A 114,318-nucleotide genomic window follows, 5' to 3' on the forward strand; every position below is an offset into this window, starting at 1 on the left:
GGCCGCCCTAAGGTGGAAGACGCCCCCTCGGGGGGCAGCGCATCACGCGAAGCGGAGGAGCGTGGGGGCCACACCGGCGGAGCACGGAACGCGCCCATATAGGTCACTGGCACATCCTTCAATTGGCTGACCGGGTACATCGCAAAGAAGTTGGCACGCATCGAGCCCCAGTCCACCTTGCGCAGCGAGCTGATGCGCGATTCATTCTGAATGCCACCGATATCAAAGCGCAGCGTGTCGCCAATCTTCAAGCCCAATGTGGTCGCAATGCCCTCTTCCATGCTGATCGCGTCCGCTTCTTCATTGGTCCACTGCCCTTTGACGATGCGGTTGTTGGATGGCAATGCTGCGCTGTGCGACAGGTTGAACTCGCGGTCCACCAGGCGCTTGGCGCGGTCTTCTGCATAGTCGTCCGGGTTGACTGCCTTGCCGTTGATCGCCACCAAGCGGCCGCGGATCATCGGGAACCAATCAAACTTCTGCACACCCGCATCCTTCAATGCCTTCTGGAACGACTCCGACTGGTCGGGCATGACGTTGATCACAAAACGGTTCGGCGCATCGGGCGGTGTCGCCTTGCGCCAGCTGCCAATCAGGTCGGTACGCAGCAGCACCAGCAGCACCAGCGCCAGCAGGCCCACCGACAGCGCGCTGACCTGCACCACGGTGTAGGCCGGGCGCGCAGAAATCTGACGCGTTGCCAACACCAGCCAGCGCGGCGCGGTGGCTTCGTTGACCATGCGGCGCAGCAGCTTGACCGCAACCCAGCTCATCGCCGCGAACACCACGACAGCCGCCGCAAAGCCGCCGACCGCAATGAGGCCCAGCGTCAGATCGCTGCTGGCCGCCATCAACAGCGCAGCAAAGCCTGCGACACCAACGGCCAACACGCCCAAGGATGCGGGGCGCAAGTTGCCCACATCGCGACGGATCACGCGCAGCGGCGGTACCTGTGCCAGTTGTAAGACCGGCGGCAGGCCAAAGGCGAGCAACAGCGTCAGCCCCATACCCAACCCCAGGCCCACCGGCCACAGCGTGGCGGCGGGCAAAGCCGAATCCACCAGCCCGGCCAGCAGCAGCACAAACAGGTAATGCACGCAAAAGCCCACCAGCACACCCAGCGCGCTGGCAAACAAACCTACCAACGCAAATTCAAACGTGTAGCTGGCTGCGATGGTGCGCTGCGATAAACCCAACACGCGCAACATCGCGCAGTCGTCCAGATGCGCGGCCGCAAATGCGCGCGCTGACAGCGCCACGGCCACTGCGCTGAGCAGCGCCGCCAGCAGGGCCACCAGGCTCAGGAATTTGCCCGCACGGTCCAGCGTCTGGCTCATCTCGGGGCGGCCGCCGGTAAACGATTCCACCCGCGCGCCGCGCACCGTGCCCTGCTTGATCTGCGCTTCGGCCCATTCGGTAAATGTCTGCACCGCCTTGTCTGCACCGGCCACCGCGAGGCGGTAGTTCAGGCGGCTGGCGGGTTGCACCAAGCCCGTGGCTGCAACGTCCGTACGCAACATCATCACGCGCGGCGCAAAGTTCATGAAGCCCGCGCCACGATCCGGCTCGACCGTCAGCACCTTGCCAATCGTCAATTGGCTGCTGCCCAACAGCAACGCATCGCCGACCTTCAGACCCAATGCTTCCAGCAAGGCCGCATCGACCCAGACCTGTCCTGCAGCGGGAATATCGTGGGTCACCGTTTCGGGTGCTTCCGGCGCAGTGGCGACGCGCAGCGCACCGCGCAATGGATAACCCGGCTCGACGGCTTTCAGGGCCACCAGCTTGGCAGCACCGCCCAGCGCATCTGGCGCACGCGCCATCGTTGGAAAGCCCACCGTCGTCGCGGCATCGAGCTTCAGTTCTTTCGCCTTGTCTGCAAATGCTGCGGGCATGGGGTTGTCGCTGGACACCACCGCATCACCACCCAGCAACTGGCGCGCATCGCGCAGTAGTCCACCCTGCAGCCGGTCGGCGAAAAACCCGACAGCCGTCAATGCCGCCACGGCCAGCGTCACGGCAATGATCAACAAGCGCAATTCGCCAGAGCGCAGATCGCGCCAGAGGGTGCGCCAGCCCAGGCGCCAGAAGGAAAGATTCATGGCGCTACCTTAGCGCATTCGGACTATCCCGCCCGAATGCCCGGCTATTTCGGAGTCTATGATGCGGAGCATTCCCGGCACAGCCCGGTATCCCATGACAAGGATTTCCATGCACCTCCTGAAAACTTCCCACGCACTCAAAGCGCTATGCGTCGCAGCCACCGGCCTGCTGGCCCTGTCTGCCACCGCGCAAATGGCCAGCCCGCCGATGGCGGAATCCAAGCCTTTCATGGTGACCTCACCCAACGGTGCGCGCAACGACAGCTACTACTGGCTGCGCGACGACGAGCGCAAGGCACCCGAAATGCTGGCCTATCTGAATGCAGAGAACCAGTGGTACGACCAGCACGCAGCGCGCTACAAGGCAATGGAAGACGGCTTGTTTGAGGAAATCAAGGGCCGCATCAAGCAGGACGACGCCAGCGTGCCGACGGCCAAGGGCGGCTACCTCTACTACACCCGCTTCGAACAGGGCCGCGAATACCCGCTGTATGCGCGCAAGCGCAACACGCCCAACGCCGCCGAAGAAATCATGCTCGACGGCAACCAGCTGGCGCAGGGCAAGGGCTACTACCAGGTGGGTGCCTACGAAATCAGCTCCGGCCAGAATATCGTGGCCTACATGGAAGACGTCACCGGTCGCCGCCAGTTCACGCTGCGCTTCAAAAACCTGACCACCGGTGAGACCCTTGCCGACAGCATTCCCGGCCTGTCCGGCAGCCTCGCCTGGGCCAACGACAACAAGACCATCTTCTATGTCGAGAACGACCCCGCAACGCTGCGCAGCTACCGTGTGAAACGCCACGTGCTGGGAACCAGTACTGCCAGCGACGTAACCGTCTATGAAGAAAAGGACGACAGCTTCTACACGCAAGTGCGGAAGACTTCATCGCAAGCGTATGTGCTGGTCCATGTCAGCAGCACTATTTCCGACGAAGTGTTAGTGCTGGATGCGGCGACGCCCACGGCCAGCTTCAAGACCCTGGCGCCCAAGCAGGCGGACTTTCATTACCGGGCCGACCACATCGCAGACCGCTGGATCATCCGCACCGATTGGCAGGCGCCCAATTACCGCTTGATGCAGGTCGCGCAAAAGCAGATCGGCCATCGCGACGCTTGGCAGCCGCTGCTGGCGCACGACCCCAAGGTCTTTATCAACAACTTTGAACTGTTCGCCAACTACCTGGTGATTGACGAGCGCAGCGAAGGCCTGCGCCGCCTGCGCGTGCAGCCATGGGCCAAGGGCAAGATGACTGGCAAGGCGCAATACATCCGCTCCGACGAGGCGGCCTACGCCACCGAGCTGCAACCCAACTATGTACAAAACAGCGAAGTCGTGCGTTACGTCTACAGCTCGCTGACCACGCCGCAAACCACCTACGACTACAACATGCGCACCGGCGAGCGCGTGCTACGCAAGCGCCAGCCCGTGTTGGGTGGCTTTGACAGCGCCAACTACCAGACGGAACGCTTGTGGGTTACCGTGCGCGACGGCGTCAAGGTCCCGGTGTCGTTGGTTTACCGCAAAGGCTTTCAAAAGGACGGCACGGCGCCACTGTTCCAGTACGCCTACGGCTCCTACGGCCTGTCGATGGACCCGGTATTCCGCTCGTCCGCCGTGTCGCTGTTGGACCGCGGCTTTGTCTACGCCATCGCCCATATCCGCGGCGGGCAGGAGATGGGCCGTGCCTGGTATGAAGACGGCAAGAAGCTGAAGAAGAAAAACACCTTCAACGATTTTGTTGATGTGACCGAAGCGCTGGTGCAGCAAAAGTACGCAGCCAAGGATAAGGTGTTTGCCCAAGGCGGCAGCGCCGGCGGCTTGCTGATGGGCGCGGTGGCGAATATGCGGCCCGACCTGTACCGCGGCATTCTGGCGGCCGTGCCGTTTGTCGACGTGGTGACCACCATGCTGGACGAATCCATCCCGCTGACCACCAACGAATTCGACGAATGGGGCAACCCGAAGCAGAAGGCGTTTTACGACTACATGCTGAGCTACTCGCCCTACGACAACGTGAAAGCCCAGGCCTATCCGGCGATGCTGGTGACCACCGGCCTGCACGACAGCCAGGTGCAGTACTACGAGCCCGCCAAGTGGGTCGCCAAGCTGCGCACGCTGAACACGGGCAAAGCGCCGCTACTGATGCACATCAATATGGAAGCGGGCCACGGCGGCAGCGCAGGCCGCTTCAAGCGGCTGCGCGAGACCGCACAGGACTATGCGTTTGTGCTGGACCAGTTGGGCATTGCGAAGTAGTACTTCGCACCGATTTCGGAGACAAATCAGGCTGTAGAGCGCATGGAATGTGCGTGAACAGCTACTGAATTTGTAGCATCTAGAGAGATCAGGTGTCTTTGCTGATCGTGATGGTCGGGAACTTGGAGGAAAAGTCCTTGTTCTTCGCCGCGATCGACACCGCCACTTTGCGCGCCACCGTGCGATACAGCTCGGCAATCTCGCTGTCCGGATCGGCCACCACGGTGGGCGTGCCGCCATCGGCCTGCACGCGGATCTGCAGGTTCAGCGGCAAAGCGCCCAGGTAATCCATGCCGTACTCCGCCGCCATGTTCTTGCCGCCGTCTGCGCCAAAGATATGTTCCACATGGCCGCAGTTGCTGCACACGTGCACCGCCATGTTTTCGACGATGCCCAGGATCGGCACGCCGACCTTCTCAAACATCTTGATCGCCTTGCGCGCATCCAAGAGCGCAATGTCCTGCGGCGTGGTTACGATCACCGAACCGGTCATCGGCACGCGCTGTGACAACGTGAGCTGGATATCACCCGTGCCGGGCGGCATGTCGACAATCAAATAGTCCAGATCGTCCCAAGCAGTCTGGCGCAGCAATTGCTCCAGCGCCTGTGTCGCCATTGGTCCGCGCCAGATCATGGCCTGATCGGGTTCCACCAAAAAACCAATCGACATCACTTGCAAACCATGGGCCATCACCGGCTGCATGGTCTTGCCGTCTTCGGTGGCGGGTTTCTCGGACGTGCCCATCATCATCGGGATGCTGGGACCATAAATGTCGGCGTCCAGCAAGCCCACACGTGCGCCCTCGGCGGCCAGCGCCAGCGCCAGATTGGCCGCAGTCGTGCTCTTGCCAACGCCGCCCTTACCGGAGGCCACGGCCACGATGTTCTTCACGCCGGGCAGCAATTGCACACCGCGCTGCACCGCATGGGCCTGGATTTTGGAGGTGATGTTGATCGTCAGCTTGCCAACGCCAGCGACAGTGCGCACCGCAGCTTCAAGCAAAGCACGTAGCTGTGCTGCCTGACGCTGCGCCGGATACGCCAGTTCCACATCAAACGCCACATCGTCGCCCGAGACGACCACATTGCGCACGCACTTGCTGCCCACAAAATCCTTGCCCGTGTTCGGGTCAATCACACCTTGCAAGGCGCCCAAAATTGTCTGTTCCGTCAATGCCATGAAAACTCCTGTTGCCCGAAGTCTAGCGAAGGCTTGGGGCAATGGTCGTCAATAGGGCTATGGATGGCACGCAACACTTCGGGTATTTCCGGTTGGTTTAAGGTTTGAGCCGCCGCCATGGCATCCCATAATGGCTGCATGTCGATCCCCATTGTTCCCGCCCACAACATCGGATTGCTGTTGACCGGAGGCGGTGCCCGGGCGGCCTACCAGGTGGGTGTACTCGAAGCGATTGCCGATATCCGCGTCGAATGCGGTCAGTCGGKATCGGGCAACCCATTTCCCATCATCACCGGCACGTCGGCAGGCGCGATCAATGCGGCAGCCCTGGCATGCGGCGCTGACAACTTCGACAGCACGATACGGATCATCGCCAAGACCTGGCGGGAGTTCCGTGCCAACCAGGTTTACAAATCCGACCACCTGAGCATGATGCGCACCGGGGCGACGTGGCTCACGCTGCTGTCACTGGGCTGGCTGGTGGCGAAGCTGCGCCGCATCAAGCCCAAGTCGCTACTGGACAACGAGCCCTTGGGCGAGTTGCTGAAGCGCCTGGTGCCGCTGGAGCGCCTGCCCGACCTGATCCGCCAAGGCCATGTGCAGGCTTTGGCTGTCACCGCATCGAGCTACAGCTCGGGCGACCACGTCACCTTCTTTGAGGGCGACAAACGCATCATGCCGTGGCTGCGTACACAACGCCTTGCTGTGCGCGACAAGATTACCCATGCCCACCTGCTGGCATCCTCGGCGATTCCGTTTGTGTTTCCGGCCACCCAGTTGCATATCAATGGGCACGACGAATATTTTGGCGACGGCTCGATGCGGCAAAGCGCACCTGTCTCGCCTGCTATCCATTTGGGCGCAGAGAAAATCCTGGTAGTGGGCGCCGGGCGCATGCACGAACCCAAAGACGAAGCCCACCTGCACACCACCAACACCTACCCTTCGATTGCGCAAATCGCAGGCCATGCGCTGTCCAACATCTTTCTGGATGCGCTCGCGGTGGACATCGAACGCGTGCGCCGCGTCAACCAGACGATCAAGCTGGTGCCAGAAGAAGCCCGCAAGGCCAGCGCACTCAAGCCGGTGGAGCTGCTGGTGATCGCGCCCAGCCAGCGGCTTGATGCCGTAGCCGCCAAGCATGTGAAGGATTTGCCGCACGCAGTGCGCACGATGCTGGGCGGTGTGGGCGTGTCATCCCAAAAGGCTGATGTCAAGGGTGCGGCGCTTGCCAGCTACTTGTTGTTTGAAACCTCTTACACCACCGAGCTGATGGCGCTGGGTTACGCCGATGCGCAAAAGCAGCGCGCACAAATTTGCGAATTCTTTGGCTGGACCGATCCGGTAGCCAAGCCGCAGGAAGAGGTGCCGCACTACGTCCTGAATGACCGCCGCACCGACCCGCTGCGTGTTACGCGCCGCTAAACCTTCGCGTTTTCATCTGCTTTTTTGCAGGCTTCAGGATCGGGTGCCACCGGTGAGCCCTCGCCATTGGTAAAAGCCCCCAGAAAGTCCAGAAACCGCCGCACCGCGGGCACCATGCCGCGGCGTGACGGGTACACCGCGTGAAACACGCCATGCGGCGGCGCCCAGCCAGGCAGCACGTGCACCAGCCGGCCATCGTCCATCTCCTCGCGGCACATGTAGTCCGGCAGCATGCACATGCCGGTACCACCCAGCACCGCGAACTTCAGCGTCAACAAGTCATCGGCCACATAGCGCGGGTGGTGCACCAGCGCGTGGCTAGCACCATTGGGTCCGACCAGATGCAGGCTCGCCTTGCCGTCGACCGCTGACATGCTGATCGAATCCATATTCGCCAGGTCATGCACCGACTGTGGCGCGCCCTGTCGCTTCAGGTGTTCCGGGCTGGTGACCAGAAAGGTTTTGGTCATCCCCAGGTTCTTGACCACCAGACTGCCGCTGTCGCTGAGTGTGGGCCGCACGCGCAGCGCGATGTCCACGCCTTCTTCCACCAGATCAACGACCCTATTGCTGACGCGCATGTCCAGCTTGACCAGCGGGTAGCGCGCCAGAAACGGCGCAATGATGGGCCCCAGCGTGGTTTGCGCCAGCGTGACCGGACAGGCCACGCGTATCGTGCCGCGCGGCTCGGTCTGCACCTGCTCAATCGCCTCCGCAGCCGCATCGGCCGCATCGCGCATCGCGGTGCAGTGGCGCAGGTAGACCTCGCCCACCTCGGTCAGCGACAGCTTGCGCGTGGTGCGCTGGAGCAGGCGCACGCCCAGCCGGGTTTCCAGCTCCGCCACGCGGCGTGACAGCTTGGATTTGGGGATGCCCAGATGCCGCCCGGCTGCGGCAAAACCGCCCCTTTCCACCACTTCGGCGAAGTACAGCATGTCGTTGGTGTCTTGCATATTGGGCCTTTATTGTCCTATTGTTGGGACAATCTAACGCAATTTCACCGACTTATCAAACATTAGCTTCATCCGCACAATTCACCCATCGCCCGAACAACTCTTTGTTCTTAACTTTGGAAAGAAGGACCTCATGAAACTCTTGCACATCGACTCCAGCATCCTGGCCGCCAACTCGGTTTCCCGCCAACTGACCGGAAACATCGTCAACCAATGGACCGCCAGCCACCCCGGTACCACCGTGGACTATCTGGATCTGGCCACCAACACGCCCAGTCACCTGTCCGCCGAATCCTTAGGCTTCCGCCTGCCTGCTGGCACGGACCTGAGTGACGTTCAAAAGCGCGAAAACGCTGTATCCGAAGCACTGGTCACCCAGTTCCTCGCTGCCGACGTGATCGTTGTGGGCGCACCGCTGTACAACTTCAGCATCCCCAGCCAACTGAAGGCCTGGATCGACCGCGTGGCGCAAGTGGGCCGCACCTTCAAGTACACCGAAAAGGGCCCAGTCGGCCTGGCCGGTGGCAAGACGGTAATCGTGGCTTCCACCCGTGGCGGCGTGTACTCGACCAGCGAAGGCGGCCGTGCGATGGAACATCAGGAGAGCTATCTGCAAACCGTGTTCGGCTTCTTCGGCATCACCGATGTGCGTTTTGTGCGCGCTGAAGGTATTGCGATGGGTGAGGCCAAAAAGGCTGAAGCCTTGGCTTCTGCTGCGGTGGATACGCTGACGGCTACGCAAGTTGCTGCTAATCAGGCGGAAGTTACGCTGGCGGCTTGAGATTCCGGGGGCATTTCTTTCGCCCGCTGACGGTGCGGGGTAAGCCCCAAAGCGAATGTCCCCCGGGCCGTGAGGGCCCTCCTCCTTGATTTCGCAATGGGGCTCACCCCACACCATCCGCTTGAAGGGTAGGAATTTCAAATTCCACTCAGCCCAATCCAACCCTTCCACTACGGAGGGGTTTTCTTTTTGCGGGTCGCAAATCACGCCTCTTCAGGATCGGGTGGGTTGGGTGCTCTTTTCCGGGAGGTCAAGGAGGAGGGCCCTCACGGCCCGGGGGACACGTACGGAAAAGAGTACCCGACACGCCCGATCCGGACGGGTAGTTGGAAGTTCAAGACCGGAGAGGACAGGCGACTAAAATCCAAGGTTCCTCAGCGAAAGTCGATTCCCCAATGTCCCGCCAGTTATTCGTCACCACCGCCCTCCCCTACGCCAATGGCCCGTTCCACATCGGCCACATCATGGAATACATCCAGGCTGATATCTGGGTGCGGTTCCAGCGCATGCAGGGGAGCGCAGTGAATTTTGTCGGTGCGGACGACACACACGGCGCACCCATCATGATTGCGGCGGAAAAGGCCGGTAAAACGCCTGAGCAATTCGTCGCTGACATTGCCGCCGGACGCAAACAGTACCTGGACGGTTTTCACATCAGCTTTGACAACTGGCACAGCACACATTCAGCCGAAAACACCGAACTCGCACAGCAAATCTACCGCGACCTGCGTGACCGCGCTGATGGTTCGCTGATTGAAGTGCGTACGATCGAGCAGTTCTTCGATCCTGAGAAGAACATGTTCCTGCCGGACCGCTATATCAAAGGCGAATGCCCCAAGTGCCACGCGAAAGACCAGTACGGTGACAACTGCGAAGTCTGCGGCTCGGTCTATGCGCCGACCGACCTGATCAACCCGTTCTCGGTGTTGTCGGGTGCCAAACCCGAACTAAAACAATCTGAACATTTCTTCTTCAAACTCTCTGACCCGCGCTGCGTGGAGTTTCTGCAGGAATGGACACAAGACGGCAAGCTGCAGCCCGAGGTGGCCAACAAAGTCAAAGAATGGTTCAGCGTTCGTACCAACCCCGATGGCAGCACGAGCGAAGGACTGGGCGACTGGGATATTTCTCGCGACGCGCCTTACTTCGGCATTGAGATTCCCGATGCACCAGGCAAATACTTTTACGTGTGGCTGGATGCGCCGGTGGGTTATCTGGCGTCACTGAAAAACTGGTTCGCGCAATCGGCAACTGGGGGCGGTCCCAAAGCCAAGCACGGCGACACACGCAGCTTTGAAGAGTACATGGCCGCGCCCGACACCGAGCAGTTCCACTTCATCGGCAAAGACATCGTCACCTTCCACACGCTGTTCTGGCCCGCGATGCTGAAGTTCAGCGGCCGCAAGACGCCGACCAATGTGTTTGTGCACGGGTTCCTGACGATCAACAACGGCGAGAAGATGAGCAAGAGCCGCGGCACTGGCCTGTCGCCGCTGAAGTACCTCGACCTGGGCATGAACGCCGAATGGCTGCGCTACTACCTGGCGGCCAAGCTGTCCGCGCGCAATGAAGACATTGACTTCAACGCCGATGATTTCATGGCGCGGGTGAACTCGGATTTGATTGGCAAGTACGTGAACATTGCTTCGCGTGCGGCGGGGTTCTTGACCAAGCGTTTTGATGGCAAGCTGACCAGCGACTTTGGTGCGACTGGCGCGGCGCTGCTGGCCGATGTGCGCGGCGCGAGCGATGCGCTGGCGCAGATGTACGAAGCCCGCGAGTTCGGCAAGGCCACGCGCGAGATCATGTTGCTGGCCGACAAGGTCAACGCCTATGTCGACCAGAACAAGCCCTGGGACCTGGCCAAAGACGTCGCCAACAACCAAGCGCTGCACCAGGTCTGCTCCGTGCTGATCAACACCTTTGCCGCATTGACACGCTATCTGGCTCCCGTGCTGCCAGGTCTGGCCAAAGCGGTGCAGGACTTTGTTGGCAGCGACATGCAGCACTGGAACGTGGCAGGCGACGTGCAAGCCATCCAGCCCTACCAGCACCTGATGCAACGCGTCACTCCCGAACAACTCGATGCATTGTTTGAGCCGCCAGCGCCCGTAGAATCTGCGCAAGCTGCTCCTGAAACTGCAGCAACCGTGCCCGGCGGCGAAGCAATCGCACCGACCATCACCATCGACGATTTCGCCAAGATCGACCTGCGCATTGCGAAGATCGTCAACTGCGAAGCTGTCGAAGGCTCGACCAAACTGCTGCGCCTGACACTCGACGCTGGCGAAGGCCGCCACCGCAATGTGTTCTCCGGCATCGCCAGCATGTACAAGCCCGAAGAGCTGGTCGGCCAGCTCACGGTGCTGGTAGCCAACCTCGCACCGCGCAAGATGAAGTTTGGCGTGTCCGAAGGCATGGTCATGGCCGCGAGCCATGGCGACGAGAAGGCCAACCCCGGCATCTACATCCTGAACCCCTGGCCCGGTGCTACGCCTGGCATGCGCATTCACTAAGCGCTGCCTGAGTAACACCCTATGCCCACATCCTTTACCTCGTCCACCTCGCCTCTGCAATTTGACGTGCTGATCGTCGGCAGCGGTCTGGCCGGCCTCTCGGCCGCGCTGCTGCTGCCCGCCACCACGCGCATCGCCATCCTGACCAAGCGCGCCGTGCGCGAAGGCTCCAGCGGCTGGGCGCAAGGCGGCATTGCCGCGGTCTGGGACAAGGACGACAGCTTTGACGCCCACGTGGACGACACGCTGGTCGCAGGCGCAGGCCTGTGCGATCTGGCCGCGACGCAATTCGTCGTGGAACAGGCGCCGCAGGCGATTGCATGGTTGCAACAGCTCGGCGTGCCGTTCTCGCAGGAAGACGGCCACTTGCATCTGACGCGCGAAGGCGGCCACAGCGCGCGGCGCATCGTGCACGCCACCGATGCCACCGGCGCGGCCGTGCAGCAGACGCTGATCGAGAAGGTCAAGGAAGCGCCCAATGTCACGCTGTTCGAACAGCACACGCTGGTCGACCTGATCACCACCGCAAAGCTGGGTCAGCCCGGGCCGAACCGATGCGTGGGCCTGTACGCGCTGGACGATGACACCGACGAAGTACTGACCTTCCAGGCCCCGCACACCATCCTCGCCACCGGCGGCGCAGGCAAGGTCTACCTCTACACCACGAACCCCGACACCGCCACCGGCGATGGCATTGCGGCCGCGTGGCGCGCGGGCTGCCAGGTGCAGAACATGGAGTTCATCCAGTTCCACCCAACCTGCCTGTACCACCCACACGCCAAAAGCTTTCTGATCACCGAAGCCGTGCGCGGCGAAGGCGGTCGCCTGCTGTTGCCAGACGGCACACGCTTCATGCCCGCCCATGACGCCCGCGCCGAACTCGCGCCGCGCGATGTGGTCGCGCGTGCGATTGACTTCGAGATGAAGAAAGGTGGCTTTGACTGCGTCTATCTCGACATCTCGCACCAGCCACTGGCCTTCATCCTCGAACACTTCCCCAACATCTACGCGCGCTGCCTGGAGCTGGGCATCGACATGGCCAAGCAACCGATTCCGGTGGTGCCCGCTGCGCACTACACCTGCGGCGGCGTGCGCACGGATTTGTCAGCACGCACCGATGTCCAAGGACTGTTCGCCGTTGGAGAGACGGCCTGCACGGGCCTGCACGGCGCCAACCGCTTGGCATCCAATTCGCTGGTGGAGTGCATGGTATTTGCGCGGGCAGCTACGGATTTGATAGCTAACTCTATTGCGACACAAACCAATGGCGCCGCACCCATGCCACCCGCGTGGGATGACAGCCGAGTGACCGACGCCGACGAATCCGTCGTGATCTCCCACAACTGGGACGAGCTGCGCCGCTTCATGTGGGACTACGTGGGCATTGTCCGCACCAACAAACGCCTGGAACGTGCGGAGCATCGTATTGCTCTGTTGCAAGACGAGATTCAGGAGTTCTACGCGCACTTCCATGTGACGCGTGACTTGCTGGAGCTGCGCAATCTGGTGCAAGTCGCCGAGCTGATTGTTCGCAGTGCCCAAGCCCGTCACGAAAGCCGAGGTCTGCATTTCAGTCGGGACTATCCGGGGATGCTGGATGTGGCGGTTCCTATTACCTTAAGTCCATAAGACGTTTCTAGCTTGCAACTTCGCTGAGCCCGCGTGAGAGCAGGGGTACGTATCTCCGCGAATGTCCTCCGGGCCGTGAGGGCCCTCCCCCTTGATTTCGCTGCGACACGCACCCCTACTCTCGCGCTGCGAATCGTTGTCATGCTCTCTTTTAGGCGCAACAACCAAGCTACTTCAGGATTGGGGTGGCTATGTGTTTTGCGCAGGTCAAGGAGGAGGGCCCTCACGGCCCGGGGGACACGGAGCAAAACACATAGCCACCCCAATCCGTCCACCACAAAAAGACGAGAAGAGGTGACTTAAGCCGCCCCAATATTCGGAATCAACCCACCAACCGGCTGTCCATTTTTGAGAGCCGCAGTAAACGCCAACATCCGGTCAATCGGCAACCGTGCCCGCAAGCCCAAGGTCGGGTCTACGTGAATCTCGTTGATGCCGTTCTCCAGAACCATCGCCACACCAGCCAAGCCGTTCATCGCCATCCAGGGGCAATGCGCACAGCTCTTGCAAGTCGCGCTGTTACCGGCTGTGGGCGCTTCGATAAACGTTTTTCCGGGATTGAGCGTACGCAGCTTGTGCAACATGCCGTTGTCGGTTGCGACGATGAACTCGGTGGCATCGAAGGTCTGCGCGGCTCTGAGAATCGCACTGGTCGAACCCACAGCATCCGCCAATGCGATCACATCCTGCGGCGACTCCGGGTGCACCAGTACCTTGGCCTTAGGGTGCTCTTTCATCAAGGCTTCCAGCTCAAACGCCTTGAACTCGTCGTGCACGATGCAGGCGCCTTCCCAGAACACCATATCGGCGCCAGTCTCGCGCTGGATGTAGCCGCCCAAGTGTTTGTCGGGTGCCCAGAGAATTTTCTGGCCCTTGTCTTTCAGCGCGCGCGCAATGTCCAGCGCGCAACTACTGGTCACCAGCCAGTCGGCGCGGGCTTTTACCTCGGCGCTGGTGTTGGCATAGACCACGACAGTGCGGTCCGGGTGCGCGTCGCAAAACGCGTTGAATTCCTTGATCGGGCAGCCCAGATCGAGTGAGCAGGTCGCGTCCAGATCGGGCATCAGCACCGTCTTATTCGGCGACAAAATCTTGCTGGTTTCACCCATGAATTTCACGCCAGATACCACCAGCGTTTGTGCCGGGTGGTCGCGGCCAAAGCGGGCCATCTCCAGTGAATCACTGACCAGGCCGCCGGTTTCCTCGGCAAGGTCCTGCAAATCCGGGTGGACATAATAGTGCGACACCATCACTGCATTCTTTTCCTTCAACAAGCGCTTGATCTTGTCTTTCAGCGCAATACGCTCATCAGGAGAAGGCTCCACCGGCACGCGCGCCCAGGCGTGTTTGGTGGAACACGCAGGCTGTTCGTATTCGACGTCGATGACAGCGCTCATGGCAATTCCTCAAAACGCATGGAAAAGTCGGTGGCCTTCACGTCCTTGGTCAGCGCACCAATCGAGATGCGGTCCACGCCGGTCGCGGCAATGTCCCGCACCGTATCGAGGTTCACCCCGCCCGACACTTCCAGAATCGCCCGGCCTGCGTTGATCGCCACGGCTTCGCGCAGTTGTGCCAGCGTCATGTTGTCCAGCAGCACCATCTTCGCGCCCGCATCCAACGCTTCGCGCAGTTGGGCCAGCGTTTCCACTTCAATCTCGATGAACTTCGCGGCCTGGGCTGCCTGCTTCGCGCGGGTCAGTGCAGCAGTCACTCCGCCTGCAGCCGCGATATGGTTCTCCTTGATCAGCACCGCGTCGTGCAGGCCAATGCGGTGGTTGGTACCGCCGCCGGTGCGCACTGCGTACTTTTGCGCCAGGCGCAAACCAGGCAGCGTCTTGCGCGTGTCCACAATCGCGGCGCGGTTGCCCGACACACTGTTGACGGCATCCACAAACACTGCGGTCTTGGTGGCCACGGCACTGAGCAGTTGCAGGAAGTTCAGCGCGGTGCGCTCGGCCGTCAACAGCGCTTGGGCATTGCCTTCGATCTCCAGGATCACCTGATCGGCAGCACAGCGTTGGCCTTCTTTTACATGCCAAGTGATGGACGCGCTAGGGTCCAGCGCCAAAACCGTGGCCGTGGCCCAAGGCTCACCACAGATCACCGCCGCCTCGCGCGCCAGCACCCGGGCGCGCGCGCGACGCTTTGGGTCCACTAGCGCGGCAGTCAGATCACCGGCGCCCACATCTTCGGCTAGGGCACGGGCCACATCCGTCTCTGCCAGCGTGGCAATGGAAGAAGGAGAAAAGTCGAAATTCGTCATAGGGGGAGAAGGATAACGGTAAGGCGACACAAGCACAGCCAATGCAGGATTGTCCCTGTTTGTCTCAATTTGCTGTGTCAGAATCGTTCCCGGTTTTTATAACAACACAGGGAGTTTGATATGCGTACACGGATCGCAGGAGCGATGCTGGCACTGGCGTGCCTGGTTACTTCCACTGCATGGGCTCAGGCCCTGAGCAAAGAAGAAAGTGAAAAAATCTTTGCGGACGCCAAGGCAGCGTCCGTAGCAGGCCCAGGCAGCGTAACGCTAGCCAATCAGGCCAAACTGAGCTTAATCGACGGGCAGATTTTCATACCGCAGCCCCAGGCGGGCAAGGTACTGAACGCTATGGGCAACCCGGGACAAGATTCGGCCTTGCAAGGCATCGTATTTCCCAAAGACAACACGCCCTGGTTCATGACCATTCGCTACGAGGGCTCTGGTTACGTCAAGGACGACGACGCCAAGGAATGGAATGCGGACGATCTGCTCAAAAGCTACCGTGAAGGCACGGCCGCTTCGAATGAAGAACGAACGAAGATGGGTATCCCTGGCATCGAGATTCTGGGTTGGGCACAAAAGCCCGCCTACGACAGCAGTACCCATCGCTTGGCCTGGGCCATGTCCTCACGCGATATCGGCGCGCCAGAAAGCGAGCCGCAAGGCGTCAACTACAACACCTATGCACTGGGCCGCGAGGGCTACTTCAGCATGAACCTTGTGACTGGTTTGGCGGAGTTACCCACCTACAAACCGCAAGCCCATACGCTGCTGGATGCTTTGCAGTTCAACGATGGCAAACGCTACGCCGACTTCAACTCCAGCACAGACAAGGTGGCGGAATACGGTCTGGCCGCGCTGGTCGTAGGCGTTGCCGCCAAGAAACTGGGATTTTTCGCACTCGCTGCGGTTTTCCTGGCCAAGTTCGCCAAGATCATTGCGCTGGCGGTGTTCGCCTTTGGTGGCGCGGCGATGAAGTTCTTCCGCAAAAAACCCGCTGCACCAGCGCCCGTTGTGGCTGCGGCAGGCAACGAAACCACACCGCCGCCAGCGGCTTGAGAGACCGGTCACACGCCATGGGGGCTGCATGACGAAACTGCTTTTTTTGCTGTTCTCTGGCGTCAAACTAGGCAAACTTTTCATGACCGGCGGCACGATGCTGCTGTCGGTGCTGGTGTACGCCTGGGTTTTCGGGTGGCGCTATGCCGTGGGCTTCGTGCTGCTGCTCTTCGTGCACGAGATGGGGCACTATCTTGCAGCGCGCCAGCGTGGCCTGAATGTCGGTGCGCCTACTTTCATTCCCTTCGTGGGTGCTTGGATTGAACTCAAGGACATGCCCCACGACGCAGAAACAGAAGCCTGGGTCGGCTTGGGCGGCCCATTGTTGGGGAGCCTGGGAGCGCTGGTCTGCTATTTTGCTGCCCGCGAAACCGATAGCAGGCTGCTGCTGGCCATCGCCTACTCCGGCTTCTTTCTGAACCTGTTCAATCTGATTCCGCTGTCACCCCTCGACGGTGGACGTATCACTGCGGTTTTATCGCCGCGCATCTGGTTGCTGGGCGTACCGGTGCTGATCGTCATCTTCCTGTGGCGCCCCAGCCCCATGCTGATACTGATTGCGGTGATGGCTGCGCCACAGGTCTGGAAAGCGCTCAAATACCGCTCCGACAGCGAAGAGGCTCAGACCTATTACGCAGTGAGTCCGGCGGTGCGACTGGAATACGCCAGCTACTACCTTGGGCTCACGCTGTTTCTGGCGGTGATGGCGCACGACGTGCACGAAATGCTGGGCCCGGCGGTCAAATAATCATGCCCAAAGAGCAGCCCGTAAAATAGCCACAACGAGGTACCCCCATGAATTTCTTCCGCCGCGCAGACTACAAATCCGAAGTGACCCAGTTCATTGACACGCTCAAGGTGGCCAAGCCCACTCTGGAAGCCGAGCAGCGCCATGGCCGTGAACTGCTATGGGACAAAGCTGTGGACCGCGCAGCCTGGAAAGAGTACCGGGAAGCTGAAGTCGCGCAAAAGCCTTACGTCTACCAGACCGACGCAAAATAAGAGCCAAATTGGCCTGTAACGCCCGTAGAACGTGCGTGAGCAGCTAGCAAAATAATAGCAACCCAATGACCCAGACTGACGCCCCGGAAGGCGCCGCCCCTGCTGATACCGAGGCGCTCGCGAGCATGCCGCAGGTAGTCGACCGGGTGGCGCTGGCGCGTCTGTATGGCGAACCGTTGTTTGCGATGCCGCAGGATTTGTATATCCCGCCGGACGCGCTGGAGGTGTTTCTGGAGGCCTTTGAGGGGCCGCTGGACTTGCTGCTGTACCTGATTCGCAAGCAGAATTTCAATATTCTGGACATCCCGATGCTCAGCGTGACCAAGCAGTACCTGGTCTACGTGGACCAGATCCGCAAGCACAACCTGGAGCTGGCGGCCGAATACCTGCTGATGGCGGCCATGCTGATCGAGATCAAATCGCGCATGCTGTTGCCGCCCAAGAAGGTGGCCGAAGGCGAAGAGGCCGAAGACCCGCGTGCCGAGCTGGTGCGCCGCCTGCTGGAATATGAGCAGATGAAGCTGGCCGCCGCACGCGTGAACGCCATTCCACAGTTCGGCCGCGATTTCCTGAAAGCCGGGGTCTACATTGAACAAAGCCTGCAACCACGCTTTCCCGATGTGCATCTGGTCGATTTGCAGGAAGCCTGGCGCGATATCCTGAAGCGCGCGAAGCTGATCCAGCATCACAAGATCAGTCGCGAAGAACTCTCGGTGCGCGAGCACATGAGCATCGTGCTCAAGCGACTGCAGGGTCAGAAGTTTGTTGGCTTCGAAGCGCTGTTCGATCCGAGTCAAGGCACTCCGGTATTGGTCGTGACCTTCATCGCCCTCTTGGAGCTGGCCAAAGAAACCCTGATCGAAATCACGCAGGCCGAAGCCTTTGCACCGATCTACGTGCGACTGGCCTATTCCCCAACATAAATATGGCCCCCACGCTCCGCCGCTGCGCGGGTCGCTGCCCCCCAAGGGGGCTAATTTTCCTTGGGGCGGCCCGGCGGCAAATTTTGTCCTCCGAGCTCTAATGCTGTTCACTCTGCGGTTAGTATTCGGGCCGCAAGCACCCCAATCCTGTTGATGGAGTCCCCTCCCATGGCCCAAGAACCTGCTGGCAACACCTCTGCCGCTGCATCCCCCTACGGCACCCTGCCACCAGCCTCCCCGATGGCCAGCCGCAAGCCGATCAGCCTGCCGCGTCTGCTGGAAATGCACACGCGCGGCGAGAAGATCACGATGCTGACCGCCTACGACGCGACCTTTGCCGCAGTGGCTGATGCCGCAGGCGTGGAATGCATTCTGGTCGGCGATTCGCTGGGTATGGTCTGCCAGGGCTTGCACAGCACGGTGGGCGTGACTCTAGACGACATGGCGTACCACACTGAGAGCGTGGCCCGCGGTCTGCGCCGTGCACAAGGTACAGCCTGGTTGATTGGCGACATGCCGTTTGGCAGCTATCAGGAATCAAAAGAACAAGCGGTACGCAGCGCATCGGTGCTGATGCAGGCCGGTGCGCACATGGTCAAGCTCGAAGGCGGCGGTTGGACCACCGAGATCGTGCACTTTCTGGTCGAGCGCGGCATTCCTGTCTGCGCCCACCTGGGCCTGACTCCGCAAACCGTGCACGCGTTGGGCGGTTACCGTGTACAGGGCCGTGGCGATGCGGCGGCGGTTGTGATGAAGAAACAAGCCCACGAACTGCAGGATGCAGGCGCATCGATGCTGGTGCTGGAGATGGTGCCCGCGCCTTTGTCGGCCGAGCTGACCACGGAACTGACGCATTGCGCAACCATCGGTATCGGCGCTGGCAAAGGCACGGCCGGCCAGGTACTGGTGTTGCACGACATGCTGGGCGTGAACCTTGGCAAGAACCCCAAGTTCGTGCGCAACTTCATGGCCGACGCGACTAGCATCCGTGGTGCGATGGAGGCCTATGTGGCCGCTGTCAAAGACGGCTCGTTCCCGGTCGACGCGGTTCACGCTTGGTAATCTCCACGACCTCTTAGCTATGCAAATCATCCACACCATCGCCGAGCTGCGCACGGCACTGAACGCCTACCGCCACCCTGCCGTGGTGCCCACCATGGGCAATCTTCACGCCGGCCATCTTGCCCTGGTGCGCCAGGCCAAGCCGCTGGGCGATGTGACCGTCTCGACGATCTTTGTGAACCGGTTGCAATTCGCACCCCACGAAGACTTTGACACCTACCCGCGCACGCTGGAAGCCGACTGTGCGCAACTCGAAGCCGCAGGCTGCGACATCGTGTTTGCCCCCAACGAAGCTGAGCTGTATCCGCAGCCACAGACCTTCAAGGTGCATCCGCCGACCGAACTGGCGGATATTCTGGAAGGCCACTTCCGGCCCGGCTTCTTCATCGGTGTCTGCACCGTGGTGTTGAAGCTGCTGGCTTGCACCCAAGCCCGCACGGCGCTGTTTGGCAAGAAGGATTACCAACAACTGATGGTCATCCGCAACATGGTCAAACAGTTTGCCTTGCCCGTGGATGTCATTGGTGGTGAGACCCAACGCAACGAAGCCGGCCTGGCCCTTTCCAGCCGCAACGGTTACCTGACTCCGGCGCAGCGCGAAGAGGCTTTGCTGCTGTCGGCCACGCTGAAGAAAATCGTCGCGGCGGTGCACGCTGGCGGTGCAGACATCGCCGCCCTCGAGGCCCAGGCCATGCAGACCCTGCGTGGCGCAGGCTGGATGCCAGACTACGTGGCAGTGCGCCGCCAGGCCGACCTGCAAGCCCCTCAAGCTGGCGATGCCATGGTGGTGCTGGCGGCAGCCCGCCTGGGCACCACGCGCCTGATTGACAACATGGAGATCTGACTGGAATCGGAATTTGCCCAGCGCCTCAACGCGCCGATCACTACGGCGCGGCTGGCGCTGGAGCCCATGGGTGCGCAGCATGCCGATAATTTCTTTGCACCGTTGCAAGACGATGCGCTGTACCAGTGGATTTCGATGGAGAAGCCACCCAGTGTGGAGTGGCTGCGTGCACGTTGGCAGCGCAATGAAAGCCGCGTGGCACCGGACGGCCAAACCGCCTGGCTCGCCTGGGCCGTGCGCAACAAGACTGATGGCATCTACCTGGGTCGCGTCGACGCCGAGGTCAATGGCGCGCTGGAGGCCGTCAACTTTGGTTACTACATTTTTCCGTCTCACTGGGGTCAGGGCTACGCCAGCGAAGCGGTCATCACCGCAACCCAGCACCTGGTTGCGCAGGGTGTGCACCGCTTGATTGCTACGGTGACGGCGGGCAATCACGCCTCTGTGCGCGTGCTGCAAAAGGCCGGCTACGAATTCAACCGGATATTGCCCGGCAACGATGTCATTCGCGGCGTCGCGGTGGACGACGAAGAGTACGTAAAAGCGACTCCGTAAACTGGCGCTACAGAAACCGGTCCAGAATCTTCTTGCTGTGCGCGTTGAGAGCGTACTGGTCGCGCACCAGATACTGGATGCCATGGTTGTCCGCAATCAGCAGCCCGCCATCGGTTCCAATGCGACGGATATCTTCATCACCGCGCAGCACGAAGTCTGTCTGACCACGGTCGGTTTGCACGGTCCACGTACAAGGTGTTGAGAAGCTGCTCACTGCCAGAATTTCCTGCAACACCGGCATGAACTCGCGACCCGCCAACTCTTCGCGGATCAGATCCTGTTCAGGCTGAGACAGTTCCGCCATCGCCTCCACCCAACCGACTTCTTCACCGTCGGTGTTGACAAGGGAAATACCCACTTCGGGCGACTGGATCGGGAACGCGCGGACGGGCACCACGCCTTCGTGGCGCACGCCCTCCGCGGTGGTCAGTATCAGACTGCCAAACGGAGTGCGTTGCAGCGTAAAGGTGAAATTCGGAGTGGAAGTGCTCATCGCGCGTCGTCCATGTCAACGTCCATATTGCGGGCCTGCGCCTGGTACAGGTTGAAGTAGGCGCCCTCGGCCGCCATCAGCGCGTCGTGCGTGCCCTCTTCTACCACTTTGCCGCGGTCCAGCACGATCAAACGGTCCGCGCGGTGCAACGTGGACAAGCGGTGCGCAATCGCAATCGTCGTGCGGCCTTGCACCAGGTTTTCCAGCGCTTTCTGGATTTCCTTCTCGGTCTCGGAATCCACCGACGACGTCGCTTCATCCAGGATCAGGATGCGCGGGTCTATCAGCAGAGCGCGCGCAATCGAGATGCGCTGGCGTTCACCGCCGGACAACCCTTGCCCACGCTCGCCGACCATGGAGTCATAGCCCTGCGGCAAGCGCAAAATGAATTCGTGCGCATGGGCTGCGCGCGCCGCTTTGATGATTTCCGCGCGGGTCGCATCGGGTTTTCCGTAGGCGATGTTTTCTGCAATCGTGCCGAAGAACAGAAAGGGCTCCTGCAACACCAGGCCAATGTTCTTGCGGTAGTCGGCAACGGCATAGGAACGGATATCCACGCCATCCACCAGGATCGCGCCTTCAGACACATCGTAAAAGCGACAAATCAGATTCACCAGCGTGCTCTTGCCCGAGCCGCTGTGGCCTACGAGACCAATCATCTCGCCCGGCGCAATGTTCAGGCTGACGCCCTTGTTGACTTCGCGGTTGCCATAGCGGAAACCCACATCGCGCACTTCAATGCGCCCAACGACCTTGTCCACATGCACCGGGTTGGTAGGTTCGGGCACGCTGGACACATGGTCCAGGATGTCAAAAATGCGTTTGGCCGCCGATGCGGATTTTTGCGTGACCGAGACAATGCGGCTCATGGAATCAAGGCGCCCGTAGAAACGGCTGATGTAGGCAATTGCCATCAGCAACATGCCGACCGTGATCTGGTTGTGCGAGACCTGCCAGATGCCAAAGCCCCAGACCACCAGCAAGCCGATTTCGGTCAGCAGCGATACGCTGGGCGAGAACAGCGACCAGATTTTGTTGATGCGGTCGTTGACGATCAGGTTGTGCTTGTTGGCTTCGCGGAAGCGCTTGGCTTCGCGGTTTTCCTGGGCAAAGGCCTTAACGACGCGAATACCGGGAATCGTATCGGCCAGCACATTGGTGACCTCGCCCCACACGCGGTCGATCTTCTCGAAACCGGTGCGCAGCCGGTAGCGCACAAAGTGAATCATCCAGCCGATAAAGGGCAGCGGCACCAGCGTGATCAGCGCCAGATACGGGTTGACCGAGAACAGCATCACCGCGGTCATCACGATCATGATCACGTCGCTGGCAAAGTCGGTCAGGTGCAGCGACAAATAAACGGCGATACGGTCGCTCTCGCTGCCGACGCGCGATAGCAAATCGCCGGTGCGTTTGCCGCCAAAGTATTCCAGCGACAGGCGCAGCAGGTGTTCGTAGGTGGTGGTGCGCAAATCTGCAGCGATGCGCTCGGACACCAGCGCCAGCACATAGGTCTTGGCCCAGCCCAATACCCAAGCCAGCAAGGCAGCACCCAGCAGGCCGGACAGGTACATGGCAATCGTGCTGGTCTCGACGTGCTTGCCGCTTTGCAGCGGAATCAGCACTTCATCGACCAGCGGCGCCGTGAGCCATGGTGGCACCTGATGCGCTGCAGTGCTGAGCATCATCAGTCCGAAGCCCAGAATCAATTGTCCTTTGTAGGGCTTGGCAAAACGCCACAGGCGGAACAAGGTCCAAGTGCTGGGCGGTGTGTGTATCACTTTGGTGCAAATTGGGCACTCTTCCTGGTCCGGCTCCAGCGGGGCCTTGCAGCTGGGGCAAACATTGCCCAGCACCGTGGCCAGTGGTTTGCCGGACACCTGAAACTCTTGCTGCGCCTGGAACTGGTCTACCAGCCGGATGGCGTGCAGGTTCTGGCCCAGCGTGAAACACCAGTTAGCCAACAGGCCCGTGGTATCGCTCAGACGCAGATGTCCCACACCGGCGTGGTCGTGATGTTGCAGCTTCAGCCCCGCGCGGTAATTCCACGATTTCCACTCGGTTTCGCCCCCGTTTTGGGACAGCAGACGCTGGCTGGTGACCACCACCAGGCCTTTAACAAAGTGCAAACGGGTGTCGAGGTCAACCTCCAGCACCGCCAGAACGTTCTCTTGGGGTAGGAGTTGCGCACCCAGAGGCTCTCGCCACAAGGCAGGCAACTCTTGGGGAAAAGCGGATAGCGCGAGCGCTTCAGTGGTCATTTGGAACAAAGGTTTTTTGTGATTTTTCAGATTTTCGACGCACATGGCCCGCAGGTTGCTTGGGGGCTCAGACTTGACGATACTACGCCGAGAGGCGTGCCCCGCCAAAACCGGGTTTCGGTCTAAGCCAAAATGCGTTACGGCGTAAGCGAGAATACACAACGCGGACAGCACCAGGTCGGTGGACTGCCGGTTTCACAAAAAGCCATGCAAGCGAAGAAAAACATCGAAATCCTGAGGGTGACACACCTGCGGGGCCCGAATATCTGGACCTACCGCCCGATCATCGAAGCTTGGGTGGACATTGGCGAGCTGGAAGACCACCCTTCCAACACCCTGCCCGGCTTTGCGGATCGTTTGAGCGCCTGGCTGCCCGGTCTGATGGAACACCACTGCAGCCCGGGTGTGCGCGGCGGCTTTTTGCAGCGCGTCCAGGAAGGCACCTACGCCGCCCACATCCTGGAACACGTCACGCTGGAATTGCAAAACCTGGCAGGCATGCGCACCGGCTTTGGCAAGGCCCGCTCTACCTCGCAGCGCGGCATCTACAAAATTGCCTTCCGCACCCGCCAGGAGCAGGTTGGCCGCGAAGCCATACAAATCGGCCGCGACCTGGTCATGGCAGCCATCAACGACACGCCGTTCGACCTGGACACCCAGGTCAGCAAACTGCGCGAAATGGTGGATGACCTGTGCCTGGGGCCTAGCACCGCGCATATCGTCGACGCCGCCACTTCGCGCCGCATTCCCCATATCCGCCTAACCAGCGGCAATCTGGTGCAACTCGGCTATGGCCATGCGCAACGCCGCATCTGGACCGCGGAAACCGACCAGACCAGCGCCATTGCTGAAGAAATCGCCAGTGACAAGGATTTGACCAAGGCCTTGCTGAAATCCTGTGGCGTGCCGGTGCCTGAAGGCGAACTGGTGAAGAGCGCTGAAGCCGCTTGGGCTGCGGCGCAGGAGATCGGCGTGCCGGTCGTGTTGAAGCCCTACGACGGCAATCACGGACGCGGCGTGTCGCTGAATCTGAAGACGCAAAAGGATGTGGAAGAAGCCTACGCATTGGCCCATCGCAAAGGTGGTGGCAGCAGTGTCATCGTCGAGAAATTCATTCCTGGCAACGAATACCGTTTGCTCGTCGTCGGGCGCCATATGGTGGCCGCCGCGGGTGGCGAAGAGCTTTGGGTCACTGGCGACGGAAAATCCAATGTCGACGAGTTGGCGGATCTGCAAATCAACACCGACCCACGCCGCGGCTCCAACGAAGACTCTCCGCTGAACGCGCTGATGCCCAGCCGCTCGGGTGAAATCATTCTGGAGCTGCAACGTGCTGGCCTCACAGCCCAATCGATCCCTGTCGCAGGGCAGAAAGTGCTGATCCAGCGCAACGGCAATGTCGCTTACGACGTCACGGAAACCGTGCACCCTTCTGTGGCCGCTGCCGCGGCTTTGGCTGCGCGCGTGGTGGGTCTGGATATTGCCGGTGTGGACATGGTGCTGGAAGACATCACCAAGCCCTTGAGCAGCCAGCGTGGCGCCGTGATTGAAGTCAACGCCAGCCCCGGTCTTTTGGCACACATCAAACCCTCCAATGGCGCAGGCCAACCGGTCGGCAAAGCTGTCATTGAACATTTGTTCAACGGCGAACGCGACGGTCGCATCCCCATCGTTGGCGTGACCGGCACCTTGCGCACTGCGCGCATTGCCCGCCTGATCGCATGGCTGGTGCACATCAGCGGCAAGCATGTCGGCCTCGCCTGTGGCGAGGGATTGTTCCTCGATGGCCGCCAGGTGTCTGCGGCAGATGCCACCAACTGGGATGCGGGCCAGCGCTTGCTGATCAACCGCAGCATCCAGGCCGCCGTATTCGAGAACACCAGCGCCACCATCCTGGGCGAAGGCTTGGCCTACGACAAATGCACGGTCGGTGTTGTCACTGACGTAAGCTGGGACGAATCGCTGAAGCACTTCGACATTCAGGACGCGGAAGAAACCTTCAAGGTCTCCCGCACCCAGGTCGATGTGATCTTGCCATCCGGCACTGCCGTCCTGAACGCTGCCGATCCACAAGTGGTGGAGATGGCCGAATTGTGCGATGGCCAGGTCATCTTCTATGGCATGGACCCGCAGAGCGCGCCCCTGGCCGAGCACCGCGAAGCCGGTGGCCGCATCGTCTTTGTGCGCGACGGCGAAATCGTATTGGCGGATGGCGCAAAAGAACTGGCGTTGTTGCCGCTTTCCAGCCTGAAGCCCGCCAAAGCCTCGCAGCCCGAAATGGTGATGGCCGCAGTGGCCGCCGCTTGGGCGTTGAATATTCCGCCCGAACTTATTGGCGCTGGTCTGCGCACGTTTGAATCCAATCCGAAGAAAACACCTTACTGACATGGACGTTTCCCGCATCCGGGCCCTGCGCGGGCCCAACCTCTGGAGTCACCACACGGCCATTCAGTCGGTGGTGGCATGCTCGGCAGAAGAAACCAACATCAGTCAGATCGCCGACTTTGAGACACGCCTGCGTGCGCGCTTCCCGGAAATCAGTCCGTTCCAGCCAACCGGCCACGACGACAGTATCCCTATGGCCCACGTGCTGGAACTGGCCGCGCTGGAACTGCAAGCCCAAGCGGGTTGTCCGGTGACTTTCAGTTGCACCACGCCCACGCTGGACACCAATGTGTACCAAGTGGTCGTTGAATACAGCGAGGAAGAGGTGGGTCACCTGGCGATGGAACTGGCGCAGGAGCTCTGCCAGTCAGCCGTTGCAGACACTCCATTTGATGTCGCCGCTGCGCTGGCGCGCCTGCGCGAACTCGATGAGGACGTGCGCCTTGGGCCTAGCACCGGCTCCATCGTCGACGCCGCAGTTGCACGTGGCATTCCGTATAGCCGCATGACGGAAGGAAGCATGGTGCGACTGGGATGGGGCAGCAAGAAGCGCCGCATCCAGGCCGCCGAGATGGACATCACCAGCGCGATTGCCGAATCCATTGCGCAAGACAAGGACCTCACCAAAAAGCTATTGGCTGCAGCCGGTGTGCCGGTGCCGACCGGCCGTGCAGTCACAGACGCTGAAGATGCATGGAACGCCGCACTGGAAATCGGCTTGCCAGTCGTGGTCAAACCGCAGGATGGCAACCAGGGCAAGGGCATCACCGTCAACATCACGACGAAAGAGCAACTGGTCGCTGCTTACAACACAGCGATCACGTTTCGCGATGACATCATGGTCGAGCGTTACCTGCCAGGCAACGACTTCCGTTTGCTGGTGGTGGGAGACAAACTCGTCGCTGCGGCACGGCGCGACCCGCCCAAAGTAGTGGGCGACGGCGTGCAAACCATCACGCAACTGGTCGAACAGGTGAACCAGGACCCGCGCCGTGGCTCGGGCCACTCCACCTCGCTGACCAAAATGCGCATTGACGATATCGCCCGCGGCTGTCTGGCGGCACAGGGCTTTACCGCCGACGATGTTCCGGCCAAAGGCCAGCGCGTCAACCTGCGCAACAACGCCAACCTGTCCACCGGTGGCTCGGCCACCGACGTCACCGACGACGTACACCCCGAAGTGGCTGCGCGCGCTGTGGCGGCGGCCCACATGGTGGGTCTGGATATCTGCGGGGTCGATCTGGTGTGCGACAGCATCTTGCGTCCGATTGAAGAGCAAGGCGGCGGCATTGTGGAAGTGAATGCAGCGCCGGGTCTGCGCATGCACCTTTCACCCTCATTCGGCAAAGGCCGCCCGGTCGGCGAAGCGATCATCAACAGCATGTTCAAGCCCGGTGAAAACGGCCGCATTCCTATCGTTGCCGTAACCGGAACGAACGGCAAGACCACCACCGTACGCCTGATCTCCCACTTGCTGACCACCAATGGCATGTGCGTAGGCATGACCAACACCGACGGCGTTTATGTCGATGGCCAATGCATAGACACCGGCGACTGCAGCGGACCCAAGAGCGCCAAAAGCGTGCTGCTGCATCCGGACGTCGATGCTGCTGTGCTGGAAACTGCACGCGGCGGCATATTGCGTGAAGGCCTTGCCTTCGACCGTTGCGACGTGGCCGTTGTCACCAATGTGGGCAGTGGCGACCATCTGGGTTTGAACTACATCACCACCGTGGAAGAGCTTGCGGTTCTCAAGCGCGTGATCGTACAAAACGTGGCACCCACCGGTGTCGCCGTACTCAATGCCGCCGACCCCATCGTCGCGTCCATGGCATCCAAGACCAAAGGCGCGGTCACCTTCTTCGCGCTGGACCGTTTCAACCCGGTGATGGCTACGCACCGCGCGCAGGGCAATGCCGTGGTGTTTGTTGAAAACGGCAATCTGGTGGCCGCCAAGGGCGACAAGCAGTACACGATTCCCTTGTCCGAAATCCCGATCACGCTGAATGGCGCGATTGGCTTTCAGGTCGAGAACGTGATGTCATCGGTCGCGGCTGTGTGGGGCCTGGGCCTGGACTGGGATGTGATCCGCAAGGGCTTAGCTTCGTTCTCGAACGACCAGGACAATGCCGCGGGCCGCTTTAACATGTTCAAGTTCCGTGGCGCCACTGTGATCGCCGATTACGGCCACAACCCCGATGCGATGCTGGCCTTGGTGCAAGCAGTGGAAGCCATTCCCGCGAAGCGCCGCAGCGTGGTGATCAGCGGCGCAGGCGATCGGCGCGACGAAGACATTCGTCAGCAGACTGAAATTCTGGGCGAGGCATTTGATGAGGTCGTGCTGTTTGAAGACGCATGCCAGCGAGGCCGTGAAGACGGCGAAGTGCTGGCGCTTTTGCGCGATGGCCTGAAGAACGCCAGCCGCACCAAATCTTCGTCAGAGATTCGCGGTGAATTCCTCGCTATCGACACTGCGATGGACAAGCTGGTTGATGGCGAGTTGTGTCTGATTCTGGTGGATCAGGTGCAGGAGGCCATGGACCATATTGCCAAGCGGGTTGCACTCGGATAAGTCAATCGCATTTTTTCTCTCGCCCGCTGACGGCACGGGGTAAGCCTCAAAGCGAATGTCCCCCGCCCTTCTGGCTCCTCCTTGATTTCGCAATGAGGCCTACCCCGCACCATCCGCTTGAGCGATTGAAAGCGAAGGGAACTCAAAAGGATTGGTACGCGCACATCTCGTGGGATCAGGTGGGTTGGGAACTCTTTTCCGGGAGGTCAAGGAGGAGGGGCCCTCACGGCCCCGGGGGACACGTACGGAAAAGAGCACCCAACACGCCTGATCCGGAAGCTACTTAGCCCTGCAAACTGCAGGCAAAAACTAGCGCCCTTCGTGAACGGGCTCACGTCCCATCAAGACTGCTACAGCCTGTTTCGGACTCAATTTGCCATCAAGCAGTTCAACGACACACTGCGCTATCGGCATCTCCAGCCCCAAAGCCTGCGCACGTTGCACAACGGTACGCGCGCAATACACACCTTCGGCTACGTGGCCCAACGAATGCACGACCTCATCCAGCGTGCGACCCTGCGCCAGAGCCAGGCCTACCTTGCGGTTGCGGGACAAATCGCCCGTCGCGGTAAGCACCAGATCACCCAGACCACTGAGGCCCATAAAGGTCTCCGACTTGGCGCCCAATGCCACGCCCAGGCGGGTAATTTCTGCAAGGCCACGGGTGATCAGTGCAGCACGGGCGTTAAGACCCAATTGCAAGCCATCGCACAGGCCCGTCGCAATCGCCAACACGTTTTTGACAGCCCCACCCACTTCAACACCAACGATGTCTTCATTGGCATAGACACGCAGCGTATTGCTGTGAAACGCGTTGACCAGCAAATCGCGAACGACCCCGTGCTGGCTGGAGGCCACCAGCGCTGTGGGTTGGCCGGTGGCGACTTCTTGCGCAAAACTGGGGCCGCTCAAAACTCCGGCCTGCAAGTTGGGCGCGACTTGTTGTTGCACTTCGTGACCCATCAGGCCTACTCCACTGCCTTGGGCAGCTTCAAAGCCTTTGCACAGCCAAGCCGCAGGAATGGCGCTGCCGCTCAGATGCCCGAGCAATCCGCGCAACCCGGACATGGGCGACGCGACCACGGCCAGATCGAAACTGGCGAGTGACTGCAATAACTGCGGCCAGTCGGTAGCGGAAACAGTCAGGGAATCGGGGAAAGCAATACCAGGCAGATAGCGCTGGTTTTGTCGTTGCTGTTGCAGCGACTGGGCCTGCAAGGGGTCACGTGACCACAGGCAAACCTGATGTGCCGACACGTTGCGTGCGGCGCTCACAGCCAAGGCCGTGCCCCAGGCACCCGCCCCCAACACTATGATTTTCATAGCTGCTTACGCACGTCAGACGGGGCCTGTGGCCGGATTTAGCTCAAATTACTGAACAGGGGTTTCAACAGCAGGCGCGGCCGCTTGCTGTGCCAGGCGTTGTTCGTACAGGGCCTGGAAGTTGATTTCCGTCAGGTGCACGGGCGGAAAACCACCGCGTTGAACCAGATCGGCAACGTTGCCACGCAGGTACGGGTAGACGATTTGCGGGCAAGCAATGCCCAGGATCGGACCCAATTGGTCTTCGGGCAGGTTGCGGATTTCGAAAATGCCAGCTTGCTTGGACTCGACCAGGAACACAGTCTTGTCCTTGACCTTGGTGTGCACGGTAGCAGTTACTGCGACTTCGAACATGCCTTCGCTGATAGGCGCGGCTTCAACACCGATCTGGATGTCTACGGAAGGCTGTTCCTGTTCCAGCAGGATGGCCGGGGAATTGGGTTGTTCCAGCGAAGCTTCCTTCAGGTAAACGCGCTGAATTTGAAAAATCGGATCTTGGTCGGCCATGGGAAATGTCTCTCAAAGTAAAACAAAGCCCGCCGGAATGAGCCAGGCGGGCTGACGAAGCAATATTTTCTTGCTGCTCGGATTATCTCAGGTCTGCAAATCGGTTTTTCAAGCCCAGGTTTTACTAATTTGCGCCCAAAAGGGGCAGCAAACCGCCCTTGCCGTCCAGCGCCATCAAATCGTCGCAGCCACCCACATGGGTGTTGCCAATGAAGATTTGCGGCACGGTGCGCCGTCCGGTGAGCTCCATCATGCGCATGCGCTCTTCGGGATTGGCGTCGACGCGAATCTCCTCAATTTGCTCCACACCGCGGGATTTCAAAACCCGCTTCGCCTGGATGCAATACGGGCAAACGGCGGTGGTGTACATCTTGACTGCTTGCATGGGAATCAGGCCTTTTCTAGCGGCAGATTAGCTGTTTTCCATGCACCGAGTCCGCCACTGAGCGATTGGGCCTGCTCGTAACCCAGTTTCTTTGCAATCATCACGGCGCGGGCCGAACGTGCACCGGACTGGCACACCAGAATCAGCGGCAGCGTCTTGTTCTTGATCGTGGAAACCAGTTTGGTTTCCAGTTCACCCGCGGGCACATTGCGCGAGCCCACGATATGGCCTTGTGCAAACTCGTTCGGTTCGCAAACGTCCACCACATTGGCTTTTTCGCGGTTGATCAATTGCACCACCTGTGCGGTCGTAATACCGGGCGAGGCAGCACCCGCCAGCAGTGGCCACAGCAACATGCCGCCGGATGCGATGGCAATGGAGAACAGCATCCAGTTGTCGACGATAAATTTCACTTTGTTCCTTGTTGGTTACGCTCATCCAGCGTTTGGACAGCCCTCCATTTTAGAATGAGCGGCTATTTCCCGTTTTTCATCCGTTCTTGGCCCTACCCCGGGCCCAATTGACCATGTACAAACTCGTTCTCGTTCGCCACGGCGAATCCACCTGGAATCTCGAAAACCGCTTCACTGGCTGGACCGACGTGGACCTGACGCCCACCGGCGTCGAACAGGCCAAGAACGCCGGGCGCCTGCTCAAGGCCGACGGCTACGAGTTCGATCTGGCCTATACCAGCGTCTTGAAGCGCGCCACACGTACGCTGTGGCACTGCCTGGACGAGATGGACCGCACCTGGCTGCCGGTAGTGCATTCCTGGCGCCTGAACGAGCGCCACTACGGCGCGCTGCAAGGACTGGACAAGGGCGAGACCGCCCGCAAGTACGGCGATGCGCAGGTGCTGGTATGGCGCCGCAGCTACGACACGCCGCCACCGGCACTGGAAGCAACCGACGCCCGCAGTGAGCGCGGCGATTTGCGTTACGCCAAATTGCAGCCCGACCAGGTGCCGCTGACCGAATGCCTGAAAGACACCGTCGCCCGCGTGCTGCCGTTCTGGAATGAGTCCATTGCCCCTGCCATCAAGGCGGGCAAACGGGTCGTCGTGGCCGCACACGGCAATTCGATCCGCGCGCTGGTCAAGTACCTGGACAACATTTCAGATGACGATATCGTCGGCCTGAATATCCCCAACGGCATCCCTCTGGTGTACGAGCTGGACGCCGATCTCAAACCCATTCGCCATTACTACCTGGGTGATGCCGAAGCCGCCGCCAAAGCGGCCGCTGCGGTGGCGTCCCAGGGTAAAGCCTGAGCAAAGCCCGGACACAGCGTGTAACGCCCATGCTGTAGAGGGTCAGCGGGTGTATATTGAAGCTGTACAGGAACAGGTTTTACAGAAAAATGGGTCATAAATTGAAAATTACCGGTTGGGTTGCACTGGGCGTCGTTGCTGGTGCGTTGACGACCGTGTCGCTGCAAACGGTTGCGCGCAATACGCTGACCCCGCTCCCGCTGGATGAACTGCAACAACTCGCAGCCGTGTTCGGGATGGTCAAGAGCGACTATGTGGAACCGGTGGACGAGAAAAAACTGATCACCGATGCCATCGCTGGCATGGTCTCCAGCCTGGATCCGCACTCCCAGTACTTTGACAAAAAGTCCTTCAAGGAATTCAAGGAAGGCACATCCGGCCGGTTCGTTGGCGTAGGCATCGAAATCACGCAAGAGGACGGTCTGGTCAAGATCGTCTCCCCCATAGAAGGCTCGCCGGCTTTCCGCGCCGGACTGAAGCCGAATGATCTGATTACGCGTATTGATGAGACTGCCGTCAAAGGCTTGTCTATGAACGAGGCGATCAAGCGCATGCGCGGTGACCCGGCAACCAAGGTGCTGTTGACGATTTACCGCAAGGATGAAAACCGTTCTTTCCCGGTGACCATCATCCGCGAAGAAATCAAGCAGCAATCGGTGCGTGGCAAGGTGATTGAACCAGGTTACGCCTGGATTCGCATCAGCCAGTTCCAGGAACGCACGATGGACGATTTTGTGAAGAAGGTCAACGAGGTGTATCAGCAAGACCCCAAACTCAAGGGCATCGTGCTGGACCTGCGCAACGATCCGGGTGGTTTGCTCAACGCTGCCGTTGGCATTTCTGCCGCCTTCTTGCCGTCTGATGTGACCGTCGTTTCTACCAATGGCCAGACGCCCGAAAGCAAGCAAACATTCAAGGCATTGCCGGCAGATTACGTGGGCCGCGGTGCAGACCCTTTGCGCAACTTGCCTGCCGCGCTCAAGAAAGTTCCTTTGATTGTTCTGGTCAACGAAGGCTCGGCCTCTGCAAGCGAAATTGTGGCAGGCGCCCTGCAAGACCACCAGCGCGCAACGCTGATGGGTAGCCAGACGTTTGGCAAGGGCTCGGTGCAAACTTTCCGTCCGTTGGGCCCGGATACCGGCCTGAAGATCACGACATCGCGCTACTACACACCCAGCGGCAAATCGATCCAGGCCAAGGGCATCGTTCCGGACGTAATGCTCGATGACACGGCCGAGGGTAGCCCTTACGCTGTGCTTCGCACGCGTGAAGCCGATCTGGAAAAACACCTGATCAGCGGCCAAGGCGGGGACGAAGCCAAACCCAAGGATGAGACCCGCGAAAAAGCCGTGGAAGAAGCCCTCAAGAAACTGGAAGAAGAATCCCGCAAGCCGCTGGCCGAGCGCCGCCTGCCCGAGTACGGCTCTGACAAAGACTTCCAGTTGATTCAGGCACTGAACCAGTTCAAGGGCAAGCCCGTTCTGGTCAGCAAGACCCTGGTAGAGCGTAAAGAAGAGAAGAAGGAAAACTAGGCAACCATGCAGGATGCCGAGTTGCAGCGCTATGCGCGCCACATCCTGCTGGACGACATTGGTATAGAGGGCCAGACCCGCATCCTGCAAAGCCACGCGCTGGTGATTGGGGCGGGCGGTCTGGGTTCTCCGGCCTGTATGTATCTGGCGGCCGCAGGGGTGGGCCAGATCACCGTGGTCGATCCCGACGTGGTGGATCTGACCAACCTGCAGCGCCAGATCGCACACACCACCGCATCGGTGGGTCATCCCAAAGTCGAATCGATTCGCCAGACCCTGCAGGCGATCAACCCGTTGACCACGGTGCATACGGTGCATGGCCGGGCCGACGCCACATCGCTGCCCGCCTGGGTTGCGCAAGCCGATGTCGTGCTGGATTGCAGTGACAACTTCTCCACCCGGCACGCGGTCAACGCAGCCTGTGTTGCTGCAAACAAACCCCTGATTTCAGCGGCGGCAATCCAGTTCGACGGCCAGATCAGCGTTTACGACCCGCGCAACCCAGATGCCCCCTGCTACGCATGTGCTTTCCCACCTGATGCCGCATTTGAAGAAGTTCAGTGCTCCACGATGGGCGTGTTTGCGCCGTTGGTTGGCATCATGGGCAGCGTGCAGGCCGCGGAGGCACTCAAACTGCTCGTTGGCGCAGGCACTTCGCTGGCCGGTCGCCTGCTGATGCTGGACGCCCGCCGTATGGTCTGGGACGAGGTGCGCATGCCGCGCAATGCGGCCTGTCCGGTATGCGGGCCCTAGCCCCTTGTATTGCACCTGTATCCACCGGCAAACGCTGGCTTCAACACCTGCGATCCTGTTAGACTTTGACGCAGCAATAGCATCCATTCATCGTGGCCGAACAAACACCTCCCACCTTCGTTGAATTGCAGAAACTGCGATTGGACGATGCACGGGCGTTGCTGAACCGCGAAGCTGCGCTGTCCCTGCCGTCGCAACAGGACTCACCCACCGATTACCTGCAAAGCATTCTGGACGGCCTGTGCGAGTTGTCGCTGAAAGACCCGCTGACTGGCTTGGCGAATCGCCGCCATTTCAACAGCGTTCTGGAACGCAGCATTGATGTGGTCGCACGATCCGGTGAACCCGCGCTATTGCTGATGCTGGACATCGATTACTTCAAGAAAGTCAACGATACCTATGGTCACCAGGCTGGCGACCAGGTACTGCAGACCGTTGCTGCGGCCCTGGCCAAATGCGTACGCCCCATGGACACTGTTGCGCGCTATGGCGGCGAAGAATTTGCGGTGATCCTCCCGAATTGCCATACCTCCTTTGGCGCTACCGTGGCCGAACGTATCCGCCACACGATGGAAGAGCTGCGCGTTCAGGTATCTCCGGTGCAAACATTGCAAATCACCGTGTCTATCGGTGGCGCCTATGCGCCGGAGTGGGTACGTTCCACAACGGCGCTGTGGACCGAACGTGCGGACGTGCAGCTGTACCGAGCCAAAACCAGTGGACGCAACCGCGTGTTTCTCGATCAGCAACAAGAAATTTTTGTCAGTGCCGAAGAAAAGAACCTGCTCTTCGGACATCTGGCGCTGGGCGATCCTGCCTGGATAGAAAGTGTTTCCGTTGAAGCGGCAGTCGCCAACCCATCGTCCGCTGCACAAAGGGCCAATTGATGTCTGACGTAATGAACCCCACGGACGCAGCCCAGTCCTCGCCTGCAGTGCCGCTGAAGCCTCTCGGCAAGGTCGTGGCCGTGACCAGCGGCAAAGGCGGTGTCGGCAAGACCTTTGTTTCGGCCAATCTCGCCGCCGCGCTTGCCAAACGCGGCCTGCGCGTGCTGGTACTAGACGCCGATCTCGGCTTGGCCAATCTGGACGTGGTCCTGAATCTGTATCCCAAGATCACCCTGCACGATGTGTTCACCGGCAAGGCCAAGCTGGAAGACGCCATCATCACGGCACCAGGCGGCTTCTCGGTGCTGTTGGCGGGCTCCGGCATGGTGGAGTATTCCCGCCTGACGCCAGAAGTCCGCGACGACTTTTTGCGCATCATGACGGGCTTGGTGCCGCATTACGACATTGTGTTGCTCGATACCGGCGCCGGGATTTCCGATGTGGTGCTGTTTGCCGTATCGCTGGCTTCGGAGGTGATTGTGGTGGCCACGCCCGAGCCCACGTCGCTAACCGACGCCTACGCCACGATCAAGGTGCTGGTGGGCCAGCAAAAGCGCCAGAACATTCGCATGGTGATCAACCAGACTGCACGTCTGGGCGATGGCCGCGCTATTACGGTACAACTGCAGCAGGTGCTGGACCGCTTTGTGACGACCGAACCTGGCCGTCCGATCAAGCTGATCCATATGTGCGACATCCCGGCCGACCCGGCGGTGCGTCAGGCCATCATGCGGCGCCAGTTACTGATGCTGGCAACACCCGGCTGCCCGGCTGCGCTGGCGGTGTCACAGCTTGCGCAGAAGATGCACGAGACGGTCATCGCGCGCAACGCCTGAAAACCTTTTCAGGCCGCTCACGCCGTCAGTATCCAGCCCTCCAAGGGATCCACATCGGCTGGCAATCCCCAGCGCACGTCGCCAGCCTCATAGCGTTGTAAGGCCCAGGCGGCTTGCACCATGCACAGCACTGCGTCCAACGCATCGCCCGACGCGTCATCAGTCAGCTCATCCCGTTGCGCGTGACTAAGCTTCAGGCGCAATTGCAGGCGGGTATGACCCATCTCCAGCGCATGCACGATGTCCTTGCGGGCAATCAGCCGCTCTGGCGTTTGCTTGGCCTTGTCATCACTCTTGTAGCTGCGCGAACCAATCAGTTCCCGGGCCAGCAAGCCCGGATAGGCTTCCAGCGCCACGCGCTCGACAGCTACCTCAGACGCGGGCTGCAACACTGGAAAGTACACCCCTGCGTCCAGTAGCCGCGGCACGCCCGCATGCAGCATGTAAGCCACCGGCGGATTGACCCATTTCATCGACGGGCTGGATTTCGCAGGAACGTCGGTGGCCCGGTGCGCGAACTTGCCACCCACCGGGCGTGCATCGCAAAAGGCCGCGAACTGCGCGCGGATGCCGGTACGGGGAAGCATCGCGTAATGGCGAATACACGACTCCCATTGCGTCGGCCAGCCCAATGCCTCTACCAGTTCACGCGGCAACCCGAATGGCAAATCAAAACCGCCGACCCATTTGCGCGGTTGGCGCAACCAATCGGAGAATCCATCCAGACTGCTGATGCGCTCCAATTTTGATAGCTGCACACGCGCACCCTGCGAGCTTCCCGAGGCAATTACGATGTTTTTCTGTCTGCTGGGGCTGCTGGAAAAATCACAGCCAATGAGCGTGGTCATGGTGCTAGCCCGTAGCCAACGCCATCACGCCATAACCTATGCAGAGCGCGCCGAAAATGCGTGCCACACGGTCGCCCTCCCCCAGCAACTGCCCACCCAGCAAAGCAGCAAACAACATGGACACCTCGCGCGCGGGCGCCACATGGCTCAGTGGTGCGACCTGCATGGCATACAGCACCAGCACATAGGAAATCGGGCTGATGATGCCGACAAAGCTCGCGTACTTCCACTGCTTGCGCCACAGTACACGCGCCTCTTGCGGATCGCGCAGTACCGGCGGCAGCAGAAACACCAGCCGCGCCAGATTGCCGATGTAGTCCACCAGAATCGGCGACATGAAAACGATCTTCACTGCATAGCCGTCGATCACCGTGTAGGTGGCGATGAACACACCAGTAAGCACGCCATAGAACATACCTTTGCGAATGCGCTTCTGCTTTTCTGCGTCATGGCTATTGCGAAACAAGCCCGGGCCACCGGCAATCAGAAACACACCGATCACCACAGCCGCAATGCCGCTGAAGCCCAAAGCGCTGATCTGCTCCCCCAGAAAAACGATGGCCACCATCGACGACAGCAATGGGCCGGAGCCGCGCGCCAGCGGATAGACCACAGTCAGGTCGGCCTTGCGGTAGCCACGCAGCAACACAATGAAATAGATCGTGTGCGCCAGCGCGCTGGCCAGCACCAGGCTGTACTCCAGAGCGCCCCAGGCGGGCATTTGCTGCCAGGCCATCCAGACACCGACCGGCGCCCAGAACACCATCATCACGACAGAACAGAAAAACGAGAAGCGCACATCACCGCCAGCCTTCTTGGCCGCGATGTTCCAGCAGGCATGGATAAAGCCGGCCAGGATGACCAGCGCTAGCGCGCTAGCGGGCACTGGTTCTAGGCTCTACCGATGATGGACGCTGTGGCCATCAGTTCTTCGAGGAGTGCAAGAGACACTTTGCCAGACACCGCATAGGGGTCCAGCTCCGGCTTCTCTGCATATTTCAGCAGGATGCTGGTGTTGATCTTGGACATGTTGACCTGCCCCATGGTCCAACCACCAAAGCGGCGCTCCGAGATCTCTTCGTAATGCAGCAACACCACGTCTTTATGGCGCACATCTTTCTGGATATGGCCATACAGTTCGCTCACGGCCATACGACCGCCTTCGATAGCTTGCAGGAAGATGCCGCCGCCATAGCAAAGAATGCCGGTGATGCCGCAGGTCGGGTTGTACTGGCGGGATTGCGCCAGGATCCCATCAATGGCGTTGGGATCGGTATCGACAGCACGGCTGGCGTAGAGCAAACGGACCAACATGGCATCAACCTTTCTGGGGAATCAGGGACAGGAATTCGCGGCGCAAGTTGGGGTCTTTCAGGAACACGCCGCGCATGACCGAGTTGATCATCTTGCTGTCCATGTCTTTCACACCGCGCCATGCCATGCAGTAGTGGCTGGCCTCCATCACGATGGCCAGGCCATCGGGCTGGGTTTTTTCCTGGATCAGGTCGGCCAGTTGCACCACGGCCTCTTCCTGAATCTGCGGGCGGCCCATGATCCATTCGGCCAGGCGCGCGTATTTGGACAGTCCGATGACGTTGGTGTGCTCGTTGGGCAGCACGCCGATCCAGATTTTTCCGATCACCGGGCAAAAATGGTGGCTGCAGGCACTGCGTACGGTGATGGGGCCAACGATCATCAGCTCATTGAGGTGGCCCACATTGGGAAACTCTGTGATGGTGGGCGCCGGTACAAAACGGCCCTTGAACACCTCGTTGACATACATCTTGGCGACGCGGCGCGCCGTGTTGTCGGTGTTGTGGTCGTTGTCGGTGTCGATCACCAGACTGCTCAGAACCCCCTTCATCTTTTCTTCGACTTCATCCAGCAGCAGTTCCAGCTCGCCAGGTTCGACAAATTGGGCGATGTTGTCGTTGGCATGAAAGCGTTTACGTGCTGCGAGCAGGCGTTCGCGGATCTTGACGGAAACCGGAGTCCCCTCGTCGGCATCGGTTGGGTTCATGGCACTGGTCGTTTTCATTAACATGGGAACGATGGTACCAGCGTTTTCCGGATAGGGTTATTGGCCACTAGCGCCCGCAGGACGTGCGTAAGCAGCTATCAATTCAGTAGCATCTCAGTACCGCTTGCCGGTCAGAAACAGCAGGCTGCGCATCACGGCAAAGGCCAGATAGTCCAAAAACCGCTGCCACACGGAGCGCCGGGCCAGGGCATGGCTATCAATGCGCTGGGCTTGGGAAGCAATGGCGTCAGCCAATTGCCCGGCCAGGCTCGCAGCAAATGCTTCATCGACCACCACCACATTCGCTTCGCGCGCCAGCAGCAGACTCAGAGGATCCAGATTCGACGAGCCAACGGTCGCCCAGCGCCCGTCAATCGCAGCCACCTTGGCATGCAGGAAGCCGGGCTGGTATTCATAAATCTCCACACCCGCCGCCACCAGTGGCCCGTACACCGGCCGGTTGGCATGGAACTGCATGAAGTACTCGTAGCGCCCCTGCACCAGCAAACGCACCCGCACGCCTCGGCGCGCAGCGAGCTTAAATGCCCGGCGCAGTCGCATGCCCGGCATGAAGTAAGCGTTGGCCAGCAGGATGTCGTGGCGCGCCTCGCCAATGGCTTTGAGGTAGCTGCGTTCGATATGGCGGCGGTGGCGCAGGTTGTCCCGCAACACCAAAGCGGCCCGCACTGTCCCGCTGACTGCCTGCCGTACGACGCGTGCAGCCGTCGCGGGTATGGGCGCTAGGGGCTGACGCCTTTGCGCACGGTTGCTAGGCAATCGGCTCCACAACAGTTGCATCGCGGCGCGCGTTTCCTGCACCAGAGGGCCAGCAACACGCACAGCAAAATCAAAACGCGGAGAGTCTTGCGGCCCCCAGGTCGGGTCATGCCAGTCGTCCAGCACATTGATGCCGCCGCAGTAGGCCAGCGCCCCGTCCACAACACACAGCTTGCGGTGCAAACGCCGCCAGCTGCGAGGCGACAGCAATCCCCAGCGATTGAGCGGCGAATAGATTTGCCACTGCACACCGGCCTGCGTCCAGCGCTGCGCCCAGGCCTCAGGAATCGCCCCGGTCCCTATGCCATCCATCAGCAAATAGACCTGCACCCCGCGTTGCGCCGCGCGCTCTAGCGCGGCCGCGACTTGCTCACCACTCTTGTCGAAATAGAAGATATAGGTTTCCAGTCGAACTTCGGACTGACTGCCTTCTATGTCCGCAATCAGCGCCGGAAAAAATTCCTGCCCGCCGTGCAGCAGTTGCACCGTATGGCCTTCTTGCAGACGGGGGTCAAATTTCACGAGGAATGTCCCAATACACATCCGCAATCAGGGGCAGATGATCGGACATCTGCGCCCAGGCGCGTCCGCGCGGGGCCATCACATCCTTGGGATGGAAGCCGCGCACCAGGATATGGTCCAGTTGCAGCAACGGCAAACGGGATGGGAAGGTCGCAACATTTGTCGCACAACAGCTTTTCAACCCGGTGCTGGCCAGACTGGCGGCTACAAGGCGCGCGCCCTCATTGAAGTCACCTGCGACCACCAGTGCCGCATCGTGCGGGATTTCACGCATGATGAAAGCCTGCAACTGGGCCATTTGTCGCACGCGACTGGCGCGCAACAGTCCGAGATGCACCACCAGCACATGCACAGAGCGCTCATCCACCAGCACTTCGCTGTGCAGCAGACCGCGCTGCTCAAAGCGGTGGTCAGACATGTCTTCGTGCTGGTGCCGCACGACGGGCCAGCGCGTCAACATCGCATTTCCGTGCTCACCATGCCGAGTGATCGCATTGGTGCGGTACACGGCCTCATAGCCCTCAGGCGCCAGATAGTCCGCCTGGGGTTGGGCAGGCCAATGGGGGAAATAGGTGGCCTCACCGCGGTTCAGTTTGCGGACCTCTTGCAGACACACGATGTCTGCATCCATTTGCTCCACCGCCAACCCGAGGTTGTGAATCTCCAGGCGGCGGCGTGGCCCTACGCCTTGCACGCCCTTGTGGATGTTGTAGCTGGCAATACGCAAATGGCTCATGGAAAGAACTCCGGTAAACGGCGAATGGCCTGGGCGTTGGAGCCCGAGAAGCACAGCGCTGCCGCCTCCTCAAAGGGGAGCCATTGGTAAGCGATATGCTCACGGGGCTCCATACAAACGGGAGAATTCTCGGGAACCTGCAAGCCAAACACACGTTCGGTGTTGTGGGTGATGCCCGGCGCATAACGGTGCGCCCAGCGCGGATAGATCGCGTAGTTGTTTTCCAGGTGCCAGTCGCACAGCTGAGGGGCCAACGCAGTACCGGGCCCGCAGTCGATGCCGGTTTCCTCCAGCACTTCACGCGCGGCAGTCTCCGCAAAGGGCTCGTCCTGTGAGTCCTTGCTGCCTGTCACCGATTGCCAGAACGCTTCATCGGCCGGATCCGCACGGCGCAGCAACAGCACGTTGAGTGCCGGTGTGTAAATCACCACCAGTACGGATTGCGGAATTTTGTAGGGTCGGGACATAAAAAAGGGCGCCGTTTCGGCGCCCTTTCATTGTGCCCCAGTGAGGGCGAAGTCTTACGTTAGCTATCGGACAGACCGCATTTAAGCTGCCTTGGGAGCATCCAGATTGCGCAGCTTGATGTGCAGCTCGCGCAATTGTTTTTCGTCCACCGGGCTTGGCGCCTGTGTCAGCAAACACTGAGCACGCTGGGTCTTGGGGAAGGCAATCACGTCGCGGATGGACTCGGCGCCAGTCATCAATGTGACGACGCGGTCCAGACCGAAGGCCAGACCACCGTGCGGGGGCGCGCCGTACTGCAGTGCATCCAGCAGGAAGCCGAACTTGAGCTGAGCTTCTTCGGGCGTGATCTTCAGCGCGTCGAACACCTTTTGCTGCACATCGGCACGGTGGATACGGACAGAACCGCCACCCATTTCCCAGCCGTTCAAGACCATGTCATAGCCTTGCGAAATGCACTTCTCAGGCGCGGTGACCATCCAATCTTCGTGACCGGCCTTGGGCGCGGTGAAGGGGTGGTGCACCGCGGTGTAGCGTTGGTTTTCCTCGTCGAACTCGAACATCGGGAAATCCACCACCCACATCGGGCGCCAGCCGGTGGTGAACAGGCCGTTCTTCTTTCCGAATTCGCTGTGGCCGATCTTGATGCGCAACGCGCCGATGGCGTCGTTGACGATCTTTTCTTTGTCAGCGCCGAAGAAAATCAGATCACCGTCTTGCGCGCCAGTGCGCTCCAGTACCGCGGCCAGGGCCGCGTCATGGATGTTCTTGACGATGGGGCTTTGCAGGCCGTCACGGCCCTTGGCCAGTTCATTGACACGGATATAGGCCAGACCCTTGGCGCCGTAGATCTTGACGAACTCGGTATAGGCATCGATCTCGCCGCGGCTGATGCCGCCGCCTTCAACGGAGCCACCGGGTACGCGCAGGGCCACCACGCGGCCGCCCTTCATCGTCGCGGCACCGGAGAAGACCTTGAAGTCCACGTCCTTCATCACGTCGGTCAGTTCGGCGAACTTCAGATTCACGCGCAGGTCCGGCTTGTCGGAACCGTACAGGTGCATCGCGTCCTGGTAAGTCATCACCGGGAACTCGCCCAGGTCCACACCAATGGTGTTCTTGAACACCGTGGTGATCATGCCCTGGAACATCGCGCGGATTTCTTCTTCCGACAGGAAGGATGTTTCAATATCGATCTGGGTGAATTCAGGCTGGCGATCGGCGCGCAAGTCTTCGTCGCGGAAGCACTTGGTGATCTGGTAGTAGCGATCAAAGCCCGCAACCATCAACAACTGCTTGAACAACTGGGGCGACTGGGGCAGCGCGAAGAACATGCCGTCGTGCACGCGGCTTGGCACCAGGTAATCGCGCGCGCCTTCGGGCGTGCTCTTGGTCAGCATCGGAGTTTCGATATCCACAAAGCCGTTGGCGTCGAGGAACTTGCGCACTTCCATCGATACGCGGTAGCGCAGCATCAGGTTGTTCTGCATGTAGGGGCGGCGCAGGTCCAGCACGCGGTGCGTCAGACGGGTCGTCTCAGACAGATTCTCGTCATCGATCTGGAATGGAGGCGTGACGGAAGCATTCAACACCGTCAGCTCATGGCACAGCACTTCGATCTTGCCGCTCTTGAGGCTGTCGTTGACCGTGCCTTCGGGGCGCGCGCGCACGATACCTTTGATCTGCACGCAGTATTCGTTGCGTATATCTTCGGCCACCTTGAACATCTCGGCGCGATCCGGGTCGCAAACGACTTGTACATAACCTTCGCGGTCGCGCAGGTCAACAAAGATCACGCCGCCGTGATCACGGCGACGGTTGACCCAGCCGCACAGGGAAACAGTTTCGCCCAACAGGGCTTCGGTCACCAGACCGCAATAGTGGGAGCGCATGGCCATAGCTTGCTTCTTTTTTCTAAGGGAAATTATTGGGGAGGCGTCACGTCCTGCCCGCTACCGGGTACGACGGAGCCCATGGAAATCACGTAGGTCAATGCCTGGTCCACGCTCATGTTCAGTTCAATGACATCAGCGCGCGGAACCATCAGGAAAAAACCGCTGGTCGGATTGGGCGTGGTCGGCACATAGACACTGATCATGTCGCCACCCAGATGGCCCGCGACTTCGCCGCTTGGGACACCGGTCTGAAACGCAATCGTCCAGCTACCTTGGCGCGGATACTGGATTAACAAGGCGGTGCGAAACGCGTTGCCGTTGCTGGAGAACAGCGTATCGGAAACTTTTTTGACGCTGTTGTAAATGGTTTTGAAGATTGGGATGTTGGTGAACACCACGTCCCATTGCTTGAACCACCAGCGGCCGGCCACATGCGAAACCAGCCAGCCAGTGACCAGCAAGATGGCAGCAACGATGATCACGCCCAGGCCGGGAATATTGCGCAGCTTCAGAAACATTTCACCGACAGCGGCCGGCGTCACTGCGGCCACGCCAGCCAGCAGGCCTCCCAACACGGAGTCCAGCGCACCAATCAGCTGCAACAGCACCCAGATGGTGATCACCAGCGGCAGCCAGACCACCAAACCGGTCAAGAGGTATTTGCGAATGGGCACAGGTGCTCTTTCAGTGAAAGATCAATCAGCTCGCTGCCGGTGTGGCGGGCGTTACTGGGGTGTCAGTTTTGGCAGACGCGGTATCCGCCGAAGCTGGCGCAGGCGCGCTTTCCGCGCCACCGGTTGCCGGTGCCACGGTGGTGGCGGGTGCGGCCCCGCCCTTGAAATCAGTGACGTACCAGCCAGATCCCTTCAGCTGGAACCCGGCTGCGGTGAGTTGTTTTTTGAAGCTGGGCTTGCCGCAGGTTGGGCAATCCTGCAGCGGTGCGTCGGACATCTTCTGCAATACATCCTTGGCAAACCCGCAGGCTTCGCATTTGTAGGCGTATATGGGCATAAATTGAGTGACTCAGACCGAAGGTTGCAAAGCCTTCAATTATAAGGCGCGAGCTAAAACAGCCGTACCCGCACCAAAATCTGCATCACCGCCATGCCCAACGCAAAGCCAATCAGGGCCCAAATCAGGCTTTGCAGCAGCTGGTTGGTACGCCGCTGCTCCAAAAGCAGCTCCTGCAGCAACGGATCAGATGCACCGCCACCTTTGCGCAAGAAGGACTGCAGCAATGCAGGCAACTCGGGGATCAGCTTCGCATAGCGCGGTGCATGGGCCTGCAATTCGTTGATCAGGCGTTGCGGGCCAACCTGCTGGCCCATCCATTGCTCCAAGAATGGCTTGGCTGTAGCCCACAGGTCCAGATCCGGGTCCAGATCGCGGCCCAGGCCCTCAATGTTGAGCAGGGTTTTTTGCAGCAATACCAATTGCGGCTGAATTTCCACCTGGAAGCGCCGGGAGATCTGGAACAGACGCAACAGCACCAGCCCCAATGAAATCTCCTTCAGCGGCCGGTCGAAATACGGTTCGCACACGCTGCGTATTCCGGCCTCCAGCTCGTCAACCCGCGCATGCGAGGGTACCCAACCCGATTCGATGTGCAGCTCGGCCACCCGCTTGTAATCGCGCCGGAAAAATGCCGCAAAGTTCTGCGCCAGGTATTCCTTGTCGACTTCGGTGAGGGTGCCTACGATGCCGAAATCCAGCGAGATATAGCGCCCAAAGGTATTCGGGTCGAGACTGACCTGGATATTGCCGGGGTGCATGTCAGCATGGAAAAAACCGTCCCGAAACACCTGGGTGAAAAACAGCGTCACGCCATCGCGCGCCAGCTTCGGAATATCGACTCCGGCAGCCCGCAAGCGATCCACTTGATTGATGGGAACCCCGTGCATGCGTTCCATCACCAGCACATCGGTGGTGCAATAGTCCCATAGCATTTCCGGGATCAGAACCAGGTTCAGGCCCTCCATATTGCGGCGCAATTGGGCAGCGCTGCTGGCCTCACGTATCAGGTCCAGCTCGTCATGCAGGTACTTGTCAAACTCCGCAACCACTTCGCGCGGCTTGAGACGTTTGCCGTCGGCCGATAAGGCCTCTACCCAGGATGCCATCACACGCATCAGACTGAGGTCTTTGTCAATCGCGGCCAACATGCCCGGGCGCAGCACCTTGACGGCCACTTCACGCTGCTTGCCATTGCGATCGATTAATACTGCAAAGTGCACTTGCGCGATAGACGCACTGGCCACCGGCTCCCGTTCAAACGAAACGAACACTTCAGAAAGCGGCTTGCCCAAAGCCTTTTCGACAATGGCAACGGCGATATCTGACGGGAAAGGCGCAACGCGGTCTTGCAGCTTGGCCAATTCGTCCGCAACGTCTAGCGGCAGCAAGTCACGCCGTGTGGACAGGACTTGGCCAAACTTCACAAAAATCGGACCCAATGTTTCCAGGGCCATGCGCAAGCGCTGACCGCGCGGTGCGTCCAGTTTGCGGCCCCAGGTAAGCACGGCGATGAAACGCTTCAGCCAGGGCTTGCCTAGGCTGTTCAGTACCAGTTCATCCAGCCCAAAACGCAGCACCACCCAGACGATGACGACACCGCGAAACAAGCGTGTCATGCGGCCGCTCCATCCGAATCGCTGGCTGGTTTACGGTTTCCAACAAACTTCATCAGCGCATCGGCCATCGAACGCACACCCTGCATCAGGGTATGGGCTGGCACATCACCCATCAGCTTGGACAGGTCTTCCTCTACATCCCAGCGCACATGATCAACCAGCCAGTTGATTTCCGCGGCCAATTGCACATCGCCTTCGATATGCACAGGCGGCTTTTCGCCCTGCATCAGGGTTTGCGCAAGTTGGAGTGGGGATTGCTGGGTGACGACAAATGTCAGTTCAGGCTGCATCTCAGCGGATCCAAGGTCCAGCAATCCTGCGGGGGTCACGGTGATCGGGAAGGCGAACTCCCGCCATTTGGCAAGCACCGTGCGACCCTTTTGGCGCTTGAGACGCTCCATGGCCTGTGGCTCWTGCATCAGGATGTGGTTCAGCAGCAGGATCACTCGGCGCTGGGTCTCGTCGACAGCCCACTTCGGAGGTGTAAGGGGTACATCGAAGCTTTGCAAAAAGCTATCCAGCATGGAAAAGGGGGACTGTGTTGCCATAGTCCCCCATTATTCCCGCAAATATTGCGTTCGCCCGTGGCGTGAACGCTATTGAAGGGCTTGCACTCCCGCGACCAGCCAGCCGTTTGAACCGTCTTTGGCCTTGGTCATGTTCCAGACTTCACGGAACGGCGCTGGCCCTGCAGATGCATCTTCGCGAATCATCCCGGAAAACTCCACGCTGGCCATGTATTCGTCGGGCATCTCTTCAATGCCCAGCAGACGCGCCTCAATCATCACTACTTCAGTCTGGTTGGCACCACCCCCCGCATGCGTCTCGCGGTCAGCCAGTTGCGTCTTGATCTCAGCCAGCATGGCATCGGTCATCATGGCGCGCAATGCGGCGATGTCGGAGCGGTCCCACGCTGCTTGCAACGTCACAAAGTTGGTTTTGGCTGCATTCAAAAAACCTGCAGAATCAAAACCCGCGGGAACACCCCAGGTTTGCGACCCCATCAACGCCGAGCCAATCATGGAGCCAGAGCTTGCCGTCGCCTGCGGCACTTCGAACGCCATGCTACTGCGCTCCCATGGCCGTGCCGAAGCATCATTACCTACGTTTTCTGGCCGATATGGGCTGCTGTTGCTGAACGGTTGCGGCGATGCCCCTTGAAAGGCAAATGGGCCGGGCTGTAGAGGCGTTTGTGCGGGCGCCGCGCGTCGGCTGCGCATAAACCAGCCTACCAGCATGGCCACGACGATGGCAACAAGGGCAAACAGCAGGATGTTGCCGAAGGCCGCACCAAGCCCCAGAGAACTTGCCAGCCAGGCCAGGCCAAGACCCGCCGCCAAGCCACCCAGCATCGCACCCCAAGGCCGCTTCGGCGCAACTGCAGGCGTAGCTGGCATGGGGGTACCAGGCTTGGGTGCGGCATTGTTCATGTTTTGCGCCGGTGTCACAGGCGCTGCAGGCGCAGCTTCACGTTGCGCCACGTTGTTGCTTTGTTTGCCAAGGGATTTTCCGCCGCCAAACCGCGGACCCGCTTCAGCAGCGGTTCCGCACACATTCAACACACCTACCAACATCCAAGCCCAGATTCTCATGACAACTCCAAAAACTTCAGCACTTGATTCCAACATGCAAGGCAGCCACACCGCCTGTAAGGTTGTGATAGTCCACATGGCCAAAACCACCTTTGTGCATCATGGCCTTTAGCTCCTCCTGCCCCGGATGCATCCGGATGGACTCGGCCAGGTAGCGGTAGCTGGCGTCATCCCCTGCAATCATCTTGCCCAAACGCGGCAGTACCTTGAACGAATACCAGTCGTAGACCTTCTCCAGCGGCGCTGCAACCTTGGAAAACTCCAACACCAACAACTTGCCACCAGGTTTGAGCACGCGGTTCATCTCAGCCAGAGCCCCGTCTTTGTGAGTCATGTTGCGCAAGCCGAAGGCCACACTGACGAGATCGAAATAGTTGTCGGGAAATGGCAATCTCTCGGCATCGCACACCAGCGTGGGCAAATTGACACCGTCATCCAGCAAGCGGTTGCGCCCGGTGGACAACATGGCTTCGTTGATATCGGTGTGTACGACTTGGCCGCTTTTTCCGACTTTCTTCGAGAAGGCCAGCGACAGATCACCGGTGCCACCGGCAATGTCCAATGCACGGTCACCCTCTTTCAGATTCGCGACCATGACCGTATAGGCCTTCCACGCACGGTGCAGGCCTGCCGACATGACGTCATTCATCAGATCGTATTTGGGCGCGACAGAATCAAAAACGCCGCGCACATGGCGGGCCTTCTCGGCTTCATCGACCGACTGGAATCCAAAATGGGTTGAGCTCATGCCCCGATTTTAGGCCCGGCATGGTTTGCGCGCACCATCAATGGGCATCAAACGCCGCAATCCGCTATCACTGTGATAGCAACTGTTGCTTTTTATTTTCTAATGGCTCGCGCACGCATGGCCGCCTTTGGCAGCCATGGGAGCATCCCGGTCAACGCCAGCGGCCTGCAAGCGTGCTTCATAGTCGACCCACAAGCGATCCTGTTGGTCGCCCAGGAAATACAGGTAGTCCCAAGAAAAGAGGCCGGTGTTGTGACCATCAGAGAATTCGGGTTGCACGGCGTAATTGCCTATGGCTTGCAAGTCCAGCAACTCAACATTGCGCTTGCCGGTTTGCAATATCTCTTGTCCTGCACCGTGCCCCTGTACTTCAGCCGATGGCGAATACACGCGCATCAGCTCATACGGAATGTGGAAGATTTTTCCATCCGAGAACTGCACTTCCAGCACACGGGACTTGCCGTGCGCCGTCATCGCCACAGGAGTGGGAGAACCCGCTGTCAAACCTGCCACAAACAAGCCCCAATATGGATTTAGAAACGAGCCGTCAAATTGACGTGCAGCTTCTCGTCACCCGACTTGGGTGTAGTCGCGCCGCTTAGCGCCGTGGCACCAGTTACCACTTGGCCCCACTCAGCCGTCAAGCCGAAGGCCCCCACGTTGTAACGAACACCGAAGCCCGCGCTGGCGAGTTGATCGCTGGTCGGCTTGCCGGGGTTCAGGTCTGTGTTGTTGCTATGCAGCCATCCAGCGTCCACGAATCCGATGACACGCAAGCCGGGGTGCAGTTCAGGTGTAGTCAGCTCAAAGGTAGTGGATACACCGCTGTCACCTGCCGTTGCACGCTCGCCAGTACCGCGAATGGATGTTGCACCACCGAGACCAAATTGCTCACCAGAGATCAACGCGTCAGGGCTGTACTGGAATTGCCCACGCAGATTCCACATCCAGCCCGAGGACAAAGACATCGCGTAACTAGCGCCACCCCGTACAGCCTTCCAGTTAACGTTCTGGATGCGCGGATCTTCGCTTTGGTAGGCCGCGAGGCTATTGCCTTCTCCACCAGATACATTGGTAGACAGTTCGGCGTTGTAGCCCCAGACGTATTTGTCCGCTTCCATGCGGCCTGCATAACCCAGAGTGATTGGCCGGCTTCCGCGATCTACCTGTCCGGGTACCAAAATGCCATTGATCTTGCTGGCTTTGAAGACCTTGTCGTCCAAACCAAAATTAACCATGCCACGGTAACCACCATCGGGTGTCAGGTATTGGTTGTAGCTCAGCCCCAATGTCTGGCCAGCGCCTGTGCTGTTGAAGCTGCCGAAGTTGCCGACAACGTCGGAGTTGGTATAACTGGCACCGACCACACCGCCCAAACGGTACAGGGGAATGCGATAGACAAGGCCCAGTTGCTTGACATCGCTACTGCGTTCCAGCGATGTGGTGTAGGCACCAGAGAACTGGTGATCCAAGCCAAACACATTGGCGTGCGACGCGACGAGCGAGAAACGGTCTTTGCCTGTGGCCTCCGAACCGGTGTTTGCCAACCCCGCTGTCAGGTTCCAAGGAGAAATGTCTTTCACCAACACCTTGACTTCGATCTTGTCCGCTTCTTCCGATTCCTTCAGAGACACTTGTACTTGTTTACTCGGGTTCTCGTTGGCAATTGCGGTCTGTACCGCAAGTGTCTTGAAATTCGGAGCATCCCCTTCGCGCAACTCTGGCAGGCTCGCACGAATGTTGGCTTCGGTATGGTTTGACTGCCCTTCTACCGTCACTTTGCCAATCACAAATTTCACGATATGCAGGGTGACCTTATTACCCACTTCCTGAGGGGGTAAGGACACGCGCAGCAGGCCATATCCTTTGCTCTTGAGTTCTGCTTCCAGCGCAGCCGTTGCTCTTTGCAGCGTGTCCAGCGTGCCGTTAGGCCCAATGAACGGGGCCAGTACACGCGATGTTTCTTCGCTCTTAAGCGGAATGTCCCCGGTCAGCTCAAAACCGTTGATAGGGAACTTGGTGGTCGCGCCGGTAGCCGCCGGCATGGCCTGCTGCGCCAAGGCCGATGTTGAAACCAAAAGCGCACCCGAGAGGGACATCGCAACGGATGTCCAGCGTTTGCGTTTGGCGGGAGTTGCACGTGTCTGAAAAAACATAGGGGCACCCATTCTTAACGGCATTGCTTGTTGGCACCGGTACCCAGATCACCGAGCAAATTGAGCAATACCGGATTGGTGGTGTTGGGCAATGGCACTTTGTCATACTGGATAAACAAGGGGATATTCGCGGGGCGCCCGGTCTTGCCATCAGCGCCGGCGTAACCCGTCTCACCGCGCCCCAATTGGAGCGCTTCCTTGGACGACACAATTTCGATGTGCCCGTCACGCACAAACACGAACAGGCCCTCATCATCCGGCGAGACACTTCCACTGGCGAATAACTGCTGAACATTGACTGGCACCGTGTCGGGCCGCGGCAGGTTGTCCAGCGTAGGCGCTGTCAACGGACGTATGCCTGTCTTGCCTACGAACAGGCCCTGACCCGCCTGCAAGGTCTGCAAAGCAGTCTGTCCATTCGGCGCGACTTCAATGGTTCCCAACCAGGTGAAGAAACTGCAGTCGGCTTCGGAGCAATCCATGTCCAGTCCGGTACCGCGAATACCAATGGTGGCGGTGGGCGTTGTGAAACCGACGTTACGAGTATTCGACTTGCCAATCAGACCTGTCAGCGCGCGCAAAGATCCGCGCAGCAAAGTGACCAGGAATTTGCCTTCCGTGGGGTTTTTGTTGTCAAAAACAAAACTGTCCACGCGGAACTGCGTGTTGGCGCCAAGAGTCAAACGGCTCTCGTCCCGGAAAGCCAAAACGACCTTGGCACCCGGACCTGTCTGCACGACCTCACCTGGATACACGCTAGCGCCATCCACCATGCGTCTGCGCGTACCTGCGGTGTCCGCCGCATAGATATCGCCCTGCACACCCACCAACTTGGCACTAGCCAGCACGGCATTGGGGCGCGTGGGCTCGGTCACCTTTGCAGACTCTGCCTTGCACTCGGGCCCGCAAATACGGGCATCAAAGTCAGTACCGCGGATACCGATGGTTGCCGTGGCCGTTTGCACTCTGGCCGCATCCGGCGAGCTTTTGGAAATCAGGCCGGTAATGGCGCGAAAGCCTCCGCGCAATAACTGCATCACCATGCTGTTTTGCGGCGAGCCTTCCTTGAACTGATACTTCTGGACAATCATTTCCGAGTTCGGCCGCAAAGTCATGCGTGTGCCGTCCTGCAGTTTCACGATAGCTGTGGAGCCATCTGACGTGGTCAGGCGATCCCCTTCGTTCAGCGCCAGCCCTTTGCCCATGGTGCGCGGCATTTGCCCAGGAGTCTGCGCAAAAGCGACCCCTCGGGAAAACTCCACTTCACCAGCGCTTTGGGCAAATACGCTGATACCAACGGTGAGCAGTGCAGCAGCCAGCAACGGGCTTCGAAAGCCGTTACCCAAGTTCATTAACGTGTGCATGACTGCCCCTCCACAACGACATCTTTTTCCTTCTTCTTATCGTCGGGATCCGCGGTTGAAGTTTGCGCAGCGACGGCGTCTTCAAATTTGGACATGAAGGTTGCAACAAAATCCACAGGCGCGGAGCCTTGGCTGGTGTTAGTTCCGGGCGCAATCACCGTTACGCCATTGGCTGAGTAACTCACTGGATTTCCAGAAGTAAGCGCTTGAGGTCCAAAGGTCATCTCCCCGCCAGCGGTGGCACTTACGCCCTGTGCGGCACTCACATTACTGTTCTGAACATAGTTGCTTGCGGCTGCAAGTGCTACAGAACCACCACTGGAACTCACTGGCCCATCCAGTGTCAGATTGCCTGAGCTAGTGAGGTTGGTCGCCGTTAACGTGATATTGCCGCTGGCGCTGACACCGCCTGCACCAATGGTCAAGGGGCTGTTGGCAACCCCCGTAATGGAGCCCGTTGTAGTCTTCACGGCACCCACCGTGGTGATGCCGCCAATGTTATTGATGGTGATATCACCAATATTGTTGGTGATGCTCGGTATCGTCAGGACACCGACGTTCGTCAGTGCAATATTTCCAGTGCCAGTGTTACTGGCTGTGAAGCTCGAAACTTTGTTTCCAGCGTCGGTCAGAACCGTTCCGGAACTGGACTGGGTAGTGAGTGATCCCGTGACCACGGGAGCAATTTGGCTGATCGCGCCATTACTTGCGGTCAAACTGATCGATGGCGCAGAAATCGCACCCACCGACATATTCCCGGCGGTCTGCACCACACTCACCGGACCGCTAGCGGTCACAGACCCAGCGGTCTGGTTGTAGCTCGATGTGACCGACATGGCCCCCGTAACGTCCAGCGCACCGCCGCTCATGTTGAATTGGGCGACGTTAATCGCGGAGGCCACTGACAAACTGCCACCGGTTAGCGACAGGCTGCCCCCACCAGTGAGCGAATTGAGTTTGAGATTCCCCAAAGTGCTGTCAAAGGCCACTGCAGTGCCAACGGGAATGGAGACTGCGAGCACATTATTTCCATCAGGCAACGCATCCCAGTTAGCCGGGTTGCTCCATGCCCCGCTCGGACCACCGATCCAAGTGGAGAGCGGCCGCACGGTGATGGTTGCCTTGTGGGCGCCCCCGATTAGCGTGTAATTGCTGGCCAAGCCAGTGCCGCTTTTCAGTTCGAGCGTGCCAATCGATACGGGCTTGTCAGCACCCACGTTTCTGTCGGCGACCGTACCGGCCCCGGTCAGACCCAGCGTTTCACCGTTTGCTAGCCCACTCAGCGAGAAAATATTGGCATTGACGATATTGGTGCCGTCATAGACACGGGTACCCGTTAAGTTGATGGTGGCAAGGGCCTGCGCCACAGTGCCAATGTCGCCGCTTGCATTGAACTGGTAACCGTAAACCGGCAGGCCTAACCCCACAGGATCTCCATAGCCGGTAAGCACGCCCGATACGGTCCCTGTGGCGAACACTGTTTTACCAGTGCCTGCGTTGGGGTCGCTCAAACTGCCAGTTGCCAGCGAGGCAGTGGCGGAGGTCAAACTGTCGCTTCCGACAGCGCCTGTCAGCCCACTCACGGAAGCACCGGAAACATCGATGTCCACGCCGCCGTCATACACCTTGGCCGCAGTGCCCGTGAGCGTTCCGGAAAGCGACGGCGCATCGCTAAACAGGACACCGTTGCCGGCACCTAAAACAGCCGAACCGTTTACCGCGTTGTACTGCTTGAAGGCGGCTGGACTGTTGGATGGGAAAGTATGGCCGGTCTGGGTCGTCAGGTAAGCCAACCAGCGACCGCTTGAAAGGTTTAAATAGCCACTAGAACCGTTGAATGTGCCACCTGAAACAAACTTGATGGCATCACCGGGCGCATCACTATTTAGAGTTCCGCTGAGGGTCAGATTGTTGGCGGCTTGGACCAGTGTCGCCCCAGTGGTCGCAGTTAATCCACTGACCGTTAGATTATTCTGGTCGTAAACGGAAACCTGCGAGCCTCCCAAGTAAACATTTGCGAAATCGTTCCCTGGATTCATGAGCACCAAGGTGCCATATCCCGACCCACTGTTGCCCGCGTTGATCATCGCGTAACTACCGACGGTGATCGCACCAGATTGAGAAATATTTTTCCCGGCGGCTGTCGAAATACCGATGTTGCCGGTGGTTGCAATTGGTCCGAGAGAAAGCGCGCCGTTATTGAAATAAGACGCATACCCACTGCCTGACGTGATCTTCAGTGTACTCACCAGATTGCTGGTACTGTTAATGCTGATACCGCCGGCACCGGCAGCCATGGCTTCAAGAGATGCCGCCTGTAGATAGCTTGGCTGGCTGCTATTGCCCAAGCCCTGCGAGATACCCACTGTACCGCCATCCAGCTTCAGCGCACCGCTGGCACTTAGAACATGGTTGAGGTTGAGACCGTTACCCGTCAACGTGATATTGGCACCGGAAAGGTTCCCTTGGGTGCTGAAACTGCTGGCGCCTGCTAACGTCAGATTTTCTGTTCCCGTATCAATGTTTACAGTGGGGATGACCAGCCCACCGCCAGTGGATTGAAGATCCAGCACATGATTGCCAGTTCTGACTAAGTTAGTGACATTCAGCGCGCCGGTGGAATAGAAACTGATGCCAGAGCCGGTCAAGTGGACAGCCGCACTCGATACGTTGTTGGATGCATTCGTCAGCGTAATATTGCCGGCGCCCGCATCAATGAAAGCCACAGATCCTCCGGTTGAGATGGGCCCGGACTGCGTAATGTTTCCGCCGCCCGAATTGATGTCAAGGCCACCTGCGACAGAAATAGGACCAAGGGAAAGGCTTCCGCTATTCCAGTAGGTGACGGTATTGGTGTTGACAGTGACAGTGGCACGGAAAGCGTTCACCGCATTGCCAGCATTGGCCAGCGTCACAGCTCCCGTCGAAGTCACCTCCAAAGAGCTTGCAGCGATGGCAGCTGATTGCGCCACTCCACCATTACCCGCAACCAGTTTCAGAGACCCGCTGGGGGCCGAAATACCAGCATTGATGGCAATGCCACCAGAGGCAGATGCCTGCAGCGTCAATTGGTTCGAATTGGCCCAGCTAACGGCATTCGCAACGGTAACGCTGCCAATTCCCATGCCGACTCCGCCCGAGGCATCGACCACTACGTTGCCGCTGTTCAGCGCACCTATCAGCGTTGCCACCGACAGAACAGAAGGCGCCATGCTATTGGTACCCACAAACGGCGCGGCTCCCGAGATCGCGGCGTCCGCGCCGGACGATATCGTGATATCGGCCGGATCCAGCAAAAGTGTGCCGACAGCGCCGTTCGGCGCACGGGTATCAACCTTGCCCTGGAAATCCAGATACCCCTTGCCTGAGGTCTCAACAAAACCACCATTGCCACCCGAGTCGCCACCGCGTGCCGAGATCGCACCGTAGGCGCGGGTGACATCGTCAGCCCAAACAATCACCCGGCCGCCATTGCCTTGCTCCAAGGCATCAGCGCGCAGATTTGCACCTTGGCCGAAGTAGGTCATCGCGGCGTTGCCGATGGCCGCATTGCCGCCCTGATAATCACCACCCACGCGGATGGAGCCGCCGCCGTGCTGACCAGAGACGTCAATATTGGCCTGGTCCGTCAACGCCACGCGCTGACCCAGCACATCCACCGAGCCGCCAGTCGCACCGGTGGCCACAATGCTGCCATTGCCTTCGACAATTGCGTCTCCGGAGGCCTTCAGCACCACGCGTCCGCCTTCGAGTGTGGCTGCAGTGGCCTGAATCAGGCCGCTGTGCTTGAGCGTACCGGCAAACATGCCGACCGCATCGCCCTTCAAAATACCCAGGTTGATGGCCGAATCGCTTGGGGCCTGAACCTGCAGGCGAATACCTTCCAAGCCTCGACCAGTAATGTCTATCTGTTGCCCGGCGGCCAGTATGGCGCTGCCGTTGGGTGCTTGCACCAGTGCATCAACACCAGTGTTGACATTGGCACCCAGCAACACCACGTCACCACTGCGCGCCAGGATGCTGCCATTGACTGAAACACCGGCGGTATTGATAACGCCGTCGCCAAAGCGCAGCCGCCCGGCCATTGCATCCGCATCACTCATGGCCAAGCTGGAAGCTGTAAAGCCATTCGTGTCCACTACCGCACCCGCACCCACGGCTATACCAGCCTGATTCACCAGCACCAGATTGCCGTTGCTTGACAGGGTGCCAAATATCTGGGTTGGGGTGTTGGTTACTACCCGGTTGATGGAAGTGCTGGTGGCTGTGGGCTGCTGAAAGTAGGTGGAGCTACCGGTGGGAATGGAAAAACTCTGCCAGTTGATGGCTGAGTAGTTGCCGTTGGCACCATTTTGGGTTGTCACCTGCAACTTGTTGCCGTTGTTCACAAAAGTTGCCTGGCCCACAACGGCCACACCGCCGGTTGGGTTTGCGATCGCCACGGAAGGCAAAGCACTCCAGGCTATGGCAATGGAAAGCGCAAGTAGACCTATTCCCACCTCGGGAGGGCGCTGGAGCGCTGCGGCTCTGACACGGCGGCCAGATGTTCCACTGCTCGATGAATCTGTTTCGGCCACTGCAACCATGGCTCCAAGAGCCTGGTTCCAGACGGTGCGGAAAATGTGGTTGAGAGAGGCTCGACTCGACATGATGCAACTCCAGATATGCCCAGCGACTGGCGTGTTGCGGGCGAACGAAGATTAGATCACATAGCCCCCTTAAGGAGTAAGTCAAATTCCCGGTGAATTGCGTCTGAAACCGCTTGCGTGTCGTAAGGACCACATTGTTGCGCCAGTTGTCTGGCACGTAGGCGATAGCCAGGGTCCATCTCCAAGGCTCTCAGGGGGGCCGTGAAGCTCGTCTGATCCTGGAATGCCATGGTGGCAACGCCTTGCGCAACCAGGTTTTGGACCAAAAACAGCTGCTCCTGGTGCTGGGGAATCAGGAGCTGGGGAACGCCGGAAACCACAAAATGGGCCGCCGTACTGTGATTGCCATGGTTGATCACCCAATCTGCCTGCTGGGCGACGATTTGCAGATCCACCGGGGCATCCACAAACACTAACCTGGTGTTGGCATAAGAGTGCCGCACGGCCTCGGGCAAATGCCTGACAAACAACACCGCACGCGCGTTTTGAGCCATCAAGCCGCGCAATAACAGCTCAATCGACAAAAATGGCTGCAGATAACCGAAAACTAATGGCCCAGACCCTTTGGGCCATGGTGGCGCCGGCTGGGGCCTGGGCGACTCCACGCCCAGATAACGCGCATTCGGCCGGGGGCCGAAATGTTCCAGCACAGGCCAAGTCATCAAAAAACTCGTGTCAGCCTGCGCATAGATCGCGTGCACATTCGGAATTTCAGGCAATGCCAACCGGGTCAATGCCGCATTGATGAGTTTGCAGACCTCCCCATCGTCCTGCCGCAGGCCTTCCCAGACCTGCTGGGAGCGCAATGTCGTCGGAAATGGCAGGAAGGGCTCACTGGCGTCGCTTTGGATAGGTGGCGCGGTAAATCCGTTACCGATCAATATCTTTTTGAAGCGGCGATGGTGCGCCGCGATCAATGCCGTCGGGCTGTGCTCGAACAGCACCAAGTCCGGTTTAACGCTGTCATAAATGTCACCCCAGGTCCGCAAGTACCCTGAGAGTTCGTCAACGCTGCTGAAACATTGACGGATCAGCAGATGGGTAAAGCTCGGAATTCCGGCCGGCTCCAGCGGGATGCCCGCGGTGCGGTGCGGCGCCTGGATGCATTGAATCGGCAGATCGCCGAAAACCAGCTTCACGTGCTGGAGCTCTTTAAGCGCCATGACCACCCGATGGCCCTGCTGCAACGCGATTTCCACCGGCAGACGCAGATTGCTCAAGTGGCCAAGATTGCCCCCCAACTCCCACACACACAGTAACGTTGCCATATCAATGGCCCATCCACCAGCGTGAAATCAAACAGCTGGGGCGCATAGTGCCGCAATCAATTTCTGCCGAGCGGCGGAAACCTGATTCCTCAAAATTTGCTGAACCTGCGCAAGAGAATCCGCGTCTGCCAGAACCGCAGCCGTGCGTTGCACCATCTTTTCCAGCTCCGCAGTATTCGCCAAAGTTGCAGCAATCTCTTCTGCATACAGGTAGTAGTCTGCTGCCAGAATTTGGCGGAAAAACAGCTCCTTCTTTTTGTCATCCAGCGTGCCTGTGGCATGCGACTGCGCGCGCCCGATGCCAATCACCGGAACCCCTTCGCGCCAACCAGATACCGCAAGGTGATAGGTATCGGTGATAACGGCGGCAGCGCGCCGTATGACCGCCAGCTTGAAGGCCAGACCATCCAGACCTTCCGGCTGATCCAACCAGTCAAGCACCACCAGTGGCACTTGGAATTGTGCGGCAACGCTTTCAGCGAACCGCATCAGCGAAGTATCCATGCCAGAGCGGCCGAAGAAGCAGACGATGAATTTCTCTGGCACCGTATCCGCGACAAACTTTTGGGCCAAATCCATAGGTAGCGCGGCATCGGCATCCAGCAGCAAAGCGCAATCGCATCCCAGGGTGTAGCCTTGGTCCGGCGCAATGTGCGGCACCAGGTTGGCCGACACAAAATCCCTTGGAGCAACCAGCCGGGCCACACTAAACAAGGAGGCCAATGCGGACTGGTATCGGGTGTCTGACAGATGCCGCGCGGTCATGCCGTAAAAAGTGCCCCCAAAGACAATGACGCGGTCGCGAAACTGTGCGGCATGCTGCTCCAGCAAAAACATGCGATACCAGTGATCCACCATTTTTGGCACGCTCCAGCCTGCTTCGAGGAGCGGATTTTCATATGGCCAATCCCAGTGCGCGTAGGGCAACCAGTGCACAAAATCACCCCAATAGATGATGCAATCGTAGCGTTCAAGTTCCTCAGGGCTATTCAACGCCAGGTATTCCAGCCCTTCTCTGTTACCAGGCACGCTTCTCGCTCTTTTGGGGTTGAGGTAAGTCAGCGTATTGCGCCCTGGGAGCGAGCGAAACACGCTGTCCAGTGCCAAATCCACCGACAACATGCCGGGATTGAGGCCCGAGGGATCAGCGCAAATCGCCGCAAAGTTTTTCATGTTGGACATTACTTCGCGAGTTTGGTGACCATCAGGTCTGGCTCGGACAGGTCGTGGAACAAACCAAACGGCGGCTCATAAAGCTGGAATTGCATGCCGTAGCGTCGATTGGGCACGGCCTCATCAATCGCCTTTACCGCATGGAAAGACTGGCGGGTTTTGAAGAAAAGAAAGAAGTTGTTGGGCTTGTAAGGCGCCACCTTTTTGACCACAAAATCGTCAGGCTGGTAGTGGTTATTGCCCCAACAACGCACCAGCGGATTACGGTGCACACACAGTTGCGTACCGTATTCTTCAAAACCTGGCCTGTCTGCAAAAGCAAAGATGCAGGTGAAGATGCGGGTTGGAATATCGGTATGCGGTCCAATATTGAAACCGGGTTCATGTTGCTGCACGAAGAGTTCCTTGCGCAGCAGGTTGAGAAAGTCCGGCGACTGCACGATCTCGCCAAATCGCAAACTGAAGTACTCAGGAAATTTGGCAACGACCAGATTGACGAACCAGTGGTCCGCCAGGAAACACGCTTTGATCGCCTCCCAAAATGCCTGGTGTTCCGGCAACGCCTGAAAGATCTGATCCTGGTGGAAGTTGATCTGCCGGCGCGCCCAATAGGGGGTGGAAGTCTTTGTCGGCGCTTGGGCAGGTGTCATCCACTGTGCGCCCGTATTCTGGTTGAACGGATTCGCTTCGAGAATCCAGCCATAGACCTCTGGCGGGAAAAACTCCTCAATGACCAGATGCGGGAAGGGCAACTGCTCCAGCCGTGCATCCTTCAGCTTTTGCTCGATATGCTGGCGCAATCTGTCAATCATCTAGCTTCCTTGTACCTGCAATAACAATTCAACTTGCCGGGTTTCCTCCGGTGAGAGTGCTTGCGCAAACGGCGCGATGGCCGTATCCCAGTGCGCGCGCTCCCATGTGTTTTCGCCATGGTAAACGTACACATACAGATCCGGACGGTTCAGACCGGCAAGCTGATTGGCATGCAGCATGCGCTCGATTACGGGCGTATCTTCCTGCTTGGAGATTTCGGCGTAGGCGGGCACCGATTCGCGCCTGGCAACCAGGCTACCCTCCCACGTGCGCTCGCCGGAAATCATGGCCGTACGGGTCAATGCGTCATACAGCACCCAACGCGTCAGGACACAACCCAAGCGTCCGGTTGACTGTATCGTGTGAATTTGCGCCTCCAACCGGAGGGGGGCGCACCAGTCGTCATCGTCCCATTGGGCAATGTAAGTGCCGCGGCAGGCGCGCACCGCAAGATTGCGCAAGCTTCCCAGGGGGAGTCTTGGTGACGCCCCCACTTCCAGCGACAGAATTCTGGGATTGTTAAGCGTCAGCACAAACTCGCGGGTCGCCAGGTCATCCGATTCGTACAGGATGACCAGCTCTCGCGCTTCGTAGGTCTGACTCAGAAAACACGCCACCGCACGGCGCAGCATCGCCACACGGTTGCGGGTTACACACAGGCAGGAAATCAGAGCATTTGCTGCCATGCGCGATTACGGCAGTACTACACCAGCACCCGCTCAATGCCCCCGGCATTGGCCGTTTGCACGTACTCAGGTAGCCACTCTTTACCCAAGATTTGATTCGCCATCTCCACGACGATGTAGTCGGCTTCCAGCAGGCCATTATTCAGGTCATTGCCGTAGCGCGACAGGCCTTGCAGACAACTTGGGCAGCTCGTCAGAATCTTGATGTTGCCCTTCGCAGGTTCCGTTGCCTCTGCGCCATCGGTCGGAGCCGTCAGCGCACGCAGCGCCGTCTCATCCTTGCGCAACTCTTCTTCCTTGCGGAAACGGATTTGCGTGGAGATGTCCGGCCGCGTCACGCCCAGCGTGCCGCTCTCTCCACAGCAGCGTTCGCTTTTCAATACTGCATCGCCCACCAGCGCCTTGACGGTCTTCATCGGGTCTTGCAACTTCATCGGCGTGTGGCAAGGGTCGTGGTACAGGTAGCCTGTGCCCGCGCCGCCATCCGGTACCAGCGTGATGCCCTTTTCCAGCAGGTATTCATGGATGTCGATGATGCGGCTTCCAGGGAAGATTTTGTCGAACTCGTAGCCCTGCAACTGGTCGTAGCAAGTTCCGCAGCTCACCACCACGGTCTTGATGTCCAGGTAGTTCAGCGTGTTGGCCACGCGGTGGAACAGCACGCGGTTGTCGGTGATGATTTTTTCGGCCTTGTCGGCCTGACCGCTGCCGCGCTGTGGGTAACCGCAGCACAGGTAGCCCGGCGGCAACACGGTTTGCACACCGGCGTGCCACAGCATCGCCTGGGTTGCCAGACCCACCTGGCTGAACAAGCGCTCCGAGCCGCAGCCGGGGAAGTAGAACACCGCCTCGGTTTCGGCTGTCGTTGTCTTCGGGTTGCGGATGATTGGCACGTAATCCGCATCTTCAATGTCCAGCAAGGCGCGCGCAGTCTTCTTGGGCAGGCCGCCGGGCATCTTCTTGTTGATGAAGTGGATGATCTGTTCCTTAATCGGAGCAGTCCCCACCGTAGCCGGTGGCTTGTTCGTTTGCTTGCGCGCTGCCAGACGCAATACCTGGTTCGCCAGGCGCTGGGCCTTGAAACCTACGCCCACCATCGCTGTGCGCATCAGCTTGATGGTTTCTGGGTTGGTAGCGTTCAGGAAGAACATCGCTGCGGCGTTACCAGGGCGGAAAGACTTCTGCCCCATCTTGCGCAACAGGTTGCGCATGTTCATCGTCACATCGCCAAAGTCGATCTTCACCGGGCACGGCGATTCGCACTTGTGGCAGACCGTGCAGTGGTCGGCCACGTCTTCAAACTCTTCCCAGTGGCGAATTGAAATGCCGCGGCGCGTCTGCTCTTCGTAGAGAAAAGCTTCGACCAACAGCGAGGTCGCCAGAATCTTGTTGCGCGGGCTGTACAGCAGGTTTGCGCGCGGCACGTGGGTCGCGCACACCGGTTTGCACTTGCCACAACGCAGGCAGTCCTTGATCGAGTCGGCAATATCGCCAATATCGCTCTGCTGCATGATCAGCGACTCATGCCCCATCAGGCCAAACGACGGTGTGTAGGCGTTGGTCAGGTCGGCATAAATCTGCACCGGGTTGTGAGAAGAATTGGCCTCCAACGCCCGCCCAGCAAGCGTAGGCAGCTCCTTATTTCGTAGCAACTTGCCTTTATTGAAACGCCCTTCGGGATCAATCCGTGCCTTGTAATCGGTAAACGGCTGCAGCTCGGCATCGCTCAAAAACTCCAGCTTGGTGATGCCAATGCCGTGTTCACCGGAGATCACGCCGTCCAGCGAACGCGCCAGCGCCATGATGCGTTTGACTGCGCCGTGGGCAGCCTGCAACATGTCGTAATCATCGCTGTTGACGGGGATGTTGGTGTGTACATTGCCGTCACCCGCGTGCATGTGCAAGGCTATCCAGACACGGCCCTTGAGCACGCGCTGGTGAATCGCGCTGCATTCGGCCAAGATGGCTTCGAACGCCCCGCCGGTGAAGATGTCTTGCAGCGGCGCACGCAACTGCGTCTTCCAGCTGGCTCGCAGCGAATGCTCCTGCAATTGCGGGAATAAGGTATCGACCTGGTCGAGCCACTCCTGCCACTGGCTGCGCACCTGCTCCACCAGAGCGAGGGCTTGCGCCACACGGTCTTCCAGCAACTCGGCCGCAGGCACGGCGTCGTCCAACTTGCCCAACGGCAAACTGCCGCGGCCCAGAAACTCAGCCAGCGCGGCGCACAGCGCCAGCTTGTTGCGCAGCGAGAGCTCGATGTTGATGCGCTCAATGCCGTCGGTGTACTCCGCCATTCGTGGCAAAGGGATCACCACGTCTTCGTTGATCTTGAACGCGTTGGTGTGTTTGCTGATGGCCGCGGTCTTTTTGCGGTCCAGCCAGAATTTCTTGCGCGCCTCGGGGCTGATGGCGATAAAGCCTTCGCCGCTGCGCGAGTTCGCGATGCGCACCACCTCGCTGGTCGCGCGGGCCACGGCGTCGGCATCGTCACCGGCAATGTCGCCGACCAACACCATCTTCGGCAAGCCGCCGCGCTTGCTCTTGGTCGCGTAACCGACGGCCTTCAGGTAGCGGTCGTCCAGATGCTCCAGCCCGGCCAGCAGCACGCCCGAACGCTTTTGTTCCGCGAACATGAAGTCCTTGATTTCGACAATGCTGGGCACCGCGTTGCGGGCATGGCCAAAAAACTCCAGGCAGACGGTGCGCGTATGCGAAGGCATGCGGTGCACGACCCAGCGCGCGCTGGTGATCAGGCCATCTGTGCCCTCTTTCTGGATACCCGGAAGGCCACTCAAGAACTTGTCAGTAACGTCTTTGCCCAGGCCTTCCTTGCGGAAAGTCGCGCCGGGAATATCGAGCCGCTCCGAGCGAATTGGCGTTTTGCCATCGGCCTTGAAATATTGCAGCTCGAAGCTAGCCACGTCCACGTCATGGATCTTGCCCATGTTGTGGTTGATGCGGGTGACTTCCAGCCATTCAGCCTGCGGGGTCACCATGCGCCAGCTGGCCAGATTGTCCAGCGCCGTGCCCCACAGCACGGCCTTCTTGCCGCCCGCGTTCATCGCGATATTGCCGCCGATGCACGAGGCTTCGGCAGAGGTCGGGTCCACCGCAAACACAAAGCCGCCGCGCTCGGCCGCATCAGCCACGCGCTGCGTCACCACGCCGGCTTCAGACCAGACGGTTGCCACTTCCCGATCCATCCCGGGCAGCGTTTTCATCTCCACTTCGGTCATGGCTTCGAGCTTTTCGGTGTTGATCACCGCGCTCTTCCAGGTCAGCGGGATGGCCCCGCCGGTGTAGCCGGTACCGCCGCCACGCGGAATGATGGTAAGGCCCAGTTCGATACAGCCCTTGACCAGCCCGGCCATCTCTTCTTCAGAGTCCGGCGTCAGCACTACAAACGGGTACTCCACGCGCCAGTCGGTCGCATCGGTCACGTGGGACACGCGGCTCAGACCGTCGAACTTGACGTTGTCTTTGGCCGTCAAGCGGTACAAAACCTTTTGCGTCTTCTTACGCAGCCCGGCCACTTCAATAAAGGAGGCATCGAATGCGCTTACAGATGCGCGCGCAGCAACGAGCAGCGAGCCGACCATCGCATCACGTTCGGGGTCGGTGTCAGGCGTGCGGCGCTTTTCCACTTCACCCAGCCGGTGCTGCAACGCATCGACCAGCATACGGCGACGCCGCGGGTTGTCCAGCAAGTCATCCTGCAAATAGGGGTTGCGCTGCACGACCCAGATATCGCCCAGCACCTCATACAACATGCGGGCAGAGCGGCCGGTGCGGCGTTCACCGCGCAGCTGGTTCAGCTTCTCCCACGCCTGTGCGCCCAGCAGGCGAATCACGATTTCGCGGTCGGAAAACGAGGTGTAGTTGTACGGAATTTCGCGGATGCGCTCATGCGACGGCGCGGCACTGCCCGATGCGGGCAGCAAGTGATGGAGCGATGTGGGTGCGTTCATCAATATTTGGGGGTTGCGGCCGGTGCGGCGCGTACTGGCCCGCAGAGGCGGACCAGAGATAGTACCGCAGTGCAGCAATAGCGCGCCGCTCTAGTGGAAAGCACTAGGCAGAGCCAAGGGGTATGTCCGTTGTAATCGGTCTGAAACTCGCCCAACCTCCCCAGGAGCCCCCATGAAACCTTTTCGTTTTTTGCCCATCATTGCCGCCCTGACGCTTACCGCCTTGTCCTCGGGCGCAGAAGCCCAGACCGAAATCCAGTGGTGGCACTCGATGACCGCCGTCAACGGCGAGTGGGTCAATGACCTGGCGAAGGAGTTCAACGCCAGCCAGAAAGACTACAAGATCACCCCCACCTACAAAGGCACCTACGACGAATCCATGACCTCGGCCGTCGCAGCCTTTCGCGCCGGCAACGCACCGCACATCCTGCAAGTCTTTGAGGTTGGCACCGCCACGATGATGGCCAGCAAGACCGCCATCGTGCCCGCAGGCAAGGTGATGGCCGACGCGGGCTACAAGTTCGACCCCAAGGCCTATGTTCCTGCCGTCGCCGGTTACTACACCGCGCCGAATGGCCAGATGCTGAGCTTCCCGTTCAATAGCTCGACCACGGTTTTCTATTACAACAAGGACGCATTCAAGGCCGCTGGCTTGGACCCTGACAAGGCGCCAGTGACTTGGCCTGAAGTGGCGCTGGCAGCGGCCAAGCTCAAGGCCAATGGCCACAAATGCCCGATCTCCATCTCGTGGCAGGGCTGGACACAACTGGAGAGCTTCTCCGCCTGGCATAACGTCGAATTCGCGACCAAGCAGAACGGTCTGGCCGGTATGGATGCGCGGCTCAAGGTCAACTCACCGCTGCACATCCGCCATATCGAGAACCTGGCCAACATGGCCAAGCAAGGCCTGTTTGTCTACAAGGGCCGTGGCAATGTGCCCGAGGCCAGCTTCGCATCGGGCGAGTGCGCGATGATGACCACGTCCAGCGGCTTCTATGGCAACGTGAAAAAGAATGCCAAGTTCGCGTTTGGCCTGGCCCCGCTACCGCACTACCAGGACGTGCCCGGTGCGCCGCAGAACACCGTGATCGGCGGCGCCAGCCTGTGGGTCATGGCCGGCAAGAAGCCCGAGGAATACAAAGGCATCGCCAAATTCTTCGATTTCCTGTCCAAGCCCGAAGTGCAATCCGCCAGCCACAAGCGCACGGGCTACCTGCCCATCACCACCGCCGCATTTGAGATGACCGAGAAATCCGGCTTCTACAAACAAAACCCCGGCACCGATGTCGCCGTGAACCAGATGATCCGCAAAGTCACCGACAAGTCACGCGGCATCCGTCTGGGCAACTATGTGCAGATCCGCGCCATTGAAGACGAAGAGCTGGAGCAGGTCTGGGCTGGCAAGAAGTCGGCCAAGGAAGCACTGGACGCCATCGTGAAGCGCGGAGACGAAATGCTCGATCGCTTCGAAAAAGCCAATAAGCAGAAGTAAGCTCTGCATCTGTGGAAAAACGCGTCGTCTTCAAATCGCTATGGCTACCCTGGGTGCTGATTGCACCCCAGGTGGCCGTGATCGCGCTGTTTTTCTTCTGGCCCGCGGCGCAGGCCCTGTACCAATCGGTGCTGCAATCCGATGCCTTTGGTACGTCTGTCGAATTTGTCGGGTTGGAGAACTTCCGCAACCTGTGGAATGACGCGTCTTACCTCGCATCGTTTCAGACGACTGCGGTGTTCTCGCTGCTGGTTGCCACGCTGGGGCTCTCCCTGTCGCTGGTGCTCGCGGTGTTTGCCGACCGCGTGGTCCGTGGCTCCGGCATTTACCGCACTTTTTTGATCTGGCCCTACGCGGTCGCGCCCGCCGTCGCGGGCGTGTTGTGGCTGTTCATGTTTGCGCCCAGCATTGGCATCGTTTCCTACGGTATTCGCCATATCGGCCTGAACTGGGACCCGTTGCTCAACAGCCAGCACGCGATGACGCTGATCGTGATGGCTGCTGTCTGGAAACAGATTTCCTATAACTTCCTGTTCTTTCTGGCGGGCTTGCAGTCGATACCGAAATCGTTGATAGAAGCCGCAGCGATTGACGGTGCGCGCCCGTGGCGCCGCTTCTGGACCATCCAGTTTCCGCTGCTGTCGCCCACCACGTTTTTCCTGCTGGTCATCAACATCGTCTACGCCTTCTTCGACACCTTCGCCATCGTCGATGCGGCGACCAAGGGCGGCCCCGGCAAGGACACGGCCATCCTGGTCTACAAGGTCTATTTCGACGGTTTCAAGGCGATGGACCTGGGTGGCTCGGCTGCACAGTCAGTCGTGCTGATGGCCATCGTCGTCGTACTGACGGTCGTTCAATTCCGCTTTGTCGAACGCAAGGTGAATTACTGATGCGGACTCTTCATGGTTGAACGCCGCCCGGGCTTAAGTTTTCTGTCGCACTTGATCCTGATCATCGGGGTGCTTGTCATCGCCTTCCCGATCTACATCACCTTTGTCGCTTCTACCCATACTTCGCAAGACGTAGTGCAGTCCCCGATGCCCTTGTTGCCCGGCGCGCACTTTGTAGAGAACTACCAGACCGCCCTCTCTGGTAGCCGCGAAGGCAGCGGCTCGCATGCATCGGTGGGCCGCATGATGGTGGTCAGTCTGGTGACCGCACTGGTCATCTCGCTTGGGAAGATCTCGATCTCGCTGCTATCAGCCTTCGCCATTGTCTACTTCCGCTTTCCGTTTCGCATGGCTTTCTTCTGGGCAATTTTTGTCACGTTGATGCTGCCGGTAGAGGTACGCATAGGCCCGACCTACCAGGTGGTCGCTGATCTGGGTCTACTCAACAGCTACGCGGGGCTGACCGTCCCACTGATTGCCTCCGCCACCGCCACTTTCCTGTTTCGCCAATTCTTCCTTACGGTGCCTGATGAACTGGTCGAAGCCGCGCGCGTGGATGGCGCGGGCGCGATGCGTTTCTTCAAGGACATTCTGGTTCCGCTCTCTGCCACCAGCGTGGCCGCGCTCTTCGTCATCCAGTTCATCTATGGCTGGAACCAGTACTTGTGGCCGCTCTTGGTGACCACCGAAGAAAACATGTACCCAGTGGTGGTCGGCATCAAGCAGATGATTTCAGGCGGCGATGCGCAGACCGAATGGAACATCGTGATGGCCACCGCGATGCTGGCGATGTTGCCGCCAGCATTGGTAGTCATCCTGATGCAGAAGTGGTTTGTCAAAGGCTTGGTAGATTCGGAAAAATAATGGCTTCCATCGAACTTCAAAACGTCATCAAACGCTACGGCAGTGGCAAGGCCGCGAACCAGGTCATCCATGGCGTGAGCGCATCCATTGCCGATGGTGAGTTCGTCGTCATCGTGGGTCCTTCGGGCTGCGGCAAGTCCACGCTCTTGCGCATGGTCGCCGGGCTGGAGGAAATCAGCGAAGGCAACATTTCGATTGGTGGGCGCGTGGTCAATGACCTCGAGCCTTCCGAGCGCGACATTGCGATGGTGTTTCAGAACTACGCGCTGTACCCGCACATGAGCGTGTTCGACAACATGGCCTATGGGCTGAAGATTGCCAAGGTCCCGGTGAACGAGATCAAGGCGCGCGTGGACAAGGCGGCGAAGATTCTGGAGATAGGGCCTTTTCTGGATCGCAAACCCCGCGCGCTGTCGGGCGGGCAACGCCAGCGCGTGGCGATGGGCCGTGCCATTGTGCGGCAGCCGCAGGTGTTTTTGTTTGACGAACCGCTGTCCAACCTCGACGCCAAACTGCGCGCGCAAACCCGGCTGGAGATTCAGAAACTGCACCGCGAGCTGGGCATTACCTCACTGTTTGTGACGCACGACCAGGTTGAGGCGATGACACTGGCACAGCGCATGCTGGTGATGAACGCAGGCCGCATGGAGCAATTCGGCACACCCGAAGAGGTCTACAACCGTCCGGCCAGTACCTTTGTCGCTAGCTTCATTGGCTCGCCGCCCATGAACCTTCTCATGAGTGCCCCCAACGCCAAGCCCGGTGTCATCACCGGCATTCGGCCTGAGCATCTGGACATCACGCCCGCGGGCTGGGCACTGCGGGTCGAGGCGGTGGAGTTGTTGGGTGCCGAGCGTCTTGTTTATGGCCGCTGGGTCGATAGTTCGGCAGACGACACGGTGATCGTGCGCATCGAAGAATCCGATGCGGTGCCGACAATTAGCAGCACAGTGCATGTCACGCCGCGCGCAGGCAAAATTCACCACTTCGATGCCACCACCGGTCGACGTGTAGAAAGCTGATGACAACAGACACTTTGCCGCCATGGCCCTACCCCCGCTGGGTTGCCCACCGCGGTGCTGGCAAGCTGGCGCCGGAAAACACACTCGCAGCATTCCGACTGGGCGCGAGCCACGGGTACCGGATGTTCGAATGCGACGTGAAACTAAGCGCGGATGGCGTGCCCTTTCTTCTGCACGACAGCACATTGCAGCGCACCACCAACGCCAAGGCCCAATGGGGCACCGGTTTAAGCGCTGTCGCGGGCGAATATCCGTGGAGCGCGTTGTCCCAATTGGACGCCGGAAGCTGGCACTCGCGCAGCTTTGCCGGGGAGCCCATCCCCACATTCGCCGCGATTGCGCATTACTGCATCGCCAACGGCTACTTCCTGAACATTGAAATCAAACCCACACCGGGCACCGAGCGCCGTACGGGCGAAGTCGTGGCCGAGCATGCGGTGCACCTTTGGAAAGACGCTGCGGTACCGCCCTTTCTGACCTCGTTTGCACCAGAAGCGCTGGAAGGCGCACTGGCCACCGCGCCGCAATTGCCACGCGGTCTGCTACTCGACACGCTGTGGACAGGCTGGGTAGAGACGGCGCTGACGCTGGACTGCCAAGCCGTGGTCTGCAACCACTCACTGTGGGACACCAGCTCAGTGACCCAAGCCAAAAGCGCGGGCTTTAGAACACTGAGCTACACCGTAAACGACGAATGGGCCGCCGAGCGGCTATGGAACCTCGGCACCGACGGCATCATCACCGACCGGGTGGACCTGTTTAGTCCTGTTTAGGCTGTTTCCACTCCCGGCGCAGAACGCCGTAAATCAACGAGTCGGACACGTCGCCTTTATCCAGCCAGTGGTCGCGCAACAGCGCTTCGCGCTGGAAGCCCAGTCCCTCGACCAGTTTTTGTGAAGCGATGTTGCGACCATCGATATGCGCTTCCACGCGACGCATCTGGGGTGTCGCAAACGCATGGTCCACCACCGCACCCACGGCCTCACGCATCAGTCCTTTGCCCCAGAAGGCACGGCCCAGCACATAGCCGACTTCCAGCTTGCCGGTATCACCATCGAGGTCACGCAGCAAGGTGCCCCCGACCACCTTGCCGGTGGCTTTCTCCACTACCGCGTTGTAGGCAATCTTGCCGTCCGTGATCAGGCCCAGCATGCGGTGATACCAGTGCACAGCGTCGTCCATTGCCACCCAGGCCGCATAAGGCAGATAGCGCGTCACTTCTTCATCGCGGTTGATCTCCAGAAATTCCGGCAAATCACTTTGCAGCAAGGGGCGCAGCAGCAAACGCGGCGTCTCCAGTGTCGGCGTGACCAGGCCCACCGGCTGCTGACCGCCCACGCGCCATGGCGGATTCAGCCGGTTGTCACCCGCGTGGTACAGGCAAATGGGATTGCCACTGGGATCCAGCAGGCGGGCTTCGCGCCACAACCAGGATTCGTCTTGGGGCTCCTGTGTGAACTGCACGCCAAACGCCTTGAGCTCGGCGACGCGTAAATCCAGCGCGCCGCATTCGAAATACACAACGGTCTGCGGTGCTTCGGGAATTGGGTCTACCCAATGCACAGACAGCGTGACATCGCCCTTGGGCGCTTTGAGGCGTGCATAGTGCGCCGATTCGACCAGCAATGTGCAGCCCAAGCGCTTGTAAAACGCGACGCTGGCGGCTACATCCAGCGCAGGCAATGTGATCTGGTTCAGGTTCATAACGATTCAAATAGGGGTTAGCGCCGCATGGCCAGCCACTGGCTGGTCGCACAGACGACGACCAGCGCGGCATAGGCGGCCATCTTGCCGTCGCGTCCGAAGAACCACAGCGCGACGGCCAGGGCCACCATACCCGCTACGGAATTGATAGCTGCTTGCGCCATCAATACGCGGCCTGCGGGCCTTTTTCTATTGAAAATCCAGACCAACAAGGCGAGCAGACAGCCCACGGCCAAGGCCGGGGCCACGAAGTTCAGGATATGGTTGAGGAGGTCCAGCGGGCCCATGACAGAAGGTAAATGCAGGGGCAATTAAGCCCTGAATGTTGAATAAGCACATCGATTTTATAATCGAGGTCACATGGCAGTCTGGGCTCTCGGCATCAACCACACCACCGCTCCGCTGGATATGCGGGGACGGTTCGCGTTTGCCATGGACCAGATCGAGCCGCATTTGAGCGGTTTGCGCCAATCTCTCTCGCGTTCTCCCGAAGCCGCCATCGTCTCAACCTGCAACCGCACCGAGATTTATTGCGCTGGCGACGAGGTCGAACTGGAGCGCACATTGGCCTGGCTGGCCCAATCTGGCGGCGTCAACACCAACGAACTGCGCTCCCACGCCTACGTGCTGGAAGACGGACAGGCCGCGCGCCACGCCTTCCGCGTGGCCAGCGGGCTGGACTCGATGGTCTTGGGCGAGCCGCAAATCCTGGGTCAGATGAAGGACGCGATGCGCGCGGCCGATGCGGCGGGCGCTTTGGGTAGCACGCTATCCCAACTGTTCCAGCGTTCGTTTGCTGTCGCCAAGGAAGTGCGCACCTCCACCGAAATCGGCGCCCACTCGATCAGCATGGCCGCCGCTGCCGTGCGACTCGCTGGCAACCTGTTTGAAGACCTGGGCAAAGTCCAGGTGCTGTTTGTTGGTGCGGGCGACATGATCGAACTCTGCGCGACCCACTTCGCCGCCAAAACGCCGCGCAAGATGGCGATTGCCAACCGCACACTGGAGCGCGGCGAAAAGCTGGCTTCGCGCTTTGGCGCGGAAGTGATGCGCCTGGCCGACCTGCCGGATCGCCTGCATGAATTTGACGTGGTGATCAGTTGCACCGCCAGCACATTGCCTATTGTCGGTCTCGGCGCGGTGGAACGTGCGCTGAAGAAACGTAAGCACCGTCCGATGTTCATGCTGGACCTGGCCGTGCCGCGCGACATCGAACCCGAAGTGCGCGCGCTGGAAGATATTTACCTCTACACCGTGGACGACCTCTCCAGCGTGGTGCAGACCGCCCAGGCCAGCCGCCAGGCTGCTGTCGCACAGGCCGAAGCGATTGTGGACGCTGGCGTGCAGGGCTTTTTGCATTGGATCGAGCAACGCAGCGCGGTGCCGTTGATCCAGCAACTGCAAGCACAGACCGACGAATGGCGCGCGCTGGAGTTGGCCCGCGCGCGGAAGGCCATTGCCCGTGGTGACGATGTGGACGCGGTGCTGGAAGCCTTGTCCAAGGGACTGACGCAAAAGATGTTGCACGGGCCCATGGCCGAGCTGCATACGGGTGATGCGACTGCACGCGAGCGCGCGCAAAACGCGATTCGGCATTTCTTCCTGCGCAAAGAGCGTTAGCTGGGCTAGCCCCCACTCTCCCCCAGCCCCTCTCGCCCCGCCGACTGATGCGGGAGCCTAGCAGCCATATTTTGTTTTCTCGCTTCGACTAGGGCCTTACCGTCGTCGCGTTGCCAATCACCAGAATTGCAGTCCCATGAAACCATTCCTTCGTCAACAACTCGCTCGCTATACCGACCGCCAGGGAGAACTTGAATTTCTGTTGTCTCGCGAGGACATCATGAAGGACATGGAGCAGTTCCTGAAGCTCTCGCGTGAGCACACCGACGTATCTGCCGTCGCGTCACGCTGGGCACGCTACCAGCAACGCGAGGCTGATCTGGCCAGTGCGGAGGAAATGAAATCCGACCCCGACATGGCAGAGATGGCTGAAGAAGAAATCGCGTCGGCCACTGCGGAACTGGCGCAACTGGAAGCGGAGCTGCAACGCATGCTCTTGCCCAAGGACCCGGACGATGCCCGCCCCGCGTTTGTCGAAATCCGTGCTGGCACGGGCGGCGACGAGTCGGCACTGTTTGCTGGCGACTTGCTGCGCATGTACACCCGCTATGCCGACCGCTGTGGCTGGAAGACCGAGATCGTCAGCGAATCGCAAAGCGAACTGGGCGGCTACAAGGAAGTGGTGGTGCGCATGGAAGGCCACCACAACGGCACTGGCGCCTATGGTGCGCTAAAGTTCGAATCCGGCGGCCACCGCGTGCAGCGCGTGCCGGCGACCGAAACGCAAGGCCGCATTCACACCAGCGCCTGCACGATCGCCGTATTGGCCGAGCAGGACGAGGCAGAGGCCATCAAGATCAACCCGTCGGACTTGCGCATCGACACCTACCGTGCCAGCGGCGCCGGTGGCCAGCACATCAACAAGACCGACTCGGCGGTGCGCATCACGCACATCCCGACTGGAATCGTTGCCGAATGCCAGGACGGTCGCAGCCAGCACAGCAACAAGGCGCAGGCGCTGAAGGTGCTGACCGCTCGTATCCACGAAAAGGACCGCAGCGAGCGCGCTGCGAAAGACGCGGCCGAGCGCAAGAGCCTGGTCGGCAGCGGCGACCGCAGCGACCGCATCCGCACCTACAACTTCCCGCAAGGCCGCCTGACCGACCACCGCATCAACCTGACGCTGTACAAGTTGCTGCAAATCATGGAAGGCGACCTGCAAGATGTGGTGGATGCGCTGCAGGCCTATGAGGCGGCGGAGCAGTTGGCGGCTCTCGAATTGAGCAACAAATAGGCCTCCAAAGCGCGAAAGACGTGCGTAAGCAGCTATCAATACAGTAGCAATCCTGATGACAAACGTCTCTGTTCCAACCACCGTAGCCCAAGCGCTGGCCCATGCGCAAGCGTTAGGTCTGGCGCGGCTGGACGCGCAGATGCTGGTACTGCATGCACTGGGCCGGCCGGTGGCGGAACGCGCCTGGCTGCTGGCACACGACACGGATTCGCTACCCGCACCAGCAGCCCAGGTCTTGCAAGCCTTTGTGCAGCGCCGACTGGACGGTGAGCCCGTTGCATACATCACCGGTCACAAGGAATTCTTCGGCCTGGACCTGCAAGTCGATGCCCGCGTACTGGTGCCCCGGCCCGATACCGAAACCCTGGTGCAGTGGACGCTGGATGTTCTGGAGGGCGCTGCGCAGGCCAGCGTGCTGGACCTGGGTACCGGCAGCGGTGCGCTTGCTTTGGCGATCAAGAACAGCCGCGCCGATGTCGAAGTCCATGCCCGCGATTTCAGCGTTGATGCGCTGCAAATAGCCCAAGCCAACGCGCAACGACTGGGCCTCAATATCCAGTTTTCGCAAGGCTCCTGGTTCGCAGATTTACCAAACCGATACACAGTCGTCGTCTCCAACCCGCCGTATATCGCCGAGCAGGACTCGCACCTTCCCGCACTGCGCCACGAGCCGATAGAGGCCCTGACCAGCGGCCCGGACGGGCTGGACGACATACGCCAGATCATTGCCAACGCAGGCGATCACTTGTTGCCCGGGGGTTGGTTACTGCTGGAACACGGCCATGACCAGTCGGATGCCGTGTGCGCATTGCTGACCACAGCAGGCCTGGAACAAGCGCAATCCCGTACGGATTTAACGGGCACTTTGCGCTGCAGCGGAGCCCGATTTCCCGCAGGAAGTACACACAAACTTCACAGAGAAGTCCTATGATGACAAGCCACTTTCGACACCCCATGAAATCTCCTTCCTACCTCACCCTTTCCGCTTGCGTCATGGCTCTGGTGGCCTTGTCGGCTTGCTCCGAAAAGTCCGACGCCAGTAACGCCCCCGCCACAGCAGCTTCGGCGCCCGCAGCCGCCACGCCTGCCGCCGGTGCTTCTGCGCCCATGGCCCCTGTCAGCGTGACCACCGTCAAGGCGCAAAAGCGCGACCTGCCCGTCGCCTTCAAGGCCACAGGCACCGTCACCCCACTGACCAGCGTGGAAGTCAAAGCCCAGGTCAGCAGCCCGGTGGTGCAAGTGCATATCCAGGACGGCCAGTTTGTGCGCGCTGGCGAGTTGCTGATCACGCTGGATGCCCGCAATGAAGAAGCCAACCTGGCCAAAGCCCGCGCGCAAATGGCCAAGGACAACGCCACGCTTGCCGACGCACAGCGCCAGCTGATCCGCGCCAAACAATTGCTGGCGCAAAACTTTGTGTCGCAAGGCGCGATTGATTCCGCACAGGCTTTGGTGGATGGGGCCAACGCTACGGTTGCAGCCGACCAGGCCGCGATTGACGCGACCAAGGTCGCACTGTCCAACGCGCGCATCACTGCGCCGCTGGCAGGCCGCGCTGGCGCCGTCAACGTATCCGCGGGCAGCTCCGTGCAGGCCAACGTGACGCCGCTGGTCACCATTACCCAACTCGACCCGGTCGGTGTGGTGTTCAGCCTGCCGCAGCGCAACCTGGCGGACGCGCTCGGCGCGCTCAAGAGCAATGCCGGTGTGGTCACTGCCACACTGCCCGATGGCGTGGGTGAGTTCAAAGGCCGCTTGCGGTTTGTTGACAACAACGTGGACGCTGCTTCCGGTGCAATCAAGGTCAAGGCCGATTTTGCCAACCGCGACAACAAGCTGTGGCCCGGCGCGTTCGTGGATGTGGCGCTGAATGTCAACACCATCAAGGACGCGATCGTGATTCCGCAGGCCTCCATCGTGCAGACCGCGCGCGGCAGCATTGTCTATGTCGTCGAAGGCGGCAAGGCGGCACTGCGCCCGGTGCAACTGGTCAGCACGCAGGGCAGTGACGCAGCCGTCACCGGCATCAACGCGGGTGACATCGTCGTGCTGGACGGACGACAAAACCTGCGCCCCGGCGCACCCATCGTGGACAAGGGAAAAGAAGGCAAAGACGGCAAGACCGGTAATGCCAACGGCAGCGCCAAGTCATGAATCTCTCCGAACTCTTCATCCGCCGCCCGGTGATGACCGTGCTGCTGAACCTGGCCATCGTAGCGGCCGGGGTCATCGGCTTTCGCAGCATTCCGGTCGCGGCACTGCCCAGCTACGACACGCCGGTCATCAACGTGGGCGCCTCTTTGCCGGGCGCGAATCCAGAAACCATGGCGACGTCGGTGGCGCTGCCTTTGGAAAAGCAATTTCAGACCGTCCCTGGTCTGAAGACCATCAGCTCCAGCAGTACGCTGGGCAACACTTCGCTGACGCTGGAGTTTGAAGAAGGCCGCAATATCGATGCGGCCTCGGTCGACGTGCAGGCCGCGCTGTTACGCGCACAGCGTTCGCTGCCTATCGACATGACATCGACGCCAGCGTACCGTAAGGTCAACCCGGCCGATGCGCCCATCCTCTTCATCGCGCTGACTTCGCCTTCGCTGGCACCATCCGATTTGCAGGACTATGCCGAACATTTGATCTCGCCCACGCTGTCGACGATTGACGGCGTCGCGCAGGTCAACATCTTCGGCGCCAAGCGTTACGCAGTGCGCGTGCGCGTATCGCCCGCCGCGCTCTTGGCACGCAACCTGGGTCTTGACGAATTGAGCACGGCACTGCGGGCTGCCAACGTGAATACGCCGGTGGGCACACTGGACGGCGACAAACAAACACTAACGCTGCAGGCCAACCGCCAGTTGCGCAACGCCGAGGACTTCGCCAACCTGATCGTCAGCACCAAGGGCGGCACACCCGTGCGCTTGCGCGATGTAGCGGCGGTGGAAGACAGCTTGGAATCATTGAAGAGCTGGGCCACACTGAACGGCGAAAACTCCATCAGCATCGCGATACAGCGCCAACCCGGCGCCAACACCGTGCGGGTGGTAGACGCCATTCGCGCGACGCTGCCGAATCTGCAAAGCCAGATGCCACAGTCGGTCAAGATGACGCCCATCAATGACCGCTCCAAGTCGGTCCGCGAGGCGCTGCACGATGTGTCTCTGACGTTGATTGGCACCATCGTTCTGGTGGTGTTGGTGATCTTTCTGTTCCTGCGCCGCGTGGTCGCCACGCTGATTCCTGCGCTTTCGCTGCCGGTGTCGCTGATTGGTGCCGTTGCACTGCTTTGGGGCTTCGGTTACAGCCTGGACAACATCTCCCTCTTGGGGCTGACGCTGGCGGTCGGCCTGGTGGTGGACGATGCCATCGTCGTGCTGGAAAACATCATGCGGCACGTGGAGCATGGCGAAGACCCGTTCCAGGCCGCGCTGCGCGGCGCGCGCGAAGTGGGCTTCACCATCATCTCGATCTCCACGTCGCTGATCGCGGTGTTCATCCCGATCTTCTTCATGCCTGGCGTGATCGGCTTGCTGTTCCACGAGTTTGCAGTCGTGGTGGGCCTGTCCATCGTCGTGTCTGCCTTCGTGTCGCTGACGCTGGTGCCCATGCTGGCCAGCCGCTTCTTGAAAGATGAAAAGCACATGAAGGCGCCCGGCCCTGTAGTGCAAATGTTTGAACGCGGCTTCAACGCCACGCTCGCAAGCTACACCCGCGCACTGGACATCGCTCTGGGCCATCGCAAGGCCATCATCGTGCTCGCGCTGGCGACCTTTGTAGCCACCGCAGTGTTGTTCAGTTTCATCCCCAAAGGCTTCTTCCCGGAAGAAGACATTGGCCAGATCCAGATTTCTACCGAAGCGGGTGAAGACACATCCTTCCCCGAGATGGTTCGCCTGCAAGAGCGCGCTGCTGCTTTGCTGCGCGCCGACCCCAATGTGGCAACGGTCAGCTCCTTCAATGGCGGCAACGGAGCGCAAAACACGGGCCGCATGTTTATCAACCTGAAACCCCAAGGCGAACGCCCACCGATGAAGAAGGTCGTGGAGAGCCTGCGCAAGAAAGTGCGTGAAGTTCCTGGTATCACCCTGTTCTTCCGCCCTGTACAAAACTTGCAACTGGGCGGACGCCCCAGCAAGGCGCAGTACCAGTACATCCTGCAAAGCGTGCGGGCGGACGAACTGAACGGCTGGGCCGTCAAGCTGCAAGACAAGCTGCGCAATGACCCGCTGTTCCGCGACGTGACCAGCGATGCGCAACTCCGCGCACTGCAAGCCCAGCTCAAGATCGACCGTGACCGCGCCAATGCGCTGGGCGTGTCGATGGACGCGGTGCGCAGCGCTTTGTTCAGTGCCTTCGGTGAGCGCCAGGTCTCGACCATCTACCTGCCTACCGATAGCTACCAGGTGATCATGGAAGTGGCGCCCGAAGAGAAGCAGGACGAAAGCGCGTTGAGCGGCATTTATGTGCGTTCATCGACAGGCGCTCTGGTGCCGTTGTCCAGCTTCACCACGGTGGAGCGCACCGTCGGCGCTACGTCCATCAACCACGTGGGCCAGTTGCAGGCCGTCACGGTGTCGTTCAACCTGGCGCCTGGCGCTGCTCTGGGCGACGCCACCACCGAGATCGACAAGGCACGCGAAGCGATTCAGATGCCAGCTTCCATCATCACCAGCTACGGTGGCGATGCGGCGGTGTTCAAAAGCTCACAGGGCAGCCAGGCCGTGCTGATTGTTGCAGCGCTGGTGGTGATTTACGTGTTGCTGGGCGTGCTGTACGAAAGCTATATCCACCCCATCACCATCCTCGCGGGCCTGCCTTCTGCGGCCGTGGGTGCATTGGCGACGCTGATGCTGTTCGGCCAGGATCTGACGCTGATCGCCACCATCGGCATCGTGCTGTTGATCGGTATCGTGAAGAAGAACGCGATCATGATGATCGACTTCGCACTGGACGCGCAGCGCCATATGGGCATGACGCCGGAGCAAGCGATTCGTGAGGCTTGCATCCTGCGCTTCCGCCCCATCATGATGACCACGATGGCCGCGCTGATGGGTGCGATTCCGATTGCACTGGGTCTGGGCGCTGGCGCCGAACTGCGTCAGCCGTTGGGCTTGGCGGTTGTCGGTGGCCTGGTGTTCTCACAAGCAATTACGCTGTTCATCACGCCGGTGATTTACCTGGCGCTGGAACGCTTCAGCGGCCGCGGACCGGTATTGACGCCGGAAGTGCCGGTGGCGTAATAAAAAAGGCGGCTTGGCCGCCTTTTTTGTTTTAGTGGTGGTGACCGTGTGCGCCATGGACATGACCATGGGCAATTTCTTCAGCCGACGCGGCGCGCACTTCCACCACCTTCAGGTGAAAGCGCATGGTCTTTCCAGCCATCGGGTGGTTGCCATCCAGCATGACCTGGTCACCCTTGATCTTCAGCACAGTGAACACATGGGCCTCGCCATCGTCGCCGCGCATTTCCAACTGGCCGCCGACCTTCACGCCGGGTGGGAACTGGGTCTTGGGGATGGTCAGCATCAACGCCTCGTTGCGCTCGCCAAACGCCTCGCTGGGATTGAGTTCCACCATCGTGCTGAAACCCACGTCCTGGCCTTGCAGCGCGTCTTCAATCTTGGCAAAGGTATTGCCGTAGCCGCCATGCAGGTAGGCCATGGGCTCCTTGCTTTCTTCCAGTACCTTGCCTGTGCCATCGGCCACTTTGTAGCTCAGGGTAACGGCCGTGTCTTTTTCAATTTTCATGGGAATGTCCAAATTCAGAATCCGCCGATTATCCGGAAAAAGCCTTGCTCCGGGCGCTGCCATGGGCACCCGCCCAACCCCGTCGGCTGAGAAGTGAAATAATCGGGGCTTGTTACCGAAGGAAATTGGCCATGAGCGACACACAACAACGTATTGATTCCCTGGTGAAGTCCAATGAGATTTTGCTTTTCATGAAGGGCAACGCCAGCTTTCCGCAGTGCGGTTTCTCCGGCCGCGCGATCCAGATCCTGAAGGCCATCGGCGTCGACACCAAGACCATCAAGACGGTCAACGTGCTGGAAGACGAAGAAATCCGCCAGGGCATCAAGGAATACAGCCAATGGCCCACCATCCCTCAGCTTTACGTCAAGGGTGAGTTCATTGGCGGATCGGACATCATGATGGAGATGTATGAGTCCGGTGAACTTGCTAAGACGATTGGCTCTACGCCAGTCTGAGTTTCTCGGTTCCTTGAAGGCATTTCGCTCGCCCGCTGACGGCGCGGGGTAAACCCCAAAGCGAATGTCCCCCGGGGCCTTGAGGGCCCCTCCTCCTTGATTTCGCAATGGGGCTTACCCCGCACCCTCAGCTTGAGAGACTGCTAGCCGAGAAGTGCATTCCGGGTCACTGGCTCGCCAGCACCGAGTGAGATCAGGTGGGTTGGGTGCTCTTTTCCGGGAGGTCAAGGAGGAGCGCCCTCAGGGCGCGGGGGACACGTACGGAAAAGAGTACCCGACACGCCTGATCCAGAAGTAGCGATCCGCCCGAGGGGAAGTTAAACCCCAGAAAACTCCCAATTCTTCTTGGCCGCGAACACTGAGTTCGGATACGGCGCCTTGCCACGAGACCCGTTATATCGCCCCAGCGCCATGAACAAGTCGCCTTTTTCGATATCGAGGTAGTGCCGCAAGATCACGCAACCAAAGCGCAGATTGGTTTGCATGTGAAATAGCTTGCTCGCGTCTTTCTCGCCCAGCAACCGGATCCAGAAGGGCATGACCTGCATATAGCCGCGCGCTCCCACCCAGCTGATCGCCCTCTTGCGAAAGTTGCTTTCAACCTGAATCAGTCCCAGAACGACGTCTACATCCAGCCGACTACGCTTGCTGTTGTACCAGGCAGATTGCAGAAATTCTTCCCGTTCCTGCAGTGTCTTCAGATCGGACTTGCGGCCAATGAGTCGCTTGTTCATTTCGATCTTCCAGCGCAGGTAATGCAACCTCGCTTCAGTGCTGGAGAAAACCGGCTCAGGCGGTGCGTCCCCCTTTACCGCGTCGCTCATCGCATTGCGTACCGCATCGGCCAGGGGTTCTTCAATTTGCCCGCCAGCCAACGCTAGTTTGGGCAGCAGAAGCAGCCCATTCAATCCCAATGCAGTTTGCAGGCAGAAGCGCCTGGAAGTAATCCGGCGCTCTGAACCTTCGGTCATGCCTGCAGTTTGGAGCGCAACAGCGCTGCGATCTCCGCCACAGGAACGCTGGTTGCGGCCGCATCGCGGCGGTGCTGGTACTCGACCATGCCCTCTTTCAACCCACGGTCGCCGATGTTGACGCGGTGTGGCACACCAATCAGTTCCCAGTCGGCAAACATCGCACCCGGGCGCTCATTGCGGTCATCCAGGATCACGTCCACACCCGCTGCCAGCAGATCTGCGTAGAGCTTGTCGGATGCGGCCTTCACCTCAGGGAAGCGATCCGGACTGATCGGGCACAGCACCACGGTAAACGGTGCCAGCGCGTCGGGCCAGATGATGCCCTTGTCGTCGTGGTTCTGCTCGATGGCCGCGGCAGGCAGGCGGGTGATGCCGATGCCGTAGCAGCCCATTTCCATGAACTGCGGCTTGCCGTTCACGTCCAAGAAGGTCGCGTTCATGGCCTTGCTGTACTTGGTGCCCAGGTAGAACACATGGCCGACCTCAATGCCACGCTCAATCGCCAACACGCCCTTGCCATCCGGCGAGGCATCGCCCGCCACAACGTTGCGCAGATCGGCAACCATGTCGGGCTCGGGCAGGTCACGGCCCCAGTTCACACCGCGAATGTGGAAGTCTTCAGTATTCGCGCCGCAGATCCAGTCGGCCATCACAGCCACTTCGCGGTCAGCCACGATCTTCAGCGGCTGCTTCAGGCCAATGGGGCCTAGGTAGCCAGGTTTGCAGCCAAAGTGCGCTTCGATTTCGGGCACGGTAGCAAAACGGAAGTCCGCGAGCCCAGCGAGTTTGCCGACCTTGACTTCATTCATGTCGTGGTCGCCGCGCAACAGCAGCAGCCAGACCTGGGTCTTGACGATGTTTCCTTTGTCGTCCTTGGCGTCGGTCGCAAGCACCAGCGATTTGACGGTGGTAGACAAAGGGACATTCAGCAACGCGGCTACATCTTCGCAGGTGCTCTTACTCGGAGTCGCTATCTTTTCCATAGCTGCTTGCGCCTGTCCTCTGGGCCCTGCGGGCGCCAAGGCCTCTGCTTTTTCCATATTGGCTGCGTACTCGCTGCCTGGGCAGTAGACGATGGCGTCTTCGCCGGTTGCCGCGATCACCTGGAACTCTTCGCTCAAGTCTCCGCCAATCGCACCGCTGTCAGCCGCCACCGCGCGGTAGGTCAGGCCAAAGCGGTCAAAAATCTTGCGGTAGGCGCCAGCCATCACCTGGTAGCTGGCCTTGGCGGAGTCCTGGTCGCGGTCAAAGCTATATGCGTCCTTCATGATGAACTCGCGGCCACGCATCAGACCAAAGCGCGGGCGGCGCTCGTCGCGGAACTTGGTCTGGATTTGGTACAGGTTCTTGGGTAACTGTTTGTAGCTCTTGATTTCCTGGCGAGCGATGTCGGTCACCACCTCTTCGCTGGTGGGCTGGATCACAAAGTCGCGGTCATGGCGGTCCTTGATGCGCAAAAGCTCAGGCCCCATCTTTTCGAAACGGCCCGTTTCCTGCCAAAGTTCGGCGGGCTGCACAACCGGCATCGTCAGCTCGACTGCCCCGGCGCGGTTCATTTCCTCACGGACGATGGCCTCGACCTTACGAATCACGCGCAAGCCCATGGGCATGTAGTTGTAAATGCCAGCGCCCAGCTTTTTGATCATGCCGGCGCGCATCATCAGCTTGTGGCTGACGACTTCGGCGTCAGCAGGGGCTTCTTTGAGGGTGGAAATGAGGAACTGGGAAGCTTTCATGGGGCGATTGGGGTGTCTTCAATGCACTTCGCCCCTTGATACAGCATGCTTGCTGTGCATAATGAACGAAGTTTAGAAATTTGGGGTTTGATTATGCTTGACCGGGAAGGCTTTAGGCCTAACGTCGGCATCATCCTGCTCAACCAGAAAAATCAGGTGTTTTGGGGTAAGCGTATACGCACCCACTCGTGGCAGTTTCCGCAGGGTGGCATTGACCGGGGCGAAACCCCCGAGCAGGCCATGTTCCGGGAGTTGCATGAAGAAGTGGGGCTCCAGCCGGAGCACGTATCCATCGTGGCCCGGACCCGAGACTGGTTGCGCTATGAGGTGCCGGACCGATTCATCCGCCGCGACGCGCGGGGCCACTACAAGGGCCAAAAGCAGATCTGGTTTTTGCTCCAGTTGACGGGGCACGACTGGGATTTGAATCTGCGTGCTACCGACCATCCAGAGTTTGATGCCTGGCGCTGGAACGACTACTGGGTTCCGCTGGACGCGGTGGTCGAATTCAAACGTGGGGTTTATGAAATGGCGCTGACCGAGCTGGCGCGCTACTTGCCGCGCCACGAACCCAGAAATCGCTACCTCCGCCATTCCTCCCGTCCGCGCGACCATGCGGATGCGGACCATGAGCGGGCGCCCGGAGCGATGATGGAGTTGCCGCCTGGTGCGACCTTCGAGCCGGATCCCGGAACAAACGTTCCTGTGGTGGACTAAATACAGATCAGCGCGTGAGCACCAGGTTATCCCGGTGCAACATTTCCGCTTCGGCCGCATAGCCGAGCAATTTTTCGATTTCTGAGGACGGTTTGCGGCAAATCAACCGTGCTTCGCTGCTGGCGTAATTCGCCAGCCCGCGGGCGAATTCAAGGCCTTGCGGGTCGCGCACGGCAATCACATCGCCACGCGAAAACTCACCTTCGACCTGCACCATGCCAATGGGCAGCAGGCTCTTGCCTTCTTCACGCAGCTTGGCAGCAGCACCTGCATCAACCGTGACCGAGCCGCGCAATTGCAGGTGATCGGCAATCCATTGTTTGCGGGCTTGCTGCTTTTGTGTCTGGGCGACAAGCCAGGTGCCAATCTGCTCGCCAGCGGCCAGACGTACCAGCGCATCGGGCTCACGGCCCCAGGCAATCACGGTAGATGCTCCCGAGCCCGCAGCGCGCTTGGCCGCCAGAATCTTGGTAATCATGCCACCACGGCCGATGCTGGAGCCGGCACCGCCCGCCATCACTTCCAACGTTGGGTCCCCCGCCTTGGCTTCGTGCACGAACTGGGCACTGGTGTCTTTGCGTGGGTCGGCGGTGTACAGGCCTTTTTGGTCGGTCAGAATGATTAGCGCATCGGCCTCGACCAGATTCGCAACCAGCGCACCCAGCGTATCGTTATCGCCAAACTTGATTTCGTCGTTGACGACAGTGTCGTTTTCGTTGATGACCGGCACTACGCCCAACTTCAACAGCGTCAACAGCGTGGAGCGGGCATTGAGGTAGCGCTCACGGTCCGCCAAATCGGCATGTGTCAGCAATACCTGTGCACTGCCCAGACCGTTGGCCTTGAGCTTGGTTTCATACATCTGAGCCAGGCCCATTTGCCCCACAGCAGCAGCGGCTTGCAGTTCCTGAATGGCGTGGGGCCGCTGGGTCCAGCCGAGGCGCTTCATGCCTTCGGCAATCGCACCGCTGGACACCATGATGACTTCACGGCCATCACGCACCAGAGCGGCAAGTTGCCGGCACCACTCGCCAATCGCCTGCTCATCCAGCCCTTGACCATCATTGGTCACAAGGCTGGAGCCTACCTTCACAACCAAGCGCTTGGCATTGGTCAAAATCGATGCATGGGGATTAATGGTCATATTGGCCATAGCAGCCCGCTGCACCAGCGTAAGCAGCTATAAAAATAATAGCAAATCAGGAGGCGGGAGGTTCGACGCTTTCACCGGTAAAGCGGGGATCGACTTCCACATGGGGTTGTTCGGCCACTTGCTCCGCTTTGATGTGCTTGTAGATTGCCTTGATCAGCGGCTCGCAACCTTCGCGGGTCAAAGCCGAGATTTCAAATACAGGCCCCTTGAACTTGAAACGTTTCACAAAGTCCTTGATCAACTCCGCGCGCGCATCGTTGTCCACCATGTCCAGCTTGTTCAGCACCAGCCAGCGCGGCTTCTTGTGCAGGTTTTCGTCGTATTTCTTCAACTCATTGACGATGGCCTTGGCCTGCGCGACCGTGTCGATGCCCTCGTCAAACGGAGCCATGTCAACCACATGCAACAGCAAACGCGTACGTTGCAAATGGCGCAGGAACAAATGGCCGAGGCCAGCACCTTCCGAGGCGCCCTCAATCAGGCCCGGCAGATCGGCCACCACAAAGCTTTGCTCGGGGCCAACGCGCACCACACCCAGATTGGGGTGCAGAGTGGTAAAGGGATAGTCCGCAATCCGCGGGCGGGCATTGGAGATAGCGGTAATCAGCGTGGACTTGCCCGCATTGGGCATGCCCAGCAGGCCCACATCGGCCAGAACTTTCAGTTCCAGCTTCAAATTCTTTTTCTCACCGGGCCAACCAGGCGTCTTCTGACGCGGAGCACGGTTGATCGCGCTCTTGAAACGCATATTGCCGAAACCGCCGTCACCGCCCTTGGCGATGGTGATAACTTCACCGGGAACCAGCAATTCGTACAAAACCTCACCGGTTTCAGCGTCGGTAATGATGGTACCCACCGGCATCTTCAGTGTGATGTCGTCACCGGCGGCGCCGAACATGTCGGAGCCCATGCCGTGCTCGCCGCGCTTGGCGTCGTGGCGACGGGAAAACCGAAAGTCCACCAGGGTGTTGAGGTTGGGGTCCGCTACTGCGAAGACATGGCCACCACGGCCGCCATCGCCGCCATTGGGGCCACCAAATTCCTTGTATTTTTCATGGCGGAACGAGACGCAGCCCGCCCCACCGTCTCCGGCGGAGATATCGATATAGGCTTCGTCAACGAACTTCATGATGGAATACCGAGGTTATAAATGAAAAACCCCACGCTGTAGGCGCAGGGTTTCTCGGGGAGCACGGTGCAGATTACGCTGCAGCCGTCACGCTCACGGTGTGCTTGTTCAGCGCGCCCTTGACGGCGAACGACACGTGGCCGTCTACCAGTGCAAACAGGGTGTGGTCCACGCCGATACCGACATTGTTGCCGGGATGGAACTTGGTACCGCGCTGGCGCACGATGATGGAACCGGCGCTGATCAACTCACCGCCGAAAGCCTTCACACCGAGCATCTTGGGCTTGGAATCGCGCCCGTTTCGCGTAGAGCCGCCGCCTTTTTTCTGTGCCATGACCTAGTGTCCTTAAGCAGTAATGGCGCCGATTTGCAGTTCAGTGAACTGCTGACGGTGACCTTGACGTTTCTGATAGTGCTTGCGACGACGCATTTTGAAAATGCGCACTTTGTCGTGCTTGCCGTGAGAAATTACTGTGACCGTAACGGTCGCGCCGGACACCAGGGGTGTGCCAACTTTCAGTTCAGCGCCGTTACCGACCGCCAGAACTTCGTTGAACACAATTTCCTGGCCTACGTCCGCAGCAATCTGTTCTACTTTAATTTTTTCGCCGGCAGCAACCCGATATTGCTTGCCGCCGGTTTTTATGACCGCGTACATGTTGACCTCTTCAATTTAGCTCCACGAACGGATTTTCGCAGAGCCTTGGAGTATAACACGCCCCGGTTTTTCTGGCAAACCACCACCCGCTCCCCAATTTCCAGGCCCGCGGCTTCCTATAATCGCGGCAATCCAAACTGGGGCCAGCCCTTGCAAGACACTTCCAGCCCCACCCCAACCGGGCTCTCCCTTATCGCTGAAGACATGCGCCAGGTCGATCAGGTGATCGTCCAGCGCCTGGAATCCGGCGTCCCGCTGGTCGGCACCGTGGCCCAGTACATCATCGCGGCCGGTGGGAAACGGCTGCGGCCAGCACTTCTTTTGCTGTGTTGCGGGGCGCTGGGCTACCGTGGCGCCCAGCGGTTCAACATGGCTGCAGTGGTCGAGTTCATCCACACCGCCACGCTGCTCCATGATGACGTGGTCGACGAATCCCTGTTGCGCCGCGGCAATGCCACGGCGAATGCGAAATTTGGCAACCCCGCCAGCGTTTTGGTGGGTGACTTTCTGTATTCCCGTGCATTCCAGATGATGGTGGAAGCCCAAAGCATGCACATCATGCAGGTGCTGGCCGACGCGACCAATGTGATTGCTGAAGGCGAAGTAATGCAGCTGATGAACATGCACAACGCCGCTCTGGACGAAGCCGGGTACCTGCAAGTCATCCGATCCAAGACCGCCAAATTGTTCGAAGCCAGTGCCCGAGTGGGCGCCTTGCTGTCAGGAGCCTCCGATATCCAGGAATCAGCCTGTGCGGAATATGGCCAAGCATTGGGTACCGCCTTTCAAGTGATTGACGACGTTTTGGACTACCACGGCGATGCGGCAGTTTTGGGCAAGAACCTGGGCGATGATTTACGCGAAGGCAAAGCCACGCTGCCATTGATCGCAGCCATGCAACGTGGCAATACTGCTGAATCTGCAACCATTCGTAACGCCATTGAGGCGGGGGATATCTCCAAGCTCGAAGAGGTGGCGGCGATCGTAAAGCGGACAGGCGCTTTGGACGTGGCCCGGCAGGCAGCGCTTCAGGAAGCGCAGCGGGCCATCGAGGCCGCGAAGCGCCTGCCAAGCGGCCCACACACTGACTGTTTAATACAATTGGCCGCCCAATTGCTACAGCGAAATCATTGATGTCCCCATTGGGCGGCTGCAAATTCTAGGTTCGACTGCGCCTGTCTAAGCGCAGTGTTCGAGACCGCGCAAGGAGATTCCGGCCCCCTCAGCCCGATCCCATTCAGGGTGTTGCCAACGCGCATTTCGCTCTCTGTCTGCGGCACTTTTAATTTACTTTGGCATTCTGATCAGCGATGATGCTGTGACTCAACAAGTTACGTGTATCCTTTGCGGGTTATGGCAGCTGTAGACTCATTCAATCGCGATACCACCACCATAGCCCTTCCTGGCATCGGTCGGGCGCTTGTCGCCGCTGGAAAACTGGGGCAGAAATCTGCGGAAGAGATTTACCGTAAAGCCATTGCGGGAAAGACCAGTTTTATTGCCGAGTTGGTCGGCTCTGGCGCTGTGTCACCTGCCGATCTGGCGCATACCCTGTCAACAGCGTTTGCGGCTCCCTTGGTGGATCTGGATGCCATTGATGAGCAAAGACTCCCTAAAGGCCTGCTGGATGCCAAGATTTGCCAGGACTTTCGGGTCGTAGTCCTGAGCAAGCGCAACAATCGCCTGATTGTTGCGACTGCTGATCCTTCTGACCCTGCGGCAGCCGAAAAAATCAAATTTTCCACCCAAATGGGGGTGGACTGGGTCATCGCTGAGTACGACAAGTTATCCAAATTGGTCGATGCGAACTCGGTCAGCGCTAGCGAGGCGATGGAAGACATCATCGGTGGCGATTTTGAATTTGACGAAAGCGCGGCCGAAGCGATTCAGGACAACGCACAGGCAAACGTTGCCGAAGTGGAAGATGCGCCAGTCGTCCGATTCCTGCACAAGATGCTGATGGATGCGTTCAGCATGCGCGCTTCGGATTTGCATTTTGAGCCATACGAGCACAACTACCGCGTGCGTTTTCGCATTGACGGAGAACTGCGCGAAATCGCCTCGCCTCCTATCGCAATCAAAGACAAGTTGGCGTCTCGGATCAAGGTGATCTCGCGCATGGATATTTCCGAAAAGCGCGTCCCGCAAGATGGCCGAATGAAACTCAAGGTCGGTCCTGACCGCGTGATCGATTTTCGGGTTAGCACTTTGCCCACGCTGTTTGGGGAAAAGATCGTTATCCGTATCCTGGACCCCAGCAGTGCCAAGCTGGGTATTGATGCACTTGGGTACGAGCCGGAGGAGAAAGAGCGCCTGCTGAAGGCGATCGGACGCCCTTACGGCATGATTCTGGTAACCGGTCCAACTGGGTCCGGTAAAACCGTTTCGCTTTACACCTGCCTGAACCTGCTGAATCAACCCGGTGTCAACATCGCGACGGCGGAAGACCCCTCCGAAATCAATTTGCCAGGGGTTAACCAGGTCAACGTGAACGAGAAGGCGGGCCTGACCTTTGCGGCCGCCCTCAAATCTTTCCTGCGTCAGGATCCGGACATCATCATGGTGGGTGAAATTCGTGATCTGGAAACAGCTGATATTTCCATCAAAGCAGCGCAGACCGGCCACATGGTCTTGTCGACATTGCACACCAATGACGCGCCGACAACGCTGACCCGTATGCGCAATATGGGCATTGCGCCTTTCAATATCGCCTCCAGCGTGATTTTGATCACTGCACAGCGCCTTGCCAGACGTCTGTGTCCAAATTGCAAATCCCAAGTCGATATTCCTCAGGCGGCCCTCAAAGATGCAGGGTTCAAAGAGGCCGATCTGGATGGATCCTGGAAAGCCTATAAGCCGGTGGGTTGCTCCATGTGCAACAACGGCTACAAAGGGCGCGTAGGCATTTATCAAGTCATGCCGATCAGTGACGAAATCCAAAGAATCATCTTGCGCGACGGTAGCGCCCTGGATATTGCTGCTCAGGCTGAAGCGGAGGGCGTACGGTCACTTCGCCAATCCGGATTGAGCAAAGTCAAGCTCGGCTTAACTTCTCTGGAAGAAGTGCTTGCCGTTACCAACGAATAAGAGGCAACCAGGGATACCCATGGCAACAAGCAAATCGACAGACGCGAAAGAAGTAGTTTTCGAGTGGGAAGGCAAGGACCGCAACGGCAAACAGGTCCGTGGTGAAACGCGTGCTTCCGGCGAGAACCAGGTCAAGTCAGCGCTGCGCCGTCAGGGCGTGACGCCCAGCAAGATCAAAAAACGCAAGATGCGTTCGGGCAAGAGCATCAAGCCCAAGGATCTGGCGATTTTTACCCGTCAGCTTGCGACCATGATGAAAGCTGGTGTGCCCCTGCTTCAGGCTTTCGACATTGTGGGTCGAGGCAACCCGAATCCCAGCGTAACCAAGCTGCTCAATGACATCCGCACTGACGTGGAAACCGGGACGTCCTTGAGTTCCGCATTTCGCAAATACCCGATTTACTTTGACGCGCTGTACTGTAATCTGGTCGAAGCGGGTGAAACGGCCGGTATTCTGGATCAGTTGCTGGAACGGCTGGCGGTCTATATGGAAAAGACTGAAGCCATCAAATCCAAGATCAAATCTGCGCTGATGTACCCCATCTCCGTTTTGGTCGTGGCTTTTGTGGTGGTTGCCGTGATCATGATTTTTGTGATCCCCGCGTTCAAACAGGTGTTCTCGTCATTTGGCGGTGAACTGCCAGCCCCCACGCTGATGGTGATTGCGATGAGCGAATTTTTTGTCGCGTATTGGTGGATCATATTTCCCGGCCTCATCGGCGGCGTCTATTTCTTTATGGAGTCATGGAAGCGCAACGAGAAAATGCAGGCCGTGATGGATAGGATCATGCTGAAGCTACCTATCTTTGGCGTGCTGGTTGAAAAATCCTGCATCGCACGCTGGACACGCACGCTGTCAACCATGTTTGCCGCCGGCGTCCCCTTGGTCGAGGCCCTGGATTCTGTCGGGGGCGCTGCGGGCAATTCGGTCTATGCAGACGCGACCCAGAAAATACAACAAGAGGTCTCTACAGGCACGGCACTGACCGCTGCGATGACCAATGTCAATTTGTTTCCGTCCATGGTGCTACAGATGTGTGCCATTGGCGAAGAGTCCGGCTCTATCGACCATATGCTGGGCAAGGCTGCAGACTTTTTTGAATCTGAAGTGGACGACATGGTCGCCGGCATTTCCAGCCTGATGGAGCCCATCATCATCGTGATTTTGGGCACCATTATTGGCGGCATCGTGGTTGCGATGTACCTTCCCATCTTCAAACTGGGTCAGGTTGTTTGATGTATTGGATGCCACAAGATTTCATCGCCGTCATCGCAGCAGTACTCGGTCTTCTGGTAGGCAGCTTCCTCAACGTAGTGGTATTTCGGCTGCCGAAGATGATGGAGCGGCAATGGAAAGCGGAGTGCGCGGAAATGTCGGGAGGTGCTCCGACGGACGAACCTCCTTTCAATCTGATGGTTCCACGGTCGCGCTGCCCGCATTGCGGCCATCAAATCCGGTGGTTTGAAAATGTCCCCGTGATCAGCTACCTGCTTCTGCGTGGGAAATGTTCCGCATGCAAAGCGCCCATCAGCCTGCGCTACCCTGCAGTCGAAGTAGCTACCTCGTTCCTGTTTTTTTGGTGTGCAACGCAATACGGCTCGAATAGTGCGACTTGGGCTTGGTGTGCATTTTCAGCAGTGCTGCTAGCGCTGGCACTGATCGATTGGGACACCACATTTTTGCCGGACGATCTGACCTTGCCACTGCTGTGGCTGGGTTTGATCGCATCGGCCATGCACTGGACATCTGTGGACATTTACGCTTCGCTGTGGGGTGCAGTCGCGGGGTATATGTCGCTGTGGTCTGTCTATTGGGCGTTCAAGTTGGTGACCGGCAAGGAGGGCATGGGCTACGGCGACTTCAAGCTGTTCGCGGCTTTGGGCGCCTGGTTTGGCTGGCAAGCCCTGATCCCCATGATCCTGATTGCATCCATCCTTGGCGCAATCGTTGGCATCGCCCTCAAATTCTCCAGTGGATTACGTGAAGGCGGTTACGTTCCCTTTGGGCCATTTCTTGCCGGCGCCGGGTTCACCGCGCAGTTCATGGGACCTCAAGCCCTGCGTCAGGTCATTGGCCTCTGACCATGCAGGCCTTGCGACTGGGCCTGACCGGGGGCATTGGCAGCGGAAAGAGCACTGTCGCCGCCCTCTTTTCGCGGCACGGAATTCCGATTATTGATGCCGATGCGATATCCCGCCAATCCACGTCGCCAGGCGGCGGCGCAATGGACGCAATCCACGCAAAATTTGGAGCAAATATGGTTGCGGCAGATGGCGGCCTGGACCGGGATGCGATGCGCGCACTGGTGTTCTCGGATCCTTCGGCGCGCCTTCTGCTGCAGGACATTGTCCACCCGCTAGTCGGCCAGGAAATCGCCGTGCAAACCCAAATGGCAGAGGCCGCCAACGCACCCTGCATCGTTTTCGACATCCCTTTGTTAACCGAGTCCGCACATTGGCGTGGGCGCCTGCATCAGGTGTTGGTAGTAGATTGCAGCGAAGCGACACAACGCGAGCGCGTCCTGGCACGCGACAAGCTGGATGGAAATGCGGTCAACCGCATCATCAGCGCTCAGGCGACCCGCATTCACCGCCTGCGGTGCGCCGATACCGTGATTCACAACGATGGCATCGATTTGGAAGAATTGAACGCACAGGTAAAGGCAATTGTCCGGAGGTTCGGGCTATGATCCTGCGAGTCGAAAGTTTAGTGTGATCCTTTACGAATACCCCTTCAACGAACGCATCCGCACTTACTTGCGGCTGGAGCATCTATTTTTGCGCCTGGCCGAACTGATGGTTCGTACGCAACCTCTGGACCACCATTTTGCGATCACCACCATCTTTGAAGTCATGGACGTGGGTGCCAGAGCCGACCTGAAGTCCGATGTACTGAAAGATCTGGACAAGCAAAAACAAATCCTGAACGGCTACCGTGGCAACCCGGCGATTGCAGAAGGTATGTTGGACAAGGTCATTGACCAGCTGGAGCGCTGTTTTGCTTCATTGAACGGCTTGGCCGGCAAGTCCGGGCAATCACTCACAGAGAACGACTGGTTGATGAGCATTCGCAGCCGTGTCGGTATTCCGGGCGGAACGTGTGAATTCGATTTGCCCGCTTACTTTGCCTGGCAGCATCGCGACGCTGCGACACGCCAAAGCGACTTGCACCGCTGGGCTTCCACGCTGGCGCCACTGGCCGAATCCATTCACTTGCTGCTCAAGCTGCTGCGGGATTCCGGAGCCCCGCAAAAAGTCGTCGCTGCCGGCGGCCAATACCAGCAAAATTTGCCGCAAGGCCGCACCTTCCAATTGCTGCGCTTGGCGGTGCATCCCGATCAGGGCCTGATTCCGGAAATCAGCGGCAACCGCTTGATGGTCGCCATTCGGTTGATGCGCCATGACGCCGATGACAAACTGCATGCCAGCGGAGAAGATGGCACGTTCGAGCTGACCCTGTGCTCCTGAGCGAGGTTGGGAAGATGGACTCCGAAGTCAAAATCGTACGCTGTCCACAATGCAATGGCGACAGCATCTATGCCAGCAGCAATCCCTTTCGCCCGTTTTGCAGCGAGCGCTGCAAAAATCTCGACTTCGGCGCCTGGGCCAGCGAGTCCTTCCGCGTGCCGACTGAAGCACCGCCGGAATCAGAGCCGTTTGGCGATCCCAAGCTGCAGTAGACGTCCCAGCCACGCTGCCGTCAAAATTTGTAAGAAAAAGGGCTGCAGCCCGCTAAATAGAGGCGTGAGCAGCTACGAAATGTGTAGCGCCTTGGTGGCTGCGCTCCTGAGAAAACCAGTCTAACACTGGCACCGTGCCCGGCAACACCGGCTGGACGGCTACAGGTAACTGTTCCCAGGAAAATGACTGGGCTTCACGCATCTGCAGGCTACCCGACCAGTCAAATACCTTGCAGAAATTCAGCCGCACCAGTGCATGGGGATAGTCAACCATCTCCACCTTCCAGGGTATGGCCACACCAATCTCTATGCCCAATTCCTCTATCAGTTCACGCCGCAATGCCTGCTCCACCGTTTCTCCGGCTTCCAACTTGCCGCCGGGAAACTCCCAATAGCCTGCATAGACCTTGCCTTCTGGACGCGAAGTCAGCAGGAATGCACCATCGGCCCGCACTAAAACACCTACTGCTACCTCAACGATGGCGCGCTCAGGGCCACCCTCGCGCAGGGCATGGGCATCGGCGACTAAAGGCTGTTGACTCATACGCCAGTCTGCCTGCGACCGGCGTAGTCGCGTGCAAATTGCCAGGCCACCCGTCCGCTACGCGAACCGCGTTCCAGCGCCCAGACCAGTGCCTCGGGTCGCGCTGCCTCAATCTGCGCAGGGGTAACTTCAAAAGTGGAGAGCCATTGCGCCACGATCAACAGATACTCGTCCTGATTGAACGGATAAAAGCTCACCCACAGGCCAAACCGCTCGGACAAAGAAATCTTTTCTTCCACGCCCTCGCCCGGGTGCACCTCGCCATCGTCAGTGTGTTGGTAGGTCAGGTTCTCCGACATGTACTCGGGCAGCAAATGGCGGCGGTTGCTGGTCGCGTAAATCAGCACATTGGGCGTCGCCGCAGCGACCGATCCGTCCAAGACGGATTTCAAGGCCTTGTAGCCGGCCTCGCCCTCGTCAAAACTCAGGTCGTCGCAAAACACGATGAACTTCTCGGGCCGCTGGGCGACTACGTCAACGATGTCGGGCAGATCCACCAGTTCGGCTTTGTCCACCTCAATCAGGCGCAAACCACGGTCGGCGTAGGTGTGCAGGCAAGCGCGGATCAGCGAAGACTTGCCGGTACCTCGCGCGCCGGTCAGCAGCACATTATTAGCGGGGGCACCGTCCACGAACTGCGCCGTGTTGCGCTGGATTTTTTCCTTCTGGGTGTCGATTTCCTTCAGATCCTCCAGCCGCATGGCGCCGATGTGGCGCACCGGCGTAATGACACCCTGACCGGAACTGCGCTTGCGGTAGCGAAACGCGATGGATGCGTTCCAGTCGGGCAGCTCCATGCTGTGTGGCAGTGAGGCCTCAACGCGGTCCATGAACTGCCCGGCACGCGCGATGAATTGGGCAAACAGTTCATTCATGCTTGCTCACCCACACTTCAGGACCGGTAATCGGCGTTGATGCTCACATAGTCGTGGCTGAGGTCGCAGGTCCACACGGTATCCACCGCATCGCCACGCCCCAGGCCCACACGCACCGTGATTTCGCTTTGCTTCATCACACGTTGGCCGTCTTCTTCGCGGTAGCTCGTATTGCGGCCACCTTGCGTCACCACGTGTACATCATCCAAATGCAACTCAATGAGACTCTGGTCCAGATCGTCAATGCCGGCATAGCCGACCGCTGCCAAGATGCGACCCAGATTGGGGTCGCTGGCGAAGAAGGCCGTCTTGATCAGCGGTGAATGCGCAATCGCGTACGCCACCTTGCGGCACTCTGCCGTGTCGCGTCCGCCCTCCACCCGCACCGTAATGAATTTGGTGGCGCCCTCTCCGTCACGCACGATGGCTTGCGCCAGTTGTACGGCAACGTCGCGCAAGGCCGTCTTCAGCGCCTGCGCGCCTGGCGTTGCCCATGACGTAATAGGGGCATGCGCCGCCTTGTTGGTCGCAATCAATACCAGTGAGTCGTTGGTGGATGTGTCGCCATCCACGGTTATGCGGTTGAATGATTGCTCTACAAGCTCACGTGCCAGATCCTGCATCAGACCCTGGACGATGCTGGCGTCGGTAGCGATGTATCCCAGCATGGTCGCCATGTTCGGGCGGATCATGCCGGCGCCCTTGCTGATACCGGTGACTTTCACGGTCACGCCATCAATGACGACGGACTTGCTAAACGCCTTGGCCACCGTGTCAGTGGTCATGATGCCTTCAGCGGCTCGCAACCAGTTATCTGTTTTTGCATCCGCCAGTGCCGCGTCCATGCCTGCCTGAATGCGCTCCAGTGGCAATGGCTCCATGATGACACCGGTAGAGAACGGCAGAATTTGCGCCGTATCAATACCGATTTTTTGTGCCAGCGACTGGCAACTGGTTTTGGCACGCTGCAGGCCATCAGCACCCGTTCCAGCATTGGCGTTGCCAGTATTGATCAGCAATGCGCGCACCGGCTTGCCGGCTGCCAAGTGCTCCCTGCAAACCTGTACTGGAGCCGCACAAAAACGGTTTGACGTAAACACACCGGCAACGCTGGCACCCTCGTCCAGCAACATGACGGTCAGATCCTTGCGTCCCGGCTTCTTGATGCCAGCTTCGGCAATGCCGATGCGCAGCCCCTCAATGGCAAACAGGGATTCGGCCGACGGCGCTTGCAGATTCACTGGCATGGCGGTATCAGGCCAGACGGCCGTGGCATTGTTTGAACTTTTTGCCGCTGCCACAAGGGCAGGGATCATTGCGGCCCACGCGGTACAGCAGCGGATCGGCAACGCGTGCGCCCGGAACCGTTGTCGGGTCCACCGTGGTCTGCACTTCACCGGATTCACCGGGTGCGCTGTAAGTGACGTTAGCAATGCTTTCACCCTTGCTCTCAAGGGCTTCAGCAGCCTCATCCAGTTGCTCGTTGGACTGGATGCGCACGGTCATCAGTGTCTTGGTGACTTCGTTCTTCACCGAGTCCAGCAGCTGACCGAACAACTCAAACGCTTCGCGCTTGTATTCCTGCTTGGGCTGCTTCTGGGCATAGCCGCGCAGATGGATGCCCTGGCGCAGGTAGTCCAGAGCACTTAAGTGATCGCGCCAATGCGAGTCGATGCTTTGCAACAGCACCATGCGTTCAAACTGGGTGAAGTTGGCAAGACCCACCTGTTCCACTTTGCTATTGAACGTTGCGTGTGCAAGCGTTGTCACGGCCGTCAGAATGTCTTCATCGGTAATAGCGCTGGCATCTGCGACTTGCTTGGCCAGATCGATTTCCAGTTGCCATTCGTCTGCCAGGCTTTGCTGCAGGCCCTTCACGTCCCATTGCTCTTCCACGGTTTCCGCGGGGATGTACTGGTGTACCAAATCGGTGAAGCAGCCTTCGCGCAACGACTCGATCTGCGCACTCAAGTCTTGCGCATCCAGAATGGCATTGCGCTGTTGGTAGATGACCTTGCGCTGGTCGTTGGATACATCATCGTATTCCAGCAACTGCTTGCGCATGTCGAAATTGCGGGCTTCCACCTTGCGCTGTGCGCTTTCAATGCTGCGCGTCACAATGCCGGCTTCTATGGCTTCGCCATCGGGCATCTTCAGGCGGTCCATGATGGCCTTGACGCGATCACCTGCAAAGATGCGCATCAGGGCGTCATCCAGGCTCAGGTAGAAGCGGGAAGATCCAGGATCACCCTGACGGCCCGAGCGGCCACGCAACTGGTTGTCGATACGGCGTGATTCGTGGCGCTCGGTAGCGATGATGCGCAGACCACCCAGACCCTTCACGTGCTCATGGTCTACCGTCCACTGTGCCTTGAGATCGGTAATCTTCTTGGCCTTTGCTTCCTCGCTTAAGCCTTCTTCCGCCTCGACAGCCTCGATGGCCTTGTCCATATTGCCACCCAGCACGATGTCCGTGCCGCGGCCTGCCATGTTGGTGGCAATGGTGATCATCTTGGCGCGGCCCGCCTGCGCGACGATAGTGGCCTCACTGGCGTGTTGCTTGGCGTTCAAGACCTGGTGCGGCAGCTTTTCCTTTTCCAGCAGCTGCGCAATGATTTCGGAGTTTTCAATCGATGTGGTTCCCACCAGCACCGGCTGACCGCGCTCATAGCATTCGCGGATGTCCTTGATCGCCGCTTCGTATTTCTCGCGTGTCGTCTTGTAGACGCGATCCAGCTGGTCTTCACGGCGGCTGATGCGGTTCGGTGGAATCACCACCGTTTCCAGGCCATAGATTTCCTGGAATTCGTAGGCTTCGGTATCCGCAGTACCCGTCATGCCGGCGAGCTTGCCGTACAGGCGGAAATAGTTTTGGAAGGTAATCGAGGCCAGCGTCTGGTTCTCGGCCTGGATCTGCACACCTTCCTTGGCCTCCACCGACTGGTGCAAGCCATCGCTCCAGCGGCGCCCGGTCATCAGGCGACCGGTGAATTCGTCGACGATGACGATCTCACCCTCTTGCACAACGTAATGCTGATCGCGGTGGTACAGGTGATGTGCCCGCAGTGCCGCATTCAGGTGGTGCATCAGCGTGATGTTGGCCGGGTCATACAAACTGGAGCCGGCCGGGATCAGACCCATTTCCGCGAAGATTTGCTCGGCCGTTTCGTGACCGCGCTCCGTCAGAAACACCTGATGGCTTTTTTCATCCATCGTAAAGTCGCCGGGCTTGGTAACGCCCTCACCGGTACGCGGATCGGCTTCGCCTTCCTGCTGAACCAGACGCGGAATCGCCTTCTTGATCGCAAGGTAGATGTCTGTGTGGTCTTCGGCTTGACCACTGATGATCAAGGGCGTGCGCGCCTCGTCGATCAGGATCGAGTCCACTTCATCGACGATGGCGTAGTTCAACCCACGCTGAACCCGATCTGCCACCTCGTACACCATGTTGTCACGCAGGTAGTCGAAGCCGTATTCGTTGTTCGTCCCGTAGGTGATATCGGCCCGGTAGGCCGCCTGCTTGTCTTCGCGGGATGCTTGCGGCAGATTGATACCCACCGTCAAACCCAGGAAGTTGTACAAACGCCCCATCCATTGCGCATCACGACTGGCGAGGTAGTCATTCACGGTCACCACATGGACACCGTTTCCGCTCAAGGCGTTAAGGTAGACCGGCAGCGTCGCAGTCAGCGTCTTGCCTTCGCCCGTACGCATTTCGGAAATCTTGCCGTTGTGCAGAGACATACCGCCCAGAAGCTGCACATCAAAGTGGCGCATCTTCATGATCCGCTTGGAACCTTCACGCACGACGGCGAAGGCTTCCGGCAAGATTGCGTCCAGTGTTTCGCCCTTGGCGATGCGGTCCTTGAATTCCTGCGTCTTGGCGCGCAAGCCATCATCCGTCAGGGTCTCGAACGTGGGCTCCAATGCGTTGATGCGCGCAACCGTACTGCGGTACTGCTTGAGCAACCGGTCATTGCGGCTGCCGAAAATTTTGGTCAGGATATTGGTGGCCATGCATGCAAGACTGGCCTGCTACCCCGTGTGGGCGGCAGAACAGCGCAGTCCTTTGTTCTGTTCGGATTGAAATGGGGGTTGGAAAACCAATTGCAAGACGCTTGCGCCCAACAAATTAGCTCACTAACCCAAACCCCTGATTTTAGCGTTGTACGGGAGCCGGCAATATTGCCGGAGAAGGGGCTTGGTTGGGCATGGTCGTTACAGGTGATTTGGCCTGCGCCGTCTGCGCCGCCGGGAGATTGCGCCCCGCGTTCAGGAACTTCTGCGGATCCTGTGGCACGCCCTGCACCAACACCTCGAAATGCAGGTGCGGGCCGGTAGAACGCCCCGTGGTGCCCACCTCCGCAATTTTCTGCCCACGCTTGATCAGATCGCCCTTTTTGACATAGACGCGCGACGCATGCGCATAGCGGCTGATCAGGTCGTTGCCGTGGTCGATTTCGATCATGTTGCCGTACTGTGGGTGAAACTCCTGGGTGACGACCACCCCACCCGCCGCAGAATAAATCGGTGTGCCGGGCTCAGCCGGAAAATCCAGGCCCGTGTGTAAAGCCGAACGCCCGGTAATCGGATCTATGCGCCAGCCAAAGATCGAACCCAGATTGGCGGTTTGCACAGGTGCCTGCGTCGGCACCATCATCTTCTTGACCTTTTGCTCGAACAGGCGGGATTCGATCACCGTCATGACATCCGTGTGCTGATTGGCAACCTTATCCAACTGGTCCAGGGTGGCCTGCAACTCCTCCAGCGTTAGATCGCGTCCAGAGACCAGCATGCCGCCCTGCCCCGGCACTATTTTGATCTCGGCAGGATTGATGCCGGCCAGCCCGGAAACACGCTCACCCAGTGACTCCAGTTGCAGCATCTTGGCCTGCATCTCGCCGAGTTTCTTGGCCAGAACTTCAATGTTTTCGCGTGTGAACTTGTCGCGCTGTGCGAATTCGTCTTTGATGACAAACCGAACCACTGTGCCAATGACGGGCCATCCGTCCCTGGCGCCTTTTAAAAGAATCCAGTGGTAGACGCCTGCAGATACCAACATCAACGCAATGCAAAGGCCCGCCAGAACTAAAACCAACTGGGCGCCACTCAAATGGATAGCGCGGCTTCGTGCCATCCATGCATCCGTGATAATCAACTGCATCGCTTCCCTTTCCTTGCCCTCAAGCCCATGACACGCCGAAACCAATCCGTCACCGTCATGCAGGCCACAGAAGAGTCCCCAACACTTGCGCGGCTGGCCGCGTTGGCTACCGATTCAGGCGCACGCCTGAAGGCGATTGAGCCCCTGATCCCGGCAGCCCTGCGCGCGCGCGTCAAACCTGGTCCCATCGATGGAACGCAGTGGTGCCTGATACTGGAAAACAATGCGGTTGCTGCAAAAATCCGGCAACTTCTCCCGTCTCTGGAGGCCCATCTGCGCACAGAAGGCTGGGAGGTTACCGCAATTCGCTTGAAGGTACAAACGTCGCACAACAGTTAAAAAACACATGTTGTGGAAAAAGAAATGGTGCCGCTTGTCGGATTCGAACTGACGACCTACCGCTTACAAGGCGGTTGCTCTACCAACTGAGCTAAAGCGGCACGGGCTGTATTCTAACCCGTTAAATGCTCACTTAATTCGTGTGAGCGATGGTTTTCCACCTGTTGGTGGCCGTGGCGTATCTGGCGATGGTGTATCGGACACGTTTGGCACGCTCGCCAGTGGCGTGCTCTTGGGTTCCTCACGTGGCTCTGCTTGTGCAGGCGTACCTGCAGCCAGCATTGGAAACGCCATGCCTTGCCCGTTCTCACGCGAGTAGATGGCCAGCACGCGCGATACGGGCACGACGATGTCGCGCGCCACACCACCAAAGCGGCCCTTGAACTCGATGAACTCATTGCCGAGCTTCAATGCACTGGTGGCATCGAAACTGATGTTCAGAACAATCTCACCATCTTTTACATATTCCATGGGCACACGTACCGTTTCATCCACCAGAACGGCGATGAAAGGAGTGAAACCGTTGTCCGTGCACCATTCGTACAGTGCACGGATCAGATAGGGACGTGTCGAGACGGAGTCCTTGGCGTCAATCATGGCCATGCACCCGATTACTTGCGCATGACCTTTTCGGACGGTGTCAGCGCCTCGATGTAGGCCGGACGCGAGAAGATGCGCTCTGCGTACTTCAGCAATGGCGCCGCATTCTTGCTCAGATCAATACCGTAGTAATCCAGACGCCACAGCAGCGGCGCAATGGCCACGTCCAGCATCGAGAAGTTATCACCCAGCATGTACTTGTTCTTCAGGAACACGGGTGCAAGTTGGGTCAAGCGGTCGCGGATGTGCGAGCGGGCTTTTTCCAAAGCCTTTTCGTTGCCCTTGGATGCGCGCGCTTCCAAAGTGGAAACGTGCACAAACAATTCCTTCTCGAAATTGAGCAGGAACAGGCGAACGCGTGCGCGGTCTACCGGGTCACCGGGCATCAATTGAGGATGCGGAAAGCGCTCGTCAATGTATTCATTGATGATGTTGGACTCATACAGAATCAGATCACGCTCGACCAGAATCGGCACCTGGCCGTACGGGTTCATCACGCTGATGTCTTCCGGCTTGTTGTACAGATCGACATCACGGATTTCGAAGTCCATGCCTTTTTCAAACAACACAAACCGGCAGCGGTGGGAGAAAGGGCAGGTTGTTCCTGAATACAGCACCATCATGGCAATCGACTCCTAAAAATTAAAAAGAGTGGGAAGCCCAAGCGACCCACTCTGAACCCACCAGATTGCGCATTCACGATGCGCCACCTGATAGAAAGACTCTACTTGACGTCTTTCCAGAACGCCGCATTCAGGCGCCATGTAAAGAAGGTCAACACCATCAGGAACAACAGTACCCAAACGCCTACGCGGACACGCTGGTTTTGGGCGGGCTCGCCCATCCACTGCAAATAGCTCACCAGATTGCCAACGGCCTGGTCATATTGCACAGAAGTCATCGTGCCCGGGGTCACTTGCTCCCAGCCCTTGAACACATGCACTTCATGGCCATGCTCTTCAATCGTGTCGTAGACCGGTACGCGCTTGCCTTGCAGTTCCCACAGTGCATGGGGCATGCCCACGTTGGGGAAGGCCAGATTGTTCCAGCCGGTTGGCTTGGTCTCGTCCGGGTAGTAGTTGCGCAGGTAGGTGTACAAGTAGTCTGCACCAGTGCCTTTGGCACCGTCCGAGCGCGAGCGCGTGATCAACGTCAGGTCTGGAGGATTGCCGCCAAACCATTCTTTGGCCTGCTTGGGATCGATCGAGGCCTTCATCGTGTCGCCCACCTTCTCGGAGGTGAACAACAGGTTGTCCTTGATCTGCTGCTCGGTCAGGCCAATGTCTTTCAGGCGGTTGAAACGCATGAAAGCCGCAGAGTGGCAGTTCAGGCAGTAATTGACAAACAGCTTGGCGCCGCTTTGCAGTGCGGCCAGGTCATTGGTCTGATTGGGCGCCTTGTCCCAGGCGATACCGCCAGAACTGGCGTGCGCGCCAACCACGAAGCCCAAAGCGGCGATCAGTGTCAGAAATGTCTTTTTCATTTTTGTTCGCTCCGGCTCAGTGGGCAGCAAAAGTCACGCGGGCTGGCACAGGCTTGGCCTCGCCAATCCGGCTCCACCAAGGCATCAGAATGAAGAAGCCGAAGTAGAACAGCGTACCCACTTGCGAAACACGTTCACCCACCGCCGACGGTGGCTGCACGCCCAGGTACGCCAGGATCACAAAGTTGATCACGAAGATGGCATACAGGTACTTGTGCCAATCCGGACGGTAACGGATCGACTTAACCGGGCTGTAATCCAGCCATGGCAGGAAGAACAGGATCACAACCGCACCACCCATCACCACCACGCCCCAGAACTTGGCATCGATGGAGTACATCATTGCAGCAGCAATCAACGCAACAACGACGATGGCGCCCTTGAAGATCGACGGCATCTTGAACTTGTAAACGCTGAATGCAGCAGCACCCAGGATCACGGCGATCAGCACCAGCTTGAACTCATCGGTGATGGCGCGCAGCATCGAGTAGTACGGCGTGAAGTACCAGACCGGTGCAATGTGCAGCGGTGTCTTCAGCGGATCGGCCGGGATGAAGTTGTTGTACTCCAGGAAGTAGCCACCCATTTCAGGCGCGAAGAAGATGATGGCGGAGAACACCATCAGGAACACGCTCACCATGAAGATGTCGTGCACCGTGTAGTACGGGTGGAACGGAATGCCGTCCAGCGGGTGACCGGCAGCGTCCTTGGGCGCGTCAGGGCCCTTGATTTCAATACCGTCGGGGTTGTTGGAACCCACATCGTGCAACGCCAGCAAGTGCGCCACCACCAGGCCCAGCAGCACCAACGGCACAGCAATCACGTGAAAGCTGAAGAAGCGGTTCAGCGTTGCGTCGCCCACTACGTAGTCGCCGCGGATCAGCAGTGCCAGATCAGGACCGACAAACGGGATCGCGGCAAACAGGTTCACGATCACCTGGGCGCCCCAGTAGGACATTTGGCCCCAAGGCAACAGGTAACCCATGAAAGCTTCGGCCATCAGGCACAGGAAAATTGCGCAACCGAAGACCCAGACCAGCTCGCGTGGCTTGCGGTAGCTGCCATAAATCAGGCCGCGGAACATGTGCAGATAGACCACCACAAAGAACGCAGATGCGCCGGTGGAGTGCATGTAGCGGATCAACCAGCCCCATGGTACGTCGCGCATGATGTATTCGACCGAACCGAAAGCCAGCGCGGCATCAGGCTTGTAGTGCATGACCAGGAAAATACCGGTCACGATCTGGATCACCAGCACCAGCATTGCCAGCGCGCCAAAGACGTACCAGAAGTTGAAGTTCTTCGGAGCGTAGTACTCCGACATATGCTTCTTGTATTCGTAAAACGCTGTGGGGAACCGGTTTTCGAACCAGTTCGTCAGCTTTTCTTGCGCCGATGCGTTCGGCGACACTTCCTTGAATTCAGCCATGCTCTTGTTCCTCAGGCTTTCTTGTCTTCACCGATCAACAGCTTGCTGTCGGACAGGTACATGTGCGGGGGGATTTCCAGGTTGTCCGGAGCCGGCTTGTTCTTGAACACGCGGCCCGCCATGTCGAAGGTGGAGCCGTGGCAGGGGCACAGGAAACCGCCTTGCCAGTCGTCCGGCAGCGAGGGTTGGGCACCGGTCTGGAACTTGTCGGAAGGCGAGCAGCCCAGGTGGGTGCAGATACCGACGGCAATAAAGAATTCGGGTTTGATCGAACGGCCTTCGTTACGCGCGTATTCCGGGGTCAATTCGCCGGGCTTGCGTTCAGACTTGGGGTCTGCCAATTGGCCGTCAATCTTGGGCAGTACTGCGAGCTGCTCCGGCGTGCGACGCACGATCCAGACTGGCTTGCCACGCCATTCGACGGTGATTTTTTCACCTGGCTTGATGGCGCCGATATCCACTTCCACGGCTGCGCCAGCTGCTTTGGCGCGCTCGGAGGGCTGGAAGGTACTCACAAAAGGAACTGCGGTTGCCAGACCGCCGACTGCTCCAGCGCATCCGGATGCGATCAACCAAGTACGCTTGCTGGAGTCGATTTTTTTGGTGTCGACAGGGGTTTCACTCATGAGAATCCTCGGGGAACATCACTACAAGGGGGAAAGCGGGCATTGTAGCTGACGGCCAAGGGCCATTTCAACGCTTGAAATGGCGAAATCGCCGCAGGCGCGCCCCGATTTATGCACAATGGCCTTCATTTTCCAATCCAGACGAGGAGCGCGCTATGGGAATGGTTCAGGAATTCAAGGAGTTTGCAGTCAAGGGCAACGTGGTCGACTTGGCTGTCGGTGTGATCGTCGGGGCGGCTTTTGGAAAAATTGTCGACTCGGTGGTCGGCGACTTGATCATGCCCGTCATTGGCGCGGTTGTAGGCAAACTGGATTTTTCTAACTTGTTTGTCGTCTTGGGTACGGTGCCTGCCGGTACCGCCAACACGCTGGCCGAGCTCAAAAAGGCCGGTGTTCCGGTCTTCGCCTACGGCAACTTCATTACCGTCGCGGTGAATTTCGCGATTCTGGCCTTCATCATCTTCCTGATGGTCAAGCAGATCAACCGGATGAAACGCGAAGCCCCGGCTGAGGCACCCGCAGCGCCAGCAGCCACGCCCGAAGACGTAATCTTGTTGCGCGAAATCCGCGACAGTCTTCGCAAGTAAGTATTGGGCTGCCCGCAACTGCTATTGATTTAGTAGCTGTTTACGCAATATCTACGGGCGCTGCAGCCCATTTCTTTACTTATTTTCGGCGACAGAGAGCTGGCGCGCCATCCGGATCGCCTGCACCAGGCTGGATGCGTCGGCCCTGCCTGTACCGGCAATATCAAACGCCGTACCGTGATCCGGGCTGGTGCGCACCAAGGGCAGGCCCAGCGTCACATTGACGCCCTGCTCCACCCCCAGATACTTCACTGGAATCAAGCCTTGGTCGTGGTACATCGCGACCACCACATCAAACTCGCCGGAGTCATCGAGCCCGCGGGCACGCATGAACACCGTGTCCGGAGCGATCGGGCCGATTACGTTGCAGCCCAGCGCCCGCGCCGCTGCAATGGCCGGTGCAATGATGTCAATTTCTTCGCGGCCAAACAGCCCGCCCTCTCCGGCATGGGGGTTGAGTCCCGCCACTCCGATACGCGGCGCGCGACCCAACATGCGGCCCAATGCGTCATGGGTGATCTGCAAGGTCTGCAATACGTTGTCGTAGGTCACCGCCGCAATCGCATCGCGCAAGGCCATGTGAATGCTGACGAGCACCGTGCGCAACTCCGGACTTGCCAGCATCATGCGCACCGGAACTTCGTCCGCTCGCTTGCCCAGATGCTGGGCGGCCAGTGCCTGTAGCAATTCGGTGTGCCCAGGGTAGGCGTTGAAAGGTGGGCCCGCGGCGGACAGCGCTTCCTTGTGCAGGGGTGCGGTCACCATCGCAGCCACCTCACCACGCAGCGCGGCCTGAGCGGCCCATTGCACACATTCACCTGCCATGGCCCCCGCTGCCGCACTGACTTCGCCCCATGCGGGCAACGGACCGTGGGAGTCGATTTGCAGCACGCCTATGCAGTGCGGTGGCAGCGTTAGCGCGTCCAGGGGTTGTGCGATATGCGCCACCGGTAATGCGACAGCGCCCACGGGACACACGACTTCCGCTGCGCGCCGCATAGTTGCGACATCGCCTACGACAAAGCAGGCGTGCAGGGCAACGGGCTCGTCACGGAATGCCTTGGCAATAATTTCCGGGCCTATGCCTGCGGCATCGCCCTGGGTGATGGCAATAGGAAGTACGTCCCGGGTCATGGTCTGTCTCAGGCCGGGTTGTCGATGTCAATGAACACGTGCGCCAGACCGAGCTGGTTTGCCACATGCGCGGTCACTGCGGGTGCGCCGTAGCGCTCGCTGGCGTGGTGGCCACAGGCTAGGAAGGACACACCGCATTCACGGGCGTAATGCGCCTGAGGTTCGGAAATCTCACCCGTGATGAAAGCATCCACACCCGCGGCAATTGCTTCTTCGAAATAGCCCTGCGCACCACCGGTGCACCAGGCCAGTTTGCGCACCGGTCCCGGCTTGCCCTGCACCAGCACGACAGAGTGGTTCAGGGTTGTCTCGATATGCGCCGCCAATGCAGCAGCGTCCGCGTAGCTGCCTGCTGCGGGCGAACCCAGCCAGCCGAGCTTTTGCTCACCAAAGCGCCCTTCTGCCTGCCATTGCAGCTTCAAACCCAACTGCGCGTTGTTGCCCAGCTCAGCGTGCGCGTCCAGTGGCAGGTGGTAAGCAAACAGGTTGATGTTGTGCGTCAACAAGAGCGACAACCGTTGCCGCATCCAGCCACTGACCTGGCCATTGAAACCGCGCCAGAACAGGCCGTGGTGCACAAACACCGCGTCGGCCTTCTGTTCGATGGCCGCCTCAATCAACGCCTGGCTGGCGGTGACGCCGGAGACGATGGTCCGAATTTCATCGCGCCCTTCGACCTGCAAGCCATTGTGGCAATAGTCCTTGAACAGCCCGGGCAGCAGCAGGGTGTCGAAGGCTTGCAGAAGTTGGTCGCGGGTAGCCATGTCAAGTTTTTTTGGTAGGTTGCGTTGGCATTGTCAGGGATTGTGGCTGCAGACTGCTATCGCAACCTATGCCTGCGGCAATCCAGCGCCGGGCCATGCGCCCGAGCAACGCGCCCAGAGGTCGCGCCAACAGACGGAGGCTGCGCGGCAGCGCTTGGGTGACGGCTTGCACAGGGGCTTCAACCGCCTGGCATCGGTACATTTGCGACGCGTCGTTCCAGGCCAATGCATCGCAGGCGCCATGCCGCTTTCCAGATAGCAGCACGCCCACTGGGCACGGCTCAGCCAGACAACACACGCCGCAGCCATTGCACGGCGCACCCCAGGCTGGCTTGGCTGACGCAGCGGGATGGATGTGAATGGTTTGTGAATCAGAGCGGGGCACAGAAACACAATGTAGCGCCTGTGTAGCCCTTCGGCGCTTGAAATTCCAATGGCGGCCTACAATTTGATCCCATGAAACGTCTCTGGCTCCTGTTCTCGCAAACTGCCACCGTGTTGCTCGCGGTCTGGTTTGTTGTCGCAACCCTCAAGCCCCAGTGGCTGGGCAACCCTTCCATGGGCGGCGTGGTCTCCTTGCTGGAGGCGCCTGCTGGCACACCCGGCGTTGCGCCGGTAGGCAGCTTCCGACTCGCGGCACAAAAGGCTTCGGGTGCCGTGGTCAGCATCAACACCAGCAAGGCCGCACGCAAGAACCCGAACAGCGGCGACCCATGGTTCCGCTTCTTCTATGGCGACCAGGGCGGTGAACCGCAAAGCGGTCTCGGCAGCGGCGTGATCGTCAGCCCCAGCGGCTATGTCCTGACCAATAACCATGTGGTCGAAGGCGCAGACGAGATCGAAGTGTTTTTGAATGACGGGCGCCATACCGTAGCAAAAGTGATTGGCACCGATCCGGACAGCGACTTGGCAGTGCTGAAAATCGAACTCGACAAGTTGCCCACGATGGTGCTGGGCAATTCGGACAACCTGGAAGTCGGCGACCAGGTGCTGGCCATTGGCAACCCATTTGGCGTGGGCCAGACGGTGACTAGCGGCATCGTCAGCGCGCTGGGGCGCAACCAGCTGGGCATTAACACCTTCGAGAACTTCATTCAGACCGATGCGGCGATCAACCCCGGCAATTCGGGTGGCGCGCTGGTCGACACCAACGGCAACCTGCTGGGCATCAACACCGCGATCTACTCCCGCTCCGGCGGAAGCATGGGCATTGGCTTTGCGATCCCTGTGTCCACCGCCAAGCAGGTGCTGGAAGGCATCGTGCGCGATGGCCGGGTTACCCGCGGCTGGATTGGCGTGGAGCCCAGCGACCTGTCGCCTGAGCTGGCCGAGACTTTTGATGTGAAGTTGAAGGAAGGCGTGATCATCACCGGCGTATTGCAAAACGGACCCGCCTCCAAAGCCGGAATCCGTCCGGGCGATGTGATCCTGAGCATTGGCGGCAAACACGTGACGGATGTGACGCAGTTGCTGTCGCAGGTGTCTGCGTTGAAACCGGGAACCGAGGCGAAATTTCAGATTCAGCGCAAGGGGGACAAGATGGACCTGGAGTTGACGCCGGGTGTGCGGCCCAAGCCGCGGGCTGCTCCGCAATAACTCTCCCTTTGTGTTTGGGGCGTTTTAACTACTTTGGTTGAGGCACCGGGAGAAGGAGAGTGTGCGGTGCCTCATGGTGTGCCTAAGGCCACACAAAATCGGCCCCGCACACTCTCCTTCCCGCGGTGGTTTTGTAGTCTCCGTCAAATTGCCAATCCCGCATCTTCTCGTCGGAATGGGGAGTGCCGGGAGCCGATTTGTGTGGCCTTAGGCACACCATGAGGCCCCCGGCACTCCCCACTCCGGCAGGGCAAAAAGCAACTCAGCGCAACTCGAGATCGCTACAAAATCAGTAGCTGCTTACGCAAATTCCATGCGCCCTAGAGGCACTTTTTTATACCGAAGCTTCGTCTGGCGGCGCCTGCGTATGGCGGATGAAAATCTGGGCAGCCCAGATGCCGATTTCGTACAGGATGCACATCGGAATCGCCAGCGCCAGTTGCGACACGACGTCGGGCGGCGTCACCACCGCAGCGACGACAAACGCGACGACGATGAAATAGCTGCGAAAGCCCTTGAGCTTTTCGATGCTGACCAGCCCCATGCGTGCCAGCACGATCACGACGATGGGTACCTCAAACGCCAGCCCGAAGGCGATGAACATGGACAGCACGAAATCGAGATACGCCTCGATGTCGGGCGTGGCCGAAATGCTCTTGGGCGCAAAGCCCTGAATGAACTTGAACACCTGGCCGAATACGAAGAAATAGCAAAACGCCACGCCGATGAAGAACAGCAAGGTGCTGGACACGACCAGCGGCATCACCAGTTTCTTCTCGTGGTTGTACAGACCCGGCGCGACAAACGCCCAGACTTGCCACAGCACCACCGGCAACGCCAGCAAAAAGGCACTCATCAGCATGATCTTCAGCGGCACCATGAAAGGCGAAATCACTGAAGTGGCGATCAGCTTGCCGCCTGCCGGCAAGGAGGCCACCAAGGGCGCCGCCAGCAGGTCGTACAGCGCGGCCGGGCCGGGGTAAAACGCCAACACGGCCAGCATCACGCCCACCGCGATGGCGGCCTTGATCAGCCGGTCACGCAGCTCCACCAGATGCTGGACAAAAGGCTGCTCGGTACCGGCGAGTTCATCGTCGGGTGGGTTGGGCTTGAACATGGATCAGTGGGAAAGAAAAATCAACCCGCATTCCGGGGCCGATAGCGCGCCACGCGGGCGGCACCCGACAGCGCCTTGGTGCGCGTTCCAGTGCGGGCCTTGTACCAATGCGGCGTGGCGCCGGTTTTCAGGCGCCAGTTCTTGCCGGGGTGCTTGTAGCTGGGAAATTCGGGCTCGTTGGAGAGCAAGGCCTGGTTGGTCGCGTCGGACCAGCTGCTTTCAAAGTCGCTGGCGTGGGTCTGGATCGATTGCTCAACATCGCGGGCCGCGCCTTCGACCGAGTCGCGCATTTTCTTCAGCTCATCGAGCTCCATCGAGCGATTCACTTCGGCTTTGACGTCGGCCACATAGCGCTGGGCCTTGCCCAGCAGCATGCCCACCGTGCGTGCGACACGCGGCAGCTTCTCCGGCCCGATGACGATCAACGCCACCGCGCCGATCAGCGCCATCTTGGAAATGCCGAGGTCGATCACGCGCTAAACACCGATCCAGAAATCATGGAACTCAGGACTTGTGCTTGGCTTCCACGTCGATCGTGGTTTTCTCAGGCGCTGCGGCGTTAGCAACTTGCTGCGCAGGTGCAGCTGGCTTGTCGTCTGCCGAGGCAGCGCCATCCTTCATGCCGTCCTTGAAGCCCTTGACCGCACCGCCAAGGTCGGAACCGATGTTCTTCAGCTTCTTGGTGCCAAACACCATCACCACGATCAACAGCACGATCAGCCAATGCCAAATGGAAAATGAACCCATGACTTACTCCTAACGATATTGAACGAATTCTAGTCGGCGCATGTAACAGAACGATGTCTGTTCACCCACGCAGCCATGGGCGGGGGCCGCCCATTACATGAAAGTGGAGATGGTGCACCTCTTGGCCGCCTTCAAGCCCCGTATTGGTAAGCAAACGAAAGCCGCCTTCCGGGTAGGCGTTGCAGCCTTCTTGCGCGGCCAGCTTGGGCACCAGGGCCATCATGCGCCCCAACAGCGCAGCGTGCTCGTCTGCCACCTGGGCCATGCTGGGAATATGTTTCTTCGGAATCAGCAAGAAATGCACCGGCGCCCAGGGATGGATGTCGTGGAAGGCGTAAAACTCGCCATCGTCATATACCTTCTTCGAGGGAATCCTGCCTTCAACGATTTTGCAGAACAGGCAATCCGGGTCGTGGTCCTTGATTTCCGGATTCATTCCGCAAACTCCATCGCACGGCCTTGGTTCATTGCAATGAAGCCAGTCACGATACGGTACAGGAACCACAGCGAAATCACAGTCCAGGCGATCCAGCCGGGAATGAACAGCAGCAGAAACAACGGCGCGGTCACGATGTACAGCAGGCCCGCAATGATGACGGTGCGAATGCGCCAGCGGAAATGCGATGCATGCCAGGTGCCCACGGCGTCATCGCGCTTGACCATGTCAATGATCAGTGCGGCCAGCAGCAAAATCGTACCGAACTGGCCGCCGGGAATGATGGCGCCAACGGCGACGATCAGGTGCAGCACATAGCTGATGGTGCCCACCGTGTTGAGCGACTGCATGCGTTGCACGGTCGCCGGGTCCGCCACCACGGGCGACTGTTCGGGGTTAGAAAAGTCTTGGGTCATGTGTTGTCCTCTTCACGCTTCAGAGCCTTGCGCAAGGCTTTTTCCTCGATACCGCTGGTGCCTTCGCGGCGCGCCAGCTCCTCCAGCACATCCGCAGGCGTGAGCCCGTAGTGCGCCAAGGCAATCATGCTGTGAAACCACAGGTCGGCCACCTCGCCGACCAATTTGGCCTTATCTCCGCCATGGTCGGCGTCCTTCGCGGCCATCACCACCTCGGTGGCCTCTTCGCCAATCTTCTTCAAAAAGGAGTCCGGCCCCTTGTGCAGCAGGCGGGCCACATAGCTCGCATCCGGGTCGCCGCCGTTGGCGACCTTGCGGCTTTCGATCACGGCGGCCAGTCGGGCCAGCGCGTCTTGTGAGGTAACGTCTTGGGATGTCATTTGTAGATGCTTTCAGGGTCTTTCAGGACCGGATCAACCGCTTCCCACTGGCCGTCTTTCAGCACGCTGAAGAAGCAACTGTGGCGCCCGGTGTGGCAAGCAATACCGGGCTCGTGGCCCAACTGTGTGACCTTCAGCAGGATCACATCGTTATCGCAGTCCATGCGGATTTCATGCACCTTTTGCACATGGCCAGATTCTTCGCCCTTGTACCAAAGCTTGTTGCGCGAGCGGCTGAAGTACACGGCTTGGCCCAGTTCGGCCGTCTTTTGCAGGGCCTCGCGGTTCATCCAGGCGAACATCAACACGTCGTTGGTGCCCTGCTCCTGCGCGATCACCGGCACCAGGCCTTTGGAATCCCAGCGGACATGCTTGATCCAGCTAACGGGGGTTGCTTCGGAGGTTGTCATTCGCTATGTAATTTATAGCTGCTTACGCACATTCCGCGCGCCTCACAGCCAGAAAAGGCCCTAAATTCTGACGGGAATGCCGCGCTCGGCCATGCGCGCTTTGGCCTGGCCTACAGTGTACTCACCGTAGTGGAAGATGCTGGCCGCGAGCACCGCGTCGGCCCCGCCCTGCTGCACGCCGTCGGCCAGGTGGTCCAGATTTCCGACGCCGCCCGATGCGATCACCGGCACGCTGATGGCGTCGGCCACCGCGCGGGTCAGCGCCAGATCGAAGCCGCTCTTGGTGCCGTCGCGGTCCATGCTGGTTAGCAAGATCTCGCCCGCGCCCCGGCGTGCCATCTCGGTCGCCCAAGCCACTGCATCCAGCCCCGTGTTTTTGCGCCCGCCGTGGCTGTAAACATCCCAGCCCGCGCCACGTGTCTTCGCGTCTTCTTCGGAGCGGCGCTTCGCATCAATCGCCACCACGATGCACTGCGCACCATACTTGGCCGAGGCGTCTTCAATCACCTGCGGGTTGGCAATCGCCGCCGAGTTGAAACTGGTTTTGTCCGCGCCTGCATTCAGCAGACGGCGCACATCGTCCACGGTGCGCACACCGCCGCCCACAGTCAGTGGAATAAAGACTTGCGACGCCACAGCCTCAATGATGTGCAGGATCAGATCCCGTCCGTCGCTGGTCGCGGTGATGTCCAGAAACGTCAGTTCGTCCGCGCCCTGCTCGTTGTAGCGGGCCGCGATTTCGACCGGGTCACCGGCATCGCGCAGTTCGACAAAGTTGACGCCCTTGACGACGCGACCACCGGTCACATCGAGGCAAGGAATGATGCGTTTGGCGAGCACGGGCTAGCCGTTCAGCTCGTCGGCGCGCGCTTGCGCTTTTTCAAAGTCCAGATCGCCGCTGTAGATCGCACGCCCGCAGATCACGCCTTCTACGCCTTCGCTCTCCACCTCGCAAAGCGCTTCAATGTCAGCCATATTGGACAGGCCGCCGGATGCGATCACGGGGATGGTCAGGGCTTGCGCCAGCTTGACTGTGGCGTCGATATTGATACCGGACAGCATGCCGTCGCGGCCAATGTCGGTGTAGATGATGCCTTCGACACCATAGTCTTCAAACTTTTTACCCAGATCAACCACATCGTGGCGCGTGAGCTTGCTCCAGCCGTCGGTAGCGACCTTGCCGTCGCGCGCGTCCAGGCCGACGATGATGTGGCCGCCAAACGCGGTGCAGGCGTCTTGCAGGAAGCCGGGGTTTTTCACTGCGGCGGTGCCGATGATCACGTAGCGCAGCCCGGCGTCCAGATAGCGCTCGATCGTGTCCAAGTCGCGAATACCACCGCCCAACTGCACATCAACCTCATTACCCACCGCTTTCAGGATCTTGCGGATCGCCATCTCGTTTTTGGGATGACCCGCAAACGCGCCGTTCAAATCCACCAGATGCAAACGCCGCGCGCCTTTGTCGACCCAGCTGCGTGCCATCACGTCCGGCTCTTCGCCAAACGTGGTGGACTGGTCCATATCGCCTTGTTTAAGGCGCACACAGTGGCCGTCTTTGAGATCAATCGCGGGAATTAAAAGCATGGTGCTTCGAGAATGGAGGAAGTCTGAAACTCAGGGGTTCCAGTGAAGGAAGTTGCGGTAAAGAGAAAGGCCGTGTTCAGCGCTTTTTTCGGGGTGGAATTGGGTGGCGAAAATATTATCGCGTGCCAAGGCGCAAGAAAAGCGTTGTCCGTACTCTGTAACTCCCGCGCTGTGGCGCGCATCAGACGGTTTGGCGTAGTAGCTGTGCACAAAGTAGAAGTAACTGCCATCCGGCACGTCGCCCCACACAGGATGTTTAGGCTGGTTTTCGGATGCGGTTTGCCAGACCTGGTTCCAGCCCATTTGCGGCACCTTGTAGCGGCTGCCGTCGGGTTGTATCTGACCAGCCAGGTCGAACTTAACCACTTCGCCTGGAATCAAACCCAGGCTGGGCGTGTCCTGCTCATCACTGCGGTCCAGCAGCATCTGCATGCCTACGCACACGCCCATCAGCGGCTTGTTGGCAGCGGCGTACATCACCGCGTCGTACATGCCCGAGTCGTGCAGCTCGCGCATGCAGTCGCGCATCGCGCCCTGCCCCGGCAACACGACGCGCTCGGCGTCCATCACCTCTTGCGGGGTGCGCGCCCAGACCACGTCGACGCCGGTGCCCGCAGCGGCGTGCACCACCGCCTGCGTGACCGAGCGGAGGTTGCCCATGCCGTAATCCACCACTGCAACGCGTTTCATGGCTATATCAGTTCGCTATATATTTGAGAGCTGCTTACGCACGTTTTATGCGCCTTCCGGGCACATTTTGCATATATTTCAGAGTGAACCCTTGGTCGAAGGGATGGTGCCTGCGGCACGCGGGTCCAGCTCCAGCGCCGCACGCAACGCGCGGGCAAAGGCCTTGAAAACGGTCTCGGCCTGGTGGTGGGCGTTGTCGCCCTTCAGGTTGTCGATGTGCAGCGTCACAAACGCGTGGTTCACAAAGCCCTGGAAGAACTCGTGTGTCAGTTGTGTGTCAAAGCTGCCAATCATGCCGCTCTTGAACGGAATGTCCATCACGAGGCCAGGGCGGCCCGAGAAGTCGACCACCACGCGGCTCAGCGCTTCGTCCAGCGGCACATAGGCGTGGCCGTAGCGGCGGATGCCCTTCTTGTCGCCCACCGCCTGGTAAATCGCCTGGCCCAGCGTGATGCCCACGTCTTCGACCGTGTGGTGACCATCGATGTGCAGGTCGCCGTCGGCCTCGATCTCCAGATCGATCATGCCGTGGCGGGCGATCTGGTCCAGCATGTGGTCGAAGAAGCCGATGCCGGTGGACAGGCGGGCCTGGCCGGTGCCGTCGAGGTTGACCCGCACGCGGATCTTGGTTTCATTGGTGTTGCGCACCACTTCAGCCACGCGGGGCGTGGCGACTTGGGGGATTTCGATCAACGAGTTGCTCATAGGGATTCCGTTAGGGCTTTCAACAATAGGGTGTTCTCGTCCGCAATGCCGACCGTGAGGCGCAAACAGTTGGCCAGCAATGGATGCATTTTAGAAACGTTCTTGACCAGCACGCCGCGTTGTTTGAGGCCATTGAACACGCTTTGTGCACGGTCACCTTCACCGGCAATGCGCACCAGGATCATGTTGGCATCGCTTTCAAACGCATGCACGCCGGGCATGGTGGCAAAGGCTTTTTGCAAACGGTCGCGCTGGTCGCGCAAGTCCGCAGCCTGCGCAGCGAACACGTCCGCATGCTCCAGCGCAAACAGCGCGCATTCATAGTTCAGCACGCTGATGTTGTACGGCGGGCGAACTTTGTTCACCTGATCAATCAATTCCTTCGCACCCAGCATGTAGCCGAGGCGCACACCGGCCAGACCGAACTTGCTGAGTGTGCGCATCAACAACACATG

Annotated in this window: 108 protein-coding genes, 1 tRNA gene and 1 pseudogene (2 of these 110 cut by a window edge); 41 read left to right on the top strand and 69 right to left on the bottom strand. The window is 59.2% G+C overall.

Translation table 11 applies throughout. The annotated features are described in order from the left end of the window. On the bottom strand, positions 1-2,102 hold the 5' portion of the coding sequence (locus AC1DV6_RS04280) for an ABC transporter permease (RefSeq protein WP_477975450.1). Its footprint begins 502 nt before the window's first position; only the first 2,102 of its 2,604 coding nucleotides appear in the window; its start codon is at positions 2,100-2,102; its stop codon lies off the left edge, out of view. Between the two features lie 109 nt (positions 2,103-2,211). Here AC1DV6_RS04280 and AC1DV6_RS04285 point away from each other — a divergent pair, with 109 nt between their 5' ends. Beyond that, a complete protein-coding gene (locus tag AC1DV6_RS04285; protein WP_477975452.1) occupies positions 2,212-4,362 on the top strand; it encodes a S9 family peptidase in 2,151 nt (716 codons plus the stop codon). An 88-nt stretch (positions 4,363-4,450) separates the two neighbouring features. Here AC1DV6_RS04285 and apbC read toward each other — a convergent pair whose 3' ends face one another. Beyond that, positions 4,451-5,542: an iron-sulfur cluster carrier protein ApbC gene (gene apbC, locus AC1DV6_RS04290; protein WP_477975454.1), complete on the bottom strand. Its 1,092-nt coding sequence runs from the start codon at positions 5,540-5,542 to the stop codon at positions 4,451-4,453. Positions 5,543-5,680: 138 nt separating this feature from the next. Here apbC and AC1DV6_RS04295 point away from each other — a divergent pair, with 138 nt between their 5' ends. Then, positions 5,681-6,967, top strand: coding sequence for a patatin-like phospholipase family protein (locus tag AC1DV6_RS04295; RefSeq protein ID WP_477975456.1), 1,287 nt, complete (start codon positions 5,681-5,683; stop codon positions 6,965-6,967). On the opposite strand, the gene AC1DV6_RS04300 is transcribed toward AC1DV6_RS04295, so the two are convergent. Continuing rightward, the gene (locus tag AC1DV6_RS04300) at positions 6,964-7,920 is read right to left on the bottom strand and encodes a LysR family transcriptional regulator (RefSeq protein WP_477975458.1); all 957 of its coding nucleotides are present in this window, start codon (positions 7,918-7,920) and stop codon (positions 6,964-6,966) included. The two genes, AC1DV6_RS04295 and AC1DV6_RS04300, sit on opposite strands and share 4 nt — an antisense overlap. Before the next feature lie 133 nt (positions 7,921-8,053). Here AC1DV6_RS04300 and AC1DV6_RS04305 point away from each other — a divergent pair, with 133 nt between their 5' ends. The 3 genes from AC1DV6_RS04305 (at position 8,054) to nadB (ending at position 12,846) form a co-directional block, all read left to right on the top strand. Further along, positions 8,054-8,701: an FMN-dependent NADH-azoreductase gene (locus tag AC1DV6_RS04305; RefSeq protein ID WP_477975459.1), complete on the top strand. Its 648-nt coding sequence runs from the start codon at positions 8,054-8,056 to the stop codon at positions 8,699-8,701. 395 nt (positions 8,702-9,096) lie between these two features. Then, entirely contained in the window at positions 9,097-11,217 is a 2,121-nt protein-coding gene (gene metG / locus AC1DV6_RS04310; protein WP_477975461.1) for a methionine--tRNA ligase, read from the top strand. A 21-nt stretch (positions 11,218-11,238) separates the two neighbouring features. After that, on the top strand, positions 11,239-12,846 hold the full coding sequence (nadB, locus tag AC1DV6_RS04315; protein WP_477975463.1) for an L-aspartate oxidase: 1,608 nt from the start codon (positions 11,239-11,241) through the stop codon (positions 12,844-12,846). Positions 12,847-13,145: 299 nt separating this feature from the next. On the opposite strand, the gene nadA is transcribed toward nadB, so the two are convergent. Then, positions 13,146-14,243: a quinolinate synthase NadA gene (gene nadA, locus AC1DV6_RS04320; RefSeq protein ID WP_477975465.1), complete on the bottom strand. Its 1,098-nt coding sequence runs from the start codon at positions 14,241-14,243 to the stop codon at positions 13,146-13,148. Continuing rightward, the gene (nadC, locus tag AC1DV6_RS04325) at positions 14,240-15,112 is read right to left on the bottom strand and encodes a carboxylating nicotinate-nucleotide diphosphorylase (RefSeq protein WP_477975467.1); all 873 of its coding nucleotides are present in this window, start codon (positions 15,110-15,112) and stop codon (positions 14,240-14,242) included. The genes nadA and nadC overlap by 4 nt, the downstream gene beginning before the upstream one ends. Positions 15,113-15,232: 120 nt before the next feature. On the opposite strand from nadC, the gene AC1DV6_RS04330 reads away from it, so the two are divergent. The 7 genes from AC1DV6_RS04330 to AC1DV6_RS04360 all read left to right on the top strand — a co-directional run bounded on the left by AC1DV6_RS04330 (position 15,233) and on the right by AC1DV6_RS04360 (position 20,557). Continuing rightward, the gene (locus AC1DV6_RS04330) at positions 15,233-16,171 is read left to right on the top strand and encodes a DUF2167 domain-containing protein (protein WP_477975469.1); all 939 of its coding nucleotides are present in this window, start codon (positions 15,233-15,235) and stop codon (positions 16,169-16,171) included. Positions 16,172-16,199: 28 nt separating this feature from the next. Continuing rightward, the gene (locus AC1DV6_RS04335; protein WP_477975471.1) at positions 16,200-16,919 is read left to right on the top strand and encodes a site-2 protease family protein; all 720 of its coding nucleotides are present in this window, start codon (positions 16,200-16,202) and stop codon (positions 16,917-16,919) included. Positions 16,920-16,966: 47 nt separating this feature from the next. Then, positions 16,967-17,173: a DUF3460 family protein gene (locus tag AC1DV6_RS04340; protein ID WP_477975473.1), complete on the top strand. Its 207-nt coding sequence runs from the start codon at positions 16,967-16,969 to the stop codon at positions 17,171-17,173. A gap of 65 nt (positions 17,174-17,238) precedes the next feature. Beyond that, a complete protein-coding gene (locus tag AC1DV6_RS04345; RefSeq protein WP_477975475.1) occupies positions 17,239-18,096 on the top strand; it encodes a segregation and condensation protein A in 858 nt (285 codons plus the stop codon). 168 nt (positions 18,097-18,264) lie between these two features. Beyond that, positions 18,265-19,158, top strand: a complete 894-nt coding sequence (panB, locus tag AC1DV6_RS04350; protein ID WP_477975477.1) for a 3-methyl-2-oxobutanoate hydroxymethyltransferase — start codon at positions 18,265-18,267, stop codon at positions 19,156-19,158. Positions 19,159-19,177: 19 nt separating this feature from the next. After that, entirely contained in the window at positions 19,178-20,002 is an 825-nt protein-coding gene (gene panC / locus AC1DV6_RS04355; RefSeq protein ID WP_477975479.1) for a pantoate--beta-alanine ligase, read from the top strand. Between the two features lie 57 nt (positions 20,003-20,059). Continuing rightward, positions 20,060-20,557, top strand: a complete 498-nt coding sequence (locus AC1DV6_RS04360) for a GNAT family N-acetyltransferase (RefSeq protein WP_477975971.1) — start codon at positions 20,060-20,062, stop codon at positions 20,555-20,557. A 7-nt stretch (positions 20,558-20,564) separates the two neighbouring features. Here the strand turns inward: AC1DV6_RS04360 and AC1DV6_RS04365 are convergent, their stop codons facing one another. Then, positions 20,565-21,050: a cyanophycin metabolism-associated DUF1854 family protein gene (locus AC1DV6_RS04365; RefSeq protein WP_477975480.1), complete on the bottom strand. Its 486-nt coding sequence runs from the start codon at positions 21,048-21,050 to the stop codon at positions 20,565-20,567. Next, entirely contained in the window at positions 21,047-23,311 is a 2,265-nt protein-coding gene (locus tag AC1DV6_RS04370) for a cyanophycin metabolism-associated ABC transporter (RefSeq protein WP_477975482.1), read from the bottom strand. The genes AC1DV6_RS04365 and AC1DV6_RS04370 overlap by 4 nt, the downstream gene beginning before the upstream one ends. A 207-nt stretch (positions 23,312-23,518) precedes the next feature. On the opposite strand from AC1DV6_RS04370, the gene AC1DV6_RS04375 reads away from it, so the two are divergent. After that, positions 23,519-25,696, top strand: a complete 2,178-nt coding sequence (locus tag AC1DV6_RS04375; protein ID WP_477975484.1) for a cyanophycin synthetase — start codon at positions 23,519-23,521, stop codon at positions 25,694-25,696. Between the two features lies 1 nt (position 25,697). Continuing rightward, a complete protein-coding gene (cphA, locus tag AC1DV6_RS04380; RefSeq protein ID WP_477975486.1) occupies positions 25,698-28,268 on the top strand; it encodes a cyanophycin synthetase in 2,571 nt (856 codons plus the stop codon). 309 nt (positions 28,269-28,577) lie between these two features. Here cphA and AC1DV6_RS04385 read toward each other — a convergent pair whose 3' ends face one another. The 4 genes from AC1DV6_RS04385 to AC1DV6_RS04400 all read right to left on the bottom strand — a co-directional run bounded on the left by AC1DV6_RS04385 (position 28,578) and on the right by AC1DV6_RS04400 (position 30,896). Then, a complete protein-coding gene (locus tag AC1DV6_RS04385; RefSeq protein ID WP_477975488.1) occupies positions 28,578-29,591 on the bottom strand; it encodes an NAD(P)H-dependent glycerol-3-phosphate dehydrogenase in 1,014 nt (337 codons plus the stop codon). 48 nt (positions 29,592-29,639) lie between these two features. Beyond that, positions 29,640-30,098: a protein-export chaperone SecB gene (gene secB / locus AC1DV6_RS04390; protein WP_477975490.1), complete on the bottom strand. Its 459-nt coding sequence runs from the start codon at positions 30,096-30,098 to the stop codon at positions 29,640-29,642. 124 nt (positions 30,099-30,222) lie between these two features. Further along, the gene (gene grxC / locus AC1DV6_RS04395; protein WP_477975491.1) at positions 30,223-30,483 is read right to left on the bottom strand and encodes a glutaredoxin 3; all 261 of its coding nucleotides are present in this window, start codon (positions 30,481-30,483) and stop codon (positions 30,223-30,225) included. Between the two features lie 5 nt (positions 30,484-30,488). Continuing rightward, the gene (locus AC1DV6_RS04400) at positions 30,489-30,896 is read right to left on the bottom strand and encodes a rhodanese-like domain-containing protein (RefSeq protein ID WP_477975493.1); all 408 of its coding nucleotides are present in this window, start codon (positions 30,894-30,896) and stop codon (positions 30,489-30,491) included. A 113-nt stretch (positions 30,897-31,009) separates the two neighbouring features. Here AC1DV6_RS04400 and gpmA point away from each other — a divergent pair, with 113 nt between their 5' ends. From gpmA to AC1DV6_RS04425, 5 genes are all read left to right on the top strand, one after another. Then, entirely contained in the window at positions 31,010-31,753 is a 744-nt protein-coding gene (gene gpmA, locus AC1DV6_RS04405; RefSeq protein ID WP_477975495.1) for a 2,3-diphosphoglycerate-dependent phosphoglycerate mutase, read from the top strand. Positions 31,754-31,842: 89 nt separating this feature from the next. Beyond that, complete coding sequence (locus tag AC1DV6_RS04410) at positions 31,843-33,285, top strand: S41 family peptidase (protein ID WP_477975497.1); 1,443 nt, start codon at positions 31,843-31,845, stop codon at positions 33,283-33,285. Between the two features lie 6 nt (positions 33,286-33,291). Continuing rightward, positions 33,292-34,038, top strand: coding sequence for a HesA/MoeB/ThiF family protein (locus AC1DV6_RS04415; protein WP_477975499.1), 747 nt, complete (start codon positions 33,292-33,294; stop codon positions 34,036-34,038). A 92-nt stretch (positions 34,039-34,130) separates the two neighbouring features. After that, complete coding sequence (locus tag AC1DV6_RS04420) at positions 34,131-34,925, top strand: GGDEF domain-containing protein (RefSeq protein WP_477975501.1); 795 nt, start codon at positions 34,131-34,133, stop codon at positions 34,923-34,925. Then, the gene (locus tag AC1DV6_RS04425; RefSeq protein WP_477975503.1) at positions 34,925-35,761 is read left to right on the top strand and encodes a MinD/ParA family protein; all 837 of its coding nucleotides are present in this window, start codon (positions 34,925-34,927) and stop codon (positions 35,759-35,761) included. Before AC1DV6_RS04420 ends, AC1DV6_RS04425 begins: the two co-directional genes overlap by 1 nt. A gap of 17 nt (positions 35,762-35,778) precedes the next feature. Here AC1DV6_RS04425 and AC1DV6_RS04430 read toward each other — a convergent pair whose 3' ends face one another. The 24 genes and pseudogenes from AC1DV6_RS04430 to AC1DV6_RS04545 all read right to left on the bottom strand — a co-directional run bounded on the left by AC1DV6_RS04430 (position 35,779) and on the right by AC1DV6_RS04545 (position 64,074). Continuing rightward, positions 35,779-36,609, bottom strand: coding sequence for a DUF429 domain-containing protein (locus AC1DV6_RS04430; RefSeq protein ID WP_477975505.1), 831 nt, complete (start codon positions 36,607-36,609; stop codon positions 35,779-35,781). 4 nt (positions 36,610-36,613) lie between these two features. Further along, the gene (locus AC1DV6_RS04435; protein WP_477975507.1) at positions 36,614-37,495 is read right to left on the bottom strand and encodes an EamA family transporter; all 882 of its coding nucleotides are present in this window, start codon (positions 37,493-37,495) and stop codon (positions 36,614-36,616) included. 5 nt (positions 37,496-37,500) lie between these two features. After that, a complete protein-coding gene (locus tag AC1DV6_RS04440; protein WP_477975509.1) occupies positions 37,501-37,923 on the bottom strand; it encodes a BLUF domain-containing protein in 423 nt (140 codons plus the stop codon). A gap of 4 nt (positions 37,924-37,927) precedes the next feature. Next, positions 37,928-38,653 carry a GTP cyclohydrolase I gene (gene folE, locus AC1DV6_RS04445; protein WP_477975510.1) on the bottom strand — a complete coding sequence of 242 codons (726 nt, stop codon included), beginning with the start codon at positions 38,651-38,653 and terminating at the stop codon, positions 37,928-37,930. A 90-nt stretch (positions 38,654-38,743) separates the two neighbouring features. Next, positions 38,744-39,928: a cardiolipin synthase ClsB gene (gene clsB, locus AC1DV6_RS04450; protein ID WP_477975512.1), complete on the bottom strand. Its 1,185-nt coding sequence runs from the start codon at positions 39,926-39,928 to the stop codon at positions 38,744-38,746. Next, the gene (locus AC1DV6_RS04455; RefSeq protein ID WP_477975514.1) at positions 39,918-40,664 is read right to left on the bottom strand and encodes an endonuclease/exonuclease/phosphatase family protein; all 747 of its coding nucleotides are present in this window, start codon (positions 40,662-40,664) and stop codon (positions 39,918-39,920) included. The genes clsB and AC1DV6_RS04455 overlap by 11 nt, the downstream gene beginning before the upstream one ends. Continuing rightward, positions 40,661-41,131 carry a dihydroneopterin triphosphate diphosphatase gene (gene nudB, locus AC1DV6_RS04460; protein WP_477975516.1) on the bottom strand — a complete coding sequence of 157 codons (471 nt, stop codon included), beginning with the start codon at positions 41,129-41,131 and terminating at the stop codon, positions 40,661-40,663. Before nudB ends, AC1DV6_RS04455 begins: the two co-directional genes overlap by 4 nt. Before the next feature lie 81 nt (positions 41,132-41,212). Beyond that, complete coding sequence (aspS, locus tag AC1DV6_RS04465) at positions 41,213-43,027, bottom strand: aspartate--tRNA ligase (protein WP_477975518.1); 1,815 nt, start codon at positions 43,025-43,027, stop codon at positions 41,213-41,215. 26 nt (positions 43,028-43,053) lie between these two features. Continuing rightward, the gene (locus AC1DV6_RS04470) at positions 43,054-43,692 is read right to left on the bottom strand and encodes a DUF502 domain-containing protein (protein WP_477975973.1); all 639 of its coding nucleotides are present in this window, start codon (positions 43,690-43,692) and stop codon (positions 43,054-43,056) included. A 31-nt stretch (positions 43,693-43,723) separates the two neighbouring features. Continuing rightward, positions 43,724-44,035 carry an FmdB family zinc ribbon protein gene (locus tag AC1DV6_RS04475; protein ID WP_477975520.1) on the bottom strand — a complete coding sequence of 104 codons (312 nt, stop codon included), beginning with the start codon at positions 44,033-44,035 and terminating at the stop codon, positions 43,724-43,726. A 53-nt stretch (positions 44,036-44,088) separates the two neighbouring features. Next, positions 44,089-45,654, bottom strand: a complete 1,566-nt coding sequence (ubiB, locus tag AC1DV6_RS04480; protein ID WP_477975522.1) for a ubiquinone biosynthesis regulatory protein kinase UbiB — start codon at positions 45,652-45,654, stop codon at positions 44,089-44,091. Further along, on the bottom strand, positions 45,651-46,202 hold the full coding sequence (locus AC1DV6_RS04485; RefSeq protein ID WP_477975523.1) for a hypothetical protein: 552 nt from the start codon (positions 46,200-46,202) through the stop codon (positions 45,651-45,653). The genes ubiB and AC1DV6_RS04485 overlap by 4 nt, the downstream gene beginning before the upstream one ends. Before the next feature lie 48 nt (positions 46,203-46,250). Then, positions 46,251-47,246 carry a Tim44 domain-containing protein gene (locus AC1DV6_RS04490; RefSeq protein WP_477975525.1) on the bottom strand — a complete coding sequence of 332 codons (996 nt, stop codon included), beginning with the start codon at positions 47,244-47,246 and terminating at the stop codon, positions 46,251-46,253. A gap of 16 nt (positions 47,247-47,262) precedes the next feature. Further along, positions 47,263-47,994 carry a bifunctional demethylmenaquinone methyltransferase/2-methoxy-6-polyprenyl-1,4-benzoquinol methylase UbiE gene (gene ubiE / locus AC1DV6_RS04495; protein ID WP_477975527.1) on the bottom strand — a complete coding sequence of 244 codons (732 nt, stop codon included), beginning with the start codon at positions 47,992-47,994 and terminating at the stop codon, positions 47,263-47,265. Between the two features lie 99 nt (positions 47,995-48,093). Further along, complete coding sequence (locus AC1DV6_RS04500) at positions 48,094-48,507, bottom strand: gamma-butyrobetaine hydroxylase family protein (RefSeq protein WP_477975528.1); 414 nt, start codon at positions 48,505-48,507, stop codon at positions 48,094-48,096. A gap of 20 nt (positions 48,508-48,527) precedes the next feature. Further along, positions 48,528-50,150: a ShlB/FhaC/HecB family hemolysin secretion/activation protein gene (locus tag AC1DV6_RS04505; RefSeq protein ID WP_477975529.1), complete on the bottom strand. Its 1,623-nt coding sequence runs from the start codon at positions 50,148-50,150 to the stop codon at positions 48,528-48,530. Positions 50,151-50,164: 14 nt separating this feature from the next. After that, a complete protein-coding gene (locus tag AC1DV6_RS04510; RefSeq protein WP_477975530.1) occupies positions 50,165-51,514 on the bottom strand; it encodes a FecR family protein in 1,350 nt (449 codons plus the stop codon). Further along, complete coding sequence (locus AC1DV6_RS04515; RefSeq protein WP_477975975.1) at positions 51,502-55,956, bottom strand: beta strand repeat-containing protein; 4,455 nt, start codon at positions 55,954-55,956, stop codon at positions 51,502-51,504. Before AC1DV6_RS04515 ends, AC1DV6_RS04510 begins: the two co-directional genes overlap by 13 nt. 84 nt (positions 55,957-56,040) lie before the next feature. After that, a pseudogene (locus AC1DV6_RS04520) lies at positions 56,041-56,163 on the bottom strand (ESPR-type extended signal peptide-containing protein); the annotation flags it as partial. Positions 56,164-56,219: 56 nt separating this feature from the next. After that, entirely contained in the window at positions 56,220-57,431 is a 1,212-nt protein-coding gene (locus AC1DV6_RS04525) for a glycosyltransferase (RefSeq protein ID WP_477975532.1), read from the bottom strand. Between the two features lie 27 nt (positions 57,432-57,458). Then, positions 57,459-58,613 (bottom strand): hypothetical protein, encoded by a 1,155-nt coding sequence (locus AC1DV6_RS04530; protein ID WP_477975534.1) that lies wholly within the window; start codon positions 58,611-58,613, stop codon positions 57,459-57,461. After that, a complete protein-coding gene (locus AC1DV6_RS04535) occupies positions 58,613-59,416 on the bottom strand; it encodes a 2OG-Fe(II) oxygenase family protein (RefSeq protein ID WP_477975536.1) in 804 nt (267 codons plus the stop codon). Before AC1DV6_RS04535 ends, AC1DV6_RS04530 begins: the two co-directional genes overlap by 1 nt. Further along, complete coding sequence (locus tag AC1DV6_RS04540; RefSeq protein ID WP_477975538.1) at positions 59,417-60,103, bottom strand: glycosyltransferase family A protein; 687 nt, start codon at positions 60,101-60,103, stop codon at positions 59,417-59,419. A 17-nt stretch (positions 60,104-60,120) separates the two neighbouring features. Continuing rightward, positions 60,121-64,074, bottom strand: coding sequence for a DUF3683 domain-containing protein (locus AC1DV6_RS04545; RefSeq protein ID WP_477975540.1), 3,954 nt, complete (start codon positions 64,072-64,074; stop codon positions 60,121-60,123). Between the two features lie 172 nt (positions 64,075-64,246). On the opposite strand from AC1DV6_RS04545, the gene ugpB reads away from it, so the two are divergent. The 5 genes from ugpB to ugpQ are packed head-to-tail and all read left to right on the top strand — an operon-like array spanning position 64,247 to position 69,118. Then, positions 64,247-65,566: a sn-glycerol-3-phosphate ABC transporter substrate-binding protein UgpB gene (gene ugpB / locus AC1DV6_RS04550; RefSeq protein ID WP_477975542.1), complete on the top strand. Its 1,320-nt coding sequence runs from the start codon at positions 64,247-64,249 to the stop codon at positions 65,564-65,566. 11 nt (positions 65,567-65,577) lie between these two features. Beyond that, positions 65,578-66,459, top strand: coding sequence for a sn-glycerol-3-phosphate ABC transporter permease UgpA (ugpA, locus tag AC1DV6_RS04555; protein ID WP_477975544.1), 882 nt, complete (start codon positions 65,578-65,580; stop codon positions 66,457-66,459). A gap of 12 nt (positions 66,460-66,471) precedes the next feature. After that, entirely contained in the window at positions 66,472-67,323 is an 852-nt protein-coding gene (ugpE, locus tag AC1DV6_RS04560; protein WP_477975546.1) for a sn-glycerol-3-phosphate ABC transporter permease UgpE, read from the top strand. After that, positions 67,323-68,345, top strand: a complete 1,023-nt coding sequence (locus AC1DV6_RS04565) for a sn-glycerol-3-phosphate import ATP-binding protein UgpC (protein WP_477975548.1) — start codon at positions 67,323-67,325, stop codon at positions 68,343-68,345. Before ugpE ends, AC1DV6_RS04565 begins: the two co-directional genes overlap by 1 nt. Then, positions 68,345-69,118, top strand: coding sequence for a glycerophosphodiester phosphodiesterase (ugpQ, locus tag AC1DV6_RS04570; RefSeq protein WP_477975549.1), 774 nt, complete (start codon positions 68,345-68,347; stop codon positions 69,116-69,118). Before AC1DV6_RS04565 ends, ugpQ begins: the two co-directional genes overlap by 1 nt. Here ugpQ and AC1DV6_RS04575 read toward each other — a convergent pair. Beyond that, entirely contained in the window at positions 69,105-70,049 is a 945-nt protein-coding gene (locus tag AC1DV6_RS04575; protein ID WP_477975551.1) for a GNAT family N-acetyltransferase, read from the bottom strand. The two genes, ugpQ and AC1DV6_RS04575, sit on opposite strands and share 14 nt — an antisense overlap. A 17-nt stretch (positions 70,050-70,066) precedes the next feature. Next, positions 70,067-70,336 (bottom strand): hypothetical protein, encoded by a 270-nt coding sequence (locus AC1DV6_RS04580; protein WP_477975553.1) that lies wholly within the window; start codon positions 70,334-70,336, stop codon positions 70,067-70,069. 73 nt (positions 70,337-70,409) lie between these two features. On the opposite strand from AC1DV6_RS04580, the gene hemA reads away from it, so the two are divergent. The 5 genes from hemA (at position 70,410) to AC1DV6_RS04605 (ending at position 78,137) form a co-directional block, all read left to right on the top strand. Next, a complete protein-coding gene (hemA, locus tag AC1DV6_RS04585; RefSeq protein WP_477975555.1) occupies positions 70,410-71,669 on the top strand; it encodes a glutamyl-tRNA reductase in 1,260 nt (419 codons plus the stop codon). A 136-nt stretch (positions 71,670-71,805) separates the two neighbouring features. Then, complete coding sequence (gene prfA / locus AC1DV6_RS04590; RefSeq protein ID WP_477975557.1) at positions 71,806-72,903, top strand: peptide chain release factor 1; 1,098 nt, start codon at positions 71,806-71,808, stop codon at positions 72,901-72,903. Between the two features lie 55 nt (positions 72,904-72,958). Further along, a complete protein-coding gene (gene prmC, locus AC1DV6_RS04595) occupies positions 72,959-73,834 on the top strand; it encodes a peptide chain release factor N(5)-glutamine methyltransferase (protein WP_477975559.1) in 876 nt (291 codons plus the stop codon). Positions 73,835-73,857: 23 nt separating this feature from the next. Then, positions 73,858-75,057 carry an efflux RND transporter periplasmic adaptor subunit gene (locus AC1DV6_RS04600; RefSeq protein WP_477975561.1) on the top strand — a complete coding sequence of 400 codons (1,200 nt, stop codon included), beginning with the start codon at positions 73,858-73,860 and terminating at the stop codon, positions 75,055-75,057. After that, positions 75,054-78,137: an efflux RND transporter permease subunit gene (locus AC1DV6_RS04605; RefSeq protein WP_477975563.1), complete on the top strand. Its 3,084-nt coding sequence runs from the start codon at positions 75,054-75,056 to the stop codon at positions 78,135-78,137. Before AC1DV6_RS04600 ends, AC1DV6_RS04605 begins: the two co-directional genes overlap by 4 nt. A gap of 31 nt (positions 78,138-78,168) precedes the next feature. Here AC1DV6_RS04605 and AC1DV6_RS04610 read toward each other — a convergent pair whose 3' ends face one another. After that, positions 78,169-78,645 carry an FKBP-type peptidyl-prolyl cis-trans isomerase gene (locus AC1DV6_RS04610; protein WP_477975565.1) on the bottom strand — a complete coding sequence of 159 codons (477 nt, stop codon included), beginning with the start codon at positions 78,643-78,645 and terminating at the stop codon, positions 78,169-78,171. Positions 78,646-78,776: 131 nt separating this feature from the next. Here AC1DV6_RS04610 and grxD point away from each other — a divergent pair, with 131 nt between their 5' ends. Continuing rightward, positions 78,777-79,103 (top strand): Grx4 family monothiol glutaredoxin, encoded by a 327-nt coding sequence (gene grxD / locus AC1DV6_RS04615; protein ID WP_477975567.1) that lies wholly within the window; start codon positions 78,777-78,779, stop codon positions 79,101-79,103. A gap of 317 nt (positions 79,104-79,420) precedes the next feature. Here grxD and AC1DV6_RS04620 read toward each other — a convergent pair whose 3' ends face one another. Both AC1DV6_RS04620 and AC1DV6_RS04625 read right to left on the bottom strand, forming a co-directional pair. Continuing rightward, positions 79,421-80,074 (bottom strand): lytic transglycosylase domain-containing protein, encoded by a 654-nt coding sequence (locus tag AC1DV6_RS04620; RefSeq protein ID WP_477975569.1) that lies wholly within the window; start codon positions 80,072-80,074, stop codon positions 79,421-79,423. Beyond that, the gene (locus AC1DV6_RS04625) at positions 80,071-81,813 is read right to left on the bottom strand and encodes a proline--tRNA ligase (RefSeq protein ID WP_477975571.1); all 1,743 of its coding nucleotides are present in this window, start codon (positions 81,811-81,813) and stop codon (positions 80,071-80,073) included. Before AC1DV6_RS04625 ends, AC1DV6_RS04620 begins: the two co-directional genes overlap by 4 nt. Positions 81,814-81,906: 93 nt before the next feature. Here AC1DV6_RS04625 and AC1DV6_RS04630 point away from each other — a divergent pair, with 93 nt between their 5' ends. Beyond that, positions 81,907-82,530: an RNA pyrophosphohydrolase gene (locus AC1DV6_RS04630; protein WP_477975573.1), complete on the top strand. Its 624-nt coding sequence runs from the start codon at positions 81,907-81,909 to the stop codon at positions 82,528-82,530. Between the two features lie 7 nt (positions 82,531-82,537). Here the strand turns inward: AC1DV6_RS04630 and proB are convergent, their stop codons facing one another. The 4 genes from proB to rplU all read right to left on the bottom strand — a co-directional run bounded on the left by proB (position 82,538) and on the right by rplU (position 85,470). Beyond that, complete coding sequence (proB, locus tag AC1DV6_RS04635; RefSeq protein WP_477975575.1) at positions 82,538-83,674, bottom strand: glutamate 5-kinase; 1,137 nt, start codon at positions 83,672-83,674, stop codon at positions 82,538-82,540. Between the two features lie 55 nt (positions 83,675-83,729). Beyond that, positions 83,730-84,812: an Obg family GTPase CgtA gene (gene cgtA / locus AC1DV6_RS04640; protein ID WP_477975577.1), complete on the bottom strand. Its 1,083-nt coding sequence runs from the start codon at positions 84,810-84,812 to the stop codon at positions 83,730-83,732. Positions 84,813-84,885: 73 nt separating this feature from the next. Beyond that, positions 84,886-85,146 carry a 50S ribosomal protein L27 gene (gene rpmA / locus AC1DV6_RS04645; protein ID WP_029707429.1) on the bottom strand — a complete coding sequence of 87 codons (261 nt, stop codon included), beginning with the start codon at positions 85,144-85,146 and terminating at the stop codon, positions 84,886-84,888. Positions 85,147-85,158: 12 nt separating this feature from the next. Beyond that, entirely contained in the window at positions 85,159-85,470 is a 312-nt protein-coding gene (gene rplU / locus AC1DV6_RS04650; RefSeq protein WP_477975579.1) for a 50S ribosomal protein L21, read from the bottom strand. 204 nt (positions 85,471-85,674) lie between these two features. Between rplU and AC1DV6_RS04655 the strand changes: the two genes are divergently transcribed. The 7 genes from AC1DV6_RS04655 (at position 85,675) to AC1DV6_RS04685 (ending at position 92,237) form a co-directional block, all read left to right on the top strand. Continuing rightward, entirely contained in the window at positions 85,675-86,604 is a 930-nt protein-coding gene (locus tag AC1DV6_RS04655) for a polyprenyl synthetase family protein (protein WP_477975977.1), read from the top strand. A 219-nt stretch (positions 86,605-86,823) separates the two neighbouring features. Further along, positions 86,824-88,557, top strand: a complete 1,734-nt coding sequence (pilB, locus tag AC1DV6_RS04660; protein ID WP_477975581.1) for a type IV-A pilus assembly ATPase PilB — start codon at positions 86,824-86,826, stop codon at positions 88,555-88,557. Between the two features lie 19 nt (positions 88,558-88,576). Continuing rightward, positions 88,577-89,794: a type II secretion system F family protein gene (locus AC1DV6_RS04665; protein WP_477975583.1), complete on the top strand. Its 1,218-nt coding sequence runs from the start codon at positions 88,577-88,579 to the stop codon at positions 89,792-89,794. Positions 89,795-89,802: 8 nt separating this feature from the next. Further along, complete coding sequence (locus AC1DV6_RS04670) at positions 89,803-90,639, top strand: prepilin peptidase (protein WP_477975585.1); 837 nt, start codon at positions 89,803-89,805, stop codon at positions 90,637-90,639. Positions 90,640-90,641: 2 nt separating this feature from the next. After that, on the top strand, positions 90,642-91,247 hold the full coding sequence (gene coaE / locus AC1DV6_RS04675) for a dephospho-CoA kinase (RefSeq protein WP_477975587.1): 606 nt from the start codon (positions 90,642-90,644) through the stop codon (positions 91,245-91,247). Between the two features lie 22 nt (positions 91,248-91,269). Beyond that, on the top strand, positions 91,270-92,025 hold the full coding sequence (zapD, locus tag AC1DV6_RS04680; protein ID WP_477975589.1) for a cell division protein ZapD: 756 nt from the start codon (positions 91,270-91,272) through the stop codon (positions 92,023-92,025). A gap of 14 nt (positions 92,026-92,039) precedes the next feature. Continuing rightward, on the top strand, positions 92,040-92,237 hold the full coding sequence (locus AC1DV6_RS04685; protein WP_477975591.1) for a DNA gyrase inhibitor YacG: 198 nt from the start codon (positions 92,040-92,042) through the stop codon (positions 92,235-92,237). A gap of 52 nt (positions 92,238-92,289) precedes the next feature. On the opposite strand, the gene AC1DV6_RS04690 is transcribed toward AC1DV6_RS04685, so the two are convergent. From AC1DV6_RS04690 to AC1DV6_RS04710, 5 genes are all read right to left on the bottom strand, one after another. Beyond that, the gene (locus AC1DV6_RS04690; RefSeq protein WP_477975593.1) at positions 92,290-92,781 is read right to left on the bottom strand and encodes an NUDIX domain-containing protein; all 492 of its coding nucleotides are present in this window, start codon (positions 92,779-92,781) and stop codon (positions 92,290-92,292) included. Next, positions 92,778-93,656, bottom strand: a complete 879-nt coding sequence (locus AC1DV6_RS04695; RefSeq protein ID WP_477975595.1) for an ATP-binding protein — start codon at positions 93,654-93,656, stop codon at positions 92,778-92,780. The genes AC1DV6_RS04690 and AC1DV6_RS04695 overlap by 4 nt, the downstream gene beginning before the upstream one ends. Positions 93,657-93,673: 17 nt before the next feature. Then, complete coding sequence (gene argJ, locus AC1DV6_RS04700; protein ID WP_477975597.1) at positions 93,674-94,903, bottom strand: bifunctional glutamate N-acetyltransferase/amino-acid acetyltransferase ArgJ; 1,230 nt, start codon at positions 94,901-94,903, stop codon at positions 93,674-93,676. A gap of 7 nt (positions 94,904-94,910) precedes the next feature. After that, a complete protein-coding gene (gene secA / locus AC1DV6_RS04705; RefSeq protein ID WP_477975599.1) occupies positions 94,911-97,673 on the bottom strand; it encodes a preprotein translocase subunit SecA in 2,763 nt (920 codons plus the stop codon). A 142-nt stretch (positions 97,674-97,815) separates the two neighbouring features. Beyond that, positions 97,816-98,820 (bottom strand): M23 family metallopeptidase, encoded by a 1,005-nt coding sequence (locus AC1DV6_RS04710; protein ID WP_477975601.1) that lies wholly within the window; start codon positions 98,818-98,820, stop codon positions 97,816-97,818. 27 nt (positions 98,821-98,847) lie between these two features. Between AC1DV6_RS04710 and AC1DV6_RS04715 the strand changes: the two genes are divergently transcribed. Beyond that, the gene (locus AC1DV6_RS04715) at positions 98,848-99,159 is read left to right on the top strand and encodes a hypothetical protein (protein ID WP_477975603.1); all 312 of its coding nucleotides are present in this window, start codon (positions 98,848-98,850) and stop codon (positions 99,157-99,159) included. A 25-nt stretch (positions 99,160-99,184) separates the two neighbouring features. On the opposite strand, the gene AC1DV6_RS04720 is transcribed toward AC1DV6_RS04715, so the two are convergent. From AC1DV6_RS04720 to petA, 6 genes are all read right to left on the bottom strand, one after another. Continuing rightward, positions 99,185-99,260, bottom strand: a tRNA-Thr gene (locus AC1DV6_RS04720). Positions 99,261-99,288: 28 nt separating this feature from the next. Continuing rightward, positions 99,289-99,756 (bottom strand): ClpXP protease specificity-enhancing factor, encoded by a 468-nt coding sequence (locus AC1DV6_RS04725; RefSeq protein ID WP_477975605.1) that lies wholly within the window; start codon positions 99,754-99,756, stop codon positions 99,289-99,291. A gap of 14 nt (positions 99,757-99,770) precedes the next feature. Then, positions 99,771-100,382, bottom strand: a complete 612-nt coding sequence (locus tag AC1DV6_RS04730) for a glutathione S-transferase N-terminal domain-containing protein (protein WP_029707412.1) — start codon at positions 100,380-100,382, stop codon at positions 99,771-99,773. Positions 100,383-100,483: 101 nt separating this feature from the next. After that, positions 100,484-101,242, bottom strand: coding sequence for a cytochrome c1 (locus tag AC1DV6_RS04735; RefSeq protein ID WP_477975608.1), 759 nt, complete (start codon positions 101,240-101,242; stop codon positions 100,484-100,486). Between the two features lie 16 nt (positions 101,243-101,258). Then, on the bottom strand, positions 101,259-102,671 hold the full coding sequence (locus tag AC1DV6_RS04740) for a cytochrome b (RefSeq protein WP_477975610.1): 1,413 nt from the start codon (positions 102,669-102,671) through the stop codon (positions 101,259-101,261). Between the two features lie 11 nt (positions 102,672-102,682). Further along, entirely contained in the window at positions 102,683-103,297 is a 615-nt protein-coding gene (gene petA, locus AC1DV6_RS04745; RefSeq protein WP_477975612.1) for a ubiquinol-cytochrome c reductase iron-sulfur subunit, read from the bottom strand. Positions 103,298-103,452: 155 nt separating this feature from the next. Here petA and mscL point away from each other — a divergent pair, with 155 nt between their 5' ends. Beyond that, positions 103,453-103,884, top strand: a complete 432-nt coding sequence (gene mscL, locus AC1DV6_RS04750) for a large conductance mechanosensitive channel protein MscL (RefSeq protein ID WP_477975614.1) — start codon at positions 103,453-103,455, stop codon at positions 103,882-103,884. 75 nt (positions 103,885-103,959) lie between these two features. On the opposite strand, the gene pdxA is transcribed toward mscL, so the two are convergent. Both pdxA and AC1DV6_RS04760 read right to left on the bottom strand, forming a co-directional pair. After that, positions 103,960-105,018, bottom strand: coding sequence for a 4-hydroxythreonine-4-phosphate dehydrogenase PdxA (gene pdxA, locus AC1DV6_RS04755; RefSeq protein WP_477975616.1), 1,059 nt, complete (start codon positions 105,016-105,018; stop codon positions 103,960-103,962). A gap of 8 nt (positions 105,019-105,026) precedes the next feature. Continuing rightward, entirely contained in the window at positions 105,027-105,782 is a 756-nt protein-coding gene (locus tag AC1DV6_RS04760) for a Nif3-like dinuclear metal center hexameric protein (protein ID WP_477975618.1), read from the bottom strand. A 456-nt stretch (positions 105,783-106,238) separates the two neighbouring features. On the opposite strand from AC1DV6_RS04760, the gene AC1DV6_RS04765 reads away from it, so the two are divergent. Further along, entirely contained in the window at positions 106,239-107,378 is a 1,140-nt protein-coding gene (locus tag AC1DV6_RS04765) for a S1C family serine protease (protein ID WP_477975620.1), read from the top strand. 334 nt (positions 107,379-107,712) lie between these two features. Here AC1DV6_RS04765 and tatC read toward each other — a convergent pair whose 3' ends face one another. The 12 genes from tatC to hisC all read right to left on the bottom strand — a co-directional run. Next, on the bottom strand, positions 107,713-108,495 hold the full coding sequence (tatC, locus tag AC1DV6_RS04770; RefSeq protein WP_477975622.1) for a twin-arginine translocase subunit TatC: 783 nt from the start codon (positions 108,493-108,495) through the stop codon (positions 107,713-107,715). A gap of 20 nt (positions 108,496-108,515) precedes the next feature. Continuing rightward, positions 108,516-108,968, bottom strand: coding sequence for a Sec-independent protein translocase protein TatB (gene tatB, locus AC1DV6_RS04775; RefSeq protein WP_477975624.1), 453 nt, complete (start codon positions 108,966-108,968; stop codon positions 108,516-108,518). 31 nt (positions 108,969-108,999) lie between these two features. Next, on the bottom strand, positions 109,000-109,242 hold the full coding sequence (tatA, locus tag AC1DV6_RS04780; RefSeq protein WP_477975626.1) for a Sec-independent protein translocase subunit TatA: 243 nt from the start codon (positions 109,240-109,242) through the stop codon (positions 109,000-109,002). A gap of 61 nt (positions 109,243-109,303) precedes the next feature. Further along, entirely contained in the window at positions 109,304-109,678 is a 375-nt protein-coding gene (locus AC1DV6_RS04785) for a histidine triad nucleotide-binding protein (protein ID WP_477975628.1), read from the bottom strand. Next, on the bottom strand, positions 109,675-110,094 hold the full coding sequence (locus AC1DV6_RS04790) for a DUF4870 family protein (RefSeq protein ID WP_477975630.1): 420 nt from the start codon (positions 110,092-110,094) through the stop codon (positions 109,675-109,677). The genes AC1DV6_RS04785 and AC1DV6_RS04790 overlap by 4 nt, the downstream gene beginning before the upstream one ends. After that, a complete protein-coding gene (locus AC1DV6_RS04795; RefSeq protein WP_477975632.1) occupies positions 110,091-110,474 on the bottom strand; it encodes a phosphoribosyl-ATP diphosphatase in 384 nt (127 codons plus the stop codon). The genes AC1DV6_RS04790 and AC1DV6_RS04795 overlap by 4 nt, the downstream gene beginning before the upstream one ends. Then, complete coding sequence (gene hisI, locus AC1DV6_RS04800; RefSeq protein ID WP_477975634.1) at positions 110,471-110,884, bottom strand: phosphoribosyl-AMP cyclohydrolase; 414 nt, start codon at positions 110,882-110,884, stop codon at positions 110,471-110,473. Before hisI ends, AC1DV6_RS04795 begins: the two co-directional genes overlap by 4 nt. Before the next feature lie 60 nt (positions 110,885-110,944). Next, entirely contained in the window at positions 110,945-111,724 is a 780-nt protein-coding gene (gene hisF / locus AC1DV6_RS04805) for an imidazole glycerol phosphate synthase subunit HisF (RefSeq protein WP_477975636.1), read from the bottom strand. Positions 111,725-111,727: 3 nt separating this feature from the next. Then, entirely contained in the window at positions 111,728-112,468 is a 741-nt protein-coding gene (gene hisA, locus AC1DV6_RS04810; RefSeq protein ID WP_477975638.1) for a 1-(5-phosphoribosyl)-5-[(5-phosphoribosylamino)methylideneamino]imidazole-4-carboxamide isomerase, read from the bottom strand. A gap of 30 nt (positions 112,469-112,498) precedes the next feature. After that, positions 112,499-113,158: an imidazole glycerol phosphate synthase subunit HisH gene (gene hisH / locus AC1DV6_RS04815; RefSeq protein ID WP_477975640.1), complete on the bottom strand. Its 660-nt coding sequence runs from the start codon at positions 113,156-113,158 to the stop codon at positions 112,499-112,501. A gap of 78 nt (positions 113,159-113,236) precedes the next feature. Continuing rightward, positions 113,237-113,863: an imidazoleglycerol-phosphate dehydratase HisB gene (gene hisB / locus AC1DV6_RS04820; RefSeq protein WP_477975642.1), complete on the bottom strand. Its 627-nt coding sequence runs from the start codon at positions 113,861-113,863 to the stop codon at positions 113,237-113,239. Continuing rightward, positions 113,860-114,318, bottom strand: the end of a protein-coding gene (hisC, locus tag AC1DV6_RS04825; protein WP_477975644.1) for a histidinol-phosphate transaminase. The gene runs 669 nt beyond the window's last position; 459 of the gene's 1,128 nt are visible here — the last part of the coding sequence; its start codon lies off the right edge, out of view — the gene reads right to left on this strand; it ends in the stop codon at positions 113,860-113,862. The genes hisB and hisC overlap by 4 nt, the downstream gene beginning before the upstream one ends.

Source organism: Rhodoferax sp. P2_H8_2 (genome assembly GCF_056403235.1).

What these genes read in the sequence shown, in the direction of transcription:
- AC1DV6_RS04765 (WP_477975620.1), top strand. Translation starts at nt 106,239, where the DNA reads ATGAAACGTCTCTGGCTCCTGTTCTCGCAAACTGCCACCGTGTTGCTC.
- hemA (WP_477975555.1), top strand. Translation starts at nt 70,410, where the DNA reads ATGGCAGTCTGGGCTCTCGGCATCAACCACACCACCGCTCCGCTGGAT.
- AC1DV6_RS04670 (WP_477975585.1), top strand. Translation starts at nt 89,803, where the DNA reads ATGCCACAAGATTTCATCGCCGTCATCGCAGCAGTACTCGGTCTTCTG.
- AC1DV6_RS04580 (WP_477975553.1), bottom strand. Translation starts at nt 70,336, where the DNA reads ATGGGCCCGCTGGACCTCCTCAACCATATCCTGAACTTCGTGGCCCCG.
- nadC (WP_477975467.1), bottom strand. Translation starts at nt 15,112, where the DNA reads ATGACGAATTTCGACTTTTCTCCTTCTTCCATTGCCACGCTGGCAGAG.
- AC1DV6_RS04370 (WP_477975482.1), bottom strand. Translation starts at nt 23,311, where the DNA reads ATGACCACTGAAGCGCTCGCGCTATCCGCTTTTCCCCAAGAGTTGCCT.
- metG (WP_477975461.1), top strand. Translation starts at nt 9,097, where the DNA reads ATGTCCCGCCAGTTATTCGTCACCACCGCCCTCCCCTACGCCAATGGC.
- proB (WP_477975575.1), bottom strand. Translation starts at nt 83,674, where the DNA reads ATGACCATTAATCCCCATGCATCGATTTTGACCAATGCCAAGCGCTTG.
- AC1DV6_RS04430 (WP_477975505.1), bottom strand. Translation starts at nt 36,609, where the DNA reads ATGACCACGCTCATTGGCTGTGATTTTTCCAGCAGCCCCAGCAGACAG.
- AC1DV6_RS04620 (WP_477975569.1), bottom strand. Translation starts at nt 80,074, where the DNA reads ATGACCGAAGGTTCAGAGCGCCGGATTACTTCCAGGCGCTTCTGCCTG.
- nudB (WP_477975516.1), bottom strand. Translation starts at nt 41,131, where the DNA reads ATGTCCCGACCCTACAAAATTCCGCAATCCGTACTGGTGGTGATTTAC.
- nadB (WP_477975463.1), top strand. Translation starts at nt 11,239, where the DNA reads ATGCCCACATCCTTTACCTCGTCCACCTCGCCTCTGCAATTTGACGTG.
- tatC (WP_477975622.1), bottom strand. Translation starts at nt 108,495, where the DNA reads ATGTTCAAGCCCAACCCACCCGACGATGAACTCGCCGGTACCGAGCAG.
- AC1DV6_RS04285 (WP_477975452.1), top strand. Translation starts at nt 2,212, where the DNA reads ATGCACCTCCTGAAAACTTCCCACGCACTCAAAGCGCTATGCGTCGCA.
- cphA (WP_477975486.1), top strand. Translation starts at nt 25,698, where the DNA reads ATGGACGTTTCCCGCATCCGGGCCCTGCGCGGGCCCAACCTCTGGAGT.
- apbC (WP_477975454.1), bottom strand. Translation starts at nt 5,542, where the DNA reads ATGGCATTGACGGAACAGACAATTTTGGGCGCCTTGCAAGGTGTGATT.
- AC1DV6_RS04630 (WP_477975573.1), top strand. Translation starts at nt 81,907, where the DNA reads ATGCTTGACCGGGAAGGCTTTAGGCCTAACGTCGGCATCATCCTGCTC.
- AC1DV6_RS04305 (WP_477975459.1), top strand. Translation starts at nt 8,054, where the DNA reads ATGAAACTCTTGCACATCGACTCCAGCATCCTGGCCGCCAACTCGGTT.
- AC1DV6_RS04510 (WP_477975530.1), bottom strand. Translation starts at nt 51,514, where the DNA reads ATGCACACGTTAATGAACTTGGGTAACGGCTTTCGAAGCCCGTTGCTG.
- AC1DV6_RS04335 (WP_477975471.1), top strand. Translation starts at nt 16,200, where the DNA reads ATGACGAAACTGCTTTTTTTGCTGTTCTCTGGCGTCAAACTAGGCAAA.
- AC1DV6_RS04710 (WP_477975601.1), bottom strand. Translation starts at nt 98,820, where the DNA reads ATGCAGTTGATTATCACGGATGCATGGATGGCACGAAGCCGCGCTATC.
- ugpB (WP_477975542.1), top strand. Translation starts at nt 64,247, where the DNA reads ATGAAACCTTTTCGTTTTTTGCCCATCATTGCCGCCCTGACGCTTACC.
- AC1DV6_RS04425 (WP_477975503.1), top strand. Translation starts at nt 34,925, where the DNA reads ATGTCTGACGTAATGAACCCCACGGACGCAGCCCAGTCCTCGCCTGCA.
- gpmA (WP_477975495.1), top strand. Translation starts at nt 31,010, where the DNA reads ATGTACAAACTCGTTCTCGTTCGCCACGGCGAATCCACCTGGAATCTC.
- AC1DV6_RS04760 (WP_477975618.1), bottom strand. Translation starts at nt 105,782, where the DNA reads ATGGCTACCCGCGACCAACTTCTGCAAGCCTTCGACACCCTGCTGCTG.
- hisI (WP_477975634.1), bottom strand. Translation starts at nt 110,884, where the DNA reads ATGACAACCTCCGAAGCAACCCCCGTTAGCTGGATCAAGCATGTCCGC.
- AC1DV6_RS04715 (WP_477975603.1), top strand. Translation starts at nt 98,848, where the DNA reads ATGACACGCCGAAACCAATCCGTCACCGTCATGCAGGCCACAGAAGAG.
- panC (WP_477975479.1), top strand. Translation starts at nt 19,178, where the DNA reads ATGCAAATCATCCACACCATCGCCGAGCTGCGCACGGCACTGAACGCC.
- AC1DV6_RS04655 (WP_477975977.1), top strand. Translation starts at nt 85,675, where the DNA reads ATGCGCCAGGTCGATCAGGTGATCGTCCAGCGCCTGGAATCCGGCGTC.
- AC1DV6_RS04695 (WP_477975595.1), bottom strand. Translation starts at nt 93,656, where the DNA reads ATGAATGAACTGTTTGCCCAATTCATCGCGCGTGCCGGGCAGTTCATG.
- secA (WP_477975599.1), bottom strand. Translation starts at nt 97,673, where the DNA reads ATGGCCACCAATATCCTGACCAAAATTTTCGGCAGCCGCAATGACCGG.
- AC1DV6_RS04665 (WP_477975583.1), top strand. Translation starts at nt 88,577, where the DNA reads ATGGCAACAAGCAAATCGACAGACGCGAAAGAAGTAGTTTTCGAGTGG.
- AC1DV6_RS04365 (WP_477975480.1), bottom strand. Translation starts at nt 21,050, where the DNA reads ATGAGCACTTCCACTCCGAATTTCACCTTTACGCTGCAACGCACTCCG.
- AC1DV6_RS04725 (WP_477975605.1), bottom strand. Translation starts at nt 99,756, where the DNA reads ATGATTGACGCCAAGGACTCCGTCTCGACACGTCCCTATCTGATCCGT.
- AC1DV6_RS04730 (WP_029707412.1), bottom strand. Translation starts at nt 100,382, where the DNA reads ATGATGGTGCTGTATTCAGGAACAACCTGCCCTTTCTCCCACCGCTGC.
- hisA (WP_477975638.1), bottom strand. Translation starts at nt 112,468, where the DNA reads ATGCTTTTAATTCCCGCGATTGATCTCAAAGACGGCCACTGTGTGCGC.
- AC1DV6_RS04690 (WP_477975593.1), bottom strand. Translation starts at nt 92,781, where the DNA reads ATGAGTCAACAGCCTTTAGTCGCCGATGCCCATGCCCTGCGCGAGGGT.
- grxC (WP_477975491.1), bottom strand. Translation starts at nt 30,483, where the DNA reads ATGCAAGCAGTCAAGATGTACACCACCGCCGTTTGCCCGTATTGCATC.
- ubiB (WP_477975522.1), bottom strand. Translation starts at nt 45,654, where the DNA reads ATGACACGCTTGTTTCGCGGTGTCGTCATCGTCTGGGTGGTGCTGCGT.
- rplU (WP_477975579.1), bottom strand. Translation starts at nt 85,470, where the DNA reads ATGTACGCGGTCATAAAAACCGGCGGCAAGCAATATCGGGTTGCTGCC.
- AC1DV6_RS04410 (WP_477975497.1), top strand. Translation starts at nt 31,843, where the DNA reads ATGGGTCATAAATTGAAAATTACCGGTTGGGTTGCACTGGGCGTCGTT.
- prfA (WP_477975557.1), top strand. Translation starts at nt 71,806, where the DNA reads ATGAAACCATTCCTTCGTCAACAACTCGCTCGCTATACCGACCGCCAG.
- secB (WP_477975490.1), bottom strand. Translation starts at nt 30,098, where the DNA reads ATGGCCGACCAAGATCCGATTTTTCAAATTCAGCGCGTTTACCTGAAG.
- AC1DV6_RS04610 (WP_477975565.1), bottom strand. Translation starts at nt 78,645, where the DNA reads ATGAAAATTGAAAAAGACACGGCCGTTACCCTGAGCTACAAAGTGGCC.
- AC1DV6_RS04415 (WP_477975499.1), top strand. Translation starts at nt 33,292, where the DNA reads ATGCAGGATGCCGAGTTGCAGCGCTATGCGCGCCACATCCTGCTGGAC.
- AC1DV6_RS04540 (WP_477975538.1), bottom strand. Translation starts at nt 60,103, where the DNA reads ATGGCAGCAAATGCTCTGATTTCCTGCCTGTGTGTAACCCGCAACCGT.
- ugpE (WP_477975546.1), top strand. Translation starts at nt 66,472, where the DNA reads ATGGTTGAACGCCGCCCGGGCTTAAGTTTTCTGTCGCACTTGATCCTG.
- rpmA (WP_029707429.1), bottom strand. Translation starts at nt 85,146, where the DNA reads ATGGCACAGAAAAAAGGCGGCGGCTCTACGCGAAACGGGCGCGATTCC.
- prmC (WP_477975559.1), top strand. Translation starts at nt 72,959, where the DNA reads ATGACAAACGTCTCTGTTCCAACCACCGTAGCCCAAGCGCTGGCCCAT.
- AC1DV6_RS04535 (WP_477975536.1), bottom strand. Translation starts at nt 59,416, where the DNA reads ATGATTGACAGATTGCGCCAGCATATCGAGCAAAAGCTGAAGGATGCA.
- pilB (WP_477975581.1), top strand. Translation starts at nt 86,824, where the DNA reads ATGGCAGCTGTAGACTCATTCAATCGCGATACCACCACCATAGCCCTT.
- panB (WP_477975477.1), top strand. Translation starts at nt 18,265, where the DNA reads ATGGCCCAAGAACCTGCTGGCAACACCTCTGCCGCTGCATCCCCCTAC.
- hisH (WP_477975640.1), bottom strand. Translation starts at nt 113,158, where the DNA reads ATGAAACGCGTTGCAGTGGTGGATTACGGCATGGGCAACCTCCGCTCG.
- petA (WP_477975612.1), bottom strand. Translation starts at nt 103,297, where the DNA reads ATGAGTGAAACCCCTGTCGACACCAAAAAAATCGACTCCAGCAAGCGT.
- AC1DV6_RS04340 (WP_477975473.1), top strand. Translation starts at nt 16,967, where the DNA reads ATGAATTTCTTCCGCCGCGCAGACTACAAATCCGAAGTGACCCAGTTC.
- hisB (WP_477975642.1), bottom strand. Translation starts at nt 113,863, where the DNA reads ATGAGCAACTCGTTGATCGAAATCCCCCAAGTCGCCACGCCCCGCGTG.
- ugpQ (WP_477975549.1), top strand. Translation starts at nt 68,345, where the DNA reads ATGACAACAGACACTTTGCCGCCATGGCCCTACCCCCGCTGGGTTGCC.
- AC1DV6_RS04740 (WP_477975610.1), bottom strand. Translation starts at nt 102,671, where the DNA reads ATGGCTGAATTCAAGGAAGTGTCGCCGAACGCATCGGCGCAAGAAAAG.
- argJ (WP_477975597.1), bottom strand. Translation starts at nt 94,903, where the DNA reads ATGCCAGTGAATCTGCAAGCGCCGTCGGCCGAATCCCTGTTTGCCATT.
- AC1DV6_RS04575 (WP_477975551.1), bottom strand. Translation starts at nt 70,049, where the DNA reads ATGAACCTGAACCAGATCACATTGCCTGCGCTGGATGTAGCCGCCAGC.
- AC1DV6_RS04790 (WP_477975630.1), bottom strand. Translation starts at nt 110,094, where the DNA reads ATGACCCAAGACTTTTCTAACCCCGAACAGTCGCCCGTGGTGGCGGAC.
- folE (WP_477975510.1), bottom strand. Translation starts at nt 38,653, where the DNA reads ATGTTAATGAAAACGACCAGTGCCATGAACCCAACCGATGCCGACGAG.
- AC1DV6_RS04785 (WP_477975628.1), bottom strand. Translation starts at nt 109,678, where the DNA reads ATGAATCCGGAAATCAAGGACCACGACCCGGATTGCCTGTTCTGCAAA.
- AC1DV6_RS04605 (WP_477975563.1), top strand. Translation starts at nt 75,054, where the DNA reads ATGAATCTCTCCGAACTCTTCATCCGCCGCCCGGTGATGACCGTGCTG.
- AC1DV6_RS04600 (WP_477975561.1), top strand. Translation starts at nt 73,858, where the DNA reads ATGAAATCTCCTTCCTACCTCACCCTTTCCGCTTGCGTCATGGCTCTG.
- AC1DV6_RS04625 (WP_477975571.1), bottom strand. Translation starts at nt 81,813, where the DNA reads ATGAAAGCTTCCCAGTTCCTCATTTCCACCCTCAAAGAAGCCCCTGCT.
- AC1DV6_RS04490 (WP_477975525.1), bottom strand. Translation starts at nt 47,246, where the DNA reads ATGAGAATCTGGGCTTGGATGTTGGTAGGTGTGTTGAATGTGTGCGGA.
- nadA (WP_477975465.1), bottom strand. Translation starts at nt 14,243, where the DNA reads ATGAGCGCTGTCATCGACGTCGAATACGAACAGCCTGCGTGTTCCACC.
- AC1DV6_RS04795 (WP_477975632.1), bottom strand. Translation starts at nt 110,474, where the DNA reads ATGACATCCCAAGACGTTACCTCACAAGACGCGCTGGCCCGACTGGCC.
- cgtA (WP_477975577.1), bottom strand. Translation starts at nt 84,812, where the DNA reads ATGAAGTTCGTTGACGAAGCCTATATCGATATCTCCGCCGGAGACGGT.
- AC1DV6_RS04530 (WP_477975534.1), bottom strand. Translation starts at nt 58,613, where the DNA reads ATGTCCAACATGAAAAACTTTGCGGCGATTTGCGCTGATCCCTCGGGC.
- AC1DV6_RS04375 (WP_477975484.1), top strand. Translation starts at nt 23,519, where the DNA reads ATGCAAGCGAAGAAAAACATCGAAATCCTGAGGGTGACACACCTGCGG.
- AC1DV6_RS04345 (WP_477975475.1), top strand. Translation starts at nt 17,239, where the DNA reads ATGACCCAGACTGACGCCCCGGAAGGCGCCGCCCCTGCTGATACCGAG.
- pdxA (WP_477975616.1), bottom strand. Translation starts at nt 105,018, where the DNA reads ATGACCCGGGACGTACTTCCTATTGCCATCACCCAGGGCGATGCCGCA.
- mscL (WP_477975614.1), top strand. Translation starts at nt 103,453, where the DNA reads ATGGGAATGGTTCAGGAATTCAAGGAGTTTGCAGTCAAGGGCAACGTG.
- AC1DV6_RS04475 (WP_477975520.1), bottom strand. Translation starts at nt 44,035, where the DNA reads ATGCCCATATACGCCTACAAATGCGAAGCCTGCGGGTTTGCCAAGGAT.
- AC1DV6_RS04685 (WP_477975591.1), top strand. Translation starts at nt 92,040, where the DNA reads ATGGACTCCGAAGTCAAAATCGTACGCTGTCCACAATGCAATGGCGAC.
- AC1DV6_RS04545 (WP_477975540.1), bottom strand. Translation starts at nt 64,074, where the DNA reads ATGAACGCACCCACATCGCTCCATCACTTGCTGCCCGCATCGGGCAGT.
- AC1DV6_RS04385 (WP_477975488.1), bottom strand. Translation starts at nt 29,591, where the DNA reads ATGAAAATCATAGTGTTGGGGGCGGGTGCCTGGGGCACGGCCTTGGCT.
- aspS (WP_477975518.1), bottom strand. Translation starts at nt 43,027, where the DNA reads ATGGCCATGCGCTCCCACTATTGCGGTCTGGTGACCGAAGCCCTGTTG.
- AC1DV6_RS04440 (WP_477975509.1), bottom strand. Translation starts at nt 37,923, where the DNA reads ATGTTGGTCCGTTTGCTCTACGCCAGCCGTGCTGTCGATACCGATCCC.
- AC1DV6_RS04300 (WP_477975458.1), bottom strand. Translation starts at nt 7,920, where the DNA reads ATGCAAGACACCAACGACATGCTGTACTTCGCCGAAGTGGTGGAAAGG.
- AC1DV6_RS04455 (WP_477975514.1), bottom strand. Translation starts at nt 40,664, where the DNA reads ATGAGCCATTTGCGTATTGCCAGCTACAACATCCACAAGGGCGTGCAA.
- ubiE (WP_477975527.1), bottom strand. Translation starts at nt 47,994, where the DNA reads ATGAGCTCAACCCATTTTGGATTCCAGTCGGTCGATGAAGCCGAGAAG.
- grxD (WP_477975567.1), top strand. Translation starts at nt 78,777, where the DNA reads ATGAGCGACACACAACAACGTATTGATTCCCTGGTGAAGTCCAATGAG.
- coaE (WP_477975587.1), top strand. Translation starts at nt 90,642, where the DNA reads ATGCAGGCCTTGCGACTGGGCCTGACCGGGGGCATTGGCAGCGGAAAG.
- tatA (WP_477975626.1), bottom strand. Translation starts at nt 109,242, where the DNA reads ATGGGTTCATTTTCCATTTGGCATTGGCTGATCGTGCTGTTGATCGTG.
- AC1DV6_RS04525 (WP_477975532.1), bottom strand. Translation starts at nt 57,431, where the DNA reads ATGGCAACGTTACTGTGTGTGTGGGAGTTGGGGGGCAATCTTGGCCAC.
- AC1DV6_RS04565 (WP_477975548.1), top strand. Translation starts at nt 67,323, where the DNA reads ATGGCTTCCATCGAACTTCAAAACGTCATCAAACGCTACGGCAGTGGC.
- AC1DV6_RS04330 (WP_477975469.1), top strand. Translation starts at nt 15,233, where the DNA reads ATGCGTACACGGATCGCAGGAGCGATGCTGGCACTGGCGTGCCTGGTT.
- AC1DV6_RS04735 (WP_477975608.1), bottom strand. Translation starts at nt 101,242, where the DNA reads ATGAAAAAGACATTTCTGACACTGATCGCCGCTTTGGGCTTCGTGGTT.
- AC1DV6_RS04505 (WP_477975529.1), bottom strand. Translation starts at nt 50,150, where the DNA reads ATGTTTTTTCAGACACGTGCAACTCCCGCCAAACGCAAACGCTGGACA.